The organism is Pseudescherichia sp. (genome assembly GCF_031979925.1).
GTDB lineage: Bacteria > Pseudomonadota > Gammaproteobacteria > Enterobacterales > Enterobacteriaceae > Pseudescherichia.
Window position 1 is genome coordinate 227,256 of sequence record NZ_DALZFB010000005.1, and the last position, 115,343, is coordinate 342,598.

Below are 115,343 nucleotides of genomic sequence, written 5' to 3' on the forward strand. Positions count from 1 at the left end.
TCTCACAAGCAGACTAAACACCTATGAACAACGACGTCATTTCACCCGAATTTGATGAAAACGGTCGCCCGCTGCGCCGTATTCGCAGCTTCGTCCGCCGCCAGGGCCGTCTGACCAAGGGGCAGCAGCACGCGCTGGATAACTTTTGGCCGGTGATGGGCGTTGAGTTTAGCGAGCAGCCGCTGGATTTCACCGCGCTGTTTGGCCGCGATGCGCCGGTGACCCTGGAGATTGGCTTTGGTATGGGTGCCTCGCTGGTGGCGATGGCGAAAGCCAGGCCGGAGCAGAACTTCCTTGGTATTGAGGTTCACTCGCCAGGCGTGGGGGCATGCCTCGCCACGGCCCACGAAGAGGGCGTGGAGAATCTGCGCGTGATGTGTCACGACGCGGTGGAAGTGCTGCACAAGATGATCCCCGACAACTCGCTGAACATGGTGCAGCTCTTCTTTCCCGACCCGTGGCATAAAGCGCGCCATAATAAACGCCGTATCGTGCAGACAACGTTTGCCGAACTGGTAAAAGGCAAGCTGAAGCTGGGCGGCGTATTCCACATGGCGACCGACTGGGAAGCCTATGCTGAGCATATGCTGGAAGTGATGTCCGCTATCGACGGGTATCAAAACCGCTCTGAGAGCGGCGACTATGTACCGCGCCCGGAGACGCGCCCGGTAACCAAATTTGAACAGCGTGGTCATCGTCTTGGCCACGGCGTATGGGACTTAATGTTCGAGAGGGTAAAATAATGGCAACAAACCGTAGCCGTCGTCTGCGTAAGAAGTTACATATCGATGAGTTTCAGGAGCTGGGCTTTTCCGTTGCCTGGCGCTTCCCGGAGGGCACCTCTGAGGAGCAGATCGACCAGACGGTTGATGCCTTCATCAACGAGGTGATTGAGCCAAACAAGCTGGCGTTTGACGGCAGCGGCTACCTGGTCTGGGAAGGGCTGATCTGCAAGCAGGAGATCGGCAAGTGCACCGAGGAGCATCAGGCTACCGTGCGTAAGTGGCTGGAAGGCCGCAACTTTGAAGATGTGCGCATCAGCGAACTTTTTGACGTCTGGTGGGACTAAGTCACTATCGGGGCTGGCGATTGCCGGCCCGTTTTGTCTCTACAGGACAGGAGCTTTTATGATGCGCAAAGCGCTGCTGGCAGCGGCACTGACGGTGACCGCCTTTACCGCTCAGGCGGAGTACAAATGTAGCGTGAACCCGCGTGACGACGTGATCTTAACCCCGCAGACCGTACAGGTGGTGGGCGAGAACGGCAATCTGGTGATGACGCTAGACGGCAACGTCATGTTTAACGGCAAGCAGTACAGCCTCAGCGCGGCCCAGCGCGAGCAGGCAAAAGATTATCAGGCCGATCTGCGCAGCGCGCTGCCGTGGATCGACGAGGGCGCGCGAAGCCGCGTCGAGAAAGGCCGCGTGGCGCTGGATAAGATCATCGCTCAGGAAGTGGGCCAGAGCAGCAACATGCGCGGACGCTTAACCAAACTTGACGCACAGCTGAAAGAGCAGATGAACCGCATTCTGGAGCATCGCAGCGACGGCCTCGCTTTTCACTATAAGGCGATTGATGAGGTCCGCGCCAACGGTCAGCAGCTAGTGAACCAGGCGATGGGCGGCATCCTGCAGGACAGCATCAACGAGATGGGTGCTCAGGCGGTGCTTAAAGGCGGCGGCAACCCGCTGCAAAGCGTGATGGGCAGCCTCGGTGGCCTGCAAACCGCGATTCAGAGCGAGTGGAAAAATCAGGAAGCGGACTTCGAGCAGTTTGGCAAGGCAGTGTGCAGTCGCGTTATCTCCCTCGAAGAGAGCCGCAAGACACTGGTGAGCGGGCTGAAGTAACGCCCGTTCTCCGACTCGCGCCTGCTAGAAATCAGCGGGCGCTTTAAAGGTCATGCTGGTGCCGTACTCTGGATGGGTAATGGTCAACGTCTCGGCATGCAGTTGCAGCCGTGACGCCATCGCCAGCGCCTCGGGCGTGGCATAGAAGCGGTCACCGAGGATCGGGTGGCCTAACGCCAGCATATGCACCCGTAGCTGGTGCGAGCGCCCGGTAATCGGCTTTAGCTGCACGCGGGCGGTGTTATCCGCCGCGTACTCCAGTACCGTATACTCGGTTTGCGCCGACTTACCGGTCTCATGGCATACCATCTGCTTCGGGCGGTTAGGCCAGTCGCAGATCAGCGGCAGATCGATCAGACCCTCCGCCTTCTCAGGATGTCCCCACACGCGGGCCACGTACTGCTTCTTCGGCTCGCGCTCGCGGAACTGGCGCTTTAGCTCCCGCTCCGCAGCTTTGGTCAGGGCCACTACAATCACGCCGCTGGTGGCCATATCCAGACGATGCACCGACTCCGCCAGCGGATAGTCGCGCTGAATGCGCGTCATCACGCTGTCTTTATGCTCGTCCAGCCGTCCCGGCACGGAGAGCAGGCCGCTCGGCTTGTTAACCACCATAATGTGCTCGTCCTGGTATAACACGACCAGCCAGGGCGACAGCGGTGGGTTGTAGGGCTCCATCAACATAACGGGTTCCTGTTACTGGTGCGTGACCACAATAAGACGCAGGGCATCGAGACGCCAGCCCGCCTGGGCAAGGCTATCGAGCACCTGCTGACGGTTGCTCTCGATGGCGGCCAGCTCATCATCACGGATGTTCGGGTTCACCGCCTTCAGCGCTTCCAGACGCGACAGCTCCGCAGAGAGGCGTTCATCCGCCTCCTGACGCGCCGCGGCGATCAGCGCCTTCGCCGCGCTCTCGATCTGCCCTTCACCCAGCTGCAGGATCGCATGCACGTCCTGCTGCACCGCGTTCACCAGCTTGCTGCCGGTGTGGCGGTTGACCGCGCTCAGCTGGCGGTTGAAGTTCTCAAACTCCACCTGGGCGGCAAGGTTGTTGCCGTTTTTATCCAGCAGCATACGCACCGGCGTGGCAGGCAGGAAGCGGTTAAGCTGAAGCTGCTTCGGTGCCTGCGCCTCGACGACGTAGATCAGCTCAAGCAGCAGGGTGCCCACCGGCAGCGCCTTGTTTTTCAGCAGGGAGATGGTGCTGCTGCCGGTGTCGCCGGAGAGGATCAGATCCAGACCGTTGCGGATCAGCGGGTGCTCCCAGGTGACGAACTGGGCATCTTCCCGCGACAGGGCCAGATCGCGCTCAAAGGTGATGGTGCAACCATCTTCCGGCAGGCCTGGGAAGTCGGGGACCAGCATATGATCGGATGGGGTCAGCACAATCATGTTCTCACCGCGATCGTCCTGGTTAACGCCCACGATATCAAACAGGTTCATGGCAAAGGCGATCAGTCCGGTATCGTCATCCTGCTCTTCGATGCTCTCTGCCAGCGCCTGGGCTTTTTCACCGCCGTTGGAGTGGATCTCCAGCAGGCGATCGCGGCCCTGCTCGAGCTGGGCCTTCAATGCCTCGTGCTGCTCGCGGCAGGTTTTGATCAGCTCGTCAAAGCCTTCGGTCTCTTCCGGCGCGGCGAGGTAGCCAATCAGGTCGCCGTGCACCTGGTCGTAGATGGTGCGGCCGGTAGGGCAGGTGTGCTCAAAGGCGTCGAGGCCTTCATGGAACCAGCGCACCAGCACCGACTGGGCGGTTTTTTCCAGATAGGGAACGTGGATCTGAATGTCGTGCGCCTGGCCGATACGGTCCAGACGACCGATACGCTGCTCCAGCAGATCCGGGTTAAACGGCAGGTCGAACATCACCAGATGACTGGCGAACTGGAAGTTACGCCCTTCGGAGCCGATTTCGGAGCAGAGCAGCACCTGTGCACCGCTGTCCTCTTCGCCAAACCAGGCGGCGGCACGGTCGCGCTCAACGATGGACATGCCTTCGTGGAACACGGCGGCACGGATGCCTTCGCGCTCGCGCAGCACCTGCTCCAGCTGGAGGGCGGTGGTGGCCTTGGCGCAGATCACCAGCACCTTCTGCGAACGGTGGCTAGTCAGGTAGCCCATCAGCCACTCTACGCGCGGATCAAAGTTCCACCAGGTGCCGGTATCGCCTTCGAACTCCTGATAGATCTGCTCCGGGTAGAGCATGTCGCGGGCGCGCTCTTCGGCGCTTTTGCGTGCGCCCATGATGCCGGAGACCTTGATAGCGGTCTGGTACTGGGTTGGCAGCGGCAGCTTAATGGTGTGCAGCTCGCGTTTCGGGAAGCCCTTCACGCCGTTACGGGTGTTACGGAACAGCACGCGGCTGGTGCCGTGGCGATCCATCAGCATGGAGACCAGCTCCTGACGCGCCGCCTCTGCGCCGTCGCGATCGCTGTTAGCGGTTTGCAGCAGCGGTTCAATATCCTGCTCACCAATCAGATCGCTCAGAGTGTTCAGCTCGCTGTCGCTCAGATGCTTGCCCGCCAGCAGCAGGGCCACGGCATCGGCCACCGGACGGTAGTTCTGCTGCTCTTCAACAAACTGCTCGAAATCATGGAAACGGTTCGGATCCAGCAGGCGCAGACGGGCGAAGTGGCTCTCCAGACCCAGCTGCTCCGGCGTAGCGGTCAGCAGCAGGACGCCCGGCACGCGTTCGGCCAGCTGTTCAATCGCCAAATATTCGCGGCTCGGGGCCTCTTCACTCCACACCAGGTGGTGCGCTTCATCGACCACCAGCATGTCCCACTCGGCGTCGCACAGGTGCTCCAGGCGCTGCTTGCTGCGGCGCACGAAGTCCAGAGAGCAGATCACCAGTTGTTCGGTCTCAAACGGGTTATCAGCCTCGTGCTGGGCTTCCGCGTAGCGCTCGTCATCAAACAGCGCGAAGCGCAGGTTGAAGCGGCGTAGCATCTCCACCAGCCACTGGTGTTGCAGGGTCTCCGGCACCACCACCAGCACGCGCTCTGCCGCGCCGGCCAGCAGCTGCTGGTGCAGGATCATCCCCGCTTCGATGGTTTTACCCAAGCCAACCTCATCTGCCAGCAGCACGCGTGGCGCATGGCGACGGCCCACGTCGTGGGCAATGTGCAGCTGGTGCGGGATCAGGCTGGTGCGCTGGCCGCGCAGGCCGCTCCACGGCATCCGGTACTGCTCGCTCTGGTATTTACGTGCACGGTAGCGCAGGGAGAAGCGATCCATACGGTCGATCTGCCCGGCGAACAGGCGGTCCTGCGGCTTGCTGAACACCAGCTTGCTGTCGAGCAGCACTTCACGCAGCGCCACGTCGGTTTCGCCGGTATCCAGACGCGTGCCGGTGTAGGTCAGCAGACCGTTTTGCTCTTTTACGTCATCAATGGTGAGCTGCCAGCCTTCGTGGCTGGTCACCGTATCGCCTGGATTGAACATTACGCGAGTAACCGGGGAGTCACTGCGGGAGTAGAGACGGTTCTCTCCGGTTGAGGAGAAGAGCAGCGTAACGGTACGCGCATCCATCGCCACAACGGTTCCCAGTCCGAGTTCGCTTTCTGTATCGCTGATCCAGCGTTGACCAAGTGTAAAAGGCATAGTTATTCGGCTCTATATCTCAAATTGCAGGCAATAGTTAGACCACCGTCAGAGAGCGACAGCGCGTCAAAAATTGGGGCCAGGATTGGAAAGGGCGCTATGGTACTGGATGCTGAGAGGATAGTCACCCGTTCGTCATCATTCAAACCGCACTAAAAGAGTCCCATCTGCCCCGTCACCAGTGTAGCAAAGTCATCGCCCATAAACGGCAGGATGCCCTCCGCCACCGGCTGGAGCTGGCGAGTCAGGTAGTGATCGTAATCCAGCGGCGACTGCTGGTAGTCCACCGGCTCGGGGCCGTGGGTGGTCCAGACGTACTTGATGGTGCCGCGCTTCTGGTACTGCAACGCCCGGCCGCGCTTCTGGTTCTGCTCATCCGCCAGCCTCGCCGCCCGCACGTGGGGCGGGACGTTGCGCTGGTACTCCGCCAGCGGACGGCGCAGGCGCTTGCGATAGACCAGCTGGCTATCCAGCTCGCCCGCCATCAGTTGGGCAATGGTTTCGCGGATGTAGTCCTGATACGGCTCGCGGCGGAAAATGCGCAGGTAGAGCGCCTGCTGGAACGTCTGCGCCAGCGGCGTCCAGTCGGTGCGCACTGTCTCCAGCCCTTTGAAGACCATACGCTGGCTGTCACCCTCCTGAATCAGTCCGGCGTAGCGCTTCTTGCTGCCGGTATCCGCTCCGCGAATGGTCGGCATCAGAAAGCGGCAGAAGTGAGTTTCGAACTCCAGCTCCAGCGCGCTGGTTAACCCTTTGCTGGCGAGATGCTCCCGCCACCAGTCGTTGACCAGCTCCACCAGCGCCTGGCCGATGCGGGCGGCCTCCTCTTCGCTATGGGCGTGCTTCAGCCAGACGAAGGTAGAGTCCGTGTCGCCGTAGATCACCTCGTACCCCTGGGACTCGATCAGGGTTTTGGTCTGACGCATGATCTCATGCCCGCGCATGGTGATCGATGACGCCAGCCGGGGATCGAAGAAGCGGCAGGCGCTGGTGCCCAGCACGCCGTAAAAGGCGTTCATGATAATCTTCAGCGCCTGAGAGAGCGGCTTGTTGCCCTGGAGTTTGGCCTCGTCGCGGCCGTGCCAGATCTGGCCGACGATCTCCGGCAGGCAGTGCTTCTCGCGGGAGAACCACGCCCCGAGAAAGCCTTCAATACTGTGGGCTTCATCCGGCTGCGCCATACCCTCTATCAGCCCCACCGGATCGATGAGAAAGGTACGGATGATCGACGGGTAGAGGCTCTTATAGTCCAGCACCAGCACCGAGTCATACAGGCCGGGGGTTGAGTCCATCACATAGCCGCCGGGGCTGGCCTGCGGCGGTACGTCGCCAAGATTTGGCGCGACGTAGCCCGCCCGATGCATGCGCGGGAAATAGAGATGGCTGAAGGCGGCCACCGACCCGCCGTGGCGATCGGCAGGCAGGCCGTTGACCGAGGCGCGCTCCAGCAGGAAAGGCATAATCGCGGTCTTATGGAAGATGCGCGTCACCAGCTCGCAGTCTTTCAGATTGTAGGTGGCGAGGGCAGGCTTATCTTCATTAAAGCGTCGCTCGATCTCGTCCATTCGGTCCCACGGGTTATCGATCGACTTGCCTTCCCCGAGCAGCTCCCGGGCTACCGACTCAAGAGAGAATGACTGGAAGTTCCAGAAGGCGGACTTCAGGGCATCGATGCCGTCGATAATCAGCCGGCCCGCCATCTGGGCAAAGAAGACGCCGTTTTTAAAGCCGTGCTCGCGCCACTCCAGCTCGCTGTTGCCACGCCCCAGCCGCAGCGGGACACCGTAGCGCTCGGCATGCTTCTGTAACATGCGGAGATCGAACTGCACCACGTTCCAGCCGATCAGCACATCCGGATCGTGGGCGGCAAACCAGGCGTTGAGCTTCTCCAGCAGCTGTCGACGGCTGGCAACGTACTCCAGATGAAAATCGAGACCCGAGGCGTCGCCGTTTTCCGGACCGAGCATATAGACCGTGCGTTGGCCGCACCCCTCGAGGCCGATGCAGTACAGCTCGCCGTGGCGGGTGGTTTCGATATCCAGCGACACCCACTTTAGCGGCGGGCGGTAGTGCGGGCTGGGCTTCAGGCGGGCATTAACCAGCGCGGCGTCGCGTGATTCACCGCTAACCCACACCGGGGCGGTGATGAAGCGCTCCATCAGAAAACGCTCCGGCGGGCGGACGTCGGCTTCGTAAAGGGTTACGCCACCCTCGCGGAGCAGCTTCTCATAGCGCATCAGCTGACGATAGGCACGGCAGTAGAGGCCGTGCACCGGCTGGCGGCTGAAATCTTTTAGCTCCAGCGGCGTCAGGCGGTAGTGGCCTTCACCCGTCAGGATGCGCTGCGCCAGGGGCACCTGCGCTGAGGGGATAAACGCTACCGACTCCTGCACGGGTAGCACCACGCGCAGCGGGCCGCTGTCGGTTGCCAGCCAGAATTCGATCTCGGTGCCCTGAGGGGTATCCCGCCAGTGCCGGGTCAGTAAAAAGCCTTCTTGCGCCTGCGCCACGCCGTCTTCTCATAAAATAAAACCAGGCGTTATTATAGCCTGGTTTCACTGTTTTAGCTGGGTTTTTATACAGTCTTACTGGCCGTAATAGGCCTTCGCCCCGTGCTTGCGCAGGTAATGTTTATCCAGCAGCGTCTGCTGCATCGCGGGCAGATCCGGCGTGAGCTGGCGGCAGAAGATCCCCATATAGGCGACCTCCTCCAGCACAATGGCGTTATGCACCGCGTCTTCAGCATTTTTACCCCAGGCGAAGGGGCCGTGGGAGTGCACCAGCACGCCGGGCATCTGAGCAGCGTCGATACCTTGATTTTTAAAGGTCTCGACGATCACCTCACCGGTCTCCCACTCATACTCGCCGTTAATTTCGGCATCGGTCATCTTGCGGGTGCAGGGGATAGGGCCGTAGAAGTAGTCGGCGTGGGTAGTGCCGGTAGCCGGAATAGACTGTCCCGCCTGCGCCCAGATGGTAGCGTGGCGCGAGTGGGTATGCACAATGCCGCCGATGGTGGGGAAAGCCTGGTAGAGCAGGCGATGGGTCGGGGTGTCGGAAGAGGGTTTTTTCGTCCCCTCGACCACCTCACCGGTTTCAATGCTCACCACCACCATATCCTCTGCCGTCATTACGCCGTAGTCGACGCCAGAAGGCTTAATGACAAACACGCCGCGCTCGCGATCGACGGCGCTGACGTTGCCCCAGGTGAGGGTGACAAGATTATGTTTCGGCAGGGCCAGGTTGGCTTCCAGCACCTGGCGTTTGAGATCCTCTAGCATTCATCTCTCCACGCCGGATGGCGCTACGCTTATCCGGCCTACAAAACCGTAGGCCCGGTAAACGCAGTGCCACCGGGCATTTAATGGCTCAGCGTTTAGAGCCGTAATAGACTTCGTTCCAGCGCAGCGCATCTTTGAATGCCGGCAGACGGGTGTCGTTATCAATCACCGCCAGCTCGATGTCGTGCAGCTCGGCGAACTGGCGCATATCGCTGAGATCCAGCGCGTGGCTGAAGACGGTGTGGTGCGCGCCCCCCGCAACGATCCACGCCTCGGAGGCGGTGGCCAGATCCGGCTGGGCTTTCCACAGCGCGTTAGCCACCGGCAGCTTCGGCAGCTGGTGCGGAGTCTCGACGGAATCAACGCAGTTCACCAGCAGGCGGAAACGATCCCCGAGATCGATCAGGCTGGCGTTGATCGCCGGGCCGGTTTTGGTAGAGAAGATCAGGCGGGCCGGATCGGCTTTGCCGCCGATGCCGAGATACTGCACGTCGAGGATCGGTTTCTCATCCAGGGCGATGGTCGGGCACACTTCCAGCATATGGGAGCCGAGCACCAGATCGTTGCCGTCCTCAAAGTGGTAGGTGTAGTCCTCCATAAAGGAGGTGCCGCCCTGCAGACCGGTTGCCATCACCTTCATGATGCGAAGCAGGGCGGCGGTTTTCCAGTCGCCTTCACCCGCAAAGCCGTAGCCCTGCTGCATCAGGCGCTGCACGGCGAGGCCCGGGAGCTGTTTCAGGCCGTGCAGATCTTCAAAGGTGGTGGTGAAGGCGTGGAATCCGCCCTGCTCGAGGAAGCGTTTCATCCCCAGCTCAATGCGCGCCGCGTCAATCACGTTCTGGCGTTTGTCACCGTTAACCTGCGCGGCAGCGGTCAGGCGGTAGCTGCTCTCATACTCGTCCACCAGCGCGCTGATATCGCCTTCGCTGATGTCGTTAACCACCTGCACCAGATCGCCCACCGCCCAGGTATTCACCGAGAAGCCGAACTTGATCTGCGCCGCCACTTTATCGCCGTCGGTTACCGCGACTTCACGCATGTTGTCGCCGAAGCGGCAAACTTTCAGATGGCGGGTATCCTGTTTCGAGACCGCGTGACGCATCCATGCCCCGATGCGCTGCTGAGCTTTGCGATCCTGCCAGTGGCCGGTCACCACGCTGTGCTGCTGGCGCATCCGCGCGCCGATAAAGCCGAACTCGCGGCCGCCGTGCGCGGTCTGGTTCAGGTTCATAAAGTCCATGTCGATGCTGTCCCACGGCAGGGAAGCGTTGAACTGGGTATGGAACTGCAACAGCGGTTTGTTCAGGATAGTCAGGCCGTTGATCCACATTTTGGCCGGGGAGAAGGTGTGCAGCCATACCACCAGGCCCGCACACCTGTCGTCGTAGTTGGCGTCGCGGCAGATAGCGGTAATCTCATCCGGCGAGGTGCCGAGCGGTTTCAGTACCAGCTTGCAGGGCAGTTTGGCTTCGCCGTTCAGAGCGTTCACCACCTGCTCAGCGTGCTGCGTGACCTGGCGCAGGGTTTCCGGGCCATAGAGATGCTGGCTGCCAATCACAAACCAGACTTCGTAGTTATCAAAAATAGTCATTATCGTGTCCTTAATGGGTCAGAGCGGCCTGCGATGCTGGCGCGGCTGAAGGGAGATAGTGTTGTTCGGCGCTGGCCGCCCAGTGCTGGTAGCGGCGATAGAGCTGTTCAAAGCGTTGCGCCTGAGCCGGAGCAGGCTGGAGCGTGTTTTCGACGGCGCTGGCCATGTGGCGCTGCGCGGTCGGGATATCCGGATGATCCCCTGCGGCGACGGCGGCGAAGATCGCCGCACCCAGGGCGCAGCACTGATCGGAGGCAACAATCTGTAGCGGACGGTTGAGCACATCGCAGCAGGCCTGCATGATCACCCGATTTTTACGGGCGATACCGCCGAGGGCCATCACGTTGTTGACCGCGATCCCCTGTTCGGTAAAGCACTCCATGATGGCGCGTGCGCCGAAGGCGGTGGCGGCAATTAGCCCGCCAAACAGCAGCGGCGCGTCGGTAGCAAGGTTGAGGTCGGTAATCACCCCCTTCAGACGCTGGTTAGCGTTGGGGGTGCGGCGACCGTTGAACCAGTCAAGGATCACCGGGAGGTGATCAAGAGAAGGATTATCCGCCCAGGCCTGGGTCAGGGCGGGCAGCAGCTGCTTCTGGCTCGCCTGGATCTGGGTTTTCAGCTCTGGATGCTGGAGGACAAGCTGCTCAAGCGGCCAGCCGAGGATGCGGCCAAACCAGGCGTAGATATCGCCGAAGGCCGACTGCCCGGCCTCAAGGCCGATAAAGTCCGGAACCACGCTGCCGTCAACCTGGCCGCAGATGCCTTTCACCGCACGCTCGCCGACGCTGGGCTTATCGGCAATCAGAATGTCGCAGGTTGAGGTGCCGATCACCTTCACCAGCGTGTTCGGCTGCGCCCCTGCGCCCACTGCGCCCATATGACAGTCGAATGCGCCGCCGGCAATCACCACTTTTTCCGACAGGCCCAGACGCTGCGCCCACTCCGGGCTCAGGTTGCCCACCGGCAGATCGGCGGTATACGTCTCGGTAAACATCGGCCAGGCCAGATGCTTATTGATGATGGGATCCAGCTCGTCAAAGAAGCTGGCTGGTGGCAGGCCGCCCCAGCTTTCGTGCCAGAGGGATTTGTGTCCGGCACTGCAACGCCCACGGCGAATATCCTGTGGGCGGACGGTGTTGGAGAGCAGGGCAGGCACCCAGTCGCACAGCTCAATCCACGAGGTGGCAGCCTGAGCGACAGCGGCATCCTGGCGGGTAACGTGCAGGATCTTGGCCCAGAACCACTCGCTGGAGTAGATCCCGCCGATATAGCGTGAGTAGTCGGTTTTGCCCGGCTGGTGGCAGAGGCGGGTGATGGCCTCGGCTTCCTCTACCGCCGTGTGATCTTTCCAGAGCACGAACATGGCGTTGGGGTTGTCGGCAAACTCCGGGCGCAGCGCCAGCACTCGCCCCTCGGCGTCAATGGGAGCTGGCGTCGAGCCGGTGCTGTCCACGCCGATGCCGCTTACCTGCTCGCGCTGGTCAGGGCTTAGCTGGGCCAGCACGCTTTTGATTGCCGTCTCCATCGACTCGATATAGTCGCGGGGGTGATGGCGAAACTGGTTGCGCGGAGCGTCGCAATAACGCCCCTCCTGCCAGCGCGGATACCACTCTACGCTGGCGGCGATCTCTGTGCCGTGCTCGCAGTCTACTGCCAGCGCGCGTACCGAATCGCTGCCAAAATCGAGGCCAATTGCAATTGCCATCGTCTTACTCCATCCAAAATAACCGTATGGAGAAACATTAGAGACAGGGGCTAAAAAGCGTCAGGCAGGATCCGCTAATCTTATGGATAAAAATGCTGTTCCAGCGGAAAGTGTGACTCACTGCAAATATTCAATGTGGACATTTCTGCCGGGTTTATAGACACTTTTGTTACCCCTTTTTATCGGTGTAGATTAGACAAAACGGGGAAAGTGCTTTTATCTGGCGGGGTTGTCACGCTGAGGTTTTTATCGCGGATTGAGTAGAGCAGCAGAGTGATGAAATAAAACCCAATATGGACAAATGGTTTCCTTGACCACCACCTGGAGCGCGCTGTTTATGGCTGAATTGCAAAACGATCCTCTGCTGCCGGGCTACTCGTTTAATGCCCACCTGGTCGCCGGACTGACGCCCATTGAGGCAGACGGCTACCTCGACTTTTTTATCGATCGCCCGCTGGGAATGAAGGGCTACATTCTTAACCTGACGGTGCGGGGGGAGGGGATCGTCAACAATAATGGCCGACAGTTTGTCTGCCGCCCCGGCGATATCCTGCTTTTCCCGCCTGGTGAGGTTCACCACTATGGCCGCCACCCGGAGGCGCGGGAGTGGTATCACCAGTGGGTCTACTTCCGCCCGCGTGCCTACTGGCATGAGTGGCTAACCTGGCCGACCCTTTTTGGTCAGACCGGCTATTTTCGGCCTGACGATGTCCATCAGTCCAGCTTTAGCGAGCTGTTTGCCCAGATCATTAGCGCAGGACAGCGCGGCGGTCGCTACAGCGAGCTGCTGGCGATCAACCTGCTGGAGCAGGTGCTGCTCCGGCGGATGGATGCTATCAACGAATCGCTGCATCCGCCGCTGGATAACCGGGTGCGCGACGCCTGCCAGTACATCAGCGATCACCTGGCGGATAACCACTTCGATATTGCCGGTGTGGCGCAGCACGTCTGCCTGTCGCCGTCGCGGCTGTCGCACCTCTTCCGCCAGCAGCTGGGGGTCAGCGTACTCAGCTGGCGGGAGGATCAGCGCATCAGCCAGGCCAAGCTGCTGCTCAGCACCACGCGAATGCCTATCGCCAGCGTCGGGCGCAACGTCGGCTTTGAGGATCAGCTCTACTTCTCCCGCGTGTTCAAAAAATGTACCGGAGCCAGCCCGAGCGAGTTCCGCGCCGGGTGTGAATAACGTAAAGAAACGAAATGCCGCCGCCGAGGTCTGATACAGACAGTAAACTAATCGGACAATTGCAGGCTTGACGAGGCGCTACCGGCTCAGGAGAATCCCTGCTTCGTCACTAAAACGGACAGCGTATGCAGGCATTTCTGGAACATTTTATTACCCAATCAGCTACCTACACGCTTATCGCTATTGCGCTGGTTGCTTTTCTGGAGTCGCTAGCGCTGGTGGGCCTGATCCTGCCGGGTACGGTGATGATGGCCGGACTGGGCGCGCTGATCGGCAGCGGCGAGGTGAACTTCTGGTATGCCTGGCTGGCGGGGATTGTCGGCTGCCTGCTGGGGGACTGGATCTCCTTCTGGCTCGGCTGGCGCTTTAAAAAGCCGCTGCACCGCTGGTCGTTTATGAAAAAGAACAAGGCGCTGCTGGATAAAACCGAGCATGCGCTGCACCAGCACAGCATGTTTACTATCCTGGTCGGCCGCTTTGTTGGGCCAACCCGCCCGCTGGTGCCAATGGTTGCCGGAATGCTCGATCTTCCCGTCAGCAAATTTATCCTGCCCAACATTATTGGCTGCCTGCTCTGGCCGCCGTTCTACTTTCTACCGGGCATTCTCGCCGGGGCGGCGATTGACATTCCTGCCGATGAGCAGAGCGGGGCGTTTAAGTGGCTTCTGCTGGGTGCAGCGCTGCTGCTCTGGATAGCGGTTTGGCTCTGCTGGCGACTGTGGCGCAGCGGCAAGTCCGGCAGCGATCGGCTGACAAAATACCTGCCGCGCGGACGGCTGCTGTGGGTGGCTCCGCTGCTGCTCGGCGTGGCGGCGATCGCCTGCGTGGCGGTGGCCCGTCATCCGCTGATGCCTACCTATTTAACGATCCTGGGTAAGGTTGTCAGCGGTCACTGAGGTTCAATTCCCAGCAGTGTAGAAACCGGGGCGCGACCGCTGACCAGATCGGCGGTTGCGCCGTCCCACGCGATGCGCCCCTCGGCCACCACCAGCGCCCGGCTGGCGATGCGCGCGGCATCCTCAATGCTGTGGGAGACCATCAGCAGAGTGATGTTTTGCCGCTGGCAAACGCGCTGCACCAGGGCCAGCATCTCCTGACGCAGGGCCGGATCGAGCGCCGAAAACGGCTCGTCCAGCAGCAGGATGGGCTGCTCCCGTACCAGACAGCGCGCCAGCGCCACCCGCTGCCGCTGCCCACCGGAGAGCTGGTCCGGCAGCCGGTCGAGCAGCGTCTCCAGCCCCATCTGGGCAGCAATCTCCGCCAGCTTCTGCTGCTGCCCGGCATTAAGCTTCAGGCCGGGATGCAGGCCGAGGCCGATGTTCTGCCGCACCGTCAGGTGGGTAAAGAGGTTATTCTCCTGAAACAGCATCGATACCGGACGGCGCGACGGCGGCGTAGCGGTATGCTCCCGCTCGCCAATCACGATTGTGCCACTCACCGGCTGGATAAAACCGGCGATTAGGTTGAGCAGGGTGCTCTTCCCCGCGCCGCTGGGTCCCAACACGGCAATCTGCTCGCCCGCCTCGACGGCGAGAGTAAAGCGCATCGGCAGATGCTGGTAGAGCCAGGTAACATCAATCAGTTTTAGCATGGCGGCCCGGAAGTTTTTCAATAACGGTAAAGAGGGCAAAGCAGAGCGCCAGCAGGATCAGCGCCGTCACCGCGCCGTCCTGGCTGCGGTAGGAGCCAATCTGCTGATAGAGATAGAAGGGTAGCGTGCGGAACTCCTCGTTACCAAACAGCGCCACTACCCCGAAGTCGCCGATTGAGAGCACGCAGGCGAAGGCCAGCGCCTGGGCCAGTGGCCGCCGCAGCGCACGCAGCTCCACTACCCGCAGACGTGAAAAGCCGCGCATGCCCAACGACTCGCACAGGAGGCCGTAGCGGGCGGTGATGTCCCGCATCGGGTTATCGAGCACCTTCTGGGCATAGGGAATGGCCATCAGGGCATTGGTAAAGATCACTATCCCGTCCGCCGAGGTGGGCAGGCCGACAGAGTTGTTGAGCAGCAGAAAGAAGCCGGTTGCCAGCACGATGCCGGGCATGGCGAGGATCAACATCCCACTGAGTTCCAGCGCCTGGCCCCGGCGCAGCTGTCCGCGCGCCCGCAGCTCGCGGCTGCTCCAGAGCAGCATCATGGTGAGGATCACGCAGAGCAGCCCCGCCAGCACGGCAATGCGCAGGGAGGTCCACACCGCCTGCCACAGCACCGGCTGGGCCAGCACCGCAGGCAGGTTACGGTTAACGCCCTCGACGATCACTGCCAGCAGAGGCGGCAGCAGGAGCAGCAGCGCCAGGCCGATCAGCAGGCCGTCGCTTAGCCGGGCGCGCCAGCTGTCTTCGGGATCGCGCCAGCCCTGGATTTGGCTGCTGCCTACCGGAATAGCCTTGCTCAGGCGCTGGCTAAGCAGCACCAGCCCCAGGCAGCAGATCATCTGTAATAGCCCCAGCAACGCGGCGCGGCCGGGATCGTAGTCGAAGCTCAGAGCCTGATAGATCGCCAGCTCAATGGTGGTGGCTTTGGGGCCGCCGCCCAGCGACAGAACGGTAGCGAAGCTGGCGAAGCAGAGCATAAAGATCAGCGCTGCCACCGGTGGGATCTGTCGCCGCAGCCACGGCCACTCGACGAAGCGGAAGAAGGCAAAACCGCGCATTCCCAGCTGGGCGGCGAGCTGGCGCTGCTCACCGGGGATCTGCTCCAGAGCCTGGAGCAGCAGGCGGGTCGCCATCGGCAGGTTAAAAAAGATGTGCGCCAGCAGGATGCCGCTCAGCCCGTAGGGTGAGAAGAGCCACGGCAGGCCAAGGGCGTCACACAGCGACGCCAGCCAGCCCTGACGCCCGTAGACGGTAAGGATACCGAAGACCGCCACCAGCACCGGCAGGATCAGCGTCATGGCGCAGAGGCGGAGCAGCATCAGCCGTCCGGGAAAGCGACGGCGATAGAGGGCGCGGGCCAGGAAGATAGCAGGCACCACCGAGAGCAGGGCAGAGAGAAACGCCTGCATAAAAGAGAAAGCAATGACGTGACGAAGGTAGCTATCGTGCCACAGCGCCGAGACGTCGGTGGTCGGCGCGTTGAGCCAGAGGGCAACAAACGCCGCCAGCGCCACCGCCACCAGCAGGGTGGCAGCGGCAGCGCCGGGCAGCAGCCAGCCGGGAATTAGCGGCTGGTCGCGCGAAGCCACGTATTAATCCACTCAGCGCGTTGGGAGAAGACCTGTTGCGGGGTAAACTCCAGGGTGGTTTTCGGCTTCGTCAGCTGGTCAAAGCCAGCGGGCAGCGTCACGTTGCTCACCGGGTACATCCAGTTGCCGGTCGGGATGGCGTTCTGGAACGCCGGGCTGACCATAAACTTGAGGAACTTCTCCGCCAGCTCAGGCTGCTTGCTGGCTGCGGTGCGGGCAGCCACCTCGACCTGTAGATAGTGGCCTTCGCTGAAGTCCGCCGCCGCGTAGTTATCTTTTTTCTCTTCGATCAGGTGATAGGCCGGAGAGGTGGTGTAGCTCAGGACCAGATCGCTCTCGCCCTTCAGGAACAGGCCGTAGGCTTCGCTCCAGCCTTTGGTGACGGTGACGGTTTTCGCCGCCAGCTTCTGCCACGCCTCAGGCGTTTTATCCCCGTAGACTTTTTGCATCCACAGCAGCAGGCCCAGCCCTGGGGTGCTGGTGCGCGGATCCTGATAGATCACCCGCCACTTCTGGTCGCTCTCCACCAGCTCTTTCAGACTCTTCGGCGGATTTTTCAGCTTGTTTTTGTCATAGACAAAGGCAAAGTAGCCGTAGTCAAAAGGCACAAAGTTGTCGTTTTTCCAGCCGCCGGGGACGTTAACGGCATCGGCTGCCACGCCGCTTTTCGCAAACAGTTTGGTCTGGCTGGCCGCGTCCAGCAGGTTATTGTCGAGGCCCAGCACCACGTCGGCCTTGCTGTTTTTGCCCTCCATGCGCAGACGGTTAAGCAGCGAGACGCCATCCTCCAGCGCCACCATCTTCAGCTCGCAGTTGCAGTCGGCCTCAAAGGCTTTTTTCACCGCAGGTCCTGGCCCCCAGTCGGCGGCGAAAGAGTCGTAGGTGTAGACGGTGAGAATGGGTTTATCAGCAGCCGGGGCGGCAAAAACAGGGGCGGCCACAAGCAGTAGCAGCGGCAGACATTTTTTTAACACTTTGCACCTCAATAGAAAGAGAGTGGCAAAGGATTTTGAGCGGTAGCCTCAAATCCCTTCGCCGGCGTTATCCGGATCAGGTTCGACGGGTATTTTCTCAGCACACGCATCGCGCAGCACCCCGTTGAGCACGGCCTTATTGTAATGATTATGTAAGAAATCCGAAAGCCTTATGGGTCCGGGGGGGCAAACCAGGCCGATTTAAAATCAAACCAGCCCAGGGTATTCATCCGCAGGCCGCGCATGCTACGCTGCCCCTGGATCATCAGCCAGTGGTGGATCAGCGGCACGATCGCTTTGCCCGCCAGCAGCTGCTGACACCAGGCGGCCAGGTTCATCTCACCCGCCCGCCATTGGGTGGCATCTGCCTGCCAGTCACGGGCAATACACTTCTGCAACAGCGGCACCTCATAGAGGTGGGTAAAGAGAGAGAAATCCAGCGGCAGGGTAAAGTTAGCGCTGTTGAGCCAGATATCGCTCACCGCGTCGCCGCTGTGCCACTCCTCGTAATCCACCTCCTGAATATGCAGCGTCACCTGATGCGCCGCCAGCAGGGCGCTCATGGTCTGAGCCAGCACGCGGTGCTCAATATGTTCCCGGTAGTAGGTCAAGGTCAGCGACTCCAGCCCGGCAGGTTTCTCACTGCCGCCCGGACGGGTATGGTGCCAGCGTGGTAGCAGGCCGTAGGCCGGGAACCAGTAGCGCTGATGATGCTCCTCGGCGTGATACAGCAGGCTCGCCGGGGAGAGGATCTGGCTCACCCACTCCCGTACCTGCTGGCTGGTGCCGCGATGGGTGCGGGCATCAAATAGCAGGTAGTAGCACCCCTCTTCAAGGCGGCTCTCAACCGCTTTCTCTTCCCCGCCGGGCCCTTCCAGCGTCAGGCCCGCGCTGAGGTCGTCATTGACGTCGGGCAGCATCCAGACGTTTACCTCGTCGATCAGCGCCCGAAAGCCAAAGTAATCATCAAAGGCGTGGATCTTCAGCTGGTTGCTGTTGTTAAGTGTGACCGCGTACGGCCCGGTGCCTACCGGCAGGCTGGCAAAGTTCTCCATCGTCGGCCACTCCTGGGGCAGGATCATCGACTGCACGTGGCCCAGCAGCCAGGGCAGCCAACTGTCGGGCTGAGAGAGGTGAATATCCAGTGTCCAGGGCGTGGGGGAGGCGATCTCTGTGATATGTGAGTAGAGCGGCAGGGCGTTAACCCGCTGCAGGGAGGTGATGACGTCGCTCATCTCCAACTCGCGGCCGTGATGAAAATGAATGCCGGGGCGCAGATAAAAGCGCCAGTGCAGGGGAGAGAGGCACTTCCAGTGGTGAGCGATATCCGGCTCCAGTTCCCCATTTTCCTCATTTATCCGCGTCAGCGCGCTGAAAATCTGGCGGGCAATGTGGGTTTCCGAGCGGCGCAGCGCCGTGCCGGGCAGCAGGTTACGCAGCGGCCGATAGTAGAGCACGCGCAGAATATGCCGACCCTGACGAAAGCTTCTGCCAAGGTGTGAAACCAGCATCTGCCGGACAGCGCTTTTATCGCCTACCAGCTGCACCAGCTGATCGATGCGATCCTGATCCAGCAGATCCTCCGCCCGCTGCTGCTGGAGTGCGAGGCCGGTATAGAGAAAGGTGAGCCGCGAGCGTTTGCCGCGACCGGCCTCCGCCTCCCACGTCAGCCAGCCACGCTGCTGCATGGCGTTGAGCAGGGTCCGCATATGGCGGCGGGAACAGCTTAGCTGCTCCGCCAGCTCGCTAAGCGTTGTCTCCTGGGATGCGCCGCTACAGCACTGCCACAGGCGGATAAACTGTTGTTGCAGACGACCAGAGGACATAAAAGGGGAACTCCCGGCGAAAACTCAGCAATTTATTTTTCCCTATATTAAGCCAATAATCCTTGCAGATGAAAGCGGTGCCCAACTGCTTTCATCTGTGTGACTGAGTATTGGTGCTTATCGCCACGCCAGCAGCTATGATTCTGCTGGCTTTTTTATTTTCTCACACCCTAAAAGGATGCTTATGCTCTGGCTGATGACAATGGGAAGGCGGCTAAACGGGGTCTATGCCGCGTTTATGATCGTTGCATTTATGATGGGCATTGCCGGGGCGCTACAGGCACCCACGCTTAGCCTCTTTCTTAGCCGCGAGGTAGGTGCCGAGCCGTTCTGGGTGGGATTATTCTACACCGTCAACGCCATCGCCGGGATCCTTGTCAGTCTGTGGCTGGCGAAACGATCCGACAGCCAGGGCGATCGCCGCAGGCTGATCATGTTCTGCTGTTTGATGGCGGTGGGCAATGCGCTGCTGTTCGCCTTTAACCGTCACTACCTGACGCTGATCACCTGCGGCGTGCTGCTGGCTTCGCTGGCCAACACCGCCATGCCGCAGCTCTTTGCCCTTGCCCGGGAGTATGCCGACAGCTCGGCCCGGGAGGTGGTGATGTTCAGCTCGGTGATGCGCGCCCAGCTCTCGCTGGCGTGGGTGATTGGCCCGCCGCTGGCCTTTATGCTGGCGCTAAACTACGGCTTTACCGCCATGTTCTCTATTGCTGCCGGGATCTTTATCATCAGCTTCGCGCTGATTGCGCTGATCCTACCGTCGGTGGCGCGGGTAGAGCAGCCTGCGGACGTGGCGGTGACGCAGATTAGCGGCTGGCGCGATGGCAACGTGCGCAAGCTGTTTATCGCCTCCACGCTGATGTGGACCTGCAATACCATGTACATCATCGATATGCCGCTGTGGATCAGCGGAGATCTCGGCCTGCCCGATCGGCTGGCGGGGATCCTGATGGGCACTGCCGCCGGGCTGGAGATCCCGGCGATGATCCTTGCTGGCTACTACGTCAAACGCATCGGCAAGCGGCGGATGATGACTCTGGCGGTAGCGGCGGGGGTGCTGTTCTATATTGGCCTGCTCTTCTTCCATAGCGAACAGGCGCTGCTGCTTCTACAGCTCTTCAACGCGGTGTTTATCGGGATAGTTGCCGGGATCGGCATGCTCTGGTTTCAGGATCTGATGCCTGGGCGGGCGGGTTCGGCCACCACGCTGTTTACCAACAGTATCTCTACCGGGGTGATTCTGGCGGGGGTGATTCAGGGGGCGCTGGCGCAAAGCTATGGCCATGGGGCGGTCTACTGGGTTATCGCGGGGATTTCACTGCTGACGCTGGGGCTGACAGTGCGGGTGAGAGATGTGTAATTAACAATAACACGCCCGGTGGCGCTACGCTTACCGGGACTACAAACGGCGTTGAACCTGTAGGCCCGGCAAGCCTGCGCCGCCGGGCAATACAGCACTTATTTATACAGTTCAGCCGTCATATGCACGTTGTTGTTGACGTTAGCTTCGGTGATTTTATAGGAAGAGGCACCGGCCTGCTGGGCCTGAGCGGCAATTTTCGCCTCGGCATCATCAATGGTGGTACCGCTGGCAGTGACGCTCTGGGCAAACGCACCAAATGAGAGGGTGGAGAGAGCAACGGCAGCAACGAGAGTTTTAATCGATTTCATGATGGTAATCCTTAAGCTTGATTTTGTCTGGGGTCGTTAATTAGTTAACGATCGATAGATAAATGATAGGCGCGATCGGCTATGCACGTCAACACTATTTTATAATGACCATTAACTAATTTAAGAAAGCTAAGGAATTCAACATATAAAAAAACGGCGAGGATCGCTCCTCGCCGTTAATCGTGTTTAAAACCGATATTGTTTAGCTCATAAAGGCAGGCTGCCGCTGTTCGTAGGCGGAGATCGCCTCTTCGTGTTGCAGCGTCAGGCCAATGCTGTCCAGACCGTTTAACATGCAGTGGCGACGGAACGCGTCGATATTGAAGCTGTAGGATTTCTCCCCGGCGATGACCTTCTGCGCCTCCAGGTCCACTACAAAAGTGATGCCGGGATTGCTCTGCACCAGGCTAAACAGCTCATCCACCTCGCTATCGCTCAGCGTGACCGGCAGCAGCTGGTTGTTAAAGCTGTTACCGTAGAAGATATCGGCAAAGCTCGGGGCAATCACTACCTTAAAGCCATAGTCGGTCAGCGCCCACGGCGCATGCTCACGCGAGGAGCCGCAGCCAAAGTTCTCCCGCGCCAGCAGGATAGAGGCGCCTTTATACTGCGGAAAGTTCAGCACGAACTCTGGATTTGGCTGCTCGCCTTGGTCGTCGAGGAAGCGCCAGTCGTTAAACAGATGCGCGCCGAAGCCGGTACGTGTGACCTTCTGTAAGAACTGCTTCGGAATGATCGCATCGGTATCGACGTTAGCGGCATCCAAAGGGACCACCAGGCCGGTATGCTGGGTAAATTTCTCTGCCATGATGGTCTCCTTATTTGATGCTGCGAATATCGGCGAAGTGGCCGGTGACGGCGGCGGCGGCGGCCATGGCCGGGCTGACCAGATGGGTACGTCCCCCGCGCCCCTGGCGGCCTTCAAAGTTGCGGTTGCTGGTAGAGGCGCAGCGCTCGCCTGGATTCAGGCGATCGTTGTTCATTGCCAGGCACATGGAGCAGCCCGGCAGACGCCACTCAAAGCCCGCCTCAATAAAGATCTTATCCAGGCCTTCCGCTTCTGCCTGGGCCTTCACCGGGCCAGAGCCAGGTACCACCAGCGCCTGAACGCCCGGTGCAACCTTACGCCCTTTGGCAATCTCTGCCGCCGCGCGCAGGTCTTCAATGCGCGAGTTGGTGCAGGAGCCGATAAATACCTTGTCGATGCTCACTTCTGTCAGCGGGATGCCCGGCTTCAGGCCCATATAGGCCAGCGCCTTCTCTGCGCTGGCACGCTCAACCGGATCGGCAAACGAAGCTGGATCGGGAATGTTTTCACCCACGGCGATGACCTGGCCTGGGTTAGTTCCCCAGGTGATCTGCGGGGCAATCTCTGCCGCCTGCAATGTGACGACGGTATCAAAGGTCGCGCCCTCGTCAGACTTCAGCGTCTTCCAGTAGGCCACTGCGTCATCGAAATCTTTGCCTTTCGGCGCGTGCAGACGGCCTTTGACGTAGTTAAAGGTGGTTTCGTCAGGGGCGACGATACCGGCTTTAGCGCCCATCTCGATGGCCATGTTGCACAGGGTCATCCGACCCTCCATGCTCAACGCCTGAATGGCTTCACCGCAGAACTCGACGACGTGGCCGGTACCGCCCGCGCTGCCGGTCTTGCCGATGATCGCCAGTACGATATCTTTTGCGGTAATACCCGCTGCGGCGTGGCCCTGCACCTCAATCTTCATGGTTTTGGCACGGCCCTGCTTCAGGGTCTGGGTTGCCAGCACGTGCTCTACTTCCGAGGTGCCGATCCCGAATGCCAGCGCACCAAATGCGCCGTGAGTGGCGGTGTGGGAGTCGCCACAGACGATGGTCATCCCCGGCAGGGTGATGCCCTGCTCCGGCCCCATCACGTGGACGATGCCCTGGTAGGGGTGGTTCAGATCGTACAGCTCTACGCCAAACTCGTTGCAGTTCTTAATCAGCTCCTGCATCTGAATGCGCGCCATCTCGCCCGAGGCGTTGATATCTTTCGTCTGGGTCGAGACGTTGTGATCCATGGTGGCGAAGGTTTTACCCGGCTGACGCACCGGACGATGGTGCGCGCGCAGGCCATCAAACGCCTGCGGAGAGGTTACCTCATGCACCAGGTGACGATCGATATAGAGCAGTGGGGTCTCGTTCGGCGCTTCATAGACCACGTGGGCGTCAAACAACTTCTCATACAAACTCTTGGCCATGATTACACCCCTTCCGCTACGTAGCGGGCAATAATGTCGCCCATCTCATCAGTACTGACCGCCGCGCCGCCGCGGGCCAGGTCACCGGTGCGCACACCCTCTTCCAGCGCGCGGTTAATGGCGGCTTCAATCGCGTCCGCCGCATCGTTGGCGTTCAGGCTATAGCGCAGCAGCAGGGCCAGGGAGAGGATCTGAGCAATCGGGTTAGCAATATTTTTCCCGGCGATGTCCGGAGCGGAGCCGCCTGCCGGCTCATACAGGCCAAAGCCCTGCTCGTTGAGGCTGGCCGAGGGCAGCATCCCCATCGAGCCGGTGATCATCGCGCACTCGTCGGAGAGGATGTCGCCAAACAGGTTGGAGCAGAGCAGAACGTCAAACTGGGACGGATCCTTAATCAGCTGCATGGTGGCGTTGTCGATGTACATATGCGCCAGCTCAACGTCCGGATACTCTTTGGCGATCTCGTTAACGATCTCGCGCCACAGCAGGGAAGTTTGCAGCACGTTAGCCTTATCGATAGAGGTCACTTTATTCCGGCGTTTGCGCGCGGACTCAAAGGCGATGCGGGCGATGCGCTCGATCTCGAAACGGTGATAGACCTCGGTATCAAACGCTTTTTCATGCGGGCCGCTGCCTTCGCGGCCCTTTGGCTGGCCGAAGTAGATCCCACCGGTCAGCTCGCGTACGCAGAGAATATCAAAGCCGTTAGCGGCGATGTCCGCCCGCAGCGGGCAGAAGGCTTCCAGCCCCTGATACAGCTTCGCCGGACGCAGATTGCTGAACAGCTTAAAGTGCTTACGCAGCGGCAGCAGCGCGCCGCGCTCTGGCTGCTGGGCCGGGGGCAGGTGTTCCCACTTCGGGCCACCGACCGAGCCGAACAGAATGGCGTCGGCCTGCTCGCAGCCAACAACGGTGGCCTGCGGCAGCGGGTTACCGTGGCGGTCAATGGCAATCCCGCCCACGTCGTAGTGGCTGGTGGAGATGTGCAGGGAGAAACGCTGACGAATTGCTTCCAGTACTTTCAGGGCTTGCGCCATCACTTCCGGGCCAATACCGTCGCCCGGCAAAACTGCAATATGATAATTTTTAGACATCACACGGTTTCCTGGTTGTTTTCTTTTATTGCTTTACGCTGCAGCTCTTTTTCAACTTCGTTGGCGCGCCAGATGTTATTCAGCACGTGTACCATCGCTTTTGCAGAGGACTCAACGATGTCGGTCGCCAGGCCCACGCCGTGGAAACGACGGCCGTTATAGTTCGCCACGATATCCACCTGGCCGAGGGCATCTTTACCATGGCCTTTGGCGCTCAGCTGGTACTTCACCAGCTCGATATCGTAGTCGGTGATGCGGTTAATCGCCTGGTAGACAGCATCCACCGGACCGTTGCCGTTGGCAGCTTCGGCTTTCACCTCCTCACCGCAGACCAGCTTCACGGAGGCGGTGGCCATCGCGTTGGAGCCGGACTGCACGCTGAAGTAGTCCAGGCGGAAGTGCTCTGGCTCCTCCTGCTGCTTGTTGATGAAGGCCAGCGCTTCCAGATCGTAATCAAACACCTGACCCTTCTTATCCGCCAGCTTCAGGAAAGCGTCATACAGGTTATCCAGGCTGTAGTCGCTCTCTTTATAGCCCATCTCATCCATGCGATGCTTCACCGCCGCACGGCCAGAGCGGGAGGTCAGGTTCAGCTGCACCTGGTTCAGGCCGATAGACTCCGGGGTCATGATTTCGTAGTTTTCACGGTTCTTCAGCACGCCATCCTGATGAATACCGGAGGAGTGGGCAAACGCGCCGGTGCCAACAATCGCCTTGTTCGCCGGTACAGGCATATTACAGATCTGGCTGACCATCTGGCTGGTGCGCCAGATCTCCTGGTGATTGATGCGGGTTTGCAGGTTCATGATGTCCTTACGCACCTTAATCGCCATGATCACCTCTTCCAGCGAGCAGTTACCGGCGCGCTCGCCGATACCGTTCATCGCACCTTCAACCTGGCGTGCCCCGGCATGGACCGCCGCGATGGCGTTGCCAACGGCGAGGCCTAAATCGTCGTGGGTATGAACAGAGATGATGGCTTGATCGATGTTAGGCACGCGCTCATACAGGCCAGTAATGATATTGGCGAACTCGAAGGGCATGGTGTAGCCGACGGTGTCCGGAATATTGATGGTCTTCGCCCCGGCGTTAATCGCCGCCTCAACCACCCGCGCCAGATCGGCAATCGGGGTACGGCCCGCATCCTCACAGGAGAACTCGACGTCGTCGGTATAGTTACGTGCGCGCTTGACCATATAGACCGCGCGTTCGATCACCTCGTCCAGGGTGCTGCGCAGCTTAGTGGCGATGTGCATCGGGGAGGTAGCAATAAAGGTATGGATACGGAAAGCCTCAGCGACCTTCAGCGACTCTGCCGCCACGTCGATATCTTTCTCCACGCAGCGCGCCAGGGCACAGACGCGGCTATTTTTCACCTGACGAGCGATGGTCTGTACGGACTCAAAGTCGCCCGGAGAAGAGACCGGAAAGCCTACCTCCATCACGTCTACGCCCATACGCTCAAGCGCCAGTGCAATCTGCAGTTTCTCTTTTACACTCAGGCTTGCCTGTAACGCCTGTTCACCGTCGCGTAAGGTGGTATCGAAAATGGTAACGTGCTGCTGGCTCATGGTTTAGGTCCTTGTCTGTCGGAAGTCGCCTTGTGCTACGAGCATAAAAAAACCCGCGCATTGGCGCGGGTTCTCTGTTTTAACCGGAAGCTGACTTAACTCTGTTTGTCGCCCACCAGTCCACCGCGCAATGAGGATGCGTTTAGTAGTAGTAGACCGGCGATACGAACGTTGCGAATCATGCGTCAGGCTCCAGATGAAATCGATATGCTTTTAGTGGTACTGGATATGCTAAGTGATGTCAACAGCAGAGGTGGAAAAAAGGGTGCAGGTGGGATCGGGCTGGTTAGTTTATTGTGCTATTTAGGACACTTCAGGCAAAACATTTTCATTATGCGCGCTGCGTTTTTGCGTAGGGCTGTATCTGAATATATTTTACTTACAAATACATATACATTGTCATAGATAAAAAACGCGGCTTACTCGCTTGATTTAGCAAGGTTTAATATTTTTATAATGTGTTTTTTATATGTTTGATCACAAAAGTGATACAATCAATATTCATTTTACCAATATTTAATTAGTTGATTTTAGAAAATCTGAATTTTATTTTAAGTATATATCGCTTTGATTATTCATGATGATTATGTTTTTATTGCGCGCATACTGTTCAGGTTATGCGTTGGATAATAAAAGAACGTAGCGTCGAGCGTGTGACTCTCGTCAGGTTATCCAAAATTACACTGTATTTTTTATAAATTTGTAACATACTGCTTTTGCCTATTTATATGTCCTGTATGCCATATTTATAGCCAGGCTATTCGCTTGCCAGCAAAAGGAGTTTAGCATGACAGTGGAGTCACAAATGTCAGAAGCCAAAGATGAATACCTCTCGATACCCTATGATATGAAAACAAAGCTCCGTCAGGTCGATCTTAATTTATTAACCGTTTTCGATGCGGTTATGCAGGAGCAAAACATCACCCGAGCCGCGCGCAATCTCGGCATGTCGCAGCCGGCGGTCAGCAACGCGGTAGCCCGGTTGAAGGTGCTGTTTAACGACGATCTCTTCTCCCGCTATGGCCGTGGGATCAAGCCTACGGCACGAGCCTATCAGCTTTTTGGCTCGGTTCACCAGGCATTACAGCTTATTCAAAATGAACTTCCCGGCTCTGGCTTTGATCCGCTTAAAAGCGAGCGTATTTTCCATATCTGTATCTGTAGCCCATTGGATACCTGGCTGACGTCAATTATCTATAATCGTGTTGAAAAAGAAGCACCTAACATTCATTTGGTCTTTAGCTCAGCGTTGGATAAAAATATTGAGCATCAGCTGCGCTATCAGGAAACTGGGTTTGTTATTGGCTATGAAGAGTTTAAGCGTCCAGAGTTCTCCTGCCTGCCGCTTTTTAATGATGAAATGGTACTGGTCGCCAGTAAAAAACATCCACATATATATCACCCCTTAACCGAGGCCGATATATATAAACAGGAGCATGCGGTAGTTTCTCTCGAACGTTATGCCTCTTTTAGCCAGCCATGGTATGACACGCCGGATAAACAGAGCTGTATCGCCTACCAGGGAATGGCGCTGGTTAGCGTGCTTAACGTCGTCTCGCAAACTCAGCTGGTCTGCATTGCACCACGCTGGTTAAGCGAAAAATTTGCCGACAGTCTGGAGCTACAAATTATGCCGCTGCCGTTAAAGCGTAATAGCCGTACCTGTTTCCTGTCATGGCACGAGGCAGCCGGGCGTGATAAAGGCCATCAGTGGATGGAAGAGCTATTAATTGACGTCTGCCGTCGCGTATAAGCCAGCGATCGAAACCGGGTAGCTGCTATCCGGTTTATGCTGCAAACAGGCTCGTCTACGCTATTTTTGACTAATGTGATTTTTATCTATGCTTTGTCGGCGGGTGAAAAATGGATGAATTGCTGTACATGGCCCGTTTCAAATGATGAAGCATCATTCGCTTTCCTTATTGCAGTTAAATCCACTAATAACTTTTTATTCACCTCCAGCTTCCTCTTTTAACCTGCTGCAACGCTAATCGTTTGCTAATTGCCTGCCCCGTAATCAGCAGTTAAGGTAACTGACACTATATATATGCCTGGAGGCAAGTCATGGAGATGTTGTCTGGAGCCGAGATGGTCGTCCGATCGCTCATCGATCAGGGGGTAAAGCAGGTCTTTGGTTACCCTGGAGGGGCCGTCCTTGATATCTACGACGCATTGCACACGGTCGGCGGCATTGAGCATGTGCTGGTGCGGCACGAGCAGGCGGCGGTCCATATGGCGGACGGGCTGGCGCGCGCCACTGGCGAAGTGGGCGTGGTGCTGGTCACCTCCGGGCCTGGCGCAACCAACGCGATTACCGGTATTGCCACCGCCTATATGGACTCTATTCCGCTGGTGGTGCTCTCCGGACAGGTTGCCACCTCGCTGATAGGCTACGATGCTTTTCAGGAGTGCGATATGGTGGGGATCTCCCGCCCGGTGGTGAAACACAGCTTCCTGGTCAAGCAGGCGGAAGATATTCCCGGCATCCTGAAAAAAGCCTTCTGGCTGGCCTCCACCGGCCGTCCTGGTCCGGTAGTGGTCGATCTGCCGAAAGACATCATGAGCCCCGCCAATAAGCTGCCCTACGTCTGGCCGGAGTCGGTGAGCATGCGCTCCTATAACCCCACTACTCAGGGACATAAGGGACAGATCAAGCGCGCCTTACAGACGCTGATCGCCGCCAAAAAGCCGGTGGTCTACGTTGGGGGCGGGGCGATCAACGCCGCCTGCGATAAACAGCTGCGCGAGCTGGCCGAGAAGCTGAACCTGCCGGTCGTCTCGTCATTAATGGGGTTAGGCGCGTTTCCGGCTACCCACCGCCAGGCGCTGGGGATGCTGGGGATGCATGGCACCTACGAAGCCAACATGACGATGCACCACTCCGACGTGATCTTTGCCGTTGGTGTGCGCTTCGACGATCGCACCACCAACAATTTGATGAAATACTGCCCGAACGCCACGGTGCTGCATATCGATATCGACCCAACCTCGATCTCGAAAACGGTGGCGGCGGACGTTCCTATCGTAGGCGACGCCCGGCTGGTGCTGGAGCAGATGCTGGAGCTGCTGGCCCAGGAGGAGAGCGTTCAGCCCCTCGACGACATTCGCGACTGGTGGCTAACAATCGATACCTGGCGCGCCCGTCAGTGTCTGAAGTACGACACCCAGAGCGAGAGCATCAAGCCGCAGGCGGTGATTGAAGCTATCTGGCGTCTGACCGATGGCGATGCCTACGTCACCTCTGACGTAGGCCAGCACCAGATGTTTGCTGCCCTCTATTATCCTTTCGATAAGCCGCGACGCTGGATCAACTCCGGCGGCCTCGGCACGATGGGCTTTGGCCTGCCTGCCGCGCTGGGGGTAAAGATGGCTCTGCCGGAAGAGACGGTGGTCTGCGTGACCGGCGACGGCAGTATCCAGATGAACATTCAGGAGCTGTCGACGGCGCTGCAGTATGAGCTGCCGGTGCTGGTGCTGAATCTTAATAACCGCTATCTCGGGATGGTGAAGCAGTGGCAGGATATGATCTATTCCGGCCGCCACTCGCAGTCCTATATGCAATCCCTCCCGGACTTTGCCCGCCTGGCCGAAGCCTACGGCCACGTGGGTATCCAAATTACCCGCCCCGATGAGCTGGAAGCGAAGCTGAGCGAGGCCCTGACGCAGGTGAAAAATGGCCGTCTGGTGTTTGTCGACGTGACCGTTGATGGCAGTGAACACGTGTATCCCATGCAGATCCGTGGAGGCGGCATGGATGAGATGTGGTTAAGCAAAACGGAGAGAACCTGATTATGCGCCGGATATTATCTGTGTTACTGGAGAACGAATCGGGTGCGCTGTCACGCGTGATTGGTCTCTTCTCCCAGCGTGGCTACAACATTGAGAGCCTGACCGTGGCCCCGACTGACGATCCCACTCTCTCGCGCATGACTATCCAGACGGTAGGCGATGCCAAAGTGCTGGAGCAGATCGAGAAGCAGCTACATAAGCTAGTGGACGTACTGCGCGTCAGCGAGCTGGGGCAGGGGGCGCACGTCGAGCGCGAGATCATGCTGGTGAAGATCCAGGCCAGCGGCTATGGCCGGGAGGAGGTGAAGCGTAACGCGGAGATCTTCCGTGGTCAGATCATTGACGTGACTCCCTCGATCTATACGGTGCAGCTTGCCGGCACCAGCGATAAGCTGGATGCGTTTCTGGCCTCTATCCGCGACGTGGCGAAAATCGTCGAGGTTGCCCGCTCCGGGGTAGTTGGCCTGTCGCGCGGTGATAAAATCATGCGTTAGGTTGAAGGCAACGGCAAAATGAGCAGCCCGGCGGATCGCGTCGGGCTTTTTTTTGCGAAAACAGACGGAAGGCTGAGCGAAAGCGGTTGCCGCAGTGACTATTCTGCGTTTAGATGTTATGGAATTAAACCTATATTCCAAAAAAGGTTATGGAGTATCCTTTTTTCTTTGAGAGGCAATTGTGAAACTGGATGAAATCGCCCGGCTTGCCGGCGTCTCACGTACCACAGCAAGCTATGTGATCAACGGCAAAGCGAAGCAGTACCGCGTCAGCGATAAAACCGTTGAAAAAGTCATGGCCGTCGTGCGCGAGCATAACTACCATCCGAATGCGGTAGCCGCCGGGCTGCGGGCAGGACGCACGCGATCGATTGGCCTGGTGATCCCCGATCTGGAAAACACCAGCTATACCCGCATTGCTAACTACCTTGAGCGGCAGGCGCGCCAGCGCGGCTATCAACTCCTCATTGCCTGTTCCGAAGACCAGCCGGATAACGAGATGCGCTGCATTGAGCATCTTCTACAGCGCCAGGTCGATGCTATCATCGTATCGACGTCGCTTCCGCCGGAGCATCCGTTCTACCAGCGCTGGGCCAACGACGCTTTTCCTATCGTTGCCCTGGACCGCGCGTTAGACCGGGAGCACTTCACCAGCGTGGTCGGTGCGGATCAGGACGATGCCGAGATGCTGGCGGCGGAGCTGCGCACCTTCCCGGCCGAGAACGTCCTCTATCTGGGGGCGCTCCCGGAGCTTTCGGTCAGCTTTTTGCGCGAGCAGGGTTTCCGCACCGCCTGGAAAGACGATCCGCGCGAGGTGAGCTTCCTTTACGCCAACAGCTACGAGCGCGAAGCTGCCGCACAACTTTTTGATAAGTGGCTGGAGAGCAACCCGATGCCGCAGGCGCTGTTTACCACCTCGTTTGCCCTGCTGCAGGGGGTAATGGATGTGACCCTGCGCCGCGACGGCCATCTGCCAGCTAACTTAGCGATTGCCACCTTTGGCGATCATGAGCTGCTGGACTTCCTGCAGTGTCCGGTACTGGCCGTGGCTCAGCGCCATCGCGATGTGGCGGAGCGGGTATTGGAGATCGTGCTGGCCAGCCTCGACGAACCGCGTAAGCCGAAGCCTGGCCTGAGCCGCATCCGGCGCAATCTCTACCGCCGCGGCGTGCTGAATCGGGTTTGAATTTTTTTAAAGGCAGCGAGAGCTGCCTTTTGATTTTAGCGCTTCCTTCTATATGAAAGCCATTCACGTATTAACGTAAATTAAGGCTCGGATTAATCCTTAAAATCCATAGGCCGCTATTTTTAAAATTTCCCTTTATTCTTAAAACGCATTTTTTTTGGGGAAAAGGAGGTAACGGCGCGTTAATTTTGTATTGTTTTGTTACATCTACGGTAGGGCCGCTGAATTAATGACCTTTTTTTTGCTGTGACAATTCACTTCTGCTCTCAACAACTGACCTGACGCTGCTCCGCCTGCAACTGGCGCTGTTAACCATTGACAATATGGCTTAAAATGCTGCCCGCGTCGCAAACTGACACTTTATATTTAATCCGCATCGGGACTCAGGCTTTTTTCTCTCTCATGCGGAGTCATTATTTTTTTTGCAAATATTCATGACGTTAATTTGCAGCGCGCGTTGAGCACATTTTGTACGGAGCTGTTATCCACTATTAATCGTGGTTGTTTCAGACTCGTTAGCCTCAGTGCTGGCTTGACAAGCTTTTCCTCCGCTCCGTAAACTCCCTCGGTGGGGATTTGTGGGATAAAGTGGTGAAAGGTTGATTTTGAGGTGAAACTGGCATGTTCCGTGGGGCAACGTTAGTTAATCTCGACAGTAAAGGTCGGTTGTCCGTACCTGTTCGCTACCGGGAACAACTTGTCGAGCATGCTGCCGGTCAGATGGTCTGTACCATTGACATCCACCACGCCTGCCTGCTGCTTTACCCCCTCCCGGAATGGGAAATTATTGAGCAAAAATTATCGCGTCTGTCGAGCATGAATCCCGCAGAGCGGCGCGTGCAGCGTTTACTGCTGGGACATGCCAGTGAATGTCAGATGGATAGCGCGGGGCGCTTATTGATTGCTCCCGTTTTACGGCACCATGCCGGACTGAACAAAGAAGTGATGCTGGTCGGGCAGTTTAACAAGTTTGAGCTGTGGGATGAAACGACCTGGTATCAACGGGTCAAGGAAGATATCGACGCTGAGCAGTCAGGCTCTGAACCACTTTCAGAGCGATTGCAGGATTTGTCTCTATAACGATGATGGAAAATTTTAAACACACAACGGTACTGCTCGACGAGGCCGTAAACGGCCTGAACATTCGTCCTGACGGCATCTACATAGATGGAACTTTTGGTCGCGGTGGCCACTCGCGCCTGATCCTCTCCCAGCTGGGAGCGGAAGGACGGCTGCTGGCAATCGATCGCGATCCGGAGGCGATTGCTATCGCTAAAACCATTGACGACCCACGCTTCTCAATTGTGCACGGACCTTTTTCCGCGCTGGCGGACTACGTTCGCGAGCGCGATCTTGCTGGCAAGATCGACGGCATTCTTCTCGATCTTGGTGTCTCCTCACCGCAGCTTGACGATCCTGAACGTGGCTTCTCCTTTATGCGCGACGGTCCGCTGGACATGCGTATGGATCCTACTCGCGGCCAGTCCGCCGCCGAATGGTTACAAACCGCTGACGAAGCCGATATCGCCTGGGTGATCAAAACCTTTGGCGAAGAGCGCTTCGGCAAACGTATCGCCCGCGCCATCGTGGAGCGTAACCGCATTGAGCCGATGACCCGAACCAAAGAGCTGGCAGAGGTGATTGCCGCCGCCACTCCGGTGAAGGATAAGCATAAACATCCCGCGACCCGTACCTTCCAGGCGGTGCGCATCTGGGTAAACAGTGAACTGGAGGAGATAGAGCAGGCGCTAAAAAACTCGCTCGACGTGCTGGCCCCAGGGGGCAGGCTGTCGATCATCAGCTTCCACTCGCTGGAGGACCGCATTGTAAAACGCTTTATGCGTGAGCAGAGCCGGGGTCCACAGGTTCCAGCCGGGTTACCGATGACCGAAGCTCAGCTCAGTAAACTGGGCGGCCGTTATCTGCGAGCGTTAGGCAAGTTGATGCCGGGCGAAGAAGAGGTGGCAGAGAATCCACGCGCCCGTAGTTCAGTGCTGCGTATCGCAGAGAGGACGAACGCATGATCGGCAGGGTGGCAGAGACCTTTAGCAAAGTAAAAGGGTCGTTAGGAAACACCGAGCGCCATGCTTTGCCTGGCGTGATCGCGGACGATCTCTTGCGCTTTGGGAAACTGCCGCTCTGTCTGTTCATCTGCATCATTGTGACGGCGGTGACGGTCGTGACGACTGCGCACCATACCCGTCTGCTGACGGCGCAGCGTGAACAGCTGGTGCTCGAGCGCGACGCGCTGGATATCGAGTGGCGCAACCTGATCCTTGAAGAGAACGCCCTCGGCGATCACAGCCGCGTTGAACGGATCGCAACCGATAAGCTGCAGCTGCAGCATGTTGATCCTTCACAAGAAAACATTGTAGTACAGAAATAAGGACTTACGCGACGCATGAAAGCAGCGGTGAAGACGCTTAAACCAAAACGTCAGGAAGAGCAGGCCAACTTTGTGAGTTGGCGTTTTGCGTTGCTTTGCGGATGTATTTTACTGGCGCTGGCGTTTCTGCTGGGACGCGTCGCATGGTTACAGGTTATCAACCCGGATATGCTGGTGCGCCAGGGCGATCTGCGCTCGCTGCGCGTGCAGGAGGTCTCTACCTCTCGTGGCCTGATCACCGACCGCTCCGGCCGCCCGCTGGCGGTGAGCGTGCCGGTGAAGGCGATCTGGGCCGATCCGAAAGAGCTGCATGACGCCGGCGGCATTACGCTCGACAACCGCTGGAAAGCGCTGGCGGATGCGCTGCACCTTCCGCTCGATCAGCTGGCTGCCCGCGTGAACGCCAACCCGAAAGGCCGCTTTATCTACCTTGCTCGCCAGGTAAACCCGGATATCGGCGATTACATTAAAAAACTGAAGCTGCCCGGTATTCATCTGCGGGAAGAGTCGCGTCGTTACTATCCCTCCGGCGAAGTAACCGCTCACCTCATAGGTTTTACCAACGTCGACAGCCAGGGCATTGAAGGGGTCGAGAAGAGCTTTGATAAGTGGCTTACCGGTCAGCCCGGCGAGCGCATCGTACGTAAAGACCGCTATGGCCGGGTGATTGAAGATATCTCCTCCACTGACAGCCAGGCGGCGCACAACCTTGCCCTGAGCATCGACGAGCGGCTTCAGGCGCTGGTCTACCGCGAGCTGAACAACGCCGTGGCCTTTAACAAGGCCGAATCCGGCAGTGCCGTGCTGGTAGACGTTAACACCGGCGAAGTGCTGGCAATGGCGAACAGCCCCTCATACAACCCGAACAACCTCAGCGGTACGCAGAAAGACGTGATGCGTAACCGTACCATTACCGACGTATTCGAACCTGGCTCTACCGTGAAGCCAATGGTGGTGATGACCGCTCTGCAGCGCGGCGTGGTCAGAGAGAACACCGTTCTGAATACTGTCCCTTACCGTATTAACGGCCACGAGATCAAAGACGTGGCGCGCTACAGCGAATTGACCCTGACCGGGGTACTACAGAAGTCGAGTAACGTCGGTGTATCAAAGCTGGCGTTAGCGATGCCCTCCTCAGCGCTGGTAGAAACTTACTCGCGTTTTGGCCTGGGAAAAGCGACCAATTTGGGGTTGGTCGGAGAACGCAGTGGCTTATATCCTCAAAAACAACGGTGGTCTGACATAGAGAGGGCCACCTTCTCTTTCGGCTACGGGCTAATGGTAACCCCGTTACAGTTAGCGCGAGTCTACGCAACAATCGGCAGCTACGGCATCTACCGTCCGCTGTCGATCACCAAAGTTGATCCGCCCGTTCCGGGCGAGCGTATCTTCCCGGAATCCATCGTTCGTACCGTGGTGCACATGATGGAGAGCGTGGCGCTGCCCGGCGGCGGCGGCGTGAAGGCCGCCATCAAAGGCTATCGCATCGCCATTAAAACCGGTACCGCGAAAAAGGTCGGGCCGGACGGACGCTATATCAATAAATACATTGCCTACACCGCGGGCGTCGCGCCCGCCAGCCAGCCGCGTTTTGCGCTGGTGGTGGTCATTAACGATCCGCAGGCGGGTAAATACTACGGTGGTGCCGTTTCCGCACCGGTCTTCGGAGCCATTATGGGCGGCGTACTGCGCACCATGAACATCGAGCCGGACGCGTTAGCAACGGGCGAAAAAAGTGAATTTGTGATTAATGAAGGCGAGGGAACAGGTGGCAGATCGTAATTTGCGCGACCTTCTCGCTCCGTGGGTATCGAATTTGCCTGCGCGAGCTTTGCGGGAAATGACACTCGATAGTCGCGTGGCGGCAGCGGGCGATCTCTTTGTGGCGGTAGTGGGCCACCAGGCGGACGGGCGTCGGTATATCCCGCAGGCGATAGCACAGGGCGTGGCGGCCATCATTGCGGAAGCAAAAGGCGAGGCCGCCGACGGTGAGATCCGTGAAGTTCACGGCGTGCCGGTTATCTACCTTAGCCAGCTCAACGAGCGCCTCTCCGCGCTGGCCGGACGATTTTATAATGAGCCTGCCGAGCGTTTAAGCCTGGTGGGCGTCACCGGTACCAACGGCAAAACCACGACTACCCAGCTGCTGGCGCAGTGGGCACAGCTGCTGGGTGAAACCAGCGCGGTCATGGGTACGGTAGGCAACGGCCTGCTGGGCAAGGTGATCCCAACCGAAAACACCACCGGCTCCGCCATTGACGTTCAGCATGTGATTGCCGATCTGGCAGGGCAGGGGGCAACCTTTGCCGCGATGGAGGTCTCCTCCCACGGCCTGGTACAGCACCGCGTCGCCGCCCTCAAGTTCCGTGCCTCAGTATTCACTAACCTGAGCCGCGATCACCTCGATTATCACGGGGATATGGCGGGCTACGAATCAGCAAAATGGCAGCTCTTCTCCGCGCACCACTACGGACAGGCGATCGTTAACGCCGATGACGAAGTAGGCCGCCGCTGGCTGGCTAACCTGCCGGACGCCGTTGCGGTCTCTATGGAAGGGCACATCAATCCCGACTGTCATGGCCGCTGGCTGAAAGCCGAGGCGGTAAGCTATCACGACAGCGGTGCCACGGTGCGCTTCACCTCCTCCTGGGGCGAGGGCGAGATCGAAAGTCGCCTGATGGGGGCGTTTAACGTCAGCAACCTGCTGCTGGCGCTGGCAACCCTGCTGGCGCTTGACTTCCCGCTGAGCGATCTGCTGAAGACGGCCTCGCGCCTGCAGCCGGTATGTGGCCGCATGGAGGTCTTCACCGCGCCAGGTAAACCGACGGTAGTGGTGGATTACGCCCACACTCCGGACGCGCTGGAGAAAGCGCTGCAGGCTGCGCGCCTGCACTGCACCGGTAAGCTGTGGTGCGTCTTTGGCTGCGGCGGCGATCGTGACAAGGGCAAGCGTCCGCTGATGGGTGCCATTGCCGAAGAGTTTGCCGACGTTCCGGTTGTCACCGATGACAATCCGCGTACCGAAGAGCCACGCGCCATCATTAACGATATTCTCGCTGGCATGCTCGATGCAGGTCGCGCCCGGGTGGTGGAAGGCCGCGCCGAAGCGGTAACCAGCGCCATTATGCAGGCGAAAGAGAACGACGTCGTGCTGCTGGCCGGTAAGGGCCATGAAGATTATCAGATTGTCGGCACCCGCCGTCTCGACTATTCCGACCGCGTCACCGCCGCGCGTCTGCTGGGAGTGGTGGCATGATTAGCGTAACACTTAGCGAGCTGGCCCAGATCCTTAACGGCGAGCTGCACGGCCAGAGTCTGACTATTGATGCCGTCACCACCGATACCCGCCAGCTAACGCCGGGCTGTTTGTTCGTGGCTCTGAAAGGTGAACGCTTCGACGCCCATGACTTTGCCGATAAGGCGAAGGCAGGCGGCGCGGGCGCGCTGCTGGTCAGCCGCAAGCTCGATTGCGATCTGCCCCAGCTGGTGGTGAAGGATACCCGTCTCGCCTTTGGCGAAATCGCGGCCTGGGTGCGCCAGCAGGTGCCAACCCGCGTGGTCGCGCTCACTGGCTCCTCCGGTAAAACCTCGGTGAAAGAGATGGCCGCCGCCATCCTCAGCGAGTGCGGCAATACGCTTTATACCGCAGGCAACCTAAATAATGACATCGGCGTGCCGATGACACTGCTACGCCTGACGAAAGAGCACCAGTATGCGGTGATCGAGCTGGGGGCTAACCACCAGGGCGAAATCGCCTGGACCGTTAGCCTGACCCGTCCGGAAGCGGCGCTGGTCAACAACCTGGCAGCCGCACACCTGGAGGGCTTCGGCTCGCTGGCGGGCGTGGCGAAGGCGAAGGGTGAGATCTTTACCGGCCTGCCGCTCGACGGCGTGGCGATCATGAACGCGGACAACAACGACTGGCTGAACTGGCAGAGCGTTATCGGCGAGCGCAAAATCTGGCGCTTCTCACCGAACGCAGCTAACAGCGACTTCACTGCCAATAACGTGCATGTGACCTCGCACGGGACCACCTTCACGCTGCAAACCCCAACCGGCAACGTTGAGGTGCTGCTGCCGCTGCCGGGTCGTCACAACATTGCTAACGCGCTGGCCGCAACGGCGCTGGCGATGGCGGTGGGCGCACCGCTGGACGCGGTGAAAGCCGGGCTGGCGAAGCTGAAGGCCGTGCCGGGACGTCTGTTTCCCATTCAGCTTGCGGAAAACCAGCTTCTGCTCGACGACTCCTACAACGCTAACGTCGGCTCGATGACCGCGGCGGCGCAGGTGCTCTCCGAGATGCCGGGCTACCGGGTGATGGTGGTGGGCGATATGGCCGAGCTGGGCGATGAGAGCGAAGCGTGCCATCAGCAGGTGGGTGAGGCGGCGAAAGCCTCCGGCCTCGATCGCGTGCTGAGCGTGGGCGTTCAGAGCAAAGGTATCTCCGACGCCAGCGGCGTTGGCGAACATTTTAACGATAAAGCTGCGCTGATCGCGCGTCTCAAGACGCTGATTGCAGAGCAGCAGATTATTACCATTTTGGTGAAAGGTTCACGTAGTGCTGCCATGGAAGAGGTAGTACGCGCATTACAGGAGAATGGGACATGTTAGTTTGGCTGGCCGAGCATTTGGTCAAATATTATTCGGGCTTTAACGTCTTTTCCTATCTGACGTTTCGCGCCATTGTCAGCCTGCTGACCGCGCTCTTCATCTCCTTATGGATGGGGCCGCGCATGATCGCCCGCCTGCAAAAGCTCTCGTTTGGCCAGGTTGTTCGTAACGACGGTCCGGAATCACACTTCAGCAAGCGCGGCACGCCGACGATGGGCGGGATCATGATCCTTACCGCGATTGTGGTGTCGGTACTCCTGTGGGCTTACCCCTCTAACCCCTACGTCTGGTGCGTGCTGGTGGTGCTGGTGGGCTACGGCATCATCGGCTTTGTCGACGACTACCGTAAGGTGGTGCGCAAAGATACCAAGGGCCTTATCGCCCGCTGGAAATATTTCTGGATGTCGGTCATCGCCCTGGGCGTCTCCTTTGCGCTCTATCTGGTGGGCAACGATACCCCGGCTACGCAGCTGGTCGTGCCGTTCTTTAAAGACGTTATGCCGCAGCTGGGCATCCTCTATATTCTGCTGGCCTACTTCGTCATCGTCGGTACCGGCAACGCCGTGAACCTTACCGACGGCCTCGACGGCTTAGCGATTATGCCTACCGTGCTGGTGGCGTCAGGCTTTGCGCTGGTCGCCTGGGCAACCGGCAACATGAACTTTGCCAGCTATCTGCACATTCCCTACCTGCGTCACGCCGGTGAGCTGGTGATCGTCTGTACGGCTATCGTCGGGGCAGGGCTGGGCTTTCTGTGGTTTAACACCTATCCGGCGCAGGTCTTCATGGGCGATGTCGGTTCGCTGGCGCTGGGCGGCGCGCTGGGCATTATCGCCGTGCTGCTGCGTCAGGAGTTCCTGCTGGTGATCATGGGTGGCGTATTCGTGGTGGAGACCCTGTCGGTGATCCTGCAGGTGGGCTCCTTCAAGCTGCGTGGACAGCGTATCTTCCGTATGGCCCCGATCCATCACCACTATGAACTGAAAGGCTGGCCGGAGCCACGCGTCATCGTGCGCTTCTGGGTTATTTCGCTGATGCTGGTGCTGATTGGCCTGGCTACGCTGAAGGTGCGTTAATCATGGCAGATTACCAGGGTAAACAGGTCGTCATCATTGGGTTAGGGTTAACCGGGCTATCCTGCGTGGACTTTTTCCTCGCGCGTGGCGTAACGCCGCGGGTGATGGATACGCGCACCGCGCCACCGGGGCTGGAGAAGCTGCCGGAGTCGGTGGAGCGCCACCTTGGTAGTCTGAATGACGACTGGCTGCTGGCGGCGGATCTGATCGTTGCCAGCCCCGGTCTCGCCCTGGCGCACCCTTCGCTGAGCGCGGCCGCCGAGGCTGGCGTAGAGATCGTCGGCGATATCGAGCTGTTTGTGCGTGAAGCTCAGGCACCGGTGATTGCGATCACCGGCTCTAACGGCAAAAGCACCGTGACTAAGCTGGTGGGCGAGATGGCGGAAGCGGCGGGCGTTGACGTCGGCGTTGGCGGCAATATCGGTCTGCCGGCGCTGATGTTGCTCGACAGCAACCGCGAGCTGTACGTGCTGGAGCTCTCCAGCTTCCAGTTAGAGACGACCTCCAGCCTGCGCGCCGTGGCGGCGACAATCCTCAACGTCACTGAAGACCATATGGATCGCTATCCGTTTGGCCTACAGCAGTACCGTGCCGCCAAGCTACGCATTTTTGAGAATGCCAAAGTCTGCGTGGTCAACGCCGACGATGCCCTGACCATGCCGGTACGCGGCGCGGACGAGCGCTGCATCAGCTTTGGCGTTGACGTGGGCGACTATCACCTCAACCGCCAGCAGGGCGAAACCTGGCTGCGGGTGAAGGGTGAGAAAGTGCTAAACGTTAAAGAGATGAAGCTCAGCGGCCAGCACAACTACACCAACGCCCTGGCGGCGCTGGCGCTGGCGGATGCCGCAGGCCTGCCGCGCGCCACCAGCCTGAAGGCATTAACCACCTTTACCGGTCTCGCGCACCGTTTCCAGCTGGCGCTGGAGCACAACGGCGTGCGCTGGATCAACGACTCCAAGGCCACCAACGTCGGCAGCACCGAAGCGGCGCTTAACGGCCTGCACGTAGACGGTACCCTGCACCTGCTGCTGGGCGGCGACGGCAAGTCGGCAGACTTCTCACCGCTGAGCCGCTACCTGAACGGTAATAATGTGCGTCTCTACTGCTTTGGCCGTGACGGCGCAGAGCTGGCGGCGTTGCGCCCTGAGATTGCCGAACAGACCGAGACAATGGAGCAGGCGATGCGTCTTATCGCGCCGCAGCTCACGCCTGGCGATATGGTGCTGCTGTCACCCGCCTGTGCCAGCCTCGATCAGTTTAAGAACTTTGAACAACGGGGCGATGAGTTCACCCGTCTGGCGAAGGAGTTAGGCTAATGCGCTTATCACTCCCTCGTCTGAGGCTGCCACGCATGCCGCGTCTACCGGGATTCGGTATCCTGGAGTGGCTGTTTGCGGCGCTCAAGGGCTGGGTCATGGGCTCGCGTGAGAAAGATACCGATAGCCTGGTCATGTACGACCGGATGCTGCTGTGGCTGACCTTTGGCCTCGCGGCGGTAGGCTTTATTATGGTGACCTCCGCCTCGATGCCGGTAGGGCAGCGCCTGACCAACGATCCCTTCTTCTTTGCCAAACGCGATGCGCTCTACATCTTCCTCGCGTTTTGTATGGCGATGATCACCCTGCGCCTGCCGATGGAGTTCTGGCAGCGCTGGAGCTCGGCGATGCTGATCGCCTCTATTGTCATGCTGCTGCTGGTACTGCTGGTAGGCAGCTCGATTAACGGGGCGTCGCGCTGGATCGACCTTGGCGTAATGCGCTTCCAGCCTGCCGAGTTCACCAAGCTGTCGCTCTTCTGCTACCTCGCCAACTACCTGGTGCGTAAGGTGGATGAGGTGCGTAATAACCTGCGCGGCTTCTTAAAGCCGATGGGCGTGATTCTGGTGCTGGCGGTGCTGCTGCTGGCGCAGCCTGACCTCGGAACCGTGGTGGTGCTGTTTGTCACTACCCTCGCCATGCTGTTCCTCGCCGGGGCCAAGCTATGGCAGTTTATTGCCATTATCGGGATGGGCATCTCTGCCGTAGTGCTGCTGATCCTCGCCGAACCCTACCGTATCCGCCGCGTCACCTCGTTCTGGAACCCATGGGAAGATCCCTTTGGCAGCGGCTACCAGCTGACCCAGTCGCTGATGGCCTTTGGCCGGGGCGAGTTCTGGGGACAGGGCCTGGGCAATTCGGTACAAAAACTGGAGTACCTGCCGGAGGCACATACCGACTTCATTTTCTCCATTATCGGCGAAGAACTGGGTTATATCGGTGTGGTACTGGCGCTTTTGATGGTATTCTTCGTCGCTTTCCGTGCGATGTCTATTGGACGGAAAGCGCTGGATATTGACCATCGCTTCTCGGGTTTCCTGGCCTGTTCGATCGGTATTTGGTTTAGTTTTCAGGCACTCGTCAACGTTGGCGCGGCCGCCGGGATGCTGCCAACCAAGGGTCTGACGCTGCCGCTGATCAGCTACGGTGGCTCCAGCCTGTTAATTATGTCGACGGCGATCATGATGCTGTTGCGTATAGATTATGAAACGCGTCTGGAAAAAGCCCAGGCGTTTACACGAGGTGTTCGATGAGTGGGCAACCGAAGCGGTTAATGGTGATGGCAGGCGGCACGGGTGGGCACGTTTTCCCCGGCCTGGCGGTTGCGCACCATTTAATGGCCCAGGGCTGGCAGGTTCGCTGGCTGGGTACCGCCGATCGTATGGAAGCGGATTTGGTGCCAAAACACGGTATCGAGATCGACTTTATTCGCATCTCCGGCCTGCGCGGGAAGGGGCTGAAGGCCATGCTGCTTGCGCCGCTGCGTATCTTTAACGCCTGGCGTCAGGCGCGGACGATCATGCAGCGCTTCAAACCGGATGTGGTGCTGGGGATGGGCGGCTATGTCTCCGGGCCGGGCGGCCTCGCCGCCTGGTCGCTGGGCATTCCAGTCGTGCTGCACGAGCAGAACGGCATTGCCGGGCTGACCAATAAATGGCTGGCGAAGATCGCCACCAAGGTGATGCAGGCCTTCCCCGGCGCGTTTCCGCAGGCTGACGTGGTGGGTAACCCGGTACGTACCGACGTGCTGGCGCTACCGCTACCGGCGGATCGCCTCTCTGGCCGTGAAGGACCGGTACGCGTACTGGTCGTGGGCGGCTCGCAGGGCGCACGGGTGCTGAACCAGACGCTGCCGCAGGTAGCCGCAAAGCTTGGCGATGCGGTGACCATCTGGCACCAGAGCGGGAAAGGGGCGCAGCAGACGGTTGAGCAGGCTTATGCCGACGCCGGTCAGCCGCAGCACCGCGTGACCGAGTTTATTGATGATATGGCTGCGGCCTACGCCTGGGCCGACGTGGTGGTTTGTCGCTCCGGGGCGCTGACGGTAAGCGAGATTGCTGCCGCTGGGCTGCCCGCGCTGTTTGTGCCGTTCCAACATAAGGATCGGCAGCAGTACTGGAATGCGCTGCCGCTTGAGCAGGTGCACGCGGCGAAGATCCTTGAGCAGCCGCAGTTTACCGTTGATTCCGTCGTCGAGACGCTGGCGAGCTGGGATCGCGTTACGTTACTGGGGATGGCCGAGCGCGCGCGCGCCGCAGCCATTCCTGATGCTACCGACCGGGTAGCAAAAGCCGTAAGCCTTGCTGCACAGGCTTAACCATCGCGACGCCTTTTGCGTCGCACGAATTTTAGAAGTTTATGGCGTTTAGAGAATGAATACACAACAACTGGCGAAACTGCGTTCTATCGTGCCCGAGATGCGTCGCGTCCGGCACATTCACTTCGTTGGCATTGGCGGGGCTGGCATGGGCGGCATCGCAGAGGTGCTGGCGAACGAAGGCTATCAGATCAGCGGTTCCGACCTTGCGCCAAACCCGGTTACGCAGCAGCTGGCCGCCCTTGGCGCGACCATCTACTTCAACCATCGCCCGGAGAACGTGCGTGACGCCAGCGTCGTAGTGGTCTCCAGCGCCATCTCTGCCGATAACCCGGAGATCGTTGCCGCACACGAGGCGCGTATTCCGGTGATCCGCCGCGCAGAGATGCTGGCGGAGCTGATGCGTTTTCGCCACGGCATCGCCATTGCCGGGACGCATGGCAAAACCACGACCACCGCGATGGTCTCCAGTATCTATGCCGAGGCCGGACTGGATCCGACCTTTGTTAACGGCGGGCTGGTGAAAGCCGCAGGTGTGCACGCACGTCTGGGCCACAGCCGCTACCTGATTGCCGAAGCGGATGAGAGCGACGCCTCGTTCCTGCATCTGCAGCCGATGGTGGCGATCGTCACCAATATCGAAGCCGACCATATGGATACCTACCAGGGCGACTTTGAGAACCTGAAGCAGACCTTTATTAACTTCCTGCACAACCTGCCGTTCTATGGCCGGGCGGTCATGTGTGTGGACGACCCGGTATGCCGCGAGCTGCTGCCGCGTGTGGGCCGCCAGATCACCACCTACGGCTTTAGCGACGACGCGGACGTGCGGGTAGAGAGCTACCAGCAGACCGGGCCGCAGGGACACTTTGTGCTGGTGCGCCAGGACAAACCTAATTTACAGGTGACGCTGAACGCGCCGGGCCGTCATAACGCTCTGAACGCGGCGGCGGCGGTTGCAGTGGCTACGGAAGAGGGGATTGACGACGAAGCAATTCTGCGCGCGCTGGAGAGCTTCCAGGGTACCGGACGCCGCTTCGACTTCCTCGGCGCGTTCCCGCTGGAGCAGGTAAACGGCAAAGCGGGCAGCGCCATGCTGGTTGACGACTACGGTCATCACCCGACCGAGGTAGATGCCACCATCAAGGCCGCGCGTGCGGGCTGGCCGGATAAAAATCTGGTGATGATTTTCCAGCCGCACCGTTTCACCCGTACCCGTGACCTGTACGATGATTTTGCCAACGTGCTGACCCAGGTGGATGCCCTGCTAATGCTGGACGTTTACGCCGCAGGCGAGACGCCGATCCCAGGCGCGGACAGCCGCTCCCTGTGCCGCACCATCCGTGGCCGGGGAAAAATCGACCCGATTCTGGTTCCGGATCCGGCCCAGATCGCAGCGATGCTGGCCCCGGTATTAACCGGTAACGATCTCATTCTGGTTCAGGGTGCAGGTAACATCGGTAAAATCGCCCGCAGCCTGGCCGAGAACAAACTGAAGCCGCAGCAGCCGCAGGAGGAAGAGCGTCATGGCTAATAAAGTTGCAGTCCTGCTGGGCGGTACCTCCGCAGAGCGTGAGGTGTCACTGAACTCCGGCGCAGCGGTGCTGGCTGGCCTGCGTGAGGGTGGGGTAGATGCCCATCCGGTCGATCCGCGTGACACCGACGTCACCCAGCTTAAGAGCATGGGCTTTGACAAGGTCTTTATTGCCCTGCACGGTCGCGGCGGTGAAGACGGTACGCTACAGGGTCTGCTTGAGCTGACCGGTCTGCCCTATACCGGCAGCGGCGTGATGGCGTCCGCCATCTCTATGGATAAGCTGCGCAGCAAGCTGCTGTGGCAGGGCGCGGGCTTGCCTGTCGCGCCGTGGGCGGCAGTCACGCGTAAAGCATTTGAGCAGGGCCTGGACGAGAGCGTGCTTCAGCACATCGCCAGCCTGGGTCTGCCGCTGATCGTTAAGCCCAGCCGGGAAGGCTCCAGCGTCGGCATGTCAAAAGTTGACGAAGCTGACGCGCTGCATGCGGCGTTAGCTTTAGCGTTTCAGCATGATGAAGAAGTCTTAGTTGAGAAGTGGCTGAGCGGGCCAGAATTTACCGTTGCAGTATTAGGGGAAGAAATTTTACCCTCAATTCGCATCCAACCCGCAGGAACCTTCTATGATTATGAGGCAAAGTATCTCTCTGATGAGACTCAGTATTTCTGCCCCAGCGGATTAGAAGCGGAGCGCGAGGCGCTGTTACGCGATCTGGTACTAAAGGCCTGGAACGTATTAGGCTGCCGTGGATGGGGTCGAATCGATGCCATGCAGGATAGCGATGGTCACTTCTATCTGCTGGAAGCGAACACCTCGCCGGGAATGACCAGCCACAGTCTGGTCCCGATGGCGGCTCGCCAGGCTGGATTAAGTTTCTCGCAATTGGTTGTACGAATTCTGGAGTTGGCGGACTGATATGTCGCAGGCTGCGCTAAACACGCGAAACCGCGAAGAGGAGGAGGTTGTTGCCTCCCGGCGGAATAATGGAACGCGTCTTGCAGGAATTGTGTTTCTGCTGGCGGTGCTGTGCACCGTGTTGGTGAGCGGCTGGATGATTCTGGGCTGGATGGACGATGCGCAGCGCCTGCCGCTGTCGAAGCTTGTGGTCACCGGTGAGCGCCACTACACGCGCAACGATGATATTCGCCAGTCGATTCTGGCGCTGGGTGCCCCTGGAACCTTTATGACCCAGGATGTGAATATCATTCAGAGCCAGATTGAACGTCTGCCGTGGATCAAGCAGGCCAGCGTAAGAAAGCAATGGCCGGACGAATTGAAGATTCATCTGGTTGAATATGTCCCGATTGCGCGGTGGAATGATCAGCACATGATGGACGTTGATGGAAATTCGTTCAGCGTGCCCACCGATCGAGCCAAAGAACAGAATCTTCCGCTGCTGTTTGGCCCGGAGGGAAGCGAAAGCGAAGTATTGCAGGGCTATCGCGACATGGGGCAGGTGTTGGCAAAGGATAAATTTACGTTGAAAGAGGCGGCGATGACCGCCCGTCGCTCCTGGCAGTTGACGCTTAATAATGGAATCAAGCTCAACCTGGGCCGGGGGGATACGATGAAACGTCTGTCACGCTTTGTAGAACTCTATCCTGTTCTGCAGCAGCAGGCGCAAACCGACGGCAAAGAGATCAGTTATGTCGATCTGCGCTATGACTCGGGCGCGGCGGTCGGTTGGAAACCGGCACCCATTGTGGATCCTAATCAGCAACAGAATCAGGCACAGGCAGAGCAATAATGATCAAGGCGACGGACAGAAAACTGGTAGTAGGACTGGAGATTGGCACCGCGAAGGTCGCCGCTTTGGTAGGGGAAGTTCTGCCCGACGGTATGATCAATATCATTGGCGTGGGCAGTTGCCCGTCGCGGGGTATGGATAAAGGCGGGGTCAACGATTTAGAGTCGGTGGTGAAGTGTGTGCAGCGCGCCATCGATCAGGCCGAGCTAATGGCGGACTGCCAGATTTCGTCGGTTTACCTGGCGCTCTCCGGCAAGCATATTAGCTGTCAGAATGAGATCGGTATGGTGCCCATTTCCGAAGAGGAAGTGAGCCAGGAAGACGTTGAAAACGTGGTGCATACCGCCAAGTCGGTGCGTGTGCGCGACGAGCACCGGGTCCTGCATGTTATTCCGCAGGAGTACGCCATTGACTACCAGGAAGGGATCAAAAACCCGGTAGGTTTATCCGGTGTGCGGATGCAGGCAAAAGTGCACCTGATCACATGTCACAACGATATGGCAAAAAACATTGTCAAAGCGGTTGAACGATGTGGTCTGAAAGTTGACCAACTAATTTTTGCCGGACTGGCGTCCAGCTATTCCGTGTTGACGGAAGACGAACGTGAGCTGGGTGTCTGCGTAGTGGATATCGGTGGTGGTACAATGGACATCGCCGTGTATACCGGCGGTGCGCTGCGCCATACCAAGGTGATCCCCTACGCGGGGAACGTGGTAACCAGCGATATCGCCTATGCCTTCGGTACGCCGCCAAGCGATGCCGAAGCTATTAAGGTTCGTCACGGCTGTGCCCTGGGCGCAATTGTCGGTAAAGACGAAAGCGTAGAGGTGCCGAGCGTGGGCGGACGTCCACCGCGCAGCCTGCAGCGTCAGACGCTGGCGGAGGTGATTGAGCCGCGCTACACGGAACTGCTCAATCTGGTGAACGAAGAAATTTTACAGCTGCAGGAACAGCTCCGACAACAAGGAGTTAAGCACCATCTTGCAGCTGGGATTGTATTAACCGGCGGCGCAGCGCAAATCGAAGGGCTTGCAGCCTGTGCGCAACGCGTGTTTCATACACAGGTGCGCATAGGTGCGCCGCTGAATATCACGGGCCTGACGGACTATGCCCAGGAGCCGTACTATTCAACGGCGGTAGGTCTGCTGCACTACGGGAAGGAGTCCCATTTAAGTGGTGAAGCAGAGGTGGAAAAACGTGCGTCAGTCGGCTCGTGGATCAAACGTCTGAACAGCTGGCTGCGAAAAGAGTTTTAATATTTTCAGAGACCGCACAAAATTAGCGGTCTCAGGCGACAGGTACTTACATTGAATCCCTCTTGCAGCCTTAACGCAGTTTGAAGGATGATGTGTAAAATCGGAGAGAAAATTATGTTTGAACCTATGGAACTGACCAACGACGCGGTGATTAAAGTCATCGGCGTCGGTGGCGGCGGCGGTAACGCCGTTGAGCACATGGTGCGCGAGCGCATCGAAGGCGTTGAATTCTTTGCAGTGAATACCGACGCCCAGGCGTTGCGTAAGACCGCGGTGGGACAGACCATCCAGATCGGCGGCGGCATCACCAAAGGTCTGGGAGCGGGTGCTAACCCAGAAGTCGGCCGCAATGCAGCCGAAGAGGACCGTGAGGCGCTGCGCGCTGCGCTCGACGGCGCAGACATGGTGTTCATCGCCGCCGGTATGGGCGGTGGCACAGGTACAGGTGCTGCGCCGGTGGTTGCCGAAGTGGCCAAAGATTTAGGTATTCTGACCGTTGCCGTCGTGACCAAGCCTTTCAACTTCGAAGGCAAGAAGCGTATGGCCTTTGCGGAGCAGGGGATCACCGAGCTGTCTAAGCACGTTGACTCCCTGATCACCATCCCGAACGACAAGCTGCTGAAGGTGCTGGGTCGTGGCATCTCTCTGCTTGACGCCTTTGGCGCGGCCAACGACGTGCTGAAAGGCGCGGTCCAGGGCATCGCCGAGCTGATCACCCGTCCGGGCCTGATGAACGTCGACTTCGCCGACGTGCGCACCGTGATGTCCGAAATGGGCTACGCGATGATGGGCTCCGGCGTAGCGAAAGGGGAAGATCGTGCGGAAGAAGCTGCCGAGATGGCTATCTCCAGCCCGCTGCTGGAAGATATCGACCTCTCTGGCGCGCGCGGCGTTCTTGTCAACATTACGGCGGGCTTCGACCTGCGTCTGGACGAGTTTGAAACCGTGGGTAACACCATCCGTGCCTTTGCGTCGGATAACGCGACCGTGGTTATCGGTACCTCTCTGGATCCAGAGATGAACGACGAGCTGCGCGTAACCGTGGTAGCCACCGGTATTGGCATGGACAAACGTCCTGAAATTACCCTGGTAACCAACAAACAGCAGCAGCAGCCGGTAATGGATCGCTACCAGCAGCACGGTATGGCACCGCTGAGCCAGGAGCAGAAACCGGCCGCGAAAGTGGTCAATGACCCGACGCCGCAGACCGCAAAAGAGCCAGATTATCTCGATATTCCGGCATTTTTACGTAAGCAGGCTGATTAAGAATTAGCTGGAAGTTGGGCATTGTCGCTCTTTGTGCTAAACTGGCCCGCCGGTTGTATAGTACAATTCGGTTGGATTAGTAACTAGGCGAGATTATACGATGATCAAACAAAGGACACTTAAACGTATCGTTCAGGCGACTGGCGTCGGTTTGCATACCGGCAAGAAAGTCACCCTGACGTTGCGACCTGCGTCGGCCAACACCGGGGTCATCTATCGTCGCACTGACTTGAATCCACCGGTAGATTTTCCGGCCGATGCCAAATCCGTGCGTGATACCATGCTCTGCACCTGCCTGGTGAACGAGCATGACGTGCGGATCTCTACCGTAGAGCACCTCAACGCCGCGCTGGCGGGTCTGGGTATCGACAACATCATGATTGAAGTTGACGCCCCTGAGATCCCAATTATGGACGGTAGTGCAGCTCCGTTCGTGTACCTGCTGCTTGATGCCGGTATCGAAGAGCTGAACTGTGCGAAGAAATTCCTTCGCATTAAAGAGACCGTTCGCGTTGAAGACGGCGACAAATGGGCTGAATTCAAGCCGTACAATGGTTTTACGCTCGATTTCACCATCGACTTTAACCATCCGGCGATCGATGCCAGTAGCCAGCGCTACGCGATGAACTTCTCTGCCGACGCATTTATGCGCCAGATTAGCCGCGCGCGTACCTTCGGCTTTATGCGTGATATCGAGTACCTGCAGTCTCGTGGTCTGTGCCTGGGCGGCAGCTTCGATTGTGCCATCGTGGTTGATGACTATCGCGTACTGAACGAAGATGGCCTGCGTTTTGAAGACGAGTTTGTGCGTCACAAAATGCTGGATGCGATCGGTGACCTGTTCATGTGCGGTCACAATATTATCGGGGCATTTACCGCTTATAAATCCGGTCATGCACTGAATAATAAACTTCTGCAGGCGGTCCTGGCTAAACAGGAAGCCTGGGAATACGTGACGTTCCAGGACGACGCTGAGCTGCCTCTGGCATTCAAAGCACCGTCAACGGTACTGGCATAATCCTCCAGACCGTTTAGTAAAAATTCGACTGGTTAACCTGGCACTCTCTCCGGTCAGGGGCGCCAGTCGTTTTTGTTTCCAGGTTTTACCGGTTCTCTTCTCGCCCCTGATGCACAAATCCAGAGATAATTTACTGCCCAAAGCGGTGCGTTCGCTGTTTTCTTAAGCATTTTCACCCTGCTATGCCCCTCATTGTTACTGCCGTGTAGCGCCTTTAATGGTAATATTTGGTCGCAAAATAACGGATGTTGATGTGAATCGGGTAGGTTTAACCCATTAATGGTGGAGCAAGTGAGCGGATTACTGACGCGCTGGCGACAATTTGGCAGACGCTACTTCTGGCCGCATCTCTTTTTAGGGATGGTCGCGGCGAGTCTTGGCTTGCCCGCGCCTGGTACGCAGAACCACTCCGCCCAGCCTGAAAAGGCGACCGCCAGCAACCATAACCGCACCAGCCCGGTTAACTTCACCAGCCTCGCGCTGCTCGAAGCCAGCCGCCGTCCGACCTTTACCGTCGACTACTGGCACCAGCATGCTATCCGCACCGTTATTCGCCACCTATCCTTTGCGATGGCACCGCAAGCGCTGTCGGTTGCCGAAGAGCCGCTGCCCGTCCAGGCGCACCATCTGGCGCTGCTGGATACGCTTAATGCCCTGCTGACCCAGGAGGGCAAGCCGCCGGTTATTGTTCGCCATAGCATCCTTGTCACTCCAGAACCGCACGCTGCGTTTACCGTCGCCGACTGGCTCGCGCAGGTGCAGGGGATCCGCGCTGGACCTCAACGCCTCAGCTAAATTAACCGTTTCAACACTTTAATTTATCTGCCCATTTTGGGGCGTTTGAGAATTTATTATGCTTATTAAACTGTTAACAAAAGTATTTGGTAGCCGTAACGATCGTACCCTGCGCCGGATGCGCAAAGCTGTCACCGTCATCAACGGTATGGAACCGGCCATGGAGAAGCTCAGCGATGATGAGCTGAAAGCCAAAACCGCCGAGTTTCGCGCCCGTCTGGAAAAAGGCGAGACCGTAGAGAGCCTGATCCCGGAGGCGTTCGCTGTGGTTCGCGAAGCGAGCAAGCGCGTGTTCGGCATGCGCCACTTTGACGTCCAGCTGCTGGGCGGGATGGTGCTTAACGATCGCTGCATCGCCGAGATGCGTACCGGTGAAGGTAAAACCCTGACCGCAACCCTGCCTGCCTACCTGAACGCCCTGAGCGGCAAAGGCGTGCACGTGGTTACCGTCAACGACTACCTCGCTCAGCGTGACGCCGAAAACAACCGTCCGCTGTTTGAGTTCCTTGGCATGAGCGTGGGTATCAACATGTCCGGCCTGCCTGCGCCGGCCAAGCGTGAAGCCTATGCCGCAGACATCACCTACGGCACCAACAACGAATACGGCTTTGACTACCTGCGTGACAACATGGCGTTCAGCCCGGAAGAGCGCGTTCAGCGTAAGCTGCACTATGCCCTGGTAGATGAGGTGGACTCCATCCTCATCGACGAAGCCCGTACGCCGCTGATCATCTCCGGTCCGGCGGAAGACAGCTCCGACATGTACAAGCGCGTCAACAAAATCATCCCTAACCTGATCCGTCAGGAGAAAGAGGACTCCGATACCTTCCAGGGCGAAGGCCACTTCTCCGTGGATGAGAAAGCGCGTCAGGTAAACCTGACCGAGCGCGGACTGGTACTGATTGAAGAGCTGCTGGTGAAAGAGGGCATCATGGACGAGGGCGAGTCGCTCTACTCCCCAGGCAATATTATGCTGATGCACCACGTTACCGCTGCGCTGCGTGCCCACGTGCTCTTCACCCGTGACGTGGACTACATCGTGAAAGACGGCGAAGTCATCATCGTTGATGAACACACCGGGCGTACCATGCAGGGCCGCCGTTGGTCCGATGGCCTGCACCAGGCCGTTGAAGCCAAAGAGGCCGTGGAGATCCAGAACGAGAACCAGACCCTGGCCTCTATCACCTTCCAGAACTACTTCCGCCTGTATGAGAAGCTGGCGGGGATGACCGGTACCGCCGATACCGAAGCGTTTGAGTTCAGCTCCATCTACAAGCTGGACACCGTGGTGGTGCCAACCAACCGTCCAATGATCCGTAAGGATCTGCCGGACCTGGTCTACATGACCGAAGCGGAAAAAATCCAGGCCATCATCGAAGATATCAAAGAGCGTACTGCTAACGGCCAGCCGGTGCTGGTAGGTACGATCTCCATTGAAAAATCCGAGGTGGTGTCTAACGAACTGACCAAAGCGGGTATCAAGCACAACGTTCTGAACGCCAAGTTCCACGCCAACGAAGCGGCAATTGTTGCCCAGGCGGGCTACCCGGCGGCGGTGACCATCGCCACCAACATGGCGGGTCGTGGTACTGATATTATGCTCGGTGGTAGCTGGCAGGCAGAGGTTGCCGCGCTGCCGGAGCCGACCGAAGAGCAGATTGCGAAGATCAAAGCGGACTGGCAGGTGCGTCATGATGCGGTCCTGGCCTCCGGCGGTCTGCACATCATTGGTACCGAGCGCCATGAATCCCGCCGTATCGACAACCAGCTGCGCGGCCGTTCTGGTCGTCAGGGTGACGCAGGCTCCTCCCGCTTCTACCTGTCGATGGAAGATGCCCTGATGCGTATCTTCGCCTCTGACCGCGTCTCCAATATGATGCGTAAGCTGGGGATGAAGCCGGGCGAAGCGATCGAGCACCCGTGGGTGACCAAGGCTATCGCCAACGCCCAGCGTAAGGTAGAGAGCCGCAACTTCGATATTCGTAAGCAGCTGCTGGAGTATGACGACGTGGCCAACGATCAGCGCCGCGCGATCTACACCCAGCGTAACGAGCTGCTGGACGTAAGCGACGTCAGCGAAACCATCACCAGCATCCGCGAAGATGTCTTCAAGGCGACTATCGACGGGCATATTCCGCCGCAGTCGCTGGAAGAGATGTGGGATATTCCAGGCCTGCAAGAGCGCCTGAAGAACGATTTCGATCTCGACCTGCCGATTGCCGAGTGGCTGGACAAAGAGCCGGATCTGCATGAAGAGACGCTGCGTGAGCGGATTATGCAGAGCGCGGTAGAAGTGTATCAGCGTAAAGAAGAAGTTGTGGGTGCCGAGATGATGCGCCACTTCGAAAAAGGCGTCATGCTGCAAACCCTCGACTCCCTGTGGAAAGAGCATCTGGCGGCGATGGACTACCTGCGTCAGGGCATCCACTTGCGTGGCTACGCGCAGAAGGATCCGAAGCAGGAGTACAAGCGCGAATCCTTCGCTATGTTCGCCGCGATGCTTGAGTCGCTTAAGTATGAAGTGATCAGCACCCTGTCGAAAGTGCAGGTGCGGATGCCGGAAGAGGTGGAAGAGATGGAGCAGCAGCGTCGTGAGGAGTCAGAGCGCCTGGCCCAGATGCAGCAGCTTAGCCACCAGTCCGACGACGCGCAGGCCGCGGCCGATCTGGCGGATCAGACCGGCGAGCGTAAAGTGGGCCGTAACGACCCATGCCCGTGCGGCTCTGGCAAAAAGTACAAACAGTGCCACGGCCGTCTGAGCTAAGCGTGACACACTAAAAACTAAGGCGCAGATTCTGCGCCTTTTTTATGGAGTCAACCTGATGAAAGTATTGAACATCGCCGCCGGGATCATTCGCAATCCGCAGGGCGAAATTTTTATTACCCAGCGCGCCGCCGATGCGCACATGGCCAATAAAAAAGAGTTTCCCGGCGGCAAGATTGAGGCTGGCGAAACGCCGGAGCAGGCGCTGGCGCGCGAACTGGACGAAGAGGTGGGCATCACCGTTACCTCAGCGCAGCTGTTTGAGAAGCTGGATTACCAGTATCCGGAGCTGCACATTACCCTGTGGTTCTACCTGGTCGAAAACTGGGAAGGGGAGCCGTGGGGCAAAGAGGGCCAGCCGGGGGAGTGGCTAACGCCGCAAGCGCTGAACGCGGACGATTTCCCACCCGCCAACCAGCCGATTGTCGCCCGGCTACGCGGCGAGTGATTTGATGGTTTTGTAGGCCCGGTAAGCGTAGCGCCACCGGGCAATTAACTTAAGGTTGTTTCTCTTCGCTCCAGCCATCGCTGTCGGAGAGATCGCCCTCGCTGGGGATACGCTTCTCTTCGGCGGCCCACTCGCCTAAATCGATAAGCTGGCAGCGCTTAGAGCAGAACGGGCGAAACGGGCTGGTCTCGTTCCAGATCACTTTCCGGCCGCAGGTTGGGCAGTTTACAACGGTTTCTTCAGACATCACTCCTCCTTAACAGCAGGCCAGGCTAAAATCGAGACGCTCCGGCACGTGGCCATTTTCGCTGTCCAGCGGCATAAAGCGGATGGCAAAGCGGCTCTTATGCCCGGAAATTTGCGGATAGAGCTGGTCGGCGAGGGTCAGCTCCAGACGCAGCAGATCGGCATCGTCACCGTTGTCCTGGTAGAAGCCGTTCAGGCTGGTCTGCTTGCGAAAGGGGGCAGAGTTGCGGATCAGGTCAAGGATCAGCGTCAGCGTCTGGGTCAGCGGCTGAAGGCTCTCCAGCCAGACGGCGACCTGCTCATCCCGCTGGGCCTGTGGGGCATAGAGCCACAGGTGCAGCGTCGGCAGATCGAAGCTGCAGCAGCCGCCGGGGATGGAGAGACGCTGACGTACCAGGCCAATCAGCCGCTCTTCACGCAGCAGCTGCCCAACGCGCGGGGCGGCCATCAGGGTGCTGCTGCTCTGCTTAAGCTGATCGCGCACTGCATCAATGCGGCTCTGATCGACCCCAGGCACTTCTACCCACGCTTTCAGCTTACGCTGCTGGCGCTCCAGCTCTTTCAGCAGCTCGGTGCGGATATCGCCGCGTTCGAACACGTCAAGCAGGTCTCCGGCGTTACGAAAAAAGTGTAAGGCGTCAGCGTGATCGCTGATAGGGAGACGGGCCGAGAGCTGCTGGAGCAGAAATTCAATGCGCAGCCAGGTGCGCATCTTTTCATTGAGCGGGTGTTCAAAAAGGACGTGGGTCTGCATTACGGTTTTTCCTGTGATACGACCTGGGAAGCGTAGCGTAGGTACGCCTCATGCAGGCGGGCAACATCCGATGCAACGGCATCTGGTGCGCCATTATTGTCAATAACGTCATCCGCGACGGCAAGGCGGGCTTCTCGCGTGGCCTGCGCGGCAAGAATATGCTCGGCGTGCTCACGCGTGACGCCATCGCGCTCTATCGTGCGGGAAATTTGTGTCTCCGGAGAGACGTCAACCACCAGTACCCGATCGGCTTTGGTATGCAGCTGGTTCTCTACCAGTAGCGGCACTACCCACAGCACGTAGGGCGATGTCGCCCCGGCAATCTGCCGCTGGGTCTCTTCGTGGATCAGGGGGTGGAGTAGTGCGTTAAGCCAGCGCTTATCGTCTGGTGAGGCGAAAATGCGTTCACGCAGCAGGCGGCGGTTAAGCGTGCCGTCCGGCTGGATAGTCTCTGGCCCAAAATGGGCCGCAATGGCGCGTAGGGCAGGAGCGCCAGGCTCAACCACCTGGCGGGCGATGACATCAGCATCAACGACGCTAACCCCATTTTTCAGGAATTCATTGGCAACTGTACTCTTCCCGCTGCCGATTCCCCCGGTTAAGGCGACCGTATACCCCATAACGCAAAATCCCAGACTGCTCTGCCAGCTCACGATCTTTTGATTTATTTGTTTCGTAAATCAAAAGGTTATAATTTGTACGGAAAACGACATGTTCAATAATCCGGACCCCGCCCATTCGGCAGGTAAATTTATAGGATTGTAGCGTAAAAAAAGAGAATTTCGCAGTCTTGCGGACTCCTATTTAGTGCGTATGATAGCGTCACTGGAGTTGTGTGTTAGCTCGTATGCGTTAGTCGCCATTAACCCCAGGAATCCGTTCATGCGTATTGAAGAAGATCTGAAATTAGGCTTTAAAGACGTTCTTATCCGCCCTAAGCGCTCTACCCTCAAAAGTCGTTCTGATGTCCAGCTGGAACGCGAATATACCTTTAAGCACTCTGGCATGACCTGGTCTGGCGTTCCTGTTATCGCAGCGAACATGGATACCGTAGGCACCTTCGCCATGGCGAAAGCGCTGGCGTCGTTCGACATCCTCACCGCCGTGCACAAGCATTACTCTGTCGAAGAGTGGAAAGCCTTTGTTGCCGCAGAGTCCGCAGACGTGTTGAAACACGTAATGGTTTCAACCGGGACCTCCGACGCCGACTTTGAAAAGACTAAACAGATCCTCGACGCCAGCCCGGCGCTGAGCTTTATCTGTATTGACGTTGCTAATGGTTACTCCGAGCACTTTGTGCAGTTCGTGGCCAAAGCTCGCGCGGCCTGGCCGACTAAAACTATCTGCGCCGGTAACGTAGTGACAGGCGAAATGTGCGAAGAGCTGATCCTCGCTGGGGCGGATATCGTTAAGGTCGGCATCGGCCCGGGCTCCGTCTGCACCACCCGCGTTAAAACTGGCGTCGGCTATCCGCAGCTCTCTGCGGTGATCGAGTGTGCCGATGCGGCCCACGGTCTCGGCGGCCAGATCGTCAGCGACGGTGGCTGCACCGTACCGGGCGACGTGGCAAAAGCCTTCGGCGGTGGCGCAGACTTCGTGATGCTGGGCGGTATGCTGGCCGGTCATGAAGAGAGCGGCGGCACCGTAGTCGATGAGAACGGTGAAAAATTCATGCTCTTCTACGGCATGAGTTCTGAGTCAGCGATGAACCGTCACGTTGGCGGCGTTGCGGGCTACCGCGCTGCGGAAGGTAAAACCGTTAAGCTGGCCCTGCGCGGCCCGGTTGAGAACACCGCGCGTGATATCCTTGGCGGTCTGCGTTCAGCCTGCACTTATGTGGGCGCGTCCCGCCTGAAGGAGCTGACCAAGCGCACCACCTTTATTCGCGTCGCCGAGCAGGAAAACCGCGTTTTCAATAGTCTCTGATGCCTCAGCTGGCGCGGTTCGCTGCGCCAGCTTCTCTTCTGCTGTTATCCCATTCCGCTCATTGCATCTCCCAGATGAAAAATCGGCAGATACATCGCCACGATCAGCGTTCCGATAATTATCCCGGTTACCACCAGCATCAGCGGCTCCAGCAGCGTGGCCAGGCTATCCGCCTGCTGCTGCGTCAGTTCGCTATGGTGGCGGGCAAGGTTGTCGAGCATGGTATCGAGCGCTCCGGAGGCCTCGCCGGTTTGCACCAGCTGGATACACAGCGCGCTAAACTGCCCGCTGTTTTTCAGCGCCGCCCAGACGGGCATTCCCTGGGCGATCTCCTGATGTATATGATGGATCGCTTCGCGCCAGTGCGGGCAGGTTAAGGTTGCCTCGACGCTCTCCAGCCCCTGTAAGAAAGCAATCCCTGCCCGCTGGGTGAGGGCCAGCACGGTAAATATCTGGCTGAGCTTCTGCCCGCGCACCAGCCCACCGACCACCGGGATACTTAGCAGCCGCCGCTGCCGGTAGCGGAGCCACGGCGGGTAGTTGCGCAGCGCGAATCCGCCTGCGGCAAGCAGGAGAGCGGCCGCAAGCGCCCACGGACCGACGTGAGTCACTATCCCCGCAAGGGCCATCACCCCGCGCGTGAGGGCGGGTAGCGGCGTGTTAAAGGTCTGGTAGATGGCGGCGAACTGGGGTAGCACCAGCAGGATCATCGCCAGCGTGACCGCCACGGCCAGGGTGAGAACAATCAGCGGGTAGCGCAGCGCCTTTTTTACCTTACCCGCCAGCTGCAGCTCAGCTTTTTGCTGGGCGGCAAGCTGGAAACAGCACTCATCTAATGCGCCGGTCAGCTCCCCGGTGTGGATCATGGCGATATAGATCGGCGGGAACACTGCGGGCCAGCGGCGCATGGCCGCTGAGAGCGCGGTGCCCTGAGCCAAATCTTCCGCCAGGCTTTGCAGCAGCGCCTGCCACTGCCGTACCGGATGCTGACGGGAGAGCATCAGCAGCGCATCTGGCAGGGTCAGGCCCGCTTTGAGCAGCGTCGCCAGCTGGCGCACCACCTCGCAGCGGTGCGTCCCGCGCCAGGCTGCCGTTCGGACCGCGCTGCGCCTGAGCGTCAGGATAAAGATCTGCTCGGTTTGCAGCGCTTCGGCGACGGCCAGCCGGTCAGTAGCCCAGCGTGCGCCATGGCAGCGCTGGCCTGCGTCATCAAGTCCGCGCCAGAGCCAGAGCCGTTTAGCCTGCATTGGGCATTCCCAGCACTCGCAGCAGCTCCTCCAGGGTGGTTAACCCCCGCTCAACGGCGAGACAGCCGCGTTCAAACAGGGTGGTCATCCCCGTCTGCCGAGCCTGCCGCTCAATGCTCTCCGCAGGCTCACCGCTGGCGATGGCCTGACGCAGGGCAGGGTTGATGCTGAGTACCTCAAAGAGCGCGACTCTGCCGCAGAAGCCGTGATAGCACGCTTCGCAGCCGCCTGCCTGCCAGTGGGGCAGCGCGCGGGGCCACAACCCTTGCGGCAGGGCAAGATCCTCCGGCAGTCGGCGGCGACAGTGCGGGCAGAGCTTACGCACCAGCCGTTGCGCGACGACCAGCGAGAGGGCAGAGGCGATCATCCAGCGTGCGACGCCCATCTGCGCGATCCTGACCAGCGCCTCGCTGGTAGAGTTAGTGTGCAGGGTAGAGAGTACCAGGTGCCCAGTCTGGGAGGCCTTGATGGCAATCTCGGCCGTTTCACCATCGCGGATTTCGCCGACCATAATGATGTCCGGATCCTGGCGCAGCAGCGCCCGCAGCACGCTGTGAAAGTCCAGGCCGGCCCGGGGATTTATCTGTGTCTGGTTTAGCCCATCCAGCGGGATCTCAATAGGATCCTCCACGCTACAAATATTCACTTCGGGAAGGTTACGTGCCGCCAGCGCGCTGTAGAGCGTCACGGTCTTGCCGCTGCCCGTTGGCCCGGTAACCAGCAGCAGTCCCTGCGGCCTGGCGAGCGCCGCCTGAAACTGGGCCAGCTGCCGCGCGCCCATGCCCAGCGCACAGAGATCCAGCGGCTGGTTCACCTGGTGCAGCAGGCGCAGGACGATCTTCTCCCCATGGCGGCAGGGCAACGTGGCGATACGAAACGAGATTGCCCTGCCGGAGAGCGTAACCGTGAACTGTCCGTCCTGGGGCAAGCGCCGCTCGGCGATGTCCAGGCTGCCCAGCACCTTCAGCCGCGCCGTCAGCGTCTTTGCGCTCTCCCGGGTTAGCGGGGGGAGGGCGTGCAGTACGCCATCAATACGCAGCCGGATGCGGTAGTGGTTCTCCCCCGGCTCAACGTGGATGTCGGAAGCCCGCTGTGCCAGCGCCTGCTGGAGCGTCTGGTTAAGCAGCTCCACCACGGAGGAGCTCCCCTCGCTGATGGCAGGCAGATGGCTTTGCGCGGCGAACGATGCGGGTATGTCCATATTCCCCCCTTATTGATAATCGAAGCGGAAAACGTCTTCGCAGGCCTGCTGGAATGCCGCGTCGTTTTGCACGTCGCAGGTACGCTGCCAGCCGCTCATCCCACTGCTGTTGTCCCACTGCGGCACCAGCGTCACGCTCAGCCCGCTCAAGCTCTCCTGCCCGGTTAGCGTGACCGTGCCGTTCTCCACGCTCATCGCTGAGACATAGCGCGTGCTAGTCGGGGAAGGGATACCATTGCTACCGCCGTCGCAGCTCTCCGTACCACCGCGATCGAGGGCGCACAGTTCAATGGCGGTACGGTAGGGGATAAAGGTTTGCAGCATATCGGTGAGGGCTGCTTTGCGCAGGTAGTTCTGATAGGCGGGAATGCCGATGGCGCTGAGGATGGCAATAATGCCAATAACCACCATCAGCTCAATTAAGGTAAAGCCCCGCTGTTTTTCCAATGACTGTTTCATTACTTCCTCCCTGGTTAATGCCGGGGAGTGTGTCAGTCCAGGGAGCGCGTGACGAGAGAGCAAAACGGCGTTCGGGAAGGCCGCTTCCCGATTTTTTTACGCCGTTGCAGAGGTGAGCAAAGATTTTGCGAGCAGGAGCGAAACATGTTGCCCCGGTTAGCGTAGCGCCACCGGGGACTCACCGGGACTAACGAAAACGCATCGAGAGATCGAGCGCGCGCACGTGCTTGGTCAGCGCGCCCACCGAGATATAGTCCACCCCGGTTTCAGCAAACTCGCGAATCGTCTCAAAGGTGACGTTGCCGGAGACCTCCAGCCGCGCCTGACCGTTGGTGATCCGTACCGCCTCGCGCATCTGCTCGGTGGTGAAGTTATCCAGCATGATGATATCGGCTCCGGCCTTCAGCGCCTCTTCCAGCTCTGTGAGCGTCTCGACTTCCACCTCGACCGGCACGTCAGGGTGCAGCCAGAAGGCTTTCTCTACCGCCTGGCGCACCGAGCCGGAGGCGATAATGTGGTTCTCTTTGATCAGAAACGCATCGGAGAGGCCGAGGCGATGGTTCGCGCCGCCGCCGCACAGCACCGCATACTTCAGGGCGGTACGCAGGCCGGGCAGGGTTTTACGCGTGTCCAGCAGCTGGGTTTTGGTGCCCGCGAGCAGATCCACGTAGCGGCGAACTTCGCTCGCTACGCCGGAGAGGGTCTGCACAAAGTTCAGCGCCGTGCGCTCACCGGTGAGCAGTACGCGTGAGGCTCCGTCCAGCTCAAACAGCGGCTGATTGGCGGTGACGCTCTCCCCATCGGCAACGTGCCACTGGATCTGCACATCGTCACCTGCGAGCTGAATAAAGACCTCTTCTACCCAGCGTTTGCCGCAGAAGACGCCATCCTCACGGGTGATCACCACCGCATGAGAGCGCGTATCCTCCGCCAGCAGCTGAGCGGTAATATCGTTGTTCGCGTCCACCTCGCCGCCCAGGTCTTCGCGCAGGGCCTGCGCCACGGCGGCGGGGATATCCAGATTTATACGTTCCAGCAGCGCATCACGACGGCTATCGGGGTTGTAACGGCGAGGCGGCATGATAAAACTCCAAAAAGGGTAACGAATCAGAAGATTGAAACATGCTACTCTGAAGCGAGTATTAGAGCCATACTTGAGGAGATCCCGTATGCAGTTAAACGAGGGCTGGCTGGCCGGTGCGCGGCAGGTCCGCTCCCCGCACTATGACTGTCGCCCGGATGATGAGTGCCCCTCTCTGCTGGTGGTACATAACATTAGCCTGCCCCCCGGTGAGTTTGGCGGGCCGTGGATCGATGCCCTGTTTACGGGCACGCTGGATGCTAACGCGCACCCTTTCTTTGCCGAGATTGCCCATCTGCGCGTCTCTGCGCACTGCCTGATCCGCCGCGACGGCGAAATCGTCCAGTATGTACCTTTTGATAAGCGCGCCTGGCACGCGGGCGTCTCCAGCTACTGCGGGCGTGAGCGCTGCAACGATTTCTCCATCGGTATCGAGCTGGAGGGGACGGATACGCTACCCTATACCGAAACGCAGTATCAACAGCTGGCGGCGATTACCCAGGCGCTGGTTGCGCTTTATCCCGCCATTGCTGACAATATGACCGGACACAGCAACATTGCCCCCGAGCGTAAAACCGATCCTGGCCCGGCCTTTGACTGGGAAAAATTTCGCGCTCTGGTTGCCCTCTCGTCAGATAAGGAGATGACATGACGCTATTCACGATGCTGCTGGTACTGATCGCCGAACGGCTATTTAAGCTGGGTGAGCACTGGCATCTGGATCACCGCCTTGAGGTACTCTTCCGCCGCATTAAGCACTTCTCGATGCTGCGCACGCTGCTGATGACCGCCCTGGCGATGCTGGTGACCTTTCTGCTGCTGCGCGCGCTCTACGGACTCTTTTTCAACGTGCCGCTGCTGGTGGTGTGGATTATGCTCGGCCTGCTCTGTATCGGCGCGGGCAAGGTGCGTCTGCACTACCACGCCTATCTGAAGGCGGCCTCGCGTAATGACAGCCACGCGCGGGACACCATGGCCAGCGAGCTGACGCTGGTCCACGGCGTGCCGCCCGAGTGTGACGAGCGTGAATACCTGCGCGAGCTGCAAAACGCCCTGCTGTGGATTAACTTCCGCTTCTATCTGGCCCCGCTGTTCTGGTTTGTTGTTGGCGGCGCATGGGGACCGGTGCTGCTGGTGGGCTACGCCTTCCTGCGCGCCTGGCAGTCGTGGCTGGCACGCTACCTGACGCCGCACGCGCGATTACAGTCCGGCATCGATGCGATTCTGCACCTGTTGGACTGGATCCCGGTGCGGCTGGTGGGGGTGGTCTACGCGCTCATCGGCCACGGTGAGAAGGCGCTGCCCGCCTGGTTTGCCTCGCTTACCGACTGGCGTACCTCGCAGTATCAGGTCCTGACCCGGCTGGCCCAGTTCTCGCTGGCGCGAGAGCCACATCTCGATAAGGTTGAAACGCCTAAAGCCGCCGTGTCGATGGCGAAGAAAACCTCCTTCGCGGTGGTGGTGGTAGTGGCGCTGCTGACCATTTACGGAACGTTGGTCTAGCTTTTAACGCCCGGCGGCGCAGGCTTGCCGGGCCTACAGGATCGTAGGCCGGGTAAGCGCAGCGCCACCCGGCAGTGTTAGCTAGAGCGTATCCGCAGGCGGAACGCCAAAAACTGGCATGCCGTCGTTGTCCCACTTGATCAGCTTCAGACGGGTATGACGATTCGGATCGTAGAGCGGATCGCCCTCAATCTCGGTGTAGTTACGCGCATGGTAAACCAGCACGTCTTCACCATCCGATGTACGAGTAAAACTGTTGTGACCCGGACCAAACTGCCGGTTGTCATAGCTGGTGGTAAACACCGGCTGCGGTGATTTATGCCAATTTTCCGGCTGGAGCGGATCGGCATGTATATCAATCCACAGCAGCCCCAGGCAGTAGTTCTCATCGGTGGCGCTGGCGGAGTAGGTGATAAACAGCCGGTCACCGTGGGTAATCACTGCCGGCCCCTCGTTGACCAGAAACCCCCGGCACTCCCACTCAAACTCCGGCTTGCTGAGCATCACCGGGTCGCCTTTCAGCGTCCACGGGTTCTCCAGCTCCGCCAGGTAGATGTTTGAGTTGCCGGGAATATCGGGCGCTTTCTGCGCCCATAGATACCACTGCTTGCCCTGATGCCGGAAGGTTGTAGCATCCAGCGCAAAGGTATCAAACGGCGTCTGCACCTGTCCCTTCTCCGTCCAGCGCCCGGTTAGGGGATCGGCATCGGCACACTCCAGCACAAACATGCGGTGCTGGAACATATTCAGCGCGTCGAGATCGTGCGTATGGGTCGCGGCAAAGTAGATGTACCACTTGCCGTCAATCTGATGCAGCTCGGGTGCCCAGATCAGCTGGCTCATCGGGCCGGTTTGCGGTTTGCGCCACACTACTACCGGCTCGGCATCGCGTAGCTCATCAAGGGTAGCGGCACGGCGGATCTCCAGCCGATCGTACTCCGGCACGGAGGCGATAAAGTAGTACCCATCGCCGTGACGTAGAATGAAGGGATCGGCGCGTTGTTCAATAAAGGGGTTTGGCCACTGGCGCATTATGCTTTCCTCACGTTGTCGCCTGTTGGAAGCTCGCTGCTTTCACTCAGCTCGCGGTAGTTGATGCGGCGTTTCTCCAGGTCGGCCTGGATCTGCTGCATAAACGTGCGGTCAACTTTCAGCATACGAACGACCCCAGCGGTAATCAGATAGCCCACGCCTGGAATAACGGTAAACAGCAGCATGATGCCGTTGATCGCCGTGGCGCTCTGTTGCTTCGCGCCTGCATCGTAGCCGTACCAGGAGAGCAGAAAGCCCACCATCGCCCCGGCTACCGCCAGGCCGACTTTCAAAAAGAAGAGGTTACCAGAGAAGCTGATCCCGGTAATACGTTTGCCGGTCTTCCACTCGCCGTAGTCGTCTACGTCCGCCATTAATGACCAGTGCAGCGGGGAGGGGATCTGGTGCAGCACGTTGAGCAGGAAGTAGAGCACCACTATCATCACCGTTGCGTGAGGATCGAAGAAGTAGAACGCAACGGAGAAGATCGCCAGCGCAATGTTAGTCCAGAAAAAGACTTTCAGCTTGCACCAGCGATCGGTCAGCGTTTTGGCAAGCATGCTGCCAATCATCATGCCGACCACGCCAAGGCTGATAAACAGCGTCGCAAAGTGGGTGCTCTGCCCCATGACCCAGGTGACGTAGTACATGGTGGCAGCCATACGGATAAAACCAGGGCAGACGTTGCAGAGGGTAAGCAGCAGAATCCGTACCCACTGGTCGTTTTTCCAGACGTCCCGCAGGTCTTTCTTCAGGTCGTCATTAGTCTGTACCGCCGGACGAACGCGCTCGCGCACGGTAGCAAAACAGTAAAGGAACATGCACATGCCGATAAAGGCCAGCACCATCATTGCCATCTGATAGCCTTTGGCCTTGTCTTCGCCGCCAAACCACTCCGCCATCGGCAGCAGCGTTAACGACAGCAGCAGCGTAGCGATGCCTACCATCACAAAGCGGTAGGACTGGCAGGCGACGCGCTCTTTAGGATCGTTAGTAATAACGCTGCCCAGGGAGCAGTAAGGGATGTTAATCGCGGTATAGGTAATCGACAGCAGGAAGTAGGTGACGAAGGCATAGATAACCTTGCTATGGTAGCTCCAGTCCGGCGTGGTAAACATCAGCACGCTGAAGACGGCGTAGGGCAGGGCGATCCACAGCAGCCAGGGGCGAAAACGGCCATATTTGCTTTTAGTACGGTCGGCCAGCGCCCCCATAATCGGGTCCGTTACCGCATCAATGACGCGGATAGAGAGCAGAAGCACCCCTACCAGCGCCGGTGCCAGACCAAATATGTCGGTATAAAAGTAGTTAACGAACAGCATGATAGCGCCGAAGATGATATTGCATCCGGCGTCGCCCATGCCGTAGCCGATCTTCTCTTTCACTGACAGCTTATTATTGTCCATCGCGAAATCTCCCGTTGATATAGAAAGAGATTATTCGCTCGCTACGGAGTTTTTGCGTTACAGGATAGGGGCGCAGAGATGGACAAAACGGCTACGAAAGTGAATTTGTGAAGCGTCTTACAATTTCATATCTGCCCTGCCTCCCTGGATCCAGGAGGCAGGGCAGAGCGCAAGGTTAATGGGCCTTAATCGGCTTTCCTGCCTTTTGCTGCTTAATAAAGTAACCCACAGCGAGGATCGCCACCCAGACCGGGATCAGCCAGACGGAGATCGCCATGCCAGGGGTAATCGCCATAATCACCAGTACTGCTGCCATAAACAGCAGGCAGATCCAGTTCCCCAATGGGTAGAAAAGGGCCGGGAAGCGCGTTTTCACGCCCTGCTTATCCTTCGCCCGGCGGAACTTCATATGCGCCAGGCTGATCATCGCCCAGTTGATCACCAGCGCAGAGACCACCAGTGCCATCAGCAGGCCAAAGGCTTCGCCCGGGGCCAGGTAGTTGATCAGCACGCACAGGGCGGTGAAGAAAGCGGAGGTAAGAATGGTTGCCACCGGGACGCCGCGCTTATCGACTTTGGTCAGCGCTTTCGGGGCGTTACCCTGCTTCGCCAGGCCGAACAGCATCCGACTGTTGCAGTAGACGCAGCTGTTATAGACCGACAGCGCAGCAGTCAGCACCACCACGTTAAGGGCGTTAGCAACAAAGGTATCTCCCAGCTCGTGGAAGATCAGCACGAACGGGCTGGTGTCGGCGGTTACGCGCGTCCACGGCAGCAGCGAGAGCAGCACCGCCAGTGAGCCGATGTAGAAGATCAGGATTCGGTAGATAACCTGGTTAGTGGCTTTAGGAATGCTCACTTCCGGGTTATCCGCCTCGGCGGCGGTGATCCCCACCAGTTCAAGCCCCCCGAAGGAGAACATGATGATAGCCATCATCATCACCAGGCCTGTAAAGCCGTGGGGCAGGAAGCCGCCCTGTTCCCAGAGGTTGCGCACGGTGGCCTGTGGGCCTGCGCTATCGCTAAACAGCAGCCAGCCGCCGAAGAGGATCATCGCAACCACGGCAATAACTTTAATAATGGCGAACCAGAACTCCATCTCCCCAAACACTTTAACGTTGGTGAGGTTGATGGCATTGATGATCACAAAGAAGGCCGCCGCTGATACCCAGGTAGGGATCTCCGGCCACCAGAACTGGATATATTTCCCGACGGCGGTCAGCTCAGCCATTGCGACCAGCACGTAGAGCACCCAGTAGTTCCAGCCGGAGGCGAAGCCGGCAAACCCGCCCCAGTATTTGTAGGCGAAGTGGCTAAACGATCCGGCGACCGGCTCCTCAACCACCATTTCGCCCAGCTGGCGCATAATTAAGAACGCAATAAAACCGGCAATGGCATAGCCGAGAATAATCCCCGGCCCTGCGGACTGAATGACTGACGCGCTGCCCAGAAACAGGCCAGTCCCGATAGCACCACCCAGCGCAATCAGCTGAATGTGGCGGTTTTTAAGGCCGCGCTTCAGCGTTTCACCGTGCTGTTGACCTTCCATCATGAAACCTCATATGTGGTTATTTTGTGTACGCTGTTGTGTGCGTGTACGGATAAAATTCCATTTTTGTATTTATAGGTTTACGTAGGTTGGATCCGAAATATCAGCCCATGCCTTTCGTAAGGCTCAGAATAGTGATAAGCGCGAGGGAATGCACCTGCTTTATGCAGGGGCGGCAGCGAGTTGGATGAAAAGAAAACATTTGTAAAGAGTCGCCACATACCCCCAGCTACCCCCAAAACAGCCCTTTCAAATAAATAAGCACTATATCTGAGTAAATAAGCAAAATATTGCCCACTGAATCGGTTCAATAACTGATGTTCAGGTTTCAAGGAGGTTAAATCTGCTCCTTAAGGGGTAACGGTATCTTTTGGGCAAAGTTACATTCCTGAAACGTCATTTCTGTAATGTTGTTAAAATGTGCAGGGTTCCCTGATTTCAATCAAAACCTGTATGGACAGAAGGTGAATACTTTGTTACTTTAGCGCTAAGAACATGAAATTGGTAAGACCAATTTACTCCGGGCTAATGGCAGAGACAGGGAATAATGGCCTACAGCAAAATCCGCCAACCAAAACTATCCGATGTGATTGAGCAGCAGCTGGAGTTCTTGATCCTTGAGGGGACATTGCGCCCCGGTGAAAAACTTCCACCCGAACGCGAGCTGGCTAAGCAGTTCGACGTTTCCCGTCCTTCGCTCCGTGAGGCGATTCAACGTCTCGAAGCCAAGGGCTTGCTGCTTCGTCGCCAGGGCGGCGGAACCTTTGTCCAGAACAGCCTGTGGCAGAGCTTTAGCGACCCGCTGGTCGAACTGCTCTCCGATCATCCTGAATCCCAATTTGACCTGCTTGAGACGCGCCACGCGCTGGAAGGTATTGCCGCCTATTACGCGGCGCTACGCGGCACCGATGAAGACCGGGTGCGTATCCGCGAACTGCACCACGCCATCGAGCTGGCGCAGGAGTCAGGGGATCTCGATGCCGAATCCAGCGCGGTGGTCCAGTATCAAATTGCTGTCACCGAAGCGGCACACAATGTAGTGCTGCTGCATCTGCTACGCTGCATGGAGCCGATGCTAGCCCAGAACGTTCGCCAGAATTTTGAATTGCTCTATGCCCGCAGGGAGATGCTCCCGCTGGTAAGCAAACATCGCACCAGTGTTTTTGAGGCGATTATTGCCAGGGAGCCGGAGCAGGCGCGTGAAGCGTCGCACCGTCACCTGGCATTTATTGAGGAGATATTGCTGGATCGCAGCCGTGAGCAGAGCCGTCGGGAACGCTCAATGCGCAGGCTTCAGCAACGAAAGGACTAGCGTGGTTAGTTAACGCGCGGCAACTAACGCAGAACCTGTCTTATTGTGCTTTTTCACAAAAGCATAATGGGACAGGTTCCAGACAAATCAACGTACTCAGATAGATAAGGAATACCCCCATGTCAGAACGTCTCCAAAATGACGTGGATCCGATCGAAACTCGCGACTGGCAACAGGCGATCGAATCGGTCATCCGTGAAGAAGGTGTTGAGCGCGCTCAGTATCTAATTGAACAGATGCTTTCTGAAGCCCGCAAAGGCGGCGTGAAAGTAGCTGCAGGTGCAGGGGCTAACAACTACGTAAACACGATTGCCGTTGAAGACGAACCGGAATACCCGGGCAATCTGGATCTGGAACGCCGCATTCGTTCTGCAATCCGCTGGAACGCCATCATGACCGTTCTGCGTGCGTCCAAAAAAGATCTGGAGCTGGGCGGCCACATGGCGTCCTTCCAGTCTTCTGCAACCGTTTATGAAGTGTGCTTCAACCACTTCTTCCGCGCGCGCACCGAGAAAGACGGCGGCGACCTGGTATACTTCCAGGGCCATATCTCTCCGGGCGTCTACGCACGTGCCTTCCTGGAAGGTCGTCTGACTGAAGAGCAGATGAACAACTTCCGTCAGGAAGTGCATGGCAACGGCCTCTCCTCTTACCCGCACCCAAAACTGATGCCGGAATTCTGGCAGTTCCCGACCGTATCTATGGGTCTGGGTCCGATCGGTGCGATCTACCAGGCTAAATTCCTGAAATATCTGGAACACCGTGGCCTGAAAGATACCTCTGAACAGACCGTTTACGCCTTCCTGGGCGACGGCGAGATGGATGAGCCAGAATCTAAAGGCGCAATCACCATCGCCACCCGTGAGAAGCTGGACAACCTGTGCTTCATCATCAACTGTAACCTGCAGCGTCTGGATGGTCCGGTAACCGGCAACGGCAAGATCATCAACGAACTGGAAGGCATCTTCGCAGGTGCTGGCTGGAACGTAATCAAGGTGATGTGGGGCGGTCGTTGGGATGAGCTGCTGCGTAAAGACACCAGCGGTAAACTGATCCAGCTGATGAACGAAACCGTTGACGGCGACTATCAGACCTTCAAATCCCGCGACGGCGCTTACGTTCGCGAGCACTTCTTCGGTAAATACCCGGAGACCGCAGCGCTGGTTGCCGACTGGACTGACGAGCAGATCTGGGCCCTGAACCGCGGTGGTCACGATCCGAAGAAAGTCTACGCTGCACTGAAAAAAGCACGCGAAACCAAAGGTAAAGCGACTGTAATCCTGGCCCACACCGTTAAAGGTTACGGCATGGGTGATACCGCCGAAGGTAAAAACATCGCTCACCAGGTTAAGAAAATGAACATGGACGGCGTGCGCTATATCCGCGACCGTTTCAACGTTCCTGTGACCGACGAGCAGGTTGAAAACCTCTCTTACATCACCTTCCCGGAAGGTTCTGAAGAGCACACCTACCTGCACGCCCAGCGTCAGAAGCTGAACGGCTACCTGCCGTCCCGCCAGCCTAACTTCAGCGAGAAGCTGGAGCTGCCTGCGCTGGAAGACTTCAAATCGCTGCTGGAAGAGCAGAACAAAGAGATCTCTACCACTATCGCTTTCGTTCGTGCCCTGAACGTGATGCTGAAGAACAAGTCGATCAAAGATCGTCTGGTTCCGATCATCGCTGACGAAGCGCGTACCTTCGGTATGGAAGGTCTGTTCCGTCAGATCGGTATCTACAGCCCGAACGGCCAGCAGTACACCCCGCAGGACCGTGAGCAGGTTGCGTACTACAAAGAAGACGAGAAAGGTCAGATCTTGCAGGAAGGCATCAACGAGCTGGGCGCAGGTTCCTCCTGGCTGGCTGCGGCGACCTCCTACAGCACCAACAATCTGCCGATGATCCCGTTCTACATCTACTACTCCATGTTCGGTTTCCAGCGTATCGGCGACCTGTGCTGGGCAGCAGGTGACCAGCAGGCACGCGGCTTCCTGATCGGTGGTACTTCCGGTCGTACGACGCTGAACGGCGAAGGTCTGCAGCACGAAGATGGCCACAGCCACATTCAGTCGCTGACTATCCCGAACTGTATCTCCTACGATCCGTCCTACGCTTACGAAGTTGCTGTCATCATGCATGACGGTCTGCAGCGTATGTACGGCGAAGCGCAAGAGAACATTTACTACTACATCACTACGCTGAACGAAAACTACCACATGCCGGCTATGCCGCAGGGTGCAGAGGAAGGTATCCGTAAAGGTATCTACAAACTCGAAACCGTTGAGGGCGCGAAAGGTAAAGTTCAGCTGCTGGGCTCCGGCTCTATCCTGCGTCACGTTCGTGAAGCAGCGCAGATCCTGGCCAACGACTACGGCATCGGCTCTGATGTTTACAGCGTAACCTCCTTCACCGAGCTTGCTCGTGACGGTCAGGACTGTGAGCGTTGGAACATGCTGCACCCGATGGAAACCCCGCGCGTGCCGTACATCGCTCAGGTGATGAACGATGCACCGGCAGTGGCATCCACTGACTATATGAAACTGTTCGCCGAGCAGGTTCGTACTTATGTACCGGCTGATGATTACCGCGTACTGGGTACCGACGGTTTCGGTCGCTCTGACAGCCGTGAAAACCTGCGTCACCACTTCGAAGTGGATGCATCTTACGTGGTTGTAGCAGCGCTGGGCGAACTGGCTAAACGTGGCGACATCGATAAGAAAGTGGTAGCGGAAGCCATCACCAAGTTCAACATCGATGCAGATAAAGTTAACCCGCGTCTGGCATAAGAGGTAAAGAGATAATGGCTATCGAAATCAATGTACCGGACATCGGATCGGACGAAGTAGAGATCACCGAGATTCTGGTCAACGTGGGCGACAAAGTTGAAGCTGAGCAGTCGCTGATCGTCGTAGAGGGTGATAAAGCCTCTATGGAAGTTCCGTCTCCACAGGCTGGCGTTGTTAAAGAGATCAAAGTCTCTGTCGGCGACAAAACCGAGACCGGTAAACTGATCATGATTTTCGATTCCGCCGACGGTGCAGCAGCTGCTGCACCTGCGCAGGAAGAGAAGAAAGAAGCTGCTCCGGCTGCCGCTGCACCAGCAGCCGCTGCTAGCGCGAAAGAAGTGAACGTGCCGGACATCGGCGGTGACGAAGTTGAAGTGACCGAGATCCTGGTGAAAGTCGGCGATACCGTTACCGCTGAGCAGTCCCTGATTGTCGTAGAGGGTGATAAAGCCTCTATGGAAGTCCCGGCACCGTTCGAAGGTACCGTTAAAGAGATCAAGATCAACACCGGTGACAAAGTCTCTACCGGCTCCCTGATCATGATCTTCGACGTTGCGGGCGCTGCCCCGGCTGCCTCTGCTGCCAAACCGGAAGTGAAAGAGCAGGCTGCCGTTGCGCCAGCCGCTGCCGCTGGCGCGAAAGAAGTTCACGTGCCGGACATCGGCGGTGACGAAGTTGAAGTGACTGAAGTGATGGTGAAAGTAGGCGATAAAGTTACCGCTGAGCAGTCACTGATCACCGTAGAAGGCGACAAGGCCTCTATGGAAGTCCCGGCACCGTTCGCCGGTACCGTTAAAGAGATCAAAATCAACACCGGCGACAAAGTCTCTACCGGCTCCCTGATCATGGTCTTCGAAGTAGAAGGCGCTGCGCCTGCTGCTGCTCCGGCCGCTGCCGCTCCGGCACCTGCTGCTGCACCGGCTCAGGCTGCTAAACCGGCTGCTGCTCCGGCTGCTAAAGCGGAAGGCAAGTCTGAGTTCGCTGAGAACGACGCTTACGTCCACGCGACCCCGCTGATCCGCCGCCTGGCGCGCGAGTTCGGTGTGAACCTGGCGAAAGTGAAAGGCACCGGTCGTAAAGGCCGTATCCTGCGCGAAGACGTTCAGGCTTACGTGAAAGACGCCGTTAAGCGTGCTGAGTCTGCACCTGCTGCCGCTACCGGTGGTGGTCTGCCAGGCATGCTGCCGTGGCCGAAAGTGGACTTCAGCAAGTTTGGTGAAGTTGAAGAAGTGGAGCTGGGCCGTATCCAGAAGATCTCTGGTGCGAACCTGAGCCGTAACTGGGTGATGATCCCGCACGTTACCCACTTCGACAAAACCGACATCACCGACCTGGAAGCGTTCCGTAAACAGCAGAACGCCGAAGCTGAGAAGCGTAAACTGGACGTGAAATTCACCCCGGTTGTCTTCATCATGAAGGCCGTTGCCGCTGCCCTGGAGCAGATGCCACGCTTCAACAGCTCTCTGTCCGAAGATGCACAGCGTCTGACGCTGAAGAAATACATCAACATCGGCGTTGCGGTTGATACCCCGAACGGTCTGGTTGTTCCGGTCTTCAAAGACGTGAACAAGAAGAGCGTTACCGAGCTGTCTCGCGAGCTGACCGTGATCTCCAAGAAAGCGCGTGATGGCAAGCTGACCGCTGGCGAAATGCAGGGCGGCTGCTTCACCATCTCCAGCATCGGCGGCCTGGGCACCACCCACTTCGCGCCGATCGTTAACGCGCCGGAAGTGGCTATCCTGGGCGTCTCCAAGTCCGCGATGGAGCCGGTCTGGAACGGGAAAGAGTTCGTACCGCGTCTGATGATGCCGATCTCTCTCTCCTTCGACCACCGCGTGATCGACGGTGCTGATGGTGCGCGTTTCATTACCATCATCAACAACATGCTGAGCGACATTCGCCGCCTGGTGATGTAATCGAAAAGCCGGCCACTCGGCCGGCTTTTTTCTGATAACCTCATGGAGTTTGTGAGGTTATTGGCGAAAGCGATAATTCGTGAGCCGTTTGTTGTTTCATAATTGTTAACAATTTTGTAAACTGCGAGCGGATAGAACGACCCGGTGGACGACGGGTATAAATCAAGAGGTCATGATGAGCACAGAAATCAAAACTCAGGTCGTAGTACTTGGGGCAGGCCCGGCAGGTTATTCCGCAGCGTTTCGTGCAGCGGATTTAGGTCTGGAAACCGTCATCGTAGAACGTTACAGCACCCTCGGTGGTGTTTGTCTGAACGTCGGCTGTATCCCTTCTAAGGCACTGCTGCACGTTGCAAAAGTGATCGAAGAAGCGAAAGCGCTGGCCGAGCACGGCATCGTTTTCGGCGAGCCGAAAACCGACATCGATAAGATCCGTACCTGGAAAGAAAAAGTCATCAACCAGCTGACCGGCGGTCTGGCTGGCATGGCAAAAGGCCGTAAAGTTAAAGTTGTTAACGGCCTGGGCAAATTCACCGGCGCGAACACCCTGGAAGTAGAGGGCGAAAACGGCAAAACCGTGATCAACTTCGACAACGCGATCATCGCAGCAGGCTCCCGTCCGATCGAACTGCCGTTCATTCCGCATGAAGATCCGCGCGTGTGGGACTCCACCGATGCGCTGGAGCTGAAAGAAGTGCCGAAGCGTCTGCTGGTTATGGGCGGCGGCATCATCGGTCTGGAAATGGGTACCGTGTACCATGCGCTGGGTTCAGAGATCGACGTGGTTGAGATGTTCGACCAGGTTATCCCGGCCGCTGACAAAGATATCGTTAAAGTCTTCACCAAACGCATCAGCAAGAAGTTCAACCTGATGCTGGAAACCAAAGTGACCGCCGTTGAAGCGAAAGAAGACGGCATCTACGTTTCCATGGAAGGCAAAAAAGCCCCGGCTGAAGCGCAGCGTTACGACGCGGTGCTGGTCGCTATCGGCCGCGTGCCGAACGGTAAAAACCTCGACGCAGGCAAAGCTGGCGTGGAAGTGGACGACCGTGGTTTCATCCGCGTTGACAAACAGCTGCGCACCAACGTACCGCACATCTTTGCCATCGGCGATATCGTCGGTCAGCCGATGCTGGCGCACAAAGGTGTTCACGAAGGTCACGTTGCCGCTGAAGTTATCGCCGGCATGAAACACTACTTCGATCCGAAAGTGATCCCGTCTATCGCCTACACCGAGCCAGAAGTTGCCTGGGTTGGCCTGACCGAGAAAGAAGCGAAAGAGAAAGGCATCAGCTACGAAACCGCCACCTTCCCGTGGGCTGCTTCTGGCCGTGCTATCGCTTCCGACTGCGCAGACGGTATGACCAAGCTGATCTTCGACAAAGAGACTCACCGCGTTATCGGTGGTGCGATTGTCGGTACTAACGGCGGCGAGCTGCTGGGTGAGATCGGTCTGGCTATCGAAATGGGCTGTGACGCGGAAGATATCGCGCTCACCATCCATGCGCACCCGACCCTGCACGAATCCGTGGGTCTGGCGGCAGAAGTGTTCGAAGGTAGCATCACCGACCTGCCGAACGCGAAAGCCAAGAAGAAATAAGTTTCTTAATGCTTGCTAAACGCCTCTCCTGAGGCGTTTTTTTTTGCCTTAAAACTACCCGAATTGGTAGGCATCTCTTTGATATTTAGCCTAAATTTTTTTGCTTAGCTGCCGATACTTTTTTCACCATTGTGTGGCTACTGGCCGCGCGGTTAAGAGGTTTGCACTCTTTACTACACGAAAAAAGGAAAACAGATGTCTTTAAAGAAAGTTGCGGTAATTGGCTTAGTGGCGGCGGCGATGACGCTGACGGGATGTGGCGCGATGACCACCGCAGTGAAAAAACGTAATCTGGAAGTGAAAACCCAGATGAGCGAAACCGTCTGGCTTGAGCCTTCCAACGAAAAAACGGTCTATATCCAGGTTAAAAATACGTCAGATAAAGATATGAGCAACCTGCAAACCCTGCTGGCTAACGACCTGATTGCCAAAGGCTACAAAGTGACAAGCTCACCCGACAGCGCTTACTACTGGGTTCAGGCGAACGTACTGAAGGCAGACAAAATGGACCTGCGCGAAGCCCAGAGCTTCCTGAATACCGGCTACGAAGGTGCTGTCGCGGGTGCTGCACTGGGTGCAGGCATTACTGCCTATAACAGTAACTCTTCCGGCGCGGCGCTGGGCGTAGGGCTGGCCGCGGGTCTGATTGGCATGGCGGCCGATGCGATGGTGGAGGATGTTAACTACACCATGGTAACCGACCTGCAGATCTCCGAGCGCAGCAAAGCGAAGGTGACAACTGATAATATTGCGGCGCTGCGTCAGGGTACGTCTGGCGTGAAGCTGCAGACCAGCACTGCGCAGGGCGATCGTGCGAAATATCAGACTCGCGTTGTTTCCAATGCCAACAAAGTGAACCTCAAGTTTGAAGAAGCGAAACCGGTTCTGGAAGCGCAGCTGGCGAAGTCTGTGGCGAACATCCTGTAAATCTGGTTGAAATTGCCGGGTGGCGCGTGCGCTTACCCGGCCTACGGCTCTACCTCGCTTACGGAGCTACGAGCTGCCAGGTTTTATCGGGGTGGTAAGCGCTTAGCGCCTGCGCTTTCTCCCGGGAGTCGCTGCCCAGATCTTTCTGGTATACCTGGTCATCCTGACTCACCATAAAGCTCATTACGCCGGTTTTCTCCCACTCTACCGGCCACGCTAGCAGAGCAAACCCGTGGGCACTGTCGCTCTGGATAATGCGAAAATGGTAGCCGTGATAGCCTACGCCTGGCTCGCCTGGGCTAAATGCCGGGCCTAGCGGACTGGGCGCCTCTCCGGGCTGTACCGGCCAGTAGAGACCGTCCTGCTGGCCTTCACTGCTGATAAGCTTCGTGGCATACGTCTGCTTGCGCTGCCGGTAGTCATACTGGGCGTCAACATAGGCATGCATGGCTTCAATCGCCGACAGCTCGTTGCGGCCAATGGCACGGGTGAGGATCTCCTCCTGGGCAGCGGGCATATCGAAGTGCCAGCCTCCCGCGATTTTGACTATCGGAATCGGCAGCTGCCACCCCGTATCGCCTACGTTGAGATGGGCTACGTTCTCTTGCTCGACGACCTCATGCTTTACCGCCCAGTCGCGGTTAAAGCGCGCGATGGCCTCGTGATCGACCTCATTCTGCGGTAGATACTGTCGCCAGTCATCGCCCAGTACGGCGGCGAGCTGGGCCTCATTCTGATCGGCCACCGCCGCCGCAAAGGCTTTGGCCGCCTCGTCCGGGGAGGAGAAAAGCTGCTGGGCATAGCTCATCATCGGCAGCGAGAGCAGCAGGGTGCTTAGCAGGATTTTTTTCATTGTCGGCTCCGGTTAACGACGTTGAAACTCGCGGCGTTCAGACGGGCCTTCACGCCCGGCGCGACGCTGTTCAAGGTTGCTACTGCTGATGCGGCGGCTCTGCTGGCCGCGTAGCTGCTGCGCCTGCCACGACGGCGAGCGGCTATCGTTGCCGCTAAAGGCGTTCGCGCGGTTGTTCGCCAGGCGCTGCTCCCGCTGTGGAGACGCAGGAACGGGCCGCTGGTGCATCTCTCTGGTCACCCTCTGCTTCGGCTGGATGTTCTCTTTAGCCGATCTCTGTTTCGCCTTCTGGGCAGGACGCGGCGTGTCGCTATCGTAGCCGCGATAGTTATTACGCTGGGCAATCTGGTTTAGCTGCTGTGAGGCGGCCTTGCGCTGGGCGTCACGGGAGGAGACGCCCGCCACGCTGCTGGTCGGGGCGTGGTTGCGCTGTTCAAGCTGCGCCATAGCTGCCTGGCGCTGGCTATCCCGTGAGGCGACCGGTTGCTGCGTGGCGCTCAGTCCGCCACTGACGTCAGTGGGATGAAAACGCTGGGCTACCGCGCTGTTCTGGTAGGGAACGCCGTTGCGGTAGGCCGGGTTATGCTGCCAGGTCATGTTCTGCTCTTTCAGATTCTGCCCTGAGATGCGGTTAAAGTTATCGACGTTAATATTGATATTGTCCCCGTTATGCTGATAGCCGTTGCCGTGATAGCCACCGTCATGGTGATCGTCATCGTGGTGATGATGGTCGTCATCATCCCAGTCGATGTTGCTAAACAGTGCATAAGTGGTGGCGACGCCGAGGCTATAGCCGAAGCCTTTAACGAAGCTCTCCCCGAACTGCTGGCCGGGAGGGGGCGGCAGATAGACCGGCGGATAGGCCGTGTTCGGCCAGCTGCCGTAGACCGTGGCCGGGTTATAGTTGGGGACGTAAACCACCTGTGGATCGGCAGGCTCAATTTTGATTACCGTTGGCGCGGGCGCTGCCGCGCTGCCGCTTTGCGCTGTTGCAGGTGTTTCGGTTTTCTTCGGCGTGCTGCTGACCGTCTGCTGCGGCGTCGATTTTAGCGCCCCGGTCTGTTGGGCCAGCTGCCGTAAACGCTGCACGGAGTCCATGACGTCCTGCGGCTGGGCAAGGAACGCATCCCCAAGATTCTGTACCCACTCCGGATTCTCGCCCATCAGCGCCATCAGCTGGGGAAAAGCCACCAGCGACTTCACGCTCGGGTCCCAGGGCTGGCCAGAGACCGCCTGGATAGCCGCATCGCCCTCCAGGGTTGGGTTATCTCGTGACCACTGCACCGCCTGCACGACGTTGGCCGGGTAGGTAGCGGCCATTAATACCTGCGAGAGCAGCGGATCGGGGTAGAGCGCCACCGGTGCGACCCACTGATCGATCTGCGCCGAGGTGAAAGCGGGTTTCACTGCCGGTGTGGTTATGGGGGCCGTCTGGGGCGGGGAAGCCGCAGGCGCTGTCTGGACAGGCGTTTCGGGCGTGCGGCTTTTGACATACAGCACGCCCGAGGCGGCAAAGAGCCCGGCGCTGCACACGAGGGCCAGCGCAGCATATTTAAAGGGCAGGGTCATTTTCTCTCTCCCGATTTCCACAGAAATCGCAGGGTCTGGTATATCTTCAGTATGAGAGAGAAGCCGCTTTCTTTTTTGATTAATGTTGCGGGAAGAGGCGATGGTTAAAAGGGCAGCTAAAAATCCCTTTATCGCGAATGGATAAAGGGCATTAGTTGAACCTTAACGATTCAGCCAATATTTAATGTTGCTTTTTTGTAAACAGATTAACACCCCCTCTAAATCCTGATATGCTGCCCAAGCGGTATCGGGCATTACCCTACAAACGACTGTTTCACAGGAGCGCGAAGAGATCGCCTGCCGCACTATGACAATGAGAGCGAGGAGAAATACCGTCGTGCTAGAAGAATACCGTAAGCACGTAGCCGAACGTGCCGCCCAGGGAATTGTACCCAAGCCTGTAGATGCTACCCAAATGGCCGCACTGGTCGAGCTGCTGAAAACCCCACCAGCGGGTGAAGAAGAGTTCCTGTTAGATCTGCTGTCCAACCGTGTTCCGCCGGGCGTTGATGAAGCCGCGTATGTTAAAGCGGGCTTCCTGGCTGCTATCGTAAAAGGTGAAACCACCTCGCCGCTGATCTCTGCGGAAAAAGCCGTCGAGCTGCTTGGTACCATGCAGGGTGGTTACAACATCCATCCGCTCATTGAAGCACTGGACAACGACGCTCTGGCCCCGATTGCCGCGAAAGCGCTCTCCCACACGCTGCTGATGTTCGATAACTTCTACGATGTGGAAGAGAAAGCGAAAGCGGGCAACGCGCACGCCCAGCAGGTGATGCTCTCCTGGGCCAACGCGGAGTGGTTCCTGAGCCGTCCGCCGCTGGCTGAAAAGATTACCGTTACCGTCTTCAAAGTAACCGGTGAAACCAACACCGATGACCTCTCTCCGGCACCGGATGCCTGGTCACGCCCGGATATCCCGCTGCACGCCCTGGCGATGCTGAAAAACCCCCGCGAAGGCATTGTGCCGGACGTGGTGGGTGCCGTTGGCCCGATCAAGCAGATTGAAGAGCTGAACAAAAAAGGTTTCCCGCTGGCCTACGTCGGTGACGTGGTTGGTACCGGTTCCTCCCGTAAATCCGCTACCAACTCGGTGCTGTGGTTTATGGGCGACGACATTCCGTTTGTGCCGAACAAGCGCGGCGGCGGTCTGGTGCTGGGCGGCAAAATCGCGCCCATCTTCTTCAACACCATGGAAGATGCGGGTGCGCTGCCAATCGAAGTGGACGTAAACAGCCTGAACATGGGCGACGTGATTGACGTCTATCCGTTCAAAGGCGAAGTGCGCAACCACGAAACCGGCGAGCTGCTGGCCAACTTTGAGCTGAAAACCGACGTGCTGATCGACGAAGTGCGCGCCGGGGGCCGTATTCCGCTGATCATCGGCCGTGGCCTGACCACCAAGGCGCGTGAAGCGCTGGGCATGCCGCACAGCGACGTCTTCCGCAGCGCGAAAGCGGTTGAAGCCAGCAACAAAGGCTTCTCGCTGGCGCAAAAAATGGTGGGCCGCGCCTGTGGCGTGACTGGTATTCGTCCTGGCGAATACTGCGAACCGAAAATGACTTCGGTTGGCTCGCAGGACACCACCGGTCCAATGACCCGTGACGAACTGAAAGATCTGGCCTGCCTCGGCTTCTCTGCTGACCTCGTGATGCAGTCCTTCTGCCACACGGCGGCCTATCCGAAGCCGGTTGACGTGACGACGCACCATACGCTGCCAGACTTCATTATGAACCGTGGCGGCGTGTCGCTGCGCCCGGGCGATGGCATCATTCACTCGTGGCTGAACCGTATGCTGCTGCCGGACACCGTCGGCACCGGCGGCGACTCCCACACCCGCTTCCCGGTAGGGATCTCCTTCCCGGCAGGCTCTGGTCTGGTGGCATTTGCCGCTGCGACCGGTGTGATGCCGCTGGATATGCCGGAATCGGTGCTGGTGCGCTTCAAAGGCACGATGCAGCCGGGCATAACCCTGCGCGACCTGGTGCATGCTATCCCGCTGTACGCTATTCGCCAGGGCCTGCTGACCGTTGAGAAGAAAGGTAAGAAAAACATCTTCTCTGGCCGTATCCTCGAGATCGAAGGTCTGCCGGAGCTGAAAGTAGAGCAGGCCTTTGAACTGGCCGATGCCTCTGCCGAGCGTTCTGCTGCTGGCTGTACCATCAAGCTGGATAAAGCGCCGATTACCGAATACCTGACCTCTAACATCGTGCTGCTGAAGTGGATGATTGCGGAAGGCTACGGCGATCGCCGTACCATCGAGCGCCGTATCCAGGGCATGGAGAAGTGGCTGGCGGATCCGCAGCTGCTGGAAGCCGATGCCGACGCCGAGTATGCGGCGGTGATCGAGATCGATCTGGCGGATATCAAAGAGCCAATCCTCTGCGCACCGAACGATCCGGATGATGCTCGTCTGCTCTCTGATGTGGCTGGTGAGAAGATTGACGAAGTGTTTATCGGTTCGTGCATGACCAACATTGGTCACTTCCGCGCCGCCGGTAAGCTGCTGGATAGCCATAAAGGCCAGCTGCCGACCCGCCTGTGGGTCGCGCCGCCAACCCGTATGGATGCTGCCCAGCTGACGGAAGAGGGCTACTACAGCGTCTTCGGTAAGAGCGGGGCGCGTATTGAGATCCCAGGCTGCTCGCTCTGCATGGGTAACCAGGCGCGCGTGGCCGATGGTTCAACGGTAGTGTCGACCTCGACGCGTAACTTCCCGAACCGTCTGGGTACCGGCGCGAACGTCTTCCTCGCATCTGCGGAGCTGGCAGCGGTCTCCTCGCTGCTGGGTAAACTGCCGACACCGGACGAGTACCAGATCTTCATGGCGCAGGTCGATAAGACGGCGGTAGATACCTATCGCTATCTGAACTTTGACCAGCTCGGTCAGTACACCGAAAAAGCAGATGGCGTGATCTTCCAGACCGCCGTGTAAGCAAGACCAGATCATCTGCCAGCATAAAACCCCTTCGGCTTCCGGAGGGGTTTTTTATTTCTCATCCTTCTCCCCGTTACGCTGTTTTTCTTCTCCGCGACTGCGATAATTACACTATTGCGGATGTGAGGAAAAAAACATGGATTACGAATTCTTACGCGACATTACGGGCCAGGTGAAAGTGCGCATGTCGATGGGCCACGAGGTGGTCGGACACTGGTTTAATGAAGAGGTAAAAGAGAACCTGGCCCTGCTGGATGAGGTGGAGCAGGCGGCAAAAACCGTCAAGGGGAGCGAGCGCCAGTGGCAGCGGATTGGCCATGAGTATACCCTCTGGATGGATGGAGAAGAGGTGATTATCCGCGCCAACCAGCTGGAGTTTTCCGGGGATGAGATCGAAGAGGGAATGAGCTACTACGATGAAGAGAGCCTGTCGCTGTGCGGCGTCGAGGATTTTCTCCAGGTCGTCACGGCGTACCGTAAATTTATTCAGCAAAAGTGATCGGTCGGAGCGTCCCTGCTCCGACTTTAGCAGCGATTACACGGCGGGAATATTGCGCGCGTAGTAGATCTCGCGCATCTCTTTCCACAGCGATTCGGTAATGGCTTCCCGCTCTTCGGCGGTGAGATCTTCCGGGCGGGTGTGGAACATATAGTGCTTCAGGTCGAACTCTTTCAGCATCATCTTGGTATGGAAGATGTTCTCCTGATAGACGTTCACGTCCACCATGTCATACAGCGCCTTCATATCCTCAGAGAGGAAGTTCTGAATCGAGTTGATCTCATGGTCGATGAAATGCTTCATGCCGTTGATGTCGCGGGTAAAGCCGCGCACGCGGTAATCAACGGTGACGATATCTGACTCAAGCTGGTGGATCAGGTAGTTCAGCGCTTTCAGCGGGGAGATGACGCCGCAGGTAGAGACCTCAATATCAGCGCGGAAGGTGCACAGGCCGCCTTCAGGGTGGCTCTCCGGATAGGTGTGCACGCAGATATGACTCTTATCGAGGTGGGCTACCACCGTCTCCGGCAGCGGGCCGGGGTGGGCGGTTTTATCAATCAGGGTCGGATCGACCGGCTCTTCGCTCACCAGAATGGTCACGCTGGCCCCCTGTGGCTCGTAGTCCTGGCGGGCAACGTTGAGAATATTTGCGCCAATGATTGAGCAGGTCTCCGTCAGGATCTCCGTCAGGCGATTGGCGTTATAGAGTTCGTCGATATAGGCAATATAGCCGTCACGCTCTTCGGCGGTTTTGGCATAACAGATATCGTAGATACAAAAACTCAGGCTTTTTGTCAGGTTGTTAAAGCCATGCAGTTTCAGCTTTTTCAATTTTCATCACCTCCTGAGGAGAGCGCGTCTAACAGATATTGCGGCAGGGCGAAGGATGCCGTATGAATGGCCGGGTTGTAGTAGCGGCAGGTCAGGGCAGCATTGTGGAAGCGGGCCTGAATAATCTCGGTGGAGAGATTGCGCAGGATCTCGTTGTCCGTCGCCCAGGCGAAGGTCATGATGCCGCCGTAGTAGGTAGGCACCGCCGCCTGGTAGAAGCTGACGTCGCTAAAGTAGTGGCTCAGCTTCTTGTGGCTGCCTACCGCCTCATCCTGCTGCAGGAAGCTTACGCCGTTCTGGGCAACGAAGATCCCACCCGGATTCAGGCAGCGCTTGCAGCCGGCGTAGAAGTCGGAGGTAAACAGGCTCTCGCCAGGCCCCACCGGATCGGTGCAGTCAGAGATAATGACGTCAAAGGTTTGCGCGGTCTGGTTGACGAAATTGACGCCGTCATCAATCACCAGCGTAAAGCGCGGATCGTCGTAGCTGCCCGCGTTGTGATTCGGCAGATACTGGCGGCAGAATGAAACCACCCCTTCGTCGATCTCCACCATGGTGATGGTTTCAACATTTTTATGTCGGCTCACTTCGCGCAGCATTGCGCCGTCGCCGCCGCCGATGATCAGCACGTGCTTCGCCTGGCCGTGGGCCAGCAGCGGAACGTGGGTCATCATTTCGTGATAGATAAACTCGTCACGCTCGGTGGTCTGGACAACGCCGTCCAGCGCCATGACGCGGCCAAAGGCGGCGTTTTCAAAGATGATCAGATCCTGGTGATCGGTCTTTTCGTGGTAGAGCACGTTATCAACGGCAAAGTACTGACCAAACTGGTCATGCAGCGTTTCATGCCACGGGCGGGTATCAGCCATGCATCCTCCTTCGTTAACATCCACACAAAATGGGCGCAACATCATAGCTAACTATAGCCGCTGATGCACGGCTATAACTTCAGCAGGAGAGGAGGGTTTACGTTACTTGACGTAGGCCAGCAGGCTGAGGGAGTCCCGGGCCAGCGCTTTGCATTTTTTGGCAACCGGAATACCGATGCCGCTAAGATCGCGATAGCTGTCCTCGCCGAGGGATTTCATATCAAAGGTGTCGTAGTTACTCAGATCCCACTGGTTCTGCTGGGCAAAGAAGACCAGCGCCCGGCGGATCTGGCCATTCGGTAAATTCTGGTAACCACAGTCGTTTTTCAGAAACACGAAAACTGCCGTAAGATCGGCCATGTCCTCCGCTTCAGACTCGCTGAGCGCGTAACTATTTGCTGACATCGCCAGCAGGCTGGTGAACACAACGGTTCTGAAAAACATCTTCATTCTTCTTACCAAAACATCACGGAAATTAAACGTTAGCATACTTGTGGGTAAGGCGACGATCTTTATTATTCGCCTTTCGCTTGACCTTGCCGCAGGGGCAGGGTTTAAGCTCAGGAGACCGTTTGCCGACGATAAGGATTCGACTATGCAACGCCGTGATTTTCTAAAATATTCCGCTGCGCTTGGGGCGCTCGGCGCGCTGCCGACGTGGGCCCGCGCCGCCGCGGCAGGGGAGCAGGCTACGCTGCCGATACCCGACCTGCTCACTCCTGACGCCCAGAACCGCATCAGGCTTACCGTGCAGGCTGGCTCCTCTACCTTTGGCGAGAAGACCGCCACGACCTGGGGCTACAACGGCAACCTGCTGGGGCCTGCGCTTCAGCTGCGCCAGGGGAAAACGGTGACGGTGGAGATCCATAACCGGCTGCGGGAAGAGACCACCGTTCACTGGCATGGGTTAGAGGTGCCGGGTGAGGTCGACGGTGGGCCGCAGGGGATCATCCCGGCGGGCGGCGCACGCGAAGTCATCTTTACCCCCGTTCAGCGGGCGGCCACCTGCTGGTTCCACCCGCATCAGCATGGCAAAACCGGCCATCAGGTCGCGATGGGTCTGGCGGGGCTAGTGCTGATTGAGGATAACGAGAGCCGCATGCTGCGCCTGCCGAAGCAGTGGGGCATCGACGACGTGCCGGTTATCGTGCAGGACAAGCGTCTGGCTGCTGATGGCCAGATTGATTACCAGCTGGACGTGATGAGCGCGGCGGTGGGCTGGTTTGGCGAAACCTTGCTGGCAAACGGGGCGGTCTATCCTCAGCACGCAGCCCCGCGCGGCTGGCTGCGCCTGCGCCTGCTGAACGGCTGCAATGCACGGACCCTTAATTTTGCTCTCAGCGACGGACGTCGGATGTACGTTATCGCCAGCGACGGTGGTCATCTGGCCGAGCCGGTGGCGGTAACAGCGCTGCCGGTGCTGACCGGGGAGCGCTTTGAGGTACTGGTGGATATCAGCGACGGCAAGCCGATGGATCTGGTTACGCTACCTGTCAGTCAGATGGGCATGGCGCTGCCGCCGTTTGACCAGCCGCACCCGGTACTGCGCATCCAGCCGCTGCGGGTCACCGCCTCCGGCACGCTGCCCGATACCCTGGTGAACGTCCCGGCACTGCCGGATCTCACGGGCTTAACCCAGCGAACCTTCCATCTGTCGATGGATCCGATGCTCGACATGATGGGCATGCAGGCGCTGAAGGATAAGTACGGCGACAAGGCAATGACCGGGATGCATCACGGCGGCATGATGGACCACATGGGTATGAACATGGATCACGGTGGCCACGGTGGCGATTTCGACTTCCACAGCGCCAACCGTATCAACGGCAAAGCCTTTGATATGAACACGCCGCTGTTTGCCGCTGGCAAAGGGCAGTATGAGCGGTGGGTGGTTTCAGGGGAGGGGGACATGATGCAGCACCCGTTCCATATCCACGGCACGCAGTTCCGCATTCTGTCAGAGAACGGTAAGCCGCCGGCGGCCCATCGCTCAGGCTGGAAGGATACGGTAAACGTCTACGGCGCGCGCAGCGAGGTGCTGGTGAAGTTCGATCATGATGCACCCAAAGAGCATGCCTATATGGCGCACTGTCATCTGCTGGAGCATGAGGATACGGGAATGATGATGGGGTTTGTCGTTTAGCAGGGAGAGTATAGGCCGGGTAAGCGTAGCGCCACCCGGCGTCAGGTGTCCTATTCGACATCGTAACGCCCGGCGGCGCGAAGCTTGCCGGGCCTACAGGACTACATTAATTCTATTACTTCTCGTCGTCAGGCAGCGCGTAGGCAACGATATAGTCGCCCATCTTAGTACCAAACGAACCGTGACCGCCCGCAGAGATGACAACGTACTGCTTGCCATTCACTTCATAGGTCATCGGCGTCGCCTGGCCACCCGCTGGCAGACGGCCCTGCCACAGTTTCTCACCGTTGCTCATGTTGTAGGCGCGCAGGTAGTTGTCTGCGGTCGCCGCGATGAACAGTACGTTACCGGCGGTAGAGATCGGGCCGCCCAGCATTGGCATACCGGTGGTGAACGGTAATGGGATCGGCATCGGGAACGGCAGGCTATCCTGCGGCGTACCGATACGTTTTTTCCACACCACTTCATTGGTTTTCAGATCCAGCGCGGAGATGTAACCCCATGCAGGCTGTTTACACGGCAGGCCAATCGGTGACAGGAACGGGTTCAGGGTCACACCGTACGGCACGCCGTACTGCGGCTGAATACCCGACTCAGAGCCGGTACCCTGGCCATTTTCCGGCTCTTCCATCGGGTTACCTGGACCGCGCGGCATCAGTTTAGAGACGAACGGCAGCGCCATCGGGTTGGCAATCGCCACCTGACGGTGCGGATCGACCGAGATACCGCCCCACTCGAACATCCCCAGGTTACCCGGGAAGACGAGGGTACCCTGCTCAGACGGCGGCGTGAAGATGCCTTCATAGCGCAGGTTCTGGAAGATCACGCGGCATACCAGCTGGTCAAACATCGTGGCACCCCACATGTCTGCCCCGCTGAGGTCTTTCTTCGGACGGAAGCTTAGGTCAGAGAACGGCTGGGTTTTGGTAACGTAGTCACCTTTGGCCGCACCCTGCGGAACTGGCTTCTCTGGGGCTGGCACAACCAGCTGACCGTTACGGCGATCCAGCACGAAGATGTTACCGGTTTTCGCCGGAGCATAGATTACCGGTACGGTTTGACCCTTAACGGTAATATCCGCCAGCGTCGGCTGAGACGGCATATCCATATCCCACAGATCGTGGTGTACGGTCTGATAGCTCCACGCCAGTTTACCGGTAGTGGCGTTCAGGGCCACGATAGAGCTGGCATAACGCTCCTGCTCCGGTGCGCGGTTACCGCCCCAGATGTCTGGCGTGGTAACGCCCATCGGCAGATAGACCAGATCCAGCTTGGCATCATAGGCCGCAGGCGCCCAGGAGTTCGGTGAGTTCGGCGTGAAGTGATGCTCGTCCGCCGGGATGGCGTTCGGATCTTTCGCGCCCGGATCGAAGGCCCACAGCAGCGCCCCGGTGTTGATATCGAAACCGCGAATAACGCCAGACGGCTCGCGAGTAGAGTAGTTATCGGTTACCGCACCGGCAATAACAATCACCTTATCGGTAACGATCGGCGGCGAGGTCGGCTCGTACATGCCTGGCGTGGTTACCGGCATGTTGGTTTGCAGGTTCAGAATACCTTTGTTAGCAAAGGATTCGCACAGCTTGCCGTTGTCGGCGTTGACGGCGAACAGACGGCCATCGTTCACTGGCAGAATGATGCGGCGCGGGCAGTTAGCCGCAACGTCCGGGCTGGCATTATTGGCGTTCGCCTCATGGTAAGAGACGCCGCGGCAGGTCACATGCTGGAACGAAGGATTAGTGTTCAGCTGCGGATCGAAGTGCCATTTCTCTTTCCCGGTTGCGGCATCCAGGGCAAACAGACGCTGGTGCGCGGTGCAGAGGAACAGCGTATCGCCAACCTTAATCGGCGTTACTTCGTTAGTGATCTCACCCGGATCGTTTGGCAGCTTCAGATCGCCGGTACGGAATACCCAGGCCTCTTTCAGATTGTGCACGTTATCGGCGTTAATCTGCTTCAGCGGGGAGTAGCGTTGGCCCTCCTGGTTACGACCGTAGGCCGGCCAGTCAGAGTCTGCGACCTGAGAGATGGGCGCGGCAGGCGTCGCGTCAGCGCTCAGCGTACCGTTGATCTCCTGCGGATCGTTAAAGGCCGCCCAGGTCAACATCCCGCCGGTGATCACCAGCGCCACCAGCAGGGCAGCGACTGCGCCGTTGGCAGGGACGATCAGGCGACGCCAGACAAACGGCAGCACCAGCCAGATCCCAAAGAAGACAAGGATATCGCTGCGCGGCGTCAGCGCCCAGAAGTCGAAGCCGACTTCCCAGACGCCCCAGATCATGGTGCCAAGCAGGAGCACAGCGTAGAGCCAGAGCGCCGCGCGCTTGCTACGCCACAGCAGCCAGGCGACGCCGAGCATCAGAAGACCGGCAACAGGATAGTACCAGGAGCCGCCAACGGCGACCAGCCAGACCCCACCGATCAGGAGAAATAGCCCGCATAGTGCTGCAAACAGGGCTGTTAACGTCACGAGCACGCGCGACGTCCGGGGTTTTGTTTCTGCCATAGAAAGAGACTCTTCATGTTTAATATTTTGATAGCAATTAATTATAGGATTTAACAAGTGTGACCGTCATCACATATTTAGCTTTTCTTAACTCTCCCTCCTAATAAAAGCATTTGCTGGTATACTGGCCCGCTAATGAATTGATGCCGGAATAGACGCTATCCGCATCGAGTGAGTGGCTTTGAAATCAAACGGTTAGCATATGAAACATACTGTTGAAGTGATGATCCCGGAAACGGAGATCAAAGCGCGTATTAGTGAACTGGGTCGTCAAATCACTGAACGCTATCAGGAGAGCGGCAGCGAAATGGTGCTCGTGGGTCTGCTGCGTGGCTCGTTTATGTTTATGGCCGATCTGTGTCGCGAAGTGCAGGTCCCGCACGAGGTCGATTTTATGACTGCCTCCAGCTACGGCAGCGGTATGTCCACCACCCGCGATGTGAAAATCCTCAAGGATCTGGACGAAGACATTCGTGGTAAAGACGTGCTGATCGTCGAAGATATAATCGACTCCGGCAACACCCTCTCCAAAGTACGTGAGATCCTCAGCCTGCGCGAGCCGAAGTCGCTGGCGATCTGTACCCTGCTGGATAAACCTTCCCGCCGGGAAGTTGAGGTGCCGGTAGAATTTGTTGGCTTCTCGATCCCGGACGAGTTTGTGGTGGGTTACGGCATCGACTATGCCCAGCGCTATCGCCATCTGCCCTATGTAGGTAAAGTGGTGCCGCTGGAAGAGCAGGCATAAAAAAGCCCGGTAGCGTTACCGGGCCTAACAAATGCGTGCCGCTCTGGCACGCTTATTTGTGGTTAATATGCTTCTGGCTAATATTGGCGATGCCCTGGCGGTAGCCCTGCTCAAGGGTGTCGCGGCTGGTGGCGGTCACGTCGAGATCGCGCAGCAGGCCGTCGTGGATACCGTAGGCCCAGCCGTGAATCGTTACGTTCTGCCCGCGTTTCCACGCCGACTGCATGATGGTTGAGTGGCCCAGGTTATAGACCTGCTCCATCACGTTCAGCTCGCAGAGGGTGTCGAGACGGCGCTCTTCCGGCATTTCGCTCAGCAGCGGGGTGTGCTTGAGCCAGATGTCACGGATGTGCAGCAGCCAGTTGTTAATCAGTCCCAGCTCCGGGTTCTCAACCGCTGCCTGCACGCCGCCGCATCCGTAGTGGCCGCAGATGATGATGTGCTCGACTTCCAGCACGTCTACCGCGTACTGCACAACTGACAGGCAGTTCAGATCGGTGTGGATAACCAGGTTGGCTACGTTACGGTGAACGAAGAGCTCGCCTGGCTCGAGGCCGGTCAGACGCTCGGCAGGAACGCGGCTGTCAGAGCAGCCAATCCACAGGAAACGTGGCTTCTGGGCTTTTGACAGGGTCTCGAAGAATCCGGGATCCTCTTCCACCAGCATTTTTGACCATAGTGCATTGTTACTGATGAGTGTATCTATATCTTTCATGGCGGTTAACGACCTGTAACCAAGTAAATGCGTTGAGCTAATATAGGTCAACTCCATTTAATTTTAAACCACACATAGAGTGTCAGAAAAAAGGTAAGCGAAACGACATGACCATTGCACTGGAGCTTGAGCAGCTTAAAAAAACCTATCCGGGCGGCGTGCAGGCGCTGCGCGGCATTGATTTAAAAGTAGAAGCGGGTGACTTCTACGCGCTTCTGGGACCCAACGGTGCAGGTAAATCGACCACCATCGGTATTGTCAGCTCGCTGGTAAATAAAACCTCGGGGCGGGTGAGCGTCTTTGGCTATGACCTGCAAAAGGACGTGGTAAACGCCAAACGCCAGCTTGGTCTGGTGCCGCAGGAGTTCAACTTCAACCCCTTTGAGACGGTACAGCAGATTGTCGTCAACCAGGCGGGCTACTACGGCGTTGAGCGCGCCGATGCGCTGATCCGCAGTGAAAAGTATCTTAAGCAGCTCGATCTGTGGGAAAAACGCAACGAAAAGGCACGGATGCTCTCCGGCGGTATGAAACGCCGTCTGATGATTGCCCGGGCGCTAATGCATGAGCCCAAGCTGCTGATCCTTGATGAGCCAACCGCCGGGGTGGATATCGAACTGCGCCGCTCCATGTGGGGCTTCTTAAAAGATTTGAACGCCCAGGGGACGACCATTATCCTCACTACCCACTATCTGGAAGAGGCGGAGATGCTCTGCCGCAACATCGGCATCATCCAGCACGGCGAGCTGGTGGAGAATACCTCCATGAAGTCGCTGCTGGCCAAGCTCAAATCAGAGACCTTTATTCTCGACCTGGCACCGAAAAGCCCGCTGCCGAAGCTGGAAGGTTACCAGTACCGGCTGGTGGATACCTCAACTCTGGAGGTTGAGGTGCTGCGCGAGCAGGGGGTCAACAGCGTCTTCAGCCAGCTGAGCGCCCAGGGCATTCAGGTATTAAGCATGCGTAACAAAGCCAACCGTTTAGAAGAGCTGTTTGTCACGCTGGTACATAATAAAAAAGGAGACCACGCATGATGCAGCTCTATTGGGTCGCACTAAAAAGTATCTGGCACAAAGAGATCCAGCGCTTTATGCGCATCTGGATCCAGACCCTGGTTCCGCCAGTGATCACCATGACCCTCTACTTCATCATCTTCGGCAATCTGATCGGGTCGCGAATTGGTGAGATGCACGGCTTCACCTACATGCAGTTTATCGTTCCCGGCCTGATCATGATGGCGGTGATCACCAACGCCTATGCCAACGTGGCCTCATCGTTCTTCAGCGCCAAGTTCCAGCGTAACATTGAGGAGTTGCTGGTGGCTCCGGTGCCTACCCATGTCATCATCGCGGGCTACGTTGGCGGCGGCGTCGCGCGCGGGCTGTGCGTCGGCGTGCTGGTTACGGCGGTGTCGCTCTTCTTTGTGCCGTTCCAGGTACATTCATGGCTGTTTGTCGGCCTGACGCTGCTGCTGACGGCGATCCTCTTTTCGCTGGCAGGCCTGCTGAATGCGGTATTCGCTAAAACCTTTGACGATATCAGCCTGATCCCGACCTTCGTGCTGACGCCGCTGACCTACCTCGGCGGGGTGTTCTACTCTCTGACCCTGCTGCCGCCGTTCTGGCAGGGGCTGTCGCACCTCAACCCGATCGTCTACATGATCAGCGGCTTCCGCTTCGGCTTCCTCGGCATTATCGACGTGCCGCTGGTGATGACCATTGGCGTGCTGGCGGTGTTTATCGTCGCGTTCTATCTGCTCTGCTGGTATCTGATCCAGCGTGGACGTGGCCTGCGTAGCTAATTTAAATGCTCATGCGTCTCCTGTTGGCGCTGCTCCTGGTATGGAGCTGCGCCGCCTCCGCCCGCCTGCTGGATCAGGACTCTCCGGCGCGCTATATGCAGACCACCGAGCCTGCCGCCGTCTGGGCGCAGATTGGCGACCGGGTCATCAACGTCGGCTATTTGCAGGCGGGGCAGATTATTGCAGTGATGAATGGGGAGGGGGACTACAGCGCCTTCCGCTTCGGCTTTGGCCGGGCCTTTATCGACAAGGGCCATCTGGGGCCGGTGCGCGGGAAAAAACGGGTGCAGGATCGGCTGGGGGATCTCAACAAGCCGCTGAGCAACCAGAACCTGATAACCCGGAAAGCGACGCCGCTCTACAGCGGGCCTAACGTTCGCAGCGCCCCCTTCGGCATGCTGGCGGAGAACCTGCGCTATCCCATCGTCGGCAAGCTGCGGGATGGGCTGAACCAGACCTGGTTTCAGATCCGCATCGGCGACCGGCTGGCCTACATCAGCAGCCTGGATGCCCAGGAGGATCACGGCATTCCGGTGCTGACCTATCACCACATCCTGCGTGATGAGGAGAATACCCGCTTTCGTCATACCTCAACCACCACCTCGGTGCGGGCCTTCAGCAACCAGATGACCTGGCTGCGGGACAGGGGCTATACCACCCTGACGATGTATCAGCTGGAGGGCTACCTGAAGAACCGGCTCAATCTTCCGGCCCGGGCGGTGGCGATCACCTTTGACGATGGACTGAAGTCGATCAGCCGCTACGCTTACCCGATCCTCAAGCAGTACGGCTTCAAGGCGACGTCGTTCACCATCTCGTCGCGCATTAAGGCTTATCCGCAGCGGTGGGATCCGACATCACTACAGTTTATGAGCATCTCTGAACTGCGCGGCATCCAGGACGTATTTGATATCCAGTCGCACACCCATTTTCTGCATCGGGTGGATGCCACCCATCATCCCATTCTGCTCAGCCGCAGCTACCACATTATTGAGTTCGATTTTGCCCACTCGCGTCGGGCGCTGTCGCAGTTTAACCGGCACGTGGACTATCTCTCCTATCCGTTTGGCGGCTATAACGAAAAAGCGATTGAGGCCGCGAGGGATGCCGGTTTTCATATGGCGGTGACGACGGTGAAGGGGAAGGTGAAGCCAGGGGATAATCCGTTCTTACTGAAACGACTCTATATCTTAAGAACGGATTCGCTAGAGGAGATGGCACGGCTGGTCGGCAACCAGCCGTAATTATCAGGCATAGTTATCAGGCAACCTGCACCGGCACCGCTTTCGCTTTGCGGGTCATCTCGTTGTCACCGTCAAAGTAGGCCACCTTCGGCTGCCAGCTGCGGGCCTGCTCATCCGGCATCGTCACGTAGGTGGCGATGATCAGGATGTCACCTACGTCGGCACAGTGGGCCGCCGCGCCGTTGACTGAGATAATTTTCGAACCGCGCTCGCCGGCAATCGCATAGGTGGAGAAGCGCTTGCCGTTGGTCACGTTGTAAATATCGATGGCTTCGTATTCCAGAATACCAGCGGCCTCAAGGAAATCCTGGTCAATAGCGCAGGAGCCTTCATAGTGCAGGTCTGCCTGCGTGACTTTGACGCGGTGGAGCTTGCCTTGCAGCATAGTGCGGATCATAACGTCTACCTTTGTGCTTGTGTTGGCCCGGCCGCCTGCGCCGCCGGGAGTAAATGTCGTCGTATCAGCCCGCTGGCGGCGGCGTCAGCTCTACCGTTACGTTGTCGATGAGGCGCGCCTGGCCAAGCCATGCCGCCATCAGGATCACTGCCCGTTGGCTGGCATCGGTAAGCTCTTGCAGCGTGTCGGCATCGCGGATCTGGATCTCATCGGTGCGAAAACTGGCTTCATCCAGCGCCTGCCCGGCGGCGGCAATCATCTCTTCCAGCTGGCGATTGCCCGCCCGCAGCTTCGCGGCGAGGGCGTTCATCTCTCTGCTCAGGGCCGGGGCGATTTTACGCTGTTCTGCCGTGAGGTAGCCGTTGCGCGAGCTGAGGGCCAGACCGTCTTTGGCGCGCACAGTTGGCACACCAACGATATCGATGTCGTAACCCATGTCGGCCACCATCTTGCGGATCACCGCCAGCTGCTGAAAGTCTTTCTCACCAAAGCAGGCGACGTCCGGCTGGACCAGGTTAAACAGCTTGCTGACGATGGTGGCGACACCACGGAAATGACCCGGACGGCTGGCACCCTCGAGCATGCTGGAGAGGCCTGGGACGTCAACAAAGGTCTGTTCGCCGGTGCCCTGGGGGTAAACCTGGTCGGCGGCAGGGGCAAAGACAAAATCCACCTTGCGCTTGTTCAGCTTCTCGCAATCTTCCTGCAGGGTGCGCGGGTAGCGCTGCAGATCGTCAGGGCGGTCAAACTGCATTGGATTAACAAAAATGCTTACTACCACCACATCGGCATGGGTTTTTGCTTCGTCAACCAGCTGCATATGGCCATCGTGGAGGTTGCCCATGGTCGGTACCAGTGCAATGCGCTGGCCCTCACGGCGCAACCGACGGATATGCTGGCGCAGCAGCGGCAGGGTTTCGATAATCAACACGCGTAGGCTCCTTAGTGAAAACTGTGCTCTTCGCCGGGGTAGGTCCCCGCTTCGACTTCACTCACGTACTGGCGCACGGCGGCACGCATGTCGCCCGTACCGGCCAGAAAATTTTTGGCAAATTTAGGAATATGGCCGCCGGTAATGCCGAACGCATCATGCATCACCAGGATCTGGCCGTCGGTGACGTTGCCCGCGCCGATGCCGATCACCGGGATGGTCAGCGCCTCGGTAATACGCTGCGCCAGCGCAACCGGCACGCACTCCAGCACCAGCAGCTGTGCACCAGCTGCCTCTAATGCCAGGGCGTCATCAAACAGCGTCTGGGCCGCGTCGCCGCGCCCCTGCACCTTGTAGCCGCCAAAGACGTTTACCGACTGCGGGGTTAGCCCCAGGTGGCCGCACACCGGCACGGCGCGCTCGGTCAGCATTTTAACCGTCTCGGCCAGCCAGCGGCCACCCTCGATTTTGACCATATTAGCCCCGGCACGCATCACCGTGGCGGCGTGGGTAAATGCCTGGTCAGGGGTGGCGTAGGCCATAAACGGCAGGTCGGCGAGCAGCAGACAGTTCGGCGCGCCGCGGCGTACGCTCTGGGTGTGGTAGGCGATATCTGCGACCGTCACCGGTAGGGTGGAGTCATGGCCCTGGACCGTCATCCCTAACGAGTCGCCGACCAGCATGACGTTAATGCCCTCTTCGGCAAACAGCTTGGCAAAGCTGTAGTCATAGGCGGTGATGGTGGCGAAGCGTTTCTGTTCCTGTTTGCACTTTTGCAGCCAGGAGAGGGTGGTTGGTTTCATAGCGTTTCCTGATGGAGCCTTCAACTTTCCGGCATTCTATCAGTAACGTCAGGGGGGACAATGATTTTTGGCAGGTTTAAGGGGCGGAGTGGTATTACCAGCCCGCCGGTTTCGCTGCGCCAAGGTGCTCAAGCACGCTGGCAAGCGTTTCGCCGTCAGGGAAGCGCAGCGCGGGCGCGATCTCAAACAGCGGCCAGAGCATAAAGCCGCGGTTTTTCATATCGTAGTGGGGCACGTTCAGGCGCGGCGTGGCGATAGTCTCATCGCCAAACAGCATGATGTCGAGATCCAGCGTGCGCGGCCCCCAGCGCTCTGCTTTACGCACCCGGCCCCGATCCAGCTCGATACGCTGGGTGTGATTCAGCAGGGCTTCAGGCGCCAGCGTCGTCTCCAGCGCCACGGCGGCGTTGAGATAGTCAGGCTGATCCTGCGGGCCCAGCGGCGGCGTGCGGTAGAAGCTGGAGACAGCGACAATCCGGCTGTCCGGGATCGTACCCAGCGCCGCGATTGCCGCATTAACCTGAGTCAGGGGCGACGCCAGGTTGCTGCCAAGAGCGATATAGACCAGCGTCATGCACTGCCTTCGCGGCGCGGGGTACGCTTACGCGGGCGGCGATGGCGACGGCGGGTATCCGGCTCATCATCCAGCACGTCAAGCATGCCCTTCTGCGCGGGCGGCGCGGCCACCTGGAACTCGCCCCACCACTGCACCAGTTTTTGCAGCTCGTGGTTGCCCTCTACCTCAGCCCGCAGGGCGAGCAGATCGTAGGCGGCGCGGAACTTCGGATGCTCCATCAGCTTCCAGGCGCGTTTACCCTGGCGGCGAGACATGCGCAGCTGCAGCTGCCAGATATCGCGCACGAGGGTGGTGATCCGTTTCGGGATCGCCAGCGTGCGGCAGGCTTCGTCCAGCACGTCGTTCATCGCCAGCGCGAAGGCGTCGTGATAGGTCAGGCCGCTCTCCTGGGCGATCTTCTGCGCGGTCTCCAGCTGTGGATACCAGAGCATGGCGGCAAACAGGAACGCCGGGTTGACGCGCATATCGTTCTGAATGCGGGTGTCCGTGTTCTTCAGCACCAGGTTGATGATCCGCTCCATCGACGAATCACCCTTTTCGGTGAAGTAGCGCGTGATGGTTGGGAACAGCGGCTGGAACAGGCTGTACTCGCGCAGCAGCTGATAGGTGTCCAGACCGTTACCGGCCTGCAGCAGCTTCAGCGACTCCTCAAACAGGCGTGCCGGCGGCACGTCGTTGATCAGCGTCGCGAGACGAGCGATCGGCTCGGCGGTCTCCGGGCTAATACGCATATGCAGCTTGGCGGCAAAGCGTACCGCGCGCAGCATCCGCACCGGATCTTCCCGATAGCGGGTCTCCGGGTTACCGATCAGGCGGATAACACCCTCTTCAAGATCCTGCATCCCACCAACGTAGTCGCGTACCGAAAAGTCGGCGACGCTGTAGTAGAGGCTGTTGATGGTGAAGTCGCGGCGCTGGGCGTCGTCTTCAATCGAACCGAAGATGTTATCACGCAGCAGCATGCCGTTCTGGCCGCGCTGGGAGGTGGTGCGGTCGGCGGGCTGATCTTCGTGATGACCACGGAAGGTGGCAACCTCGATGATCTCCGGACCAAACATCACGTGAGCGAGACGGAAACGGCGGCCCACCAGACGGCAGTTGCGGAACAGCTTGCGCACCTGATCAGGCGTGGCGTTGGTCGTCACGTCGAAATCTTTCGGTTTTTTGCCTAACAGCAGATCGCGGACGCCGCCGCCTACAAGGTAGGCTTCGTAGCCCGCTTTGTTCAGACGGTACAGCACCTTGAGGGCATTTTCACTGATATCTTTGCGGGAAATTGTGTGCTGCTCGCGCGGAATAACCGTCATACGCGGCTCGGCGATGACCTCCTCGGCCATGCTTTCCTCGCGGCTTAACACCTTGCGGCAAAAATTAGCGACTCGGGTAAAAATAGTGCACCTCGGTTGTGTCAGTCTTTACGACAAAAAAATTGCGGCTAATCATAGCTCAGAGTGGGGCATTTAGGAATGCCGGATTGATCTGCGCTGTCTCAGGGACCCGGGACAGATCCCAGCTCTCTACCGCATGCTGTAGCAGGGCCGCGGTGGGCAAATCCTGCCAGTTACTTGTTACATCCTGATTTAAAAATTGTAAAGCACGGATCAGTACCGGCCGCGGATCGCCCTCCGGCAGCGGCGGGGCGTGGTTCTGCTTGGAGAGCTTGTTACCGTCGCTGTTCAGGGCCAGCGGCAGATGAACATAGCCAGGCGGCTGCCAGCCAAGCTGCTGATAGAGCGAAATCTGCCGCACCGTAGGGGCGATAAGATCCGCGCCACGCACGATCTCGGTGATGCCCTGAAAATGGTCGTCCACCACCACCGCCAGGTTATAGGCAAACAGGCCATCGCGGCGGTGGATAATAAAGTCCTCCCGCGCCAGCGCCTCATCGGCGTAGAGGTCGCCCCGCAGCCTGTCGTGAAAGTGCAGCACCGGCTGGTGCTGCCACAGACGCAGCGCGGCGTTCTCCGGGCCGTTATTGCGCTGGCGGCAGTGGCCGTCATACACCCCGCCGATGCTCTGAATACGCGCCCGCGTGCAGGTGCAGTAGTAGCTCAGCCCGCGCTGGCGTAAATCGTCCAGCGCCTCGCGGTAGGCCTCATGCCGCTGGGACTGCCAGAGCACCTCGCCGTCCCAGTGCAGGCCGTAGTGGTCGAGCTGGCGCAGGATGGTATCGGCCGCGCCGGGGACTTCCCGGGGCGGATCGATATCTTCAATGCGTACCCGCCACGTTCCCTGCTGGGCACGGGCCTGGAGATAGCTGCCAAGGGCGGCTATCAGCGAACCAAAATGGAGTTCACCGGAAGGCGATGGCGCAAAGCGCCCAATATAGTGTGATTCTGGCATGTCGACAGGCGAGAGATAACAGGGCGGGAGAGACTCCCGCCACAGGGAACGGTGCGAAAACGCCGGGCTTAGCCCGCCATCTGTTTTTCGCGGATTTCAGCCAGTGTTTTGCAGTCAATGCACAGGTCGGCTGTCGGACGTGCTTCCAGACGACGAATGCCAATTTCAACACCGCAGGATTCGCAGAAGCCAAAATCTTCGTCTTCTACTTTCTTCAGTGTCTTCTCGATCTTTTTAATCAGTTTACGCTCGCGGTCACGGTTACGCAGTTCGAGGCTGAACTCCTCTTCCTGGGCGGCTCTGTCAACCGGATCCGGGAAGTTAGCAGCTTCATCCTGCATATGTGTGACGGTGCGATCGACTTCATCCCTGAGTTGATTACGCCACGCTTCAAGAATACGCTTGAAGTGCGCCAGCTGGGCTTCGTTCATATACTCTTCGCCCGGCTTCTCCTGATAAGGCTCCACGCCAGCAATGGCGAGAATACTCAGGGACGATGTTTTACGGTTTTGCCCTTCTTGCATGTTGCTTCTCCTTAACACGCACTATCGATCCCCGTGTTCGGGGGAAAAATCAGGCCGCTATAAATAGCAGATGCTTTTCCGGATAGCAATTATCTAAACGTAACACTTGACAACCCTGTGAGGAAAAGCGTATTTGCGCACGTAGACCAGAATGCTATCTGGCTGGTCGCCGATCCTTAGCTTTCATAAGGTAAGGGCGATCTAAGACTCATCTCTTCGGCAGAAAGTTCCGCTTTGTAAACCAGAATTTCTACCCCCTGCCGCTGCGCTTCTTCTAAAAGCTGTGCGTATTTTGCATCTATATGGCGCGCCGGTGAAAAACGTTCAATGGCTGAGTGCAGCACGGTAAACAGCATCACCGCGCGATCCCCACTGGCTGCCACGCTCATTAACTCTCGCAGATGTTTCTGCCCGCGAAGAGTCACTGCATCGGGAAAAAAGCCGTATCCCTTGTCGGCAAGCGTGACCGATTTCACTTCAATATAGCAGTTGCGGCGTCCCTCCGCCTGCAACATAAGGTCTATTCTGCTATTTTCAGCGCCGTATTTTACTTCACTTTTCAGCACGCTATAGTCGCGTAACTCAGGGATGACGCCGGAGAGAATCGCCTCTTTAGCCAGCGTGTTGGCCCGCAATGTATTTACGCAAATAAACGTGCCATTTTGCGTCTGGGTGATCTCCCAGGTATGCGGATACTTACGCTTCGCGCTATCCGAGGTGGAGTACCAGACGGTGTCGCCGGGGGTAGCGCAGCCGGTCATCGCCCCGGTATTGGGGCAGTGCAGCGTCATGGCCGTGCCGTCCGGCGTAATCACATCCGCCAGGAAGCGCTTATAGCGCTGCACCAGGGTGGCGGGCTGTAACGGGGGGGAGAACTGCATCAGAACCTCTTATTCAGCGAGCCGCCAGCTCTCCAGCGGCGTGTAACGGGTACGCCCTCGGGAAAACTGCGACTCATACAGCACAAATTCGTTAACGGGGAAGGACCAGCTAAAGCCCGGCGGCGGAATGGCCACCGCATGGCTGGCGTTGCGCAGCAGGGTAACGTGGGGATGAAACGGCTGCGGACTCTGGTAGCAGCCGCTGCGCGCAGCCTGGGCGCGCAGCAGGTTGGCCAGCTGCAACAGGCCGCGCGGTGGCTGGCGCGTGCCGAGCCAGACGACCCGCGAGCGCAGCCACTGCCCGGCATCGTCCAGGGTCAGGGTAAAGCCAGGCTGGCGAATGCGTCCGGCAAGCTGGCTCAGGGCACGCTGCTTCTCTTCACTCACCTCGCCGAGAAACGCCAGCGTCACGTGGAGATTCGCCGCCTCGATAGGGCGTCCGGCCTCCGGGGCAAAGTGGGCCGCCCGCCAGTGGATAATCTGCCGCTGGATCTCATCGGGCAGCGCAACGGCAAAAAACAGCCTTTTTGGCTCAGACATAAGCGATACTCGGTAATGATTTACGGCGATGCTACAATGCTCGTCGTTGAAATGAAAGTTAACCCCCTGGAGCCATGCGTGTCCTCTCTGCCCGTCGCTGCCGTACTGCCCGAACTGCTCTCTGCGCTCGCCCACGCGCCACAGGTCCTGCTTAACGCCCCTACCGGCGCGGGTAAGTCGACCTGGCTGCCGCTGCAAATTCTCGCTGAAGGTGATATTGCCGGTCGCATTCTGCTGCTTGAGCCGCGCCGTCTGGCGGCGCGCAACGTTGCCCAGCGGCTGGCAGAATTGCTGGGAGAGAAGCCCGGCGAGACGGTGGGCTACCGGATGCGCGGTGAAACCTGCGTTGGCGCAGCGACGCGTCTGGAGGTCGTCACCGAGGGGATCCTGACCCGCATGATCCAGCGCGATCCCGAGCTGGCTGGCGTTGGGCTGGTGATCCTCGATGAGTTCCACGAGCGTAGCCTGGAGGCCGATCTGGCCCTGGCCCTGCTGCTGGACGTGCAGCAGGGGCTGCGCGACGATCTCAAGCTCCTTATTATGTCGGCGACGCTCGATAACGACCGTCTTCAGCGTCTGCTGCCGGACGCGCCGGTTATCGCCTCTGAGGGGCGTGCTTATCCGGTGGATCGCCGCTACCAGCCGCTGACCAGCCACGTCCGCTTTGACGAGGCCGTGGCCGCGGTAACCGCCGAGCTGCTGCGGGCCGAGCGCGGCTCGCTGCTGCTGTTTCTGCCCGGCGTCGGCGAGATCCAGCGCGTGCAGGAGCAGCTGGCCCAGCGCGTTGGCAGCGACGTGCTGCTCTGCCCGCTCTATGGTGCGCTACCTCTGAGCGAGCAGCGCAAGGCCATCCTGCCCGCGCCGGAGGGGCTGCGCAAAGTGGTGCTGGCGACCAACATCGCCGAAACCAGCTTAACTATCGAGGGGATCCGGCTGGTGGTCGACAGCGCCCAGGAGCGGGTAGCCCGCTTCGACGCCCGCACCGGGCTAACGCGGCTGGTGACCCAGCGGGTGAGCCAGGCATCAATGACCCAGCGTGCCGGACGCGCCGGACGGCTGGAGCCAGGCATCTGCCTGCATCTGCTGGCAAAGGAGCAGGCGGAGCGGGCAGCAGCCCAGAGCGAGCCGGAGATCCTGCAAAGCGATCTCAGCGCCATGCTGCTGGATCTGGTCCAGTGGGGCTGTCGCGATCCGGCCCAGCTCTGCTGGCTGGACATGCCCCCGGCGGCAAACCTGGCGGCGGCTGAGACGCTGCTGGTACAGCTGGGGGCACTGGAAAACCGGCAGCTGACGGCGCGCGGACAGAAGATGGCGAGGCTGGGCGTGACGCCGCGCCTCTCAGCTATGCTAGTCAGTGCGCAGAACGGTGACGAGGCGGCAACCGCGGCGAAGCTTGCCGCTATCCTGGAAGAGCCTCCGCGTGGCGGCAGTACCGATCTCGGAGTGGCCTTCTCCCGTAGCCAGCCGCACTGGCAGCGGCGTAGCCGCCAGCTGCTTAAGCGGTTAAACAGCGGGGAGGGCAGGGAAGATAGCGATCTTATCCCCGTTCTGCTGGCGCGTGGCTTTGCCGATCGCATTGCCCGTCGGCGCGGTCAGGAGGGGCGCTACCAGCTGGCGAACGGCATGGGGGCGATGCTCGACGTAGACGACGCCATGGGCCGCCACGAGTGGCTGATTGCGCCCCTGCTGTTACAGGGCAGCCAGCAGCCGGACGCGCGCATTTTACAGGCGATGCCGGTCAATATTGAGGCACTTATTACCGCCGCACCGTGGCTGCTGCATAACGCCGACACCGTAGAGTGGGACGACGCCCAGGGCACGCTGAAAGCGCTGCGCCGCAGCCAGATCGGCCAGCTGACGGTGAGCGTCAGGCCGCTGGCGAAGCCGTCGGAGACGGAGCTGCACCGGGCGATGCTGAACGGCATCCGCGATAAGGGGCTACAGGTGCTGAACTGGACCCCGGCGGCGGAGCAGCTGCGCCTGCGCCTGCACTGTGCGGCGAAGTGGCTACCAGAATATGATTGGCCTGCGGTGGATGACGCCTCGCTTTTAGCCTCGCTTGAGCTATGGTTACTTCCCGACATGCAGGGAGTACACTCTCTGCGGGCGCTGAAAGCGCTGGATTTGATCCACGCGCTCAACCATTTACTGCCCTGGCCGCTGCGTCAACGGCTGGATAGTGCGCTGCCTGGGCATTACACTGTGCCGACGGGAAGCCAGATCGCGATCCGCTATCATACGGAGAATCCGCCGGTGCTGGCGGTGCGGATGCAGGAGATGTTTGGCGAGGCCGCTACGCCGGTCATCGCCGAGGGGCGTGTGCCGCTGGTGCTGGAGCTGCTCTCGCCCGCGCAGCGCCCGCTACAGATCACGCGCGACCTGAGCGCGTTCTGGGCAGGTGCCTACCGCGAGGTGCAAAAAGAGATGAAGGGACGCTATCCGAAGCATGTCTGGCCGGACGATCCGGCTAATACCGCGCCAACAAGGCGGGTTAAAAAATATTCGTAAGATTAGCGAAAGCGAAATTGAGAGATTTCTTCTTCTGCCCCCTGGTAGAAGAACAGAGAATCGGGCCCTTGCGCCTGAATAATGTAGCGGAGAGTAAGCATGGCGGGGAATGACCGCGAACCTATTGGACGTAAAGGCAGACCTGCGCGTCCGGTAAAAGAGAAGGTAAGCCGTCGTCGTCTCAGAGATGAAGAGATCGACGATGAGTATGAAGACGATGCACCCGCACCGCGCCGCAGTAAAGGCAACGGCGGCGGCAGTGGCAAAGGAAAAGGCGGCAAGCGCAAGCGCGGCTGGTTCTGGCTGCTGCTGAAGATCTTTATCGTTCTGGTGGTGCTGTTTGCCATTTACGGTCTCTATCTCGATCAGAAGATCCGCAGCCGCATCGACGGCAAAGTCTGGCAACTGCCAGCGGCGGTCTATGGCCGGATGGTTAACCTTGAGCCGGAGATGCCGATCAGCAAGAACGAGATGGTGAAGCTGCTGGAGGCTACCCAGTACCGTAAGGTGACGGCGATGACCCGTCCCGGCGAGTTTACCGTGCAGGCCAACAGCATCGAGATGATCCGTCGTCCGTTTGACTTCCCCGACAGTAAAGAGGGGCAGGTCCGCGCCCGGCTGACGTTCAGTGACAACCACCTGGATACCATCGAGAACATGGAGAACAACCGCCAGTTCGGTTTCTTTCGTCTCGATCCGCGCCTGATCACCATGCTCTCCTCGCCGAACGGCGAGCAGCGCCTGTTCGTCGCGCGCAACGGCTTCCCGGATCTGCTGGTGGATACCCTGCTGGCGACCGAGGACCGTCACTTCTATGAGCATGACGGGATCAGCTTCTTCTCCATCGGGCGTGCCGTACTGGCGAACCTGACGGCGGGACGCACGGTGCAGGGGGCGAGTACCCTGACCCAGCAGCTGGTGAAGAACCTGTTCCTCTCCAGCGAGCGCTCCTACTGGCGTAAAGCGAACGAAGCCTATATGGCGCTGATCGTCGATGCGCGCTACAGCAAGGATCGTATTCTTGAGCTGTATATGAACGAGGTCTACCTCGGTCAGAGCGGCGATAACGAAATCCGCGGCTTCCCGCTGGCGAGCCTCTACTACTTTGGCCGTCCGGTCGAGGAGCTGAGCCTCGACCAGCAGGCGCTGCTGGTGGGCATGGTGAAAGGCGCTTCCATCTACAACCCGTGGCGTAATCCGAAGCTGGCGCTGGAGCGACGTAACCTGGTGCTGCGCCTGCTGCAGGAGCAGAAGGTTATCGACCAGGAGCTGTACGATATGCTCAGCGCCCGGCCGCTCGGGGTGCAGAAGCGCGGCGGGGTGATCTCACCGCAGCCGGCGTTTATGCAGATGGTACGTCAGGAGCTGCAGGCGAAGCTGGGGGATAAGGTCAAAGATCTCTCCGGCGTGAAGATCTTTACCACCTTTGACTCGGTCGCGCAGGATGCGGCGGAGAAAGCCGCCGTGGAAGGTATTCCGGCCCTGATCAAGCAGCGTAAGCTGAGCGATCTGGAGACGGCGATGGTGGTCGTTGACCGCTTCAGCGGCGAAGTTCGCGCGATGGTGGGCGGGGCGACGCCGCAGTTTGCGGGCTACAACCGTGCCATGCAGGCGCGACGCTCTATCGGCTCGCTGGCAAAACCGGCCACCTACCTGACCGCACTGAGCCAGCCGAACCAGTATCGTCTGAACACGTGGATTGCCGATGCGCCGATATCTCTGCCTCAGCCTAACGGCAAGGTATGGTCTCCGCAGAACGATGACCACCGCTTTAGCGGCCAGGTGATGCTGGCGGATGCGCTGACCCGCTCAATGAACGTGCCGACCGTGAACCTCGGGATGGCGCTGGGCCTGCCGGCGGTAACCGATACCTGGACCAAGCTGGGGGTGCCGAAGGATCAGCTGCACCCGGTTCCGGCGATGCTGCTGGGGGCGCTGAACCTGACTCCGGTTGAGGTAGCGCAGGCGTTCCAGACCATCGCCAGCGGCGGTAACCGTGCAACGCTTTCCGCCCTGCGTTCGGTGATTGCCGAAGACGGGACGGTGCTCTACCAGAGCTTCCCGCAGGCGGAGCGTGCGGTGCCTGCTCAGGCGGCGTACATGACCCTGTGGACCATGCAGCAGGTTATCCAGCGCGGCACCGGCCGTCAGCTGGGGGCGAAGTATCCGGGCCTGCATCTGGCGGGTAAAACCGGGACCACCAACAACAACGTCGATACCTGGTTCGCCGGGATCGATGGTCGTGAGGTGACCATTACCTGGGTAGGACGCGATAACAACCAGCCGACCAAGCTCTACGGGGCCAGCGGGGCGATGGCAATCTACCAGCGCTATCTGGCGAACCAGTCACCGATCCCGCTGGATCTGACCCCGCCGGAGGATATCGTCAACATGGGCGTGGACGAAGGCGGTAACTTCCTCTGCGGCGGCGGTGTGCGCTCGCTGCCGGTCTGGACATCTAATCCGGATGCCCTGTGCCAGCAGAGCGAGATGCTGCTCCAGCAGCAACAGCAGCAGCAGAGCGGTAACCCGTTTGAACAGTCGTCACCGCAGCCGCAACAGCAGCCTCAGCAGCAGCAACAACAGCCGCAGCAGCAGGAGAAGAGCGACGGCGTGGCGGGCTGGATCAAAGACATGTTCGGCAATTAAGCTGTAGTTAAAAATAAGTAGTAAAACGCCGGGCGGCGCTCCGCTTGCCCGGCCTACACTCCTACAGTTTTAACCTTCTTGTAACACCCTGTTATCCGTCTGGTTATTCCGTAAGCCCTCAATCCTTATAGGGGCGCATAATCCTTGCTATCTCCGCGAGCCCTGGCATATTATGCTGCGGTCATAATAATAATTATCGTTTACGTTATCATTCCATTATCCAGAGAGAAGCACCATGGCGCGTTCTGAAACTGCTCAGCCGGTCAACCTTTCGCTGCGTAAAATTGCCGTAGTGGTTGCCACTGCGGTAGGCAGCATCTCCTTTGCCGCACATGCAGCCCCTGAAGATACCATCACCGTTACCACCGCTGCCGCTGAGCAGGAGAGTGCCTGGGGCCCGGCACCGACCATCGCCGCCAAACGCACGGCGACGGCGACCAAAACCGATACCCCAATCGAGAAAACGCCGCAGTCTATCTCCGTGGTCACCCGCGAAGAGATGGATATGAAAGATCCCTCCACGGTGAAAGAGGCCCTGAACTATACGCCAGGCGTATTCGCTACCCGCGGCAGCTCTGAAACCCTCGATGTGATCTCTATCCGTGGCTTTACCGCCTCGACCGGCGCGAACACTAACCAGTATCTCGACGGTTTAAAACTTCAGGGTGATAACTACTCTGAATCCTCTATGGATCCCTATTTCCTTGAGCGCATCGAGCTGATGCGCGGCCCGACCTCGGTGCTCTACGGTAAGAGCAACCCCGGCGGCATCGTCTCGATGGTCAGCAAGCGTCCGACCACCGAGCCGCTGAAAGAGGTCCAGTTCCAGATGGGGACCGACAACCTCTACCAGACCGGCTTTGACTTCAGCGATGCCATCGACGATGACGGCGTGTTCTCCTACCGCCTCACCGGCCTGGGCCGCAGCGAAGATGCTCAGCAGACCATGGTTAAATCGACCCGCTACGCCATCGCGCCCGCTTTTAGCTGGCGTCCGGATGATAAAACCGATTTCACCTTCCTGAGCAATTTCCAGAGCGATCCGGATGCAGGTTACTACGGCTGGCTGCCGCGCGTGGGCACCGTGGTGCCGTACACCGACGCCAACGGTAACTCTCACAAGCTGGATACCGACTTCAATGAAGGCGAGCAGGACAACCGCATGTCCCGCCGCCAGCAGCAGATTGGCTACAGCTTCGCACACGCCTTCGATGACACCTTCACGGTGCGCCAGAACCTGCGCTATACCCGTCTGCACACGCTCTACACCTCGGTCTACGGCAACGGCTTCACTGCCCCGACGCAGATTAACCGCGCCTATGTCCGCTCCGATGAAGATCTGAACTCCTTCACCGTGGACACCCAGCTGCAGTCTGCCTTTGCGACCGGCGCGGTGGATCACACCCTGCTGACCGGCGTTGACTACCTGCGTATGCGCAATGACATCAACGCGGATTACGGCACGGCTAATCCGATAGACATGGTGGATCCGCAGTACGGCAACGCCAACGTCAACGTTAACTTCCCGTATGCAGTGATCAACCGTCAGGAGCAGACCGGGCTGTACGCGCAGGATCAGGCCGAGTGGAACCACTGGGTGCTGACCCTTGGCGGTCGCTACGACTTTGCGAAGACCTCAACCTACACCCGCTCTACCAGTTCACTGAGCGAGATCAACGACCAGCAGTTCACCTGGCGCGGCGGGTTGAACTATGTGTTTGATAACGGCGTTGCCCCGTACTTCAGCTATAGCGAATCCTTCGAGCCGGTCTCCGGTTCAACCAAGCAGGGCAAACCGTTCGATCCGTCACGCGGTAAGCAGTACGAAGCGGGCGTGAAGTATGTGCCGAAGGATCTGCCGGTCACCGTCACGGCGGCGGTATTCCAGCTGACCAAAGACAAAAACCTGACGGCGGATCCGTCTGATAGCGCCTTCAGCGTGCAGGGCGGGGAGATCCGCTCCCGCGGCCTTGAGCTGGAAGCGAAAGCGGCCCTGACCAGCAATATCAACCTGACCGCGGCCTACAGCTACACCGACGCCGAGTACACCGACGATACGCTCTACAAGGGCAAACGTCCGGTTGAGGTGCCGCGTAACATGGCCTCCCTGTGGGCGGACTACACCTTCCACGAGACGGCGCTGAGCGGCCTGACGCTGGGCGCGGGCGCACGCTACGTGGGCGATACCTCCAGCTTCTATACCTCCGGGGATAACGTCAACGGCACCTTCAACGTCGGCAGCTACACGCTGGTGGATGCCACGGTGAAATACGATCTGGCGCGCGTCGGCATGGCCGGCTCCTCCGTGGGCGTGAAGGTCAATAACCTGTTCAATCGCGAGTACGTCTCCAGCTGCTACCGCGACTATGCGTGCTACTGGGGCGCGGATCGCCAGGTGGTTGCCACCGCGAACTTCAGCTTCTAATCTCCTCCTTTTCAGGGCACGGCTTACCGTGCCCTTTTTATTGATAAGTTGGTCCCATGCAGGAAAACAATACGCTTCCCGATACCACCTTTCAGCTCTCTGACGTCTCCTTTCATGTGCCCGGACGCACGCTGCTGCATCCGCTGTCGCTCACCTTTCCAGCAGGCAAGGTTACCGGTCTTATCGGCCATAACGGCTCGGGTAAATCCACCCTGTTAAAGATGCTGGGTCGTCATCAGCCGCCGTCCGAGGGCGATATCCTGCTGGATGGCCAGCCGCTGGCGAGCTGGAACAGCAAGGCTTTTGCCCGCCGGGTCGCCTATCTGCCGCAGCAGCTGCCGCAGGCGGAGGGGATGACGGTGCGCGAGCTGGTAGCGATTGGGCGCTACCCGTGGCACGGGGCGCTGGGGCGTTTTGGCGTGGCTGACCGGGAGAAAGTGGAGGAGGCGATTGGCCTCGTGGGACTGAAACCGCTGGCGCACCGGCTGGTGGATAGCCTCTCCGGCGGCGAGCGGCAGCGAGCATGGATCGCCATGCTGGTGGCGCAGGACAGCCGCTGCCTGCTGCTGGATGAGCCGACCTCGGCGCTGGATATCGCCCATCAGGTCGACGTCCTGGCGCTGATCCATCGCCTGAGCCAGCAGCGCGGGCTGACGGTGATCGCCGTCCTGCACGATATCAATATGGCGGCGCGCTACTGCGACTACCTGGTGGCGCTGCGCGGCGGCGAGAAAATTGCAGAAGGAACGCCGGAATCGCTGATGCAGGCCCAGACCCTGGAGCAGATCTACGGTATCCCGATGGGCATTCTGCCCCACCCGGCAGGGGCGGCACCGGTGAGCTTTGTCTACTGATGGCGGGGTTACCTATGATTAGCCGCCGCCGTCTGCTGACCGCGATGGCTCTCTCGCCGCTGCTGTGGCAGGCGGGAACCGCGCGGGCAGCGGCCCTCGATATTAACCGCATCGTGGCGCTGGAGTGGCTGCCGGTGGAGCTGCTGCTGGCGATGGGCGTGGCCCCTTACGGCGTTGCCGACGTGAATAGTTACAACACTTGGGTCAACGAACCTAAGCTGCCAGCCTCGACAATCGACGTCGGGCTGCGGACCGAACCTAATCTTGAGCTGCTCACCCAGATGCAGCCTTCGTATCTGGTCTGGTCGGCAGGCTACGGCCCCTCGGCGGAAGTGCTGGCGCGAATTGCCCCTGGCCGTGGCTTTAATTTTAGCGACGGCAAGAAGCCGCTGACCATGGCGCGCAACTCGATGAATGAGATGGCCCAGCTGCTCAACCTCGAGTCCGCCGCCCGCAAGCATCTCGACCATTTTGATGCCTTTATCGCTGCGATGAAGCCGCGCTTTGCCCGGCGCGGCGACAGGCCGCTGCTGATGGTCACCCTGCTTGACGCGCAGCATATGCTGGTCTTTGCCTCGAACTGCCTGTTCCAGGAGACGCTGGATGAGTTTGGCATTCGCAATGCCTGGCAGGGGGAGACGACCTTCTGGGGCAGCACCACGGTGAGCATTGACCGGCTGGCGGCCTATAAGGACGCGGATGTGATCTGCTTCGATCACGGCAACGAGCAGGATATGCAGCGGCTGATGGCAACCCCGCTGTGGCAGGCGATGCCCTTTGTCCGGGCTGGCCGCTTCCAGCGCGTACCGGCGGTCTGGTTCTACGGGGCAACCCTCTCAGTGATGCACTTTGTCCGCGTTCTGGATAACGCGCTGGGAGGTAGAGCATGAGCAAGCGTATCGCGCCGCTTCCCGCCCTGTTGCTGCTGATCCTGTTTATCGCCGCCGCCTGGCTGACCTGGGGAAACCTCTCTCAGGCGCTGCCGCGTGATCAGTGGTCGCAGGCAATCTGGCACCCGGACGTGGATGCTATCAGCCAGATGATTTTCCACTACAGCCTGCTTCCCCGGCTGGCAATCTCCCTGCTGGTGGGAGCCGGGCTGGGACTGGTGGGCGTCCTGTTCCAGCAGGTGCTGCGTAACCCGCTGGCGGAGCCGACCACTCTGGGCGTCTCAACCGGCGCGCAGCTGGGGATTACCGTCACCACCCTGTGGGCGATCCCTGGCGTGGCGGCCTCACAGTTTGCCGCCCTGATTGGTGCCTGCGCCGTAGGTGCGCTGGTCTTTGGCGTCGCCTGGGGTAAACGTCTTTCGCCGGTGACGCTGATCCTCGCTGGACTGGTGGTGAGCCTCTACTGCGGGGCGGTGAACCAGCTGCTGGTGCTGTTCCATCACGAGCAGCTGCAAAGCATGTTTATGTGGAGCACCGGTACCCTGACTCAGACCGACTGGAGCGGGGTAGAGCGTCTCTGGCCCCAGCTGCTGGGCGGGGCGATGCTGACTCTCTTGCTGCTGCGCCCGCTGACCCTGATGGGGTTGGACGACGGCGTAGCGCGTAACCTGGGCCTGGCGCTGTCGCTGGCCCGCCTGGGGGCGCTGCTGCTGGCGATTGTCCTCAGCGCGCTGCTGGTCAACGCGGTGGGGATCATCGGCTTTATCGGCCTGTTCGCGCCCCTGCTGGCGAAGATGCTGGGGGCGCGTCGGCTGCTCTCCCGCCTGCTGCTGGCTCCGCTGATCGGGGCGCTGATCCTCTGGCTTTCGGACCAGGTGATCCTCTGGCTGACCCGCGTCTGGATGGAGGTCTCTACCGGCTCGGTGACGGCCCTGATTGGCGCGCCGCTGCTGCTGTGGCTGCTGCCGCGCCTGAAGAGCATGAGCGCCCCGGAGATGAACGCCGGGGACAATGTTCCCACTGAACGCCAGCATCTGCCGCGCTGGGCGCTGGGCGGTATCGTGGTTCTGCTGCTGGCAGTGATGGCTGCCCTGGCGCTGGGCCGCGATGCTCAGGGCTGGCACTGGGCCAGCGGCGAGATGCTGGACGCGCTGGCGCAGTGGCGCTGGCCGCGCATTACTGCGGCGCTAGTGGCGGGCGTGATGCTGGCGGTGGCGGGGTGCATTATTCAGCGCCTGACCGGCAATCCGATGGCCAGCCCGGAAGTGCTGGGCATTAGCTCCGGTGCAGCCTTTGGTATCGTGCTGATGCTCTTCTTTGTGCCGGGGAACGCCTTTGGCTGGCTGCTGCCTGCCGGGAGCCTCGGGGCGGCGGTGACCCTGCTGATTATCCTGATCGCGGCAGGGCGGGGCGGTTTCTCTCCGCACCGGATGCTGCTGGCCGGGATGGCGCTTAGCACCGCATTTACCATGCTGCTGATGATGCTCCAGGCAAGCGGCGATCCGCGCATGGCGCAGATCCTCACCTGGATCTCCGGCTCGACCTATAGCGCCACCGGCGAGCAGGTGGTTCGCTCGGCCATCGTGATGGTGATACTGCTGGCGCTCGTGCCGCTCTGCCGCCGCTGGCTGACCATTCTGCCGCTGGGAGGCGATACCGCCCGTTCGGTAGGGATGGCGCTGACGCCGTCGCGCATTGGGCTGCTGCTGCTGGCCGCCTGCCTGACCGCTACCGCCACCATGACCATTGGCCCGCTGAGCTTTATCGGCCTGATGGCTCCGCACATTGCGCGGATGATGGGCTTCCGGCGGACGGTGCCGCACATGGTGATCTCGGGGTTGATCGGTGGGGTGATGCTGGTATTTGCCGACTGGTGCGGACGGATGGTGATGTTCCCGTATCAGATCCCAGCCGGGCTGCTGTCGACCTTTATCGGTGCGCCGTACTTTATCTATCTGCTGCGTAAGCAGAGCCGATAGTTTTCCCCGGTGGCGCTGCGCTTACCGGGGCTACAGAGTCCGTAGGCCGGGTCAGGCGAAGCCGCCACCCGGCAATTAACGGCAGAGTTACAGCTGAGCAAACGCCTTGCGTGCGGCGTCGAGGGTCTTGTTGATATCCTCGTCGCTGTGGGCAATGGACATGAAGCCCGCTTCGAACGCCGACGGTGCCAGATAGACGCCCTCGTCCAGCATCAGGTGGAAGAAGCGCTTGAAGCGTTCCACGTCGCACTTCACCACGTCCTGGTAGCAGGTTACGCTCTCGGCATCGGTAAAGAAAATACCAAACATGCCGCCGACATGGTTCACCACCAGCGGGATCCCGGCTTCCTGCGCCGCGTCCAGCAGGCCGTTAGCCAGGCGAGTGGTCAGATCCGTCAGGGTTTCATGCACGCCCGGCTGGGACACCTCGGTTAAGCAGGCGTAGCCCGCCGCCATCGCAATCGGGTTACCGGAGAGGGTCCCCGCCTGATAGACCGGCCCGGTCGGGGCCAGGGCGTCCATCACCTCGCGACGGCCACCGAACGCGCCGACCGGCATCCCGCCGCCGATGATTTTGCCGAGGCAGGTCAGGTCCGGAACCACGTTATAGTGCGCCTGGGCACCCGCCAGCGCGACGCGGAAGCCGGTCATCACCTCGTCGATAATCAGCAGTGCGCCAAACTCATCGCACAGTGCACGCAGGCCCGGCAGGAACTCCGGCTGAGGCGGAACGCAGTTCATGTTGCCCGCTACTGGTTCGACGATGATGCAGGCGATCTCTTCCGGATACTGCTCAAAGGCTTCGCGCACGGAGGCGAGATCGTTATAGGTGCAGGTCAGGGTGTGCTTAGCGAAATCTGCCGGGACGCCCGGCGAGTTAGGCTGGCCGAGGGTGAGCGCGCCGGAACCCGCTTTTACCAGCAGGCAGTCGGCGTGGCCGTGGTAGCAGCCCTCGAACTTAATAATCTTGTCGCGGCCGGTAAAGCCACGCGCCAGGCGAATGGCGCTCATGGTCGCCTCGGTACCGGAGTTCACCATCCGCACCATATCCATCGTCGGGACCAGCTCGGTCACCAGCGCCGCCATCTTCACTTCCATCTCGGTGGGCGCACCAAAGCTCAGGCCGCGCTCCGCCGCTTCGATCACCGCGTTGCGGATCGCCGGGTGGTTGTGGCCCAGCACCATCGGACCCCAGGAGCCGACGTAGTCGACATAGGCCTTACCGTCCGCATCGTAGAGGTAAGCTCCGTCAGCGCGCTCGATAAACAGCGGCGTGCCGCCGACGCCGCTGAAGGCGCGAACCGGCGAGTTGACGCCGCCGGGGATAAGCTTGCGTGCCGCGCTGTAGAGGTTTTCTGACTTACTCATGGATTCGTTCCTGGTTGGTAAAGAAGGTAAGGGGACTATTCTAAGGTATTCCGCGTTTGTTATAAAAGGATCCCCCAGGTAAACTGTCGCCTCTAATTGTATGACTAATTCATTTTCGGCTATGAAAATAAAAACTAATGCAATGCGAACGCGGCGGATCCTCCGTTTGCTGCAGCGAGATAAAACGCCGCTGGCGATTTTACTGATGGCTGCGCTGGTGGGAACCCTGGCGGGCGCGGTCGGCGTCGCTTTTGAAAAGGCGGTTAACGCGGTCAGCCTTTGGCGACTCGGCACGGTGGCGCAGTTCGCTGATGATGCCGCGTGGCTGATGTGGCCCCTGGTCTTTGTGCTCTCGGCGCTGTTGGCGATGGTGGGCTACTTCCTGGTGCGCCGTTTTGCTCCGGAGGCGGGCGGCTCGGGCATTCCCGAGATCGAGGGCGCGCTGGAGGAGCTACGTCCGGTACGCTGGTGGCGCGTTCTGCCGGTCAAGTTCATCGGCGGGATGGGCACGCTGGGGGCGGGCATGGTGCTCGGGCGCGAAGGGCCGACTGTGCAGCTCGGCGGCAACGTGGGCCGCATGGTGCTGGATATCTTCCGCATGCGCGGCACCGAAGCGCGACATACGTTGCTGGCCACCGGCGCGGCGGCAGGGCTGTCGGCGGCCTTTAACGCTCCGCTGGCCGGGATCCTGTTTATCATTGAGGAGATGCGGCCGCAGTTTCGCTACAACCTCATCTCGATTAAGGCAGTCTTTACCGGGGTGATCATGTCGAGTATCGTGTTTCGCTACTTTAACGGCGAGGCGGCGGTAATCGACGTGGGTAAACTGACCAATGCGCCGATCAACACCCTCTGGCTCTACCTGGTGCTGGGGATGATCTTTGGCTGCGTCGGCCCGCTGTTTAACGCGTTAATCCTGCGTACCCAGGATCTCTTTGGTCGTCTACACGGGGGGCAGATTGGCAAGTGGGTGCTGATTGGCGGAGCTATCGGCGGCCTGTGCGGGGTGCTGGGGCTGATCGTGCCGGAGATCTCCGGCGGCGGCTTTACGCTGATCCCCATTGCGGCGGCGGGAAACTACACCGCCGGGATGCTGCTTTTTATCTTCGTTGCGCGGGTGATTACCACGCTGCTCTGCTTCTCGTCCGGCGCGCCGGGAGGCATCTTTGCCCCGATGCTGGCGCTGGGCACGCTGCTGGGCACGGCGTTCGGCATGGCCTGCGCGGAGGTATTTCCGCTCTACCACCTTGAGGCAGGCACCTTTGCCATCGCCGGGATGGGGGCGCTGCTGGCCGCCTCGGTACGCGCGCCGCTGACCGGGATCGTGCTGGTTTTGGAAATGACTGACAATTATCAGCTCATTTTGCCAATGATTATTACCTGCCTGGGTGCCACGCTACTGGCACAGTTCTTAGGCGGTAAGCCGCTCTACTCCACGATCCTTGCCCGCACGCTGGCGAGGCAGGGGGGCGATCCCGACGGCAAGCCTCAGCAGGAGAATACTTGAACGATTTACCAGGGTAATGGATAATATTCATAAAGATCGGGCGGTTTAACGTCCGGATCGCCGTATCAATGGGAGTTTAAAATGAGTGATGACGTAGCGCTGCCTCTGCAATTTACTGAAGCAGCAGCAATTAAAGTAAAAAGCCTGATTGCGGATGAAGAGAATCCGAACCTGAAACTGCGCGTCTACATTACCGGCGGCGGCTGCAGCGGCTTCCAGTACGGTTTTACCTTTGACGATCAGATCAACGATGGTGACATGACCATTGAGAAGCAGGGCGTAGGACTGGTGGTGGATCCAATGAGCCTGCAATACCTCGTTGGCGGCGCGGTAGACTACACCGAAGGGCTGGAAGGTTCCCGCTTTGTGGTCACCAACCCGAACGCCAAAAGCACCTGCGGGTGTGGTTCCTCGTTCAGCATCTAAATCGCACCATGCTCGCCGTAGGGCGGGCAAACGCCGTGCCGCCCGACATTACAGCGTTGGCATGGTAACGCCCGGTGGCGCTACGCTTACCGGGCCTACAAACTGGTTTTAACCTCGGTTCTCATCCAGCGCAAAGGTGGGCAGCTTCAGGTGCCAGCGGATCGCCGCCAGGCGAATAACCAGCGTGACCACCATTCCCAACATACTGGCGCTCTCCAGCGGTACGCCAAAGGTATAGAACGCCGTAGCGTGGACGATGCCGCCGATAATACAGGCGGTGGCGTAGATTTCGGTGCGCAGGATCATCGGTATCTCCCGCGCCAGCACGTCGCGAATAATTCCCCCGCCGACGCCGGTCAGCACGCCCATGCAGATAGCTACCATCGGCCCGGTCTCCGCCAGAAAGGCCTTGTTAACGCCGATACCGACAAACACCGCCAGCCCGACGGCATCCAGCACCGGCAGAACCCACTTCGGCAGCCTGCGGGGCTGACGCACCAGCACGATGGTGAGCAAACAGGTGACCATTGCCACCACCAGGTCGGTGGGATCTTTAACCCAGAACACCGGCCCGTGGGCAAGCGCCATGTCGCGGATCGTGCCGCCGCCGATGGCGGTTACCACCCCTAACACCAGCACGCCAAAGGGATCCATCCGCAGCTTGCCAGCCAGCAGAACGCCGGAGATGGCGAAAACGGCCGTGCCGATGATATCCAGCCAGTAGACGAGCATCGCTTATCCTCGATTATTTTACCGCTGCCAGCGCGGTACAGAGTTGTTTTGCGGCGAGGATAATACGCGGGCTTGCGCGTTCAAACCAGTCGCTGTTGAGGGGGATAAGCGGAATTTTGAGCTGTTTATCCCAGAATTGCGCAACCTCTGCGGCCTGAGCAGCATTTCCTGCAAAAACGATCGCCTCGGGATGGCGGGACAGCACCTGCTCACGGCTCACCTGCGGCCAGGGCACGCGGCTGGCGGCGAAGATATTCTCGCCTCCGCACAGCTCCAGCACCTCGTTTTGAATCGAACCTTTGGCACTGGTGAAGAGCGGGGTGCCGCCAAACTGCAGAAACACCCGCTTTGGCGTGGTGCTGGTGTAGCGGGCCTTTAGCTCGGCGTAGTCGGCCAGCAGCGCGTCGGCGGCGTGATTAGCCTGCTCAGGGGCCGGGCTGTACGATGCCAGCTGGCGCAGCGCCGCCGCGATCTGCTCTACGGTCTGGGCGTCGATCCACAGCACCTTGATGCCGAGGCCTGTCAGCTGATTGACCTGCCGCTCAGCGTTGCCGCCGCGCCAGGCCAGCACCAGATCCGGCTTAAGCGCGACAATGCGCTCAAGGTTGATCCCCTGAAAGCTGGCGACCTGCTCGATCTTCTCCGCAGCAGGCGGATAGTTAGAGAAGCTGCTCACCCCGACCGGCTCGATCCCTGCCGCGAAGGCAAGCTCGGTGTTGGCAGGGGAGAGGGTGACCACGCGGGGAGCGGCAAGCGCCGATCCCGCCGCCAGCAGCAGGAGGGCGGCCAGCGCCCTTAAGCGGACCTTAGCCACGCGCCAGCTTCTGCACCAGGGTTTCGACCATCAGGCTGGACTGCTTCGCGGCCACCGCCAGGAACTCGTCGAAGCTGAGGTGGGATTCGCGGTCTGCCACGTCGGAGATGGCGCGAACCACCACGAAGGGCACCCCGAAGCTGTGGCAGACGTGAGCAATAGCGGTGGCTTCCATCTCCACGGCCACGGCCTGCGGGAAGTGGCTGCGGATCTTCTCCAGACCGGCTGCGCCGTTGATAAAGGCATCGCCGCTGACGATCAGCCCGCTGGCGGCGTTGAGGTTATGCTCTGCGATGCAGGCTTTGGCGACGGCAATCAGCTTCTCGTCGGCCTTGAAGCCCGCCGGGCAGCCTGGCAGCTGGCCGTACTCGTAGCCAAACGCGGTGATGTCGGCGTCGTGGTAGCGCGCTTCGTCGGAGACCACGATGTCGCCGACGTTCAGGGTCGGGGCCAGGCCGCCAGCAGAACCGGTATTGATGATGGCATCCGGCTGGCAGCGCTCCAGCAGCAGGGCCGCGCCCATCGCCGCCGCCACTTTACCAATGCCTGACTTCAGCAGCGCAACCTCAACGCCGTGCAGTTGGCCGGTGTAAATTTCGCTGCCGCCCACGCTGTGGGTCTGACGGTTTTCGATTTTGTCACGCAGGAGCGCAACTTCTTCTTCCATTGCACCAATGATGCCGATTTTCATAGATTTACTCGCGATAAGCCCGATTTGAGGGCATAGTCTATCATGCGCTTAAGGGGAAGCGCATTGCTCAGGGGAGAGAGGATATGGCACAG

The 115,343-nt window shown here is 58.8% G+C and carries 99 protein-coding genes and 1 riboswitch (1 of these 100 only partly in view); of the genes, 53 read left to right on the top strand and 46 right to left on the bottom strand.

Annotation, left to right across the window (positions count from 1 at the left end):
* Positions 1–23 precede the first annotated feature (23 nt).
* Genes trmB through RTM13_RS11355 form a run of 3 tightly spaced genes read left to right on the top strand, consistent with a single transcriptional unit; the run spans position 24 to position 1,847 of the window.
* The gene (gene trmB, locus RTM13_RS11345) at positions 24–743 is read left to right on the top strand and encodes a tRNA (guanosine(46)-N7)-methyltransferase TrmB (protein ID WP_312212124.1); all 720 of its coding nucleotides are present in this window, start codon (positions 24–26) and stop codon (positions 741–743) included.
* The gene (locus RTM13_RS11350) at positions 743–1,069 is read left to right on the top strand and encodes a YggL family protein (RefSeq protein WP_312212125.1); all 327 of its coding nucleotides are present in this window, start codon (positions 743–745) and stop codon (positions 1,067–1,069) included. Before trmB ends, RTM13_RS11350 begins: the two co-directional genes overlap by 1 nt.
* 58 nt (positions 1,070–1,127) lie before the next feature.
* Complete coding sequence (locus tag RTM13_RS11355) at positions 1,128–1,847, top strand: DUF2884 domain-containing protein (RefSeq protein WP_312212126.1); 720 nt, start codon at positions 1,128–1,130, stop codon at positions 1,845–1,847.
* 24 nt (positions 1,848–1,871) lie between these two features.
* On the opposite strand, the gene rluA is transcribed toward RTM13_RS11355, so the two are convergent.
* The 6 genes from rluA to araB form a co-directional block, all read right to left on the bottom strand.
* Positions 1,872–2,531: a bifunctional tRNA pseudouridine(32) synthase/23S rRNA pseudouridine(746) synthase RluA gene (gene rluA / locus RTM13_RS11360; RefSeq protein WP_312212127.1), complete on the bottom strand. Its 660-nt coding sequence runs from the start codon at positions 2,529–2,531 to the stop codon at positions 1,872–1,874.
* Between the two features lie 12 nt (positions 2,532–2,543).
* Entirely contained in the window at positions 2,544–5,450 is a 2,907-nt protein-coding gene (gene rapA / locus RTM13_RS11365; protein WP_312212128.1) for an RNA polymerase-associated protein RapA, read from the bottom strand.
* Between the two features lie 152 nt (positions 5,451–5,602).
* Positions 5,603–7,960, bottom strand: a complete 2,358-nt coding sequence (gene polB, locus RTM13_RS11370) for a DNA polymerase II (protein WP_312212129.1) — start codon at positions 7,958–7,960, stop codon at positions 5,603–5,605.
* 75 nt (positions 7,961–8,035) lie between these two features.
* Positions 8,036–8,731, bottom strand: coding sequence for an L-ribulose-5-phosphate 4-epimerase (araD, locus tag RTM13_RS11375; RefSeq protein WP_312212130.1), 696 nt, complete (start codon positions 8,729–8,731; stop codon positions 8,036–8,038).
* A gap of 88 nt (positions 8,732–8,819) precedes the next feature.
* Complete coding sequence (gene araA / locus RTM13_RS11380; protein ID WP_312212131.1) at positions 8,820–10,322, bottom strand: L-arabinose isomerase; 1,503 nt, start codon at positions 10,320–10,322, stop codon at positions 8,820–8,822.
* 10 nt (positions 10,323–10,332) lie between these two features.
* Positions 10,333–12,027, bottom strand: a complete 1,695-nt coding sequence (gene araB, locus RTM13_RS11385; RefSeq protein ID WP_312212132.1) for a ribulokinase — start codon at positions 12,025–12,027, stop codon at positions 10,333–10,335.
* Positions 12,028–12,364: 337 nt separating this feature from the next.
* Between araB and araC the strand changes: the two genes are divergently transcribed.
* Positions 12,365–13,210 carry an arabinose operon transcriptional regulator AraC gene (gene araC / locus RTM13_RS11390; protein WP_312212133.1) on the top strand — a complete coding sequence of 282 codons (846 nt, stop codon included), beginning with the start codon at positions 12,365–12,367 and terminating at the stop codon, positions 13,208–13,210.
* 125 nt (positions 13,211–13,335) lie between these two features.
* Entirely contained in the window at positions 13,336–14,106 is a 771-nt protein-coding gene (locus RTM13_RS11395; RefSeq protein ID WP_312212134.1) for a DedA family protein, read from the top strand.
* Here RTM13_RS11395 and thiQ read toward each other — a convergent pair.
* The 4 genes from thiQ to sgrR form a co-directional block, all read right to left on the bottom strand.
* Positions 14,100–14,801 (bottom strand): thiamine ABC transporter ATP-binding protein ThiQ, encoded by a 702-nt coding sequence (gene thiQ, locus RTM13_RS11400; protein ID WP_312212135.1) that lies wholly within the window; start codon positions 14,799–14,801, stop codon positions 14,100–14,102. The two genes, RTM13_RS11395 and thiQ, sit on opposite strands and share 7 nt — an antisense overlap.
* Complete coding sequence (gene thiP / locus RTM13_RS11405; protein ID WP_312212136.1) at positions 14,785–16,395, bottom strand: thiamine/thiamine pyrophosphate ABC transporter permease ThiP; 1,611 nt, start codon at positions 16,393–16,395, stop codon at positions 14,785–14,787. Before thiP ends, thiQ begins: the two co-directional genes overlap by 17 nt.
* The gene (thiB, locus tag RTM13_RS11410) at positions 16,371–17,369 is read right to left on the bottom strand and encodes a thiamine ABC transporter substrate binding subunit (protein ID WP_312212137.1); all 999 of its coding nucleotides are present in this window, start codon (positions 17,367–17,369) and stop codon (positions 16,371–16,373) included. Before thiB ends, thiP begins: the two co-directional genes overlap by 25 nt.
* Before the next feature lie 35 nt (positions 17,370–17,404).
* Positions 17,405–17,503, bottom strand: a riboswitch (TPP riboswitch).
* Positions 17,504–17,539: 36 nt separating this feature from the next.
* Positions 17,540–19,195 (bottom strand): HTH-type transcriptional regulator SgrR, encoded by a 1,656-nt coding sequence (gene sgrR, locus RTM13_RS11415; RefSeq protein WP_312212138.1) that lies wholly within the window; start codon positions 19,193–19,195, stop codon positions 17,540–17,542.
* 184 nt (positions 19,196–19,379) lie between these two features.
* On the opposite strand from sgrR, the gene RTM13_RS11420 reads away from it, so the two are divergent.
* The gene (locus tag RTM13_RS11420; protein WP_312212139.1) at positions 19,380–20,558 is read left to right on the top strand and encodes a sugar efflux transporter; all 1,179 of its coding nucleotides are present in this window, start codon (positions 19,380–19,382) and stop codon (positions 20,556–20,558) included.
* 98 nt (positions 20,559–20,656) lie between these two features.
* Here the strand turns inward: RTM13_RS11420 and RTM13_RS11425 are convergent, their stop codons facing one another.
* The 6 genes from RTM13_RS11425 to leuL all read right to left on the bottom strand — a co-directional run bounded on the left by RTM13_RS11425 (position 20,657) and on the right by leuL (position 25,935).
* The gene (locus tag RTM13_RS11425; RefSeq protein ID WP_312212140.1) at positions 20,657–20,869 is read right to left on the bottom strand and encodes a YdgH/BhsA/McbA-like domain containing protein; all 213 of its coding nucleotides are present in this window, start codon (positions 20,867–20,869) and stop codon (positions 20,657–20,659) included.
* Between the two features lie 202 nt (positions 20,870–21,071).
* Complete coding sequence (gene leuD / locus RTM13_RS11430; protein ID WP_312212141.1) at positions 21,072–21,677, bottom strand: 3-isopropylmalate dehydratase small subunit; 606 nt, start codon at positions 21,675–21,677, stop codon at positions 21,072–21,074.
* Between the two features lie 10 nt (positions 21,678–21,687).
* On the bottom strand, positions 21,688–23,088 hold the full coding sequence (leuC, locus tag RTM13_RS11435; RefSeq protein WP_312212142.1) for a 3-isopropylmalate dehydratase large subunit: 1,401 nt from the start codon (positions 23,086–23,088) through the stop codon (positions 21,688–21,690).
* A gap of 2 nt (positions 23,089–23,090) precedes the next feature.
* Positions 23,091–24,182 (bottom strand): 3-isopropylmalate dehydrogenase, encoded by a 1,092-nt coding sequence (gene leuB, locus RTM13_RS11440; RefSeq protein WP_312212143.1) that lies wholly within the window; start codon positions 24,180–24,182, stop codon positions 23,091–23,093.
* Positions 24,182–25,753: a 2-isopropylmalate synthase gene (leuA, locus tag RTM13_RS11445; RefSeq protein ID WP_312212144.1), complete on the bottom strand. Its 1,572-nt coding sequence runs from the start codon at positions 25,751–25,753 to the stop codon at positions 24,182–24,184. Before leuA ends, leuB begins: the two co-directional genes overlap by 1 nt.
* Positions 25,754–25,848: 95 nt before the next feature.
* The gene (gene leuL / locus RTM13_RS20205) at positions 25,849–25,935 is read right to left on the bottom strand and encodes a leu operon leader peptide (RefSeq protein ID WP_103820724.1); all 87 of its coding nucleotides are present in this window, start codon (positions 25,933–25,935) and stop codon (positions 25,849–25,851) included.
* Positions 25,936–26,540: 605 nt separating this feature from the next.
* Here leuL and leuO point away from each other — a divergent pair.
* The 23 genes from leuO to mutT all read left to right on the top strand — a co-directional run bounded on the left by leuO (position 26,541) and on the right by mutT (position 53,757).
* Complete coding sequence (gene leuO / locus RTM13_RS11450; RefSeq protein ID WP_409456035.1) at positions 26,541–27,506, top strand: transcriptional regulator LeuO; 966 nt, start codon at positions 26,541–26,543, stop codon at positions 27,504–27,506.
* 311 nt (positions 27,507–27,817) lie between these two features.
* Positions 27,818–29,542 carry an acetolactate synthase 3 large subunit gene (gene ilvI, locus RTM13_RS11455; RefSeq protein WP_312212146.1) on the top strand — a complete coding sequence of 575 codons (1,725 nt, stop codon included), beginning with the start codon at positions 27,818–27,820 and terminating at the stop codon, positions 29,540–29,542.
* A gap of 2 nt (positions 29,543–29,544) precedes the next feature.
* Complete coding sequence (gene ilvN, locus RTM13_RS11460) at positions 29,545–30,036, top strand: acetolactate synthase small subunit (protein ID WP_103820721.1); 492 nt, start codon at positions 29,545–29,547, stop codon at positions 30,034–30,036.
* A 181-nt stretch (positions 30,037–30,217) separates the two neighbouring features.
* On the top strand, positions 30,218–31,222 hold the full coding sequence (gene cra, locus RTM13_RS11465) for a catabolite repressor/activator (RefSeq protein WP_312212147.1): 1,005 nt from the start codon (positions 30,218–30,220) through the stop codon (positions 31,220–31,222).
* A gap of 621 nt (positions 31,223–31,843) precedes the next feature.
* A complete protein-coding gene (mraZ, locus tag RTM13_RS11470) occupies positions 31,844–32,302 on the top strand; it encodes a division/cell wall cluster transcriptional repressor MraZ (RefSeq protein WP_042390438.1) in 459 nt (152 codons plus the stop codon).
* A 2-nt stretch (positions 32,303–32,304) separates the two neighbouring features.
* Positions 32,305–33,246 carry a 16S rRNA (cytosine(1402)-N(4))-methyltransferase RsmH gene (gene rsmH, locus RTM13_RS11475; protein WP_312212148.1) on the top strand — a complete coding sequence of 314 codons (942 nt, stop codon included), beginning with the start codon at positions 32,305–32,307 and terminating at the stop codon, positions 33,244–33,246.
* Positions 33,243–33,608, top strand: a complete 366-nt coding sequence (gene ftsL / locus RTM13_RS11480) for a cell division protein FtsL (RefSeq protein ID WP_312212149.1) — start codon at positions 33,243–33,245, stop codon at positions 33,606–33,608. The genes rsmH and ftsL overlap by 4 nt, the downstream gene beginning before the upstream one ends.
* 15 nt (positions 33,609–33,623) lie before the next feature.
* Positions 33,624–35,390, top strand: a complete 1,767-nt coding sequence (gene ftsI, locus RTM13_RS11485; protein WP_144817638.1) for a peptidoglycan glycosyltransferase FtsI — start codon at positions 33,624–33,626, stop codon at positions 35,388–35,390.
* A complete protein-coding gene (murE, locus tag RTM13_RS11490; RefSeq protein ID WP_312212150.1) occupies positions 35,377–36,864 on the top strand; it encodes a UDP-N-acetylmuramoyl-L-alanyl-D-glutamate--2,6-diaminopimelate ligase in 1,488 nt (495 codons plus the stop codon). The genes ftsI and murE overlap by 14 nt, the downstream gene beginning before the upstream one ends.
* On the top strand, positions 36,861–38,219 hold the full coding sequence (murF, locus tag RTM13_RS11495; protein WP_312212151.1) for a UDP-N-acetylmuramoyl-tripeptide--D-alanyl-D-alanine ligase: 1,359 nt from the start codon (positions 36,861–36,863) through the stop codon (positions 38,217–38,219). Before murE ends, murF begins: the two co-directional genes overlap by 4 nt.
* A complete protein-coding gene (gene mraY / locus RTM13_RS11500; protein ID WP_042390449.1) occupies positions 38,213–39,295 on the top strand; it encodes a phospho-N-acetylmuramoyl-pentapeptide-transferase in 1,083 nt (360 codons plus the stop codon). The genes murF and mraY overlap by 7 nt, the downstream gene beginning before the upstream one ends.
* 2 nt (positions 39,296–39,297) lie before the next feature.
* The gene (murD, locus tag RTM13_RS11505) at positions 39,298–40,614 is read left to right on the top strand and encodes a UDP-N-acetylmuramoyl-L-alanine--D-glutamate ligase (protein ID WP_312212152.1); all 1,317 of its coding nucleotides are present in this window, start codon (positions 39,298–39,300) and stop codon (positions 40,612–40,614) included.
* The gene (gene ftsW / locus RTM13_RS11510) at positions 40,614–41,867 is read left to right on the top strand and encodes a cell division protein FtsW (protein ID WP_312212153.1); all 1,254 of its coding nucleotides are present in this window, start codon (positions 40,614–40,616) and stop codon (positions 41,865–41,867) included. The genes murD and ftsW overlap by 1 nt, the downstream gene beginning before the upstream one ends.
* Complete coding sequence (gene murG / locus RTM13_RS11515; RefSeq protein WP_312212154.1) at positions 41,864–42,931, top strand: undecaprenyldiphospho-muramoylpentapeptide beta-N-acetylglucosaminyltransferase; 1,068 nt, start codon at positions 41,864–41,866, stop codon at positions 42,929–42,931. The genes ftsW and murG overlap by 4 nt, the downstream gene beginning before the upstream one ends.
* A 55-nt stretch (positions 42,932–42,986) precedes the next feature.
* On the top strand, positions 42,987–44,465 hold the full coding sequence (gene murC, locus RTM13_RS11520) for a UDP-N-acetylmuramate--L-alanine ligase (protein WP_312212155.1): 1,479 nt from the start codon (positions 42,987–42,989) through the stop codon (positions 44,463–44,465).
* Positions 44,458–45,378 carry a D-alanine--D-alanine ligase gene (locus tag RTM13_RS11525; protein ID WP_312212156.1) on the top strand — a complete coding sequence of 307 codons (921 nt, stop codon included), beginning with the start codon at positions 44,458–44,460 and terminating at the stop codon, positions 45,376–45,378. The genes murC and RTM13_RS11525 overlap by 8 nt, the downstream gene beginning before the upstream one ends.
* 1 nt (position 45,379) lies before the next feature.
* Entirely contained in the window at positions 45,380–46,210 is an 831-nt protein-coding gene (gene ftsQ, locus RTM13_RS11530) for a cell division protein FtsQ (protein ID WP_154057921.1), read from the top strand.
* A complete protein-coding gene (gene ftsA, locus RTM13_RS11535; RefSeq protein ID WP_312212157.1) occupies positions 46,210–47,466 on the top strand; it encodes a cell division protein FtsA in 1,257 nt (418 codons plus the stop codon). The genes ftsQ and ftsA overlap by 1 nt, the downstream gene beginning before the upstream one ends.
* Before the next feature lie 114 nt (positions 47,467–47,580).
* A complete protein-coding gene (gene ftsZ / locus RTM13_RS11540; RefSeq protein WP_042390697.1) occupies positions 47,581–48,732 on the top strand; it encodes a cell division protein FtsZ in 1,152 nt (383 codons plus the stop codon).
* A 100-nt stretch (positions 48,733–48,832) separates the two neighbouring features.
* Positions 48,833–49,750: a UDP-3-O-acyl-N-acetylglucosamine deacetylase gene (gene lpxC, locus RTM13_RS11545; protein WP_042390462.1), complete on the top strand. Its 918-nt coding sequence runs from the start codon at positions 48,833–48,835 to the stop codon at positions 49,748–49,750.
* Positions 49,751–50,041: 291 nt separating this feature from the next.
* The gene (gene secM / locus RTM13_RS11550) at positions 50,042–50,545 is read left to right on the top strand and encodes a secA translation cis-regulator SecM (RefSeq protein WP_312212158.1); all 504 of its coding nucleotides are present in this window, start codon (positions 50,042–50,044) and stop codon (positions 50,543–50,545) included.
* A 58-nt stretch (positions 50,546–50,603) separates the two neighbouring features.
* Positions 50,604–53,309, top strand: a complete 2,706-nt coding sequence (secA, locus tag RTM13_RS11555) for a preprotein translocase subunit SecA (RefSeq protein ID WP_312212159.1) — start codon at positions 50,604–50,606, stop codon at positions 53,307–53,309.
* Between the two features lie 58 nt (positions 53,310–53,367).
* Positions 53,368–53,757: an 8-oxo-dGTP diphosphatase MutT gene (mutT, locus tag RTM13_RS11560; protein WP_312212160.1), complete on the top strand. Its 390-nt coding sequence runs from the start codon at positions 53,368–53,370 to the stop codon at positions 53,755–53,757.
* Between the two features lie 49 nt (positions 53,758–53,806).
* Here mutT and yacG read toward each other — a convergent pair whose 3' ends face one another.
* The 3 genes from yacG to coaE are packed head-to-tail and all read right to left on the bottom strand — an operon-like array spanning position 53,807 to position 55,377.
* Positions 53,807–54,004 carry a DNA gyrase inhibitor YacG gene (gene yacG / locus RTM13_RS11565; RefSeq protein WP_238083103.1) on the bottom strand — a complete coding sequence of 66 codons (198 nt, stop codon included), beginning with the start codon at positions 54,002–54,004 and terminating at the stop codon, positions 53,807–53,809.
* A 9-nt stretch (positions 54,005–54,013) separates the two neighbouring features.
* Positions 54,014–54,757 carry a cell division protein ZapD gene (gene zapD / locus RTM13_RS11570; protein ID WP_312212161.1) on the bottom strand — a complete coding sequence of 248 codons (744 nt, stop codon included), beginning with the start codon at positions 54,755–54,757 and terminating at the stop codon, positions 54,014–54,016.
* Entirely contained in the window at positions 54,757–55,377 is a 621-nt protein-coding gene (coaE, locus tag RTM13_RS11575; protein ID WP_312212162.1) for a dephospho-CoA kinase, read from the bottom strand. Before coaE ends, zapD begins: the two co-directional genes overlap by 1 nt.
* 262 nt (positions 55,378–55,639) lie before the next feature.
* Between coaE and RTM13_RS11580 the strand changes: the two genes are divergently transcribed.
* A complete protein-coding gene (locus tag RTM13_RS11580; protein WP_312212163.1) occupies positions 55,640–56,683 on the top strand; it encodes a GMP reductase in 1,044 nt (347 codons plus the stop codon).
* Between the two features lie 44 nt (positions 56,684–56,727).
* Here the strand turns inward: RTM13_RS11580 and hofC are convergent, their stop codons facing one another.
* From hofC to nadC, 4 genes are all read right to left on the bottom strand, one after another.
* Complete coding sequence (gene hofC, locus RTM13_RS11585) at positions 56,728–57,930, bottom strand: protein transport protein HofC (protein WP_312212164.1); 1,203 nt, start codon at positions 57,928–57,930, stop codon at positions 56,728–56,730.
* On the bottom strand, positions 57,920–59,131 hold the full coding sequence (gene gspE / locus RTM13_RS11590) for a type II secretion system protein GspE (protein WP_312212165.1): 1,212 nt from the start codon (positions 59,129–59,131) through the stop codon (positions 57,920–57,922). Before gspE ends, hofC begins: the two co-directional genes overlap by 11 nt.
* A gap of 9 nt (positions 59,132–59,140) precedes the next feature.
* The gene (gene ppdD, locus RTM13_RS11595; RefSeq protein WP_312212221.1) at positions 59,141–59,578 is read right to left on the bottom strand and encodes a prepilin peptidase-dependent pilin; all 438 of its coding nucleotides are present in this window, start codon (positions 59,576–59,578) and stop codon (positions 59,141–59,143) included.
* 199 nt (positions 59,579–59,777) lie between these two features.
* Positions 59,778–60,671, bottom strand: a complete 894-nt coding sequence (gene nadC / locus RTM13_RS11600) for a carboxylating nicotinate-nucleotide diphosphorylase (RefSeq protein ID WP_312212166.1) — start codon at positions 60,669–60,671, stop codon at positions 59,778–59,780.
* An 88-nt stretch (positions 60,672–60,759) separates the two neighbouring features.
* Between nadC and ampD the strand changes: the two genes are divergently transcribed.
* Both ampD and ampE read left to right on the top strand, forming a co-directional pair.
* Positions 60,760–61,323, top strand: coding sequence for a 1,6-anhydro-N-acetylmuramyl-L-alanine amidase AmpD (gene ampD, locus RTM13_RS11605; protein ID WP_312212167.1), 564 nt, complete (start codon positions 60,760–60,762; stop codon positions 61,321–61,323).
* Complete coding sequence (gene ampE, locus RTM13_RS11610; protein ID WP_312212168.1) at positions 61,320–62,174, top strand: beta-lactamase regulator AmpE; 855 nt, start codon at positions 61,320–61,322, stop codon at positions 62,172–62,174. Before ampD ends, ampE begins: the two co-directional genes overlap by 4 nt.
* Before the next feature lie 81 nt (positions 62,175–62,255).
* On the opposite strand, the gene RTM13_RS11615 is transcribed toward ampE, so the two are convergent.
* The 3 genes from RTM13_RS11615 to aroP form a co-directional block, all read right to left on the bottom strand.
* Complete coding sequence (locus RTM13_RS11615; protein WP_312212169.1) at positions 62,256–63,206, bottom strand: family 43 glycosylhydrolase; 951 nt, start codon at positions 63,204–63,206, stop codon at positions 62,256–62,258.
* Positions 63,206–64,612, bottom strand: a complete 1,407-nt coding sequence (locus RTM13_RS11620; RefSeq protein WP_312212170.1) for an MFS transporter — start codon at positions 64,610–64,612, stop codon at positions 63,206–63,208. The genes RTM13_RS11615 and RTM13_RS11620 overlap by 1 nt, the downstream gene beginning before the upstream one ends.
* A gap of 175 nt (positions 64,613–64,787) precedes the next feature.
* Positions 64,788–66,164, bottom strand: a complete 1,377-nt coding sequence (aroP, locus tag RTM13_RS11625) for an aromatic amino acid transporter AroP (RefSeq protein WP_312212171.1) — start codon at positions 66,162–66,164, stop codon at positions 64,788–64,790.
* Between the two features lie 544 nt (positions 66,165–66,708).
* On the opposite strand from aroP, the gene pdhR reads away from it, so the two are divergent.
* From pdhR to traT, 5 genes are all read left to right on the top strand, one after another.
* Entirely contained in the window at positions 66,709–67,473 is a 765-nt protein-coding gene (gene pdhR / locus RTM13_RS11630; protein ID WP_103820692.1) for a pyruvate dehydrogenase complex transcriptional repressor PdhR, read from the top strand.
* Positions 67,474–67,592: 119 nt separating this feature from the next.
* Positions 67,593–70,256 (top strand): pyruvate dehydrogenase (acetyl-transferring), homodimeric type, encoded by a 2,664-nt coding sequence (gene aceE, locus RTM13_RS11635; protein ID WP_312212172.1) that lies wholly within the window; start codon positions 67,593–67,595, stop codon positions 70,254–70,256.
* A gap of 14 nt (positions 70,257–70,270) precedes the next feature.
* Complete coding sequence (gene aceF, locus RTM13_RS11640) at positions 70,271–72,172, top strand: pyruvate dehydrogenase complex dihydrolipoyllysine-residue acetyltransferase (protein ID WP_312212173.1); 1,902 nt, start codon at positions 70,271–70,273, stop codon at positions 72,170–72,172.
* A 175-nt stretch (positions 72,173–72,347) separates the two neighbouring features.
* The gene (lpdA, locus tag RTM13_RS11645; RefSeq protein WP_312212222.1) at positions 72,348–73,772 is read left to right on the top strand and encodes a dihydrolipoyl dehydrogenase; all 1,425 of its coding nucleotides are present in this window, start codon (positions 72,348–72,350) and stop codon (positions 73,770–73,772) included.
* Between the two features lie 195 nt (positions 73,773–73,967).
* Positions 73,968–74,699 (top strand): complement resistance protein TraT, encoded by a 732-nt coding sequence (traT, locus tag RTM13_RS11650; RefSeq protein WP_312212174.1) that lies wholly within the window; start codon positions 73,968–73,970, stop codon positions 74,697–74,699.
* A 58-nt stretch (positions 74,700–74,757) separates the two neighbouring features.
* On the opposite strand, the gene RTM13_RS11655 is transcribed toward traT, so the two are convergent.
* Both RTM13_RS11655 and RTM13_RS11660 read right to left on the bottom strand, forming a co-directional pair.
* Positions 74,758–75,552 carry a DUF2950 family protein gene (locus tag RTM13_RS11655; RefSeq protein WP_312212175.1) on the bottom strand — a complete coding sequence of 265 codons (795 nt, stop codon included), beginning with the start codon at positions 75,550–75,552 and terminating at the stop codon, positions 74,758–74,760.
* 12 nt (positions 75,553–75,564) lie between these two features.
* Positions 75,565–77,121 (bottom strand): DUF3300 domain-containing protein, encoded by a 1,557-nt coding sequence (locus RTM13_RS11660; RefSeq protein WP_312212176.1) that lies wholly within the window; start codon positions 77,119–77,121, stop codon positions 75,565–75,567.
* A 337-nt stretch (positions 77,122–77,458) separates the two neighbouring features.
* Between RTM13_RS11660 and acnB the strand changes: the two genes are divergently transcribed.
* Entirely contained in the window at positions 77,459–80,056 is a 2,598-nt protein-coding gene (gene acnB / locus RTM13_RS11665) for a bifunctional aconitate hydratase 2/2-methylisocitrate dehydratase (RefSeq protein ID WP_312212177.1), read from the top strand.
* Between the two features lie 139 nt (positions 80,057–80,195).
* Entirely contained in the window at positions 80,196–80,558 is a 363-nt protein-coding gene (gene yacL / locus RTM13_RS11670; RefSeq protein WP_222889614.1) for a protein YacL, read from the top strand.
* A 36-nt stretch (positions 80,559–80,594) separates the two neighbouring features.
* Here the strand turns inward: yacL and speD are convergent, their stop codons facing one another.
* The 3 genes from speD to RTM13_RS11685 all read right to left on the bottom strand — a co-directional run bounded on the left by speD (position 80,595) and on the right by RTM13_RS11685 (position 82,708).
* The gene (gene speD, locus RTM13_RS11675; RefSeq protein WP_042390548.1) at positions 80,595–81,389 is read right to left on the bottom strand and encodes an adenosylmethionine decarboxylase; all 795 of its coding nucleotides are present in this window, start codon (positions 81,387–81,389) and stop codon (positions 80,595–80,597) included.
* Complete coding sequence (gene speE, locus RTM13_RS11680) at positions 81,386–82,258, bottom strand: polyamine aminopropyltransferase (protein ID WP_312212178.1); 873 nt, start codon at positions 82,256–82,258, stop codon at positions 81,386–81,388. The genes speD and speE overlap by 4 nt, the downstream gene beginning before the upstream one ends.
* Before the next feature lie 102 nt (positions 82,259–82,360).
* Positions 82,361–82,708 (bottom strand): YacC family pilotin-like protein, encoded by a 348-nt coding sequence (locus RTM13_RS11685; protein WP_103820681.1) that lies wholly within the window; start codon positions 82,706–82,708, stop codon positions 82,361–82,363.
* 145 nt (positions 82,709–82,853) lie between these two features.
* Here RTM13_RS11685 and cueO point away from each other — a divergent pair, with 145 nt between their 5' ends.
* Entirely contained in the window at positions 82,854–84,401 is a 1,548-nt protein-coding gene (gene cueO / locus RTM13_RS11690) for a multicopper oxidase CueO (protein WP_312212179.1), read from the top strand.
* A gap of 115 nt (positions 84,402–84,516) precedes the next feature.
* Here the strand turns inward: cueO and RTM13_RS11695 are convergent, their stop codons facing one another.
* A complete protein-coding gene (locus RTM13_RS11695) occupies positions 84,517–86,907 on the bottom strand; it encodes a glucose/quinate/shikimate family membrane-bound PQQ-dependent dehydrogenase (protein ID WP_312212180.1) in 2,391 nt (796 codons plus the stop codon).
* 202 nt (positions 86,908–87,109) lie between these two features.
* Here RTM13_RS11695 and hpt point away from each other — a divergent pair, with 202 nt between their 5' ends.
* Positions 87,110–87,652 carry a hypoxanthine phosphoribosyltransferase gene (hpt, locus tag RTM13_RS11700; RefSeq protein ID WP_312212181.1) on the top strand — a complete coding sequence of 181 codons (543 nt, stop codon included), beginning with the start codon at positions 87,110–87,112 and terminating at the stop codon, positions 87,650–87,652.
* A gap of 52 nt (positions 87,653–87,704) precedes the next feature.
* Here hpt and can read toward each other — a convergent pair whose 3' ends face one another.
* Positions 87,705–88,367 (bottom strand): carbonate dehydratase, encoded by a 663-nt coding sequence (gene can, locus RTM13_RS11705; RefSeq protein WP_312212182.1) that lies wholly within the window; start codon positions 88,365–88,367, stop codon positions 87,705–87,707.
* A gap of 107 nt (positions 88,368–88,474) precedes the next feature.
* On the opposite strand from can, the gene RTM13_RS11710 reads away from it, so the two are divergent.
* Genes RTM13_RS11710 through RTM13_RS11720 form a run of 3 tightly spaced genes read left to right on the top strand, consistent with a single transcriptional unit; the run spans position 88,475 to position 91,412 of the window.
* Positions 88,475–89,401 (top strand): ABC transporter ATP-binding protein, encoded by a 927-nt coding sequence (locus RTM13_RS11710; protein WP_312212183.1) that lies wholly within the window; start codon positions 88,475–88,477, stop codon positions 89,399–89,401.
* Complete coding sequence (locus RTM13_RS11715) at positions 89,398–90,168, top strand: ABC transporter permease (protein WP_312212184.1); 771 nt, start codon at positions 89,398–89,400, stop codon at positions 90,166–90,168. The genes RTM13_RS11710 and RTM13_RS11715 overlap by 4 nt, the downstream gene beginning before the upstream one ends.
* Before the next feature lie 5 nt (positions 90,169–90,173).
* Positions 90,174–91,412: a polysaccharide deacetylase family protein gene (locus tag RTM13_RS11720; protein WP_312212185.1), complete on the top strand. Its 1,239-nt coding sequence runs from the start codon at positions 90,174–90,176 to the stop codon at positions 91,410–91,412.
* A 16-nt stretch (positions 91,413–91,428) separates the two neighbouring features.
* Here RTM13_RS11720 and panD read toward each other — a convergent pair whose 3' ends face one another.
* The 9 genes from panD to thpR form a co-directional block, all read right to left on the bottom strand.
* Positions 91,429–91,809 carry an aspartate 1-decarboxylase gene (panD, locus tag RTM13_RS11725; RefSeq protein ID WP_042390564.1) on the bottom strand — a complete coding sequence of 127 codons (381 nt, stop codon included), beginning with the start codon at positions 91,807–91,809 and terminating at the stop codon, positions 91,429–91,431.
* 64 nt (positions 91,810–91,873) lie between these two features.
* Positions 91,874–92,740 (bottom strand): pantoate--beta-alanine ligase, encoded by an 867-nt coding sequence (gene panC, locus RTM13_RS11730; RefSeq protein ID WP_312212186.1) that lies wholly within the window; start codon positions 92,738–92,740, stop codon positions 91,874–91,876.
* 11 nt (positions 92,741–92,751) lie between these two features.
* Positions 92,752–93,543, bottom strand: a complete 792-nt coding sequence (panB, locus tag RTM13_RS11735; protein WP_312212187.1) for a 3-methyl-2-oxobutanoate hydroxymethyltransferase — start codon at positions 93,541–93,543, stop codon at positions 92,752–92,754.
* 94 nt (positions 93,544–93,637) lie between these two features.
* On the bottom strand, positions 93,638–94,117 hold the full coding sequence (gene folK, locus RTM13_RS11740; protein ID WP_312212188.1) for a 2-amino-4-hydroxy-6-hydroxymethyldihydropteridine diphosphokinase: 480 nt from the start codon (positions 94,115–94,117) through the stop codon (positions 93,638–93,640).
* Positions 94,114–95,511, bottom strand: coding sequence for a polynucleotide adenylyltransferase PcnB (gene pcnB / locus RTM13_RS11745; protein WP_312212223.1), 1,398 nt, complete (start codon positions 95,509–95,511; stop codon positions 94,114–94,116). Before pcnB ends, folK begins: the two co-directional genes overlap by 4 nt.
* A 55-nt stretch (positions 95,512–95,566) precedes the next feature.
* Positions 95,567–96,463 (bottom strand): tRNA glutamyl-Q(34) synthetase GluQRS, encoded by an 897-nt coding sequence (gluQRS, locus tag RTM13_RS11750; protein ID WP_312212189.1) that lies wholly within the window; start codon positions 96,461–96,463, stop codon positions 95,567–95,569.
* 68 nt (positions 96,464–96,531) lie between these two features.
* Positions 96,532–96,987 (bottom strand): RNA polymerase-binding protein DksA, encoded by a 456-nt coding sequence (gene dksA / locus RTM13_RS11755; RefSeq protein ID WP_007373199.1) that lies wholly within the window; start codon positions 96,985–96,987, stop codon positions 96,532–96,534.
* A 176-nt stretch (positions 96,988–97,163) separates the two neighbouring features.
* The gene (sfsA, locus tag RTM13_RS11760) at positions 97,164–97,868 is read right to left on the bottom strand and encodes a DNA/RNA nuclease SfsA (RefSeq protein WP_312212190.1); all 705 of its coding nucleotides are present in this window, start codon (positions 97,866–97,868) and stop codon (positions 97,164–97,166) included.
* Between the two features lie 9 nt (positions 97,869–97,877).
* Positions 97,878–98,408, bottom strand: coding sequence for an RNA 2',3'-cyclic phosphodiesterase (gene thpR / locus RTM13_RS11765; RefSeq protein ID WP_312212191.1), 531 nt, complete (start codon positions 98,406–98,408; stop codon positions 97,878–97,880).
* A gap of 78 nt (positions 98,409–98,486) precedes the next feature.
* On the opposite strand from thpR, the gene hrpB reads away from it, so the two are divergent.
* From hrpB to fhuB, 6 genes are all read left to right on the top strand, one after another.
* Positions 98,487–100,916, top strand: coding sequence for an ATP-dependent helicase HrpB (gene hrpB, locus RTM13_RS11770; RefSeq protein WP_312212192.1), 2,430 nt, complete (start codon positions 98,487–98,489; stop codon positions 100,914–100,916).
* A 99-nt stretch (positions 100,917–101,015) separates the two neighbouring features.
* Complete coding sequence (mrcB, locus tag RTM13_RS11775) at positions 101,016–103,565, top strand: bifunctional glycosyl transferase/transpeptidase (RefSeq protein WP_312212193.1); 2,550 nt, start codon at positions 101,016–101,018, stop codon at positions 103,563–103,565.
* A gap of 235 nt (positions 103,566–103,800) precedes the next feature.
* Positions 103,801–105,990 carry a ferrichrome porin FhuA gene (fhuA, locus tag RTM13_RS11780; RefSeq protein WP_312212194.1) on the top strand — a complete coding sequence of 730 codons (2,190 nt, stop codon included), beginning with the start codon at positions 103,801–103,803 and terminating at the stop codon, positions 105,988–105,990.
* 56 nt (positions 105,991–106,046) lie between these two features.
* Positions 106,047–106,844 carry a Fe3+-hydroxamate ABC transporter ATP-binding protein FhuC gene (gene fhuC, locus RTM13_RS11785; RefSeq protein WP_312212195.1) on the top strand — a complete coding sequence of 266 codons (798 nt, stop codon included), beginning with the start codon at positions 106,047–106,049 and terminating at the stop codon, positions 106,842–106,844.
* Complete coding sequence (fhuD, locus tag RTM13_RS11790) at positions 106,844–107,734, top strand: Fe(3+)-hydroxamate ABC transporter substrate-binding protein FhuD (RefSeq protein ID WP_312212196.1); 891 nt, start codon at positions 106,844–106,846, stop codon at positions 107,732–107,734. Before fhuC ends, fhuD begins: the two co-directional genes overlap by 1 nt.
* Positions 107,731–109,713 (top strand): Fe(3+)-hydroxamate ABC transporter permease FhuB, encoded by a 1,983-nt coding sequence (gene fhuB, locus RTM13_RS11795; protein ID WP_312212197.1) that lies wholly within the window; start codon positions 107,731–107,733, stop codon positions 109,711–109,713. The genes fhuD and fhuB overlap by 4 nt, the downstream gene beginning before the upstream one ends.
* Before the next feature lie 87 nt (positions 109,714–109,800).
* On the opposite strand, the gene hemL is transcribed toward fhuB, so the two are convergent.
* Complete coding sequence (gene hemL / locus RTM13_RS11800; protein ID WP_312212198.1) at positions 109,801–111,081, bottom strand: glutamate-1-semialdehyde 2,1-aminomutase; 1,281 nt, start codon at positions 111,079–111,081, stop codon at positions 109,801–109,803.
* A 100-nt stretch (positions 111,082–111,181) separates the two neighbouring features.
* On the opposite strand from hemL, the gene clcA reads away from it, so the two are divergent.
* Positions 111,182–112,588, top strand: a complete 1,407-nt coding sequence (clcA, locus tag RTM13_RS11805) for a H(+)/Cl(-) exchange transporter ClcA (RefSeq protein ID WP_312212199.1) — start codon at positions 111,182–111,184, stop codon at positions 112,586–112,588.
* An 81-nt stretch (positions 112,589–112,669) separates the two neighbouring features.
* Complete coding sequence (gene erpA / locus RTM13_RS11810) at positions 112,670–113,014, top strand: iron-sulfur cluster insertion protein ErpA (protein ID WP_042390590.1); 345 nt, start codon at positions 112,670–112,672, stop codon at positions 113,012–113,014.
* Positions 113,015–113,122: 108 nt separating this feature from the next.
* On the opposite strand, the gene RTM13_RS11815 is transcribed toward erpA, so the two are convergent.
* The 3 genes from RTM13_RS11815 to mtnN are packed head-to-tail and all read right to left on the bottom strand — an operon-like array spanning position 113,123 to position 115,251.
* Positions 113,123–113,746 carry a TRIC cation channel family protein gene (locus RTM13_RS11815; protein WP_312212200.1) on the bottom strand — a complete coding sequence of 208 codons (624 nt, stop codon included), beginning with the start codon at positions 113,744–113,746 and terminating at the stop codon, positions 113,123–113,125.
* Positions 113,747–113,759: 13 nt separating this feature from the next.
* On the bottom strand, positions 113,760–114,560 hold the full coding sequence (btuF, locus tag RTM13_RS11820; RefSeq protein ID WP_312212201.1) for a vitamin B12 ABC transporter substrate-binding protein BtuF: 801 nt from the start codon (positions 114,558–114,560) through the stop codon (positions 113,760–113,762).
* Positions 114,553–115,251: a 5'-methylthioadenosine/S-adenosylhomocysteine nucleosidase gene (mtnN, locus tag RTM13_RS11825; protein ID WP_312212202.1), complete on the bottom strand. Its 699-nt coding sequence runs from the start codon at positions 115,249–115,251 to the stop codon at positions 114,553–114,555. The genes btuF and mtnN overlap by 8 nt, the downstream gene beginning before the upstream one ends.
* Positions 115,252–115,334: 83 nt before the next feature.
* Here mtnN and dgt point away from each other — a divergent pair, with 83 nt between their 5' ends.
* Positions 115,335–115,343 carry the start of a dGTPase gene (dgt, locus tag RTM13_RS11830; protein WP_312212203.1) on the top strand. 1,506 nt of this gene lie beyond the right edge of the window, so 9 of the gene's 1,515 nt are visible here — the first part of the coding sequence; its start codon is at positions 115,335–115,337; its stop codon lies beyond the right edge, outside the window.

Coding starts and splice junctions, on each gene's coding strand:
- trmB (WP_312212124.1), top strand. CDS start 24: ATGAACAACGACGTCATTTCACCCGAATTTGATGAAAACGGTCGCCCG.
- RTM13_RS11350 (WP_312212125.1), top strand. CDS start 743: ATGGCAACAAACCGTAGCCGTCGTCTGCGTAAGAAGTTACATATCGAT.
- RTM13_RS11355 (WP_312212126.1), top strand. CDS start 1,128: ATGATGCGCAAAGCGCTGCTGGCAGCGGCACTGACGGTGACCGCCTTT.
- rluA (WP_312212127.1), bottom strand. CDS start 2,531: ATGTTGATGGAGCCCTACAACCCACCGCTGTCGCCCTGGCTGGTCGTG.
- rapA (WP_312212128.1), bottom strand. CDS start 5,450: ATGCCTTTTACACTTGGTCAACGCTGGATCAGCGATACAGAAAGCGAA.
- araD (WP_312212130.1), bottom strand. CDS start 8,731: ATGCTAGAGGATCTCAAACGCCAGGTGCTGGAAGCCAACCTGGCCCTG.
- araA (WP_312212131.1), bottom strand. CDS start 10,322: ATGACTATTTTTGATAACTACGAAGTCTGGTTTGTGATTGGCAGCCAG.
- araB (WP_312212132.1), bottom strand. CDS start 12,027: ATGGCAATTGCAATTGGCCTCGATTTTGGCAGCGATTCGGTACGCGCG.
- araC (WP_312212133.1), top strand. CDS start 12,365: ATGGCTGAATTGCAAAACGATCCTCTGCTGCCGGGCTACTCGTTTAAT.
- RTM13_RS11395 (WP_312212134.1), top strand. CDS start 13,336: ATGCAGGCATTTCTGGAACATTTTATTACCCAATCAGCTACCTACACG.
- thiQ (WP_312212135.1), bottom strand. CDS start 14,801: ATGCTAAAACTGATTGATGTTACCTGGCTCTACCAGCATCTGCCGATG.
- sgrR (WP_312212138.1), bottom strand. CDS start 19,195: ATGTCCTCTGGTCGTCTGCAACAACAGTTTATCCGCCTGTGGCAGTGC.
- RTM13_RS11420 (WP_312212139.1), top strand. CDS start 19,380: ATGCTCTGGCTGATGACAATGGGAAGGCGGCTAAACGGGGTCTATGCC.
- RTM13_RS11425 (WP_312212140.1), bottom strand. CDS start 20,869: ATGAAATCGATTAAAACTCTCGTTGCTGCCGTTGCTCTCTCCACCCTC.
- leuD (WP_312212141.1), bottom strand. CDS start 21,677: ATGGCAGAGAAATTTACCCAGCATACCGGCCTGGTGGTCCCTTTGGAT.
- leuC (WP_312212142.1), bottom strand. CDS start 23,088: ATGGCCAAGAGTTTGTATGAGAAGTTGTTTGACGCCCACGTGGTCTAT.
- leuB (WP_312212143.1), bottom strand. CDS start 24,182: ATGTCTAAAAATTATCATATTGCAGTTTTGCCGGGCGACGGTATTGGC.
- leuA (WP_312212144.1), bottom strand. CDS start 25,753: ATGAGCCAGCAGCACGTTACCATTTTCGATACCACCTTACGCGACGGT.
- leuL (WP_103820724.1), bottom strand. CDS start 25,935: ATGATTCGCAACGTTCGTATCGCCGGTCTACTACTACTAAACGCATCC.
- leuO (WP_409456035.1), top strand. CDS start 26,541: ATGACAGTGGAGTCACAAATGTCAGAAGCCAAAGATGAATACCTCTCG.
- ilvI (WP_312212146.1), top strand. CDS start 27,818: ATGGAGATGTTGTCTGGAGCCGAGATGGTCGTCCGATCGCTCATCGAT.
- ilvN (WP_103820721.1), top strand. CDS start 29,545: ATGCGCCGGATATTATCTGTGTTACTGGAGAACGAATCGGGTGCGCTG.
- mraZ (WP_042390438.1), top strand. CDS start 31,844: ATGTTCCGTGGGGCAACGTTAGTTAATCTCGACAGTAAAGGTCGGTTG.
- rsmH (WP_312212148.1), top strand. CDS start 32,305: ATGATGGAAAATTTTAAACACACAACGGTACTGCTCGACGAGGCCGTA.
- ftsL (WP_312212149.1), top strand. CDS start 33,243: ATGATCGGCAGGGTGGCAGAGACCTTTAGCAAAGTAAAAGGGTCGTTA.
- ftsI (WP_144817638.1), top strand. CDS start 33,624: ATGAAAGCAGCGGTGAAGACGCTTAAACCAAAACGTCAGGAAGAGCAG.
- murF (WP_312212151.1), top strand. CDS start 36,861: ATGATTAGCGTAACACTTAGCGAGCTGGCCCAGATCCTTAACGGCGAG.
- mraY (WP_042390449.1), top strand. CDS start 38,213: ATGTTAGTTTGGCTGGCCGAGCATTTGGTCAAATATTATTCGGGCTTT.
- murD (WP_312212152.1), top strand. CDS start 39,298: ATGGCAGATTACCAGGGTAAACAGGTCGTCATCATTGGGTTAGGGTTA.
- ftsW (WP_312212153.1), top strand. CDS start 40,614: ATGCGCTTATCACTCCCTCGTCTGAGGCTGCCACGCATGCCGCGTCTA.
- murG (WP_312212154.1), top strand. CDS start 41,864: ATGAGTGGGCAACCGAAGCGGTTAATGGTGATGGCAGGCGGCACGGGT.
- murC (WP_312212155.1), top strand. CDS start 42,987: ATGAATACACAACAACTGGCGAAACTGCGTTCTATCGTGCCCGAGATG.
- RTM13_RS11525 (WP_312212156.1), top strand. CDS start 44,458: ATGGCTAATAAAGTTGCAGTCCTGCTGGGCGGTACCTCCGCAGAGCGT.
- ftsQ (WP_154057921.1), top strand. CDS start 45,380: ATGTCGCAGGCTGCGCTAAACACGCGAAACCGCGAAGAGGAGGAGGTT.
- ftsA (WP_312212157.1), top strand. CDS start 46,210: ATGATCAAGGCGACGGACAGAAAACTGGTAGTAGGACTGGAGATTGGC.
- ftsZ (WP_042390697.1), top strand. CDS start 47,581: ATGTTTGAACCTATGGAACTGACCAACGACGCGGTGATTAAAGTCATC.
- lpxC (WP_042390462.1), top strand. CDS start 48,833: ATGATCAAACAAAGGACACTTAAACGTATCGTTCAGGCGACTGGCGTC.
- secA (WP_312212159.1), top strand. CDS start 50,604: ATGCTTATTAAACTGTTAACAAAAGTATTTGGTAGCCGTAACGATCGT.
- mutT (WP_312212160.1), top strand. CDS start 53,368: ATGAAAGTATTGAACATCGCCGCCGGGATCATTCGCAATCCGCAGGGC.
- yacG (WP_238083103.1), bottom strand. CDS start 54,004: ATGTCTGAAGAAACCGTTGTAAACTGCCCAACCTGCGGCCGGAAAGTG.
- zapD (WP_312212161.1), bottom strand. CDS start 54,757: ATGCAGACCCACGTCCTTTTTGAACACCCGCTCAATGAAAAGATGCGC.
- coaE (WP_312212162.1), bottom strand. CDS start 55,377: ATGGGGTATACGGTCGCCTTAACCGGGGGAATCGGCAGCGGGAAGAGT.
- RTM13_RS11580 (WP_312212163.1), top strand. CDS start 55,640: ATGCGTATTGAAGAAGATCTGAAATTAGGCTTTAAAGACGTTCTTATC.
- hofC (WP_312212164.1), bottom strand. CDS start 57,930: ATGCAGGCTAAACGGCTCTGGCTCTGGCGCGGACTTGATGACGCAGGC.
- gspE (WP_312212165.1), bottom strand. CDS start 59,131: ATGGACATACCCGCATCGTTCGCCGCGCAAAGCCATCTGCCTGCCATC.
- nadC (WP_312212166.1), bottom strand. CDS start 60,671: ATGCCGCCTCGCCGTTACAACCCCGATAGCCGTCGTGATGCGCTGCTG.
- ampD (WP_312212167.1), top strand. CDS start 60,760: ATGCAGTTAAACGAGGGCTGGCTGGCCGGTGCGCGGCAGGTCCGCTCC.
- ampE (WP_312212168.1), top strand. CDS start 61,320: ATGACGCTATTCACGATGCTGCTGGTACTGATCGCCGAACGGCTATTT.
- RTM13_RS11615 (WP_312212169.1), bottom strand. CDS start 63,206: ATGCGCCAGTGGCCAAACCCCTTTATTGAACAACGCGCCGATCCCTTC.
- RTM13_RS11620 (WP_312212170.1), bottom strand. CDS start 64,612: ATGGACAATAATAAGCTGTCAGTGAAAGAGAAGATCGGCTACGGCATG.
- aroP (WP_312212171.1), bottom strand. CDS start 66,164: ATGATGGAAGGTCAACAGCACGGTGAAACGCTGAAGCGCGGCCTTAAA.
- pdhR (WP_103820692.1), top strand. CDS start 66,709: ATGGCCTACAGCAAAATCCGCCAACCAAAACTATCCGATGTGATTGAG.
- aceE (WP_312212172.1), top strand. CDS start 67,593: ATGTCAGAACGTCTCCAAAATGACGTGGATCCGATCGAAACTCGCGAC.
- aceF (WP_312212173.1), top strand. CDS start 70,271: ATGGCTATCGAAATCAATGTACCGGACATCGGATCGGACGAAGTAGAG.
- lpdA (WP_312212222.1), top strand. CDS start 72,348: ATGAGCACAGAAATCAAAACTCAGGTCGTAGTACTTGGGGCAGGCCCG.
- traT (WP_312212174.1), top strand. CDS start 73,968: ATGTCTTTAAAGAAAGTTGCGGTAATTGGCTTAGTGGCGGCGGCGATG.
- RTM13_RS11655 (WP_312212175.1), bottom strand. CDS start 75,552: ATGAAAAAAATCCTGCTAAGCACCCTGCTGCTCTCGCTGCCGATGATG.
- RTM13_RS11660 (WP_312212176.1), bottom strand. CDS start 77,121: ATGACCCTGCCCTTTAAATATGCTGCGCTGGCCCTCGTGTGCAGCGCC.
- yacL (WP_222889614.1), top strand. CDS start 80,196: ATGGATTACGAATTCTTACGCGACATTACGGGCCAGGTGAAAGTGCGC.
- speE (WP_312212178.1), bottom strand. CDS start 82,258: ATGGCTGATACCCGCCCGTGGCATGAAACGCTGCATGACCAGTTTGGT.
- RTM13_RS11685 (WP_103820681.1), bottom strand. CDS start 82,708: ATGAAGATGTTTTTCAGAACCGTTGTGTTCACCAGCCTGCTGGCGATG.
- cueO (WP_312212179.1), top strand. CDS start 82,854: ATGCAACGCCGTGATTTTCTAAAATATTCCGCTGCGCTTGGGGCGCTC.
- RTM13_RS11695 (WP_312212180.1), bottom strand. CDS start 86,907: ATGGCAGAAACAAAACCCCGGACGTCGCGCGTGCTCGTGACGTTAACA.
- hpt (WP_312212181.1), top strand. CDS start 87,110: ATGAAACATACTGTTGAAGTGATGATCCCGGAAACGGAGATCAAAGCG.
- can (WP_312212182.1), bottom strand. CDS start 88,367: ATGAAAGATATAGATACACTCATCAGTAACAATGCACTATGGTCAAAA.
- RTM13_RS11710 (WP_312212183.1), top strand. CDS start 88,475: ATGACCATTGCACTGGAGCTTGAGCAGCTTAAAAAAACCTATCCGGGC.
- RTM13_RS11715 (WP_312212184.1), top strand. CDS start 89,398: ATGATGCAGCTCTATTGGGTCGCACTAAAAAGTATCTGGCACAAAGAG.
- RTM13_RS11720 (WP_312212185.1), top strand. CDS start 90,174: ATGCTCATGCGTCTCCTGTTGGCGCTGCTCCTGGTATGGAGCTGCGCC.
- panD (WP_042390564.1), bottom strand. CDS start 91,809: ATGATCCGCACTATGCTGCAAGGCAAGCTCCACCGCGTCAAAGTCACG.
- panB (WP_312212187.1), bottom strand. CDS start 93,543: ATGAAACCAACCACCCTCTCCTGGCTGCAAAAGTGCAAACAGGAACAG.
- folK (WP_312212188.1), bottom strand. CDS start 94,117: ATGACGCTGGTCTATATCGCTCTTGGCAGCAACCTGGCGTCGCCCCTG.
- gluQRS (WP_312212189.1), bottom strand. CDS start 96,463: ATGCCAGAATCACACTATATTGGGCGCTTTGCGCCATCGCCTTCCGGT.
- dksA (WP_007373199.1), bottom strand. CDS start 96,987: ATGCAAGAAGGGCAAAACCGTAAAACATCGTCCCTGAGTATTCTCGCC.
- sfsA (WP_312212190.1), bottom strand. CDS start 97,868: ATGCAGTTCTCCCCCCCGTTACAGCCCGCCACCCTGGTGCAGCGCTAT.
- thpR (WP_312212191.1), bottom strand. CDS start 98,408: ATGTCTGAGCCAAAAAGGCTGTTTTTTGCCGTTGCGCTGCCCGATGAG.
- mrcB (WP_312212193.1), top strand. CDS start 101,016: ATGGCGGGGAATGACCGCGAACCTATTGGACGTAAAGGCAGACCTGCG.
- fhuA (WP_312212194.1), top strand. CDS start 103,801: ATGGCGCGTTCTGAAACTGCTCAGCCGGTCAACCTTTCGCTGCGTAAA.
- fhuC (WP_312212195.1), top strand. CDS start 106,047: ATGCAGGAAAACAATACGCTTCCCGATACCACCTTTCAGCTCTCTGAC.
- fhuD (WP_312212196.1), top strand. CDS start 106,844: ATGGCGGGGTTACCTATGATTAGCCGCCGCCGTCTGCTGACCGCGATG.
- fhuB (WP_312212197.1), top strand. CDS start 107,731: ATGAGCAAGCGTATCGCGCCGCTTCCCGCCCTGTTGCTGCTGATCCTG.
- hemL (WP_312212198.1), bottom strand. CDS start 111,081: ATGAGTAAGTCAGAAAACCTCTACAGCGCGGCACGCAAGCTTATCCCC.
- clcA (WP_312212199.1), top strand. CDS start 111,182: ATGACTAATTCATTTTCGGCTATGAAAATAAAAACTAATGCAATGCGA.
- erpA (WP_042390590.1), top strand. CDS start 112,670: ATGAGTGATGACGTAGCGCTGCCTCTGCAATTTACTGAAGCAGCAGCA.
- RTM13_RS11815 (WP_312212200.1), bottom strand. CDS start 113,746: ATGCTCGTCTACTGGCTGGATATCATCGGCACGGCCGTTTTCGCCATC.
- mtnN (WP_312212202.1), bottom strand. CDS start 115,251: ATGAAAATCGGCATCATTGGTGCAATGGAAGAAGAAGTTGCGCTCCTG.